110 protein-coding genes and 1 tRNA gene (2 of these 111 only partly in view) are annotated in these 115343 nt (G+C 38.4%); 60 read left to right on the top strand and 51 right to left on the bottom strand.

Going from position 1 to position 115343, the window contains the following annotated elements; all coding sequences use genetic code 11:
* Positions 1 to 2860, top strand: the 3' portion of a protein-coding gene (locus QJV27_RS06970; protein ID WP_281448214.1) for a S41 family peptidase. Its footprint begins 566 nt before the window's first position; only the last 2860 of its 3426 coding nucleotides appear in the window; the start codon falls outside the window, past its left edge; it ends in the stop codon at positions 2858 to 2860.
* 431 nt (positions 2861 to 3291) lie between these two features.
* On the opposite strand, the gene QJV27_RS06965 is transcribed toward QJV27_RS06970, so the two are convergent.
* Together QJV27_RS06965 and QJV27_RS06960 are read right to left on the bottom strand one after the other, a co-directional pair.
* Positions 3292 to 3465 (bottom strand): hypothetical protein, encoded by a 174-nt coding sequence (locus QJV27_RS06965; protein WP_281448213.1) that lies wholly within the window; start codon positions 3463 to 3465, stop codon positions 3292 to 3294.
* A gap of 492 nt (positions 3466 to 3957) precedes the next feature.
* Positions 3958 to 4464 carry a GNAT family N-acetyltransferase gene (locus QJV27_RS06960; protein ID WP_281448212.1) on the bottom strand — a complete coding sequence of 169 codons (507 nt, stop codon included), beginning with the start codon at positions 4462 to 4464 and terminating at the stop codon, positions 3958 to 3960.
* A 174-nt stretch (positions 4465 to 4638) separates the two neighbouring features.
* On the opposite strand from QJV27_RS06960, the gene QJV27_RS06955 reads away from it, so the two are divergent.
* Positions 4639 to 5559 carry a glycosyltransferase family 2 protein gene (locus QJV27_RS06955; protein ID WP_281448211.1) on the top strand — a complete coding sequence of 307 codons (921 nt, stop codon included), beginning with the start codon at positions 4639 to 4641 and terminating at the stop codon, positions 5557 to 5559.
* Here the strand turns inward: QJV27_RS06955 and QJV27_RS06950 are convergent.
* Positions 5540 to 7690 (bottom strand): hypothetical protein, encoded by a 2151-nt coding sequence (locus tag QJV27_RS06950; RefSeq protein ID WP_281448210.1) that lies wholly within the window; start codon positions 7688 to 7690, stop codon positions 5540 to 5542. The genes QJV27_RS06955 and QJV27_RS06950 overlap by 20 nt on opposite strands.
* 84 nt (positions 7691 to 7774) lie before the next feature.
* On the opposite strand from QJV27_RS06950, the gene QJV27_RS06945 reads away from it, so the two are divergent.
* Positions 7775 to 9532 carry a glycosyltransferase gene (locus tag QJV27_RS06945; protein ID WP_281448209.1) on the top strand — a complete coding sequence of 586 codons (1758 nt, stop codon included), beginning with the start codon at positions 7775 to 7777 and terminating at the stop codon, positions 9530 to 9532.
* 77 nt (positions 9533 to 9609) lie between these two features.
* Here QJV27_RS06945 and QJV27_RS06940 read toward each other — a convergent pair whose 3' ends face one another.
* On the bottom strand, positions 9610 to 9969 hold the full coding sequence (locus QJV27_RS06940) for a hypothetical protein (protein ID WP_281448208.1): 360 nt from the start codon (positions 9967 to 9969) through the stop codon (positions 9610 to 9612).
* 115 nt (positions 9970 to 10084) lie between these two features.
* Between QJV27_RS06940 and QJV27_RS06935 the strand changes: the two genes are divergently transcribed.
* A complete protein-coding gene (locus tag QJV27_RS06935; RefSeq protein WP_281448207.1) occupies positions 10085 to 10444 on the top strand; it encodes a copper resistance protein CopC in 360 nt (119 codons plus the stop codon).
* Between the two features lie 5 nt (positions 10445 to 10449).
* Here QJV27_RS06935 and ccmB read toward each other — a convergent pair whose 3' ends face one another.
* Complete coding sequence (gene ccmB / locus QJV27_RS06930; RefSeq protein WP_281448206.1) at positions 10450 to 11115, bottom strand: heme exporter protein CcmB; 666 nt, start codon at positions 11113 to 11115, stop codon at positions 10450 to 10452.
* Positions 11115 to 11723 carry a heme ABC exporter ATP-binding protein CcmA gene (gene ccmA, locus QJV27_RS06925; protein WP_281448992.1) on the bottom strand — a complete coding sequence of 203 codons (609 nt, stop codon included), beginning with the start codon at positions 11721 to 11723 and terminating at the stop codon, positions 11115 to 11117. Before ccmA ends, ccmB begins: the two co-directional genes overlap by 1 nt.
* 198 nt (positions 11724 to 11921) lie before the next feature.
* Between ccmA and acnA the strand changes: the two genes are divergently transcribed.
* The 7 genes from acnA (at position 11922) to rbfA (ending at position 22147) form a co-directional block, all read left to right on the top strand.
* On the top strand, positions 11922 to 14612 hold the full coding sequence (gene acnA, locus QJV27_RS06920; RefSeq protein ID WP_281448205.1) for an aconitate hydratase AcnA: 2691 nt from the start codon (positions 11922 to 11924) through the stop codon (positions 14610 to 14612).
* Between the two features lie 161 nt (positions 14613 to 14773).
* Positions 14774 to 15889 carry a glycerol dehydrogenase gene (locus tag QJV27_RS06915; RefSeq protein ID WP_281448204.1) on the top strand — a complete coding sequence of 372 codons (1116 nt, stop codon included), beginning with the start codon at positions 14774 to 14776 and terminating at the stop codon, positions 15887 to 15889.
* A 123-nt stretch (positions 15890 to 16012) separates the two neighbouring features.
* Positions 16013 to 16636, top strand: a complete 624-nt coding sequence (gene rimP, locus QJV27_RS06910; protein WP_281448991.1) for a ribosome maturation factor RimP — start codon at positions 16013 to 16015, stop codon at positions 16634 to 16636.
* Between the two features lie 9 nt (positions 16637 to 16645).
* Complete coding sequence (gene nusA, locus QJV27_RS06905; protein ID WP_281448203.1) at positions 16646 to 18172, top strand: transcription termination factor NusA; 1527 nt, start codon at positions 16646 to 16648, stop codon at positions 18170 to 18172.
* Between the two features lie 76 nt (positions 18173 to 18248).
* Positions 18249 to 18833: an RNA-binding protein gene (locus tag QJV27_RS06900; RefSeq protein WP_281448202.1), complete on the top strand. Its 585-nt coding sequence runs from the start codon at positions 18249 to 18251 to the stop codon at positions 18831 to 18833.
* 54 nt (positions 18834 to 18887) lie between these two features.
* A complete protein-coding gene (gene infB, locus QJV27_RS06895) occupies positions 18888 to 21722 on the top strand; it encodes a translation initiation factor IF-2 (RefSeq protein ID WP_281448201.1) in 2835 nt (944 codons plus the stop codon).
* Entirely contained in the window at positions 21722 to 22147 is a 426-nt protein-coding gene (gene rbfA, locus QJV27_RS06890; protein ID WP_281448200.1) for a 30S ribosome-binding factor RbfA, read from the top strand. The genes infB and rbfA overlap by 1 nt, the downstream gene beginning before the upstream one ends.
* Before the next feature lie 23 nt (positions 22148 to 22170).
* On the opposite strand, the gene QJV27_RS06885 is transcribed toward rbfA, so the two are convergent.
* From QJV27_RS06885 to QJV27_RS06870, 4 genes are read right to left on the bottom strand one after another with little or no spacing between them, the layout of a single operon-like run.
* The gene (locus QJV27_RS06885; RefSeq protein WP_281448199.1) at positions 22171 to 22767 is read right to left on the bottom strand and encodes a PqiC family protein; all 597 of its coding nucleotides are present in this window, start codon (positions 22765 to 22767) and stop codon (positions 22171 to 22173) included.
* Entirely contained in the window at positions 22764 to 23714 is a 951-nt protein-coding gene (locus QJV27_RS06880) for an MlaD family protein (RefSeq protein ID WP_281448198.1), read from the bottom strand. Before QJV27_RS06880 ends, QJV27_RS06885 begins: the two co-directional genes overlap by 4 nt.
* A 6-nt stretch (positions 23715 to 23720) precedes the next feature.
* Complete coding sequence (locus QJV27_RS06875; RefSeq protein WP_408869621.1) at positions 23721 to 24506, bottom strand: ABC transporter ATP-binding protein; 786 nt, start codon at positions 24504 to 24506, stop codon at positions 23721 to 23723.
* Between the two features lie 3 nt (positions 24507 to 24509).
* Positions 24510 to 25661, bottom strand: coding sequence for an ABC transporter permease (locus QJV27_RS06870; protein ID WP_281448197.1), 1152 nt, complete (start codon positions 25659 to 25661; stop codon positions 24510 to 24512).
* 223 nt (positions 25662 to 25884) lie between these two features.
* On the opposite strand from QJV27_RS06870, the gene truB reads away from it, so the two are divergent.
* The 4 genes from truB (at position 25885) to QJV27_RS06850 (ending at position 31072) form a co-directional block, all read left to right on the top strand.
* A complete protein-coding gene (gene truB, locus QJV27_RS06865; protein ID WP_281448196.1) occupies positions 25885 to 26805 on the top strand; it encodes a tRNA pseudouridine(55) synthase TruB in 921 nt (306 codons plus the stop codon).
* A 24-nt stretch (positions 26806 to 26829) separates the two neighbouring features.
* The gene (gene rpsO, locus QJV27_RS06860) at positions 26830 to 27099 is read left to right on the top strand and encodes a 30S ribosomal protein S15 (RefSeq protein ID WP_281448195.1); all 270 of its coding nucleotides are present in this window, start codon (positions 26830 to 26832) and stop codon (positions 27097 to 27099) included.
* Positions 27100 to 27328: 229 nt separating this feature from the next.
* Entirely contained in the window at positions 27329 to 29500 is a 2172-nt protein-coding gene (pnp, locus tag QJV27_RS06855; RefSeq protein ID WP_281448194.1) for a polyribonucleotide nucleotidyltransferase, read from the top strand.
* Between the two features lie 153 nt (positions 29501 to 29653).
* On the top strand, positions 29654 to 31072 hold the full coding sequence (locus tag QJV27_RS06850) for an NAD(P)H-dependent flavin oxidoreductase (RefSeq protein WP_281448193.1): 1419 nt from the start codon (positions 29654 to 29656) through the stop codon (positions 31070 to 31072).
* A 50-nt stretch (positions 31073 to 31122) separates the two neighbouring features.
* Here QJV27_RS06850 and purD read toward each other — a convergent pair whose 3' ends face one another.
* Positions 31123 to 32397 carry a phosphoribosylamine--glycine ligase gene (purD, locus tag QJV27_RS06845; RefSeq protein ID WP_281448192.1) on the bottom strand — a complete coding sequence of 425 codons (1275 nt, stop codon included), beginning with the start codon at positions 32395 to 32397 and terminating at the stop codon, positions 31123 to 31125.
* Positions 32398 to 32455: 58 nt separating this feature from the next.
* Between purD and xseA the strand changes: the two genes are divergently transcribed.
* The 3 genes from xseA to QJV27_RS06830 all read left to right on the top strand — a co-directional run bounded on the left by xseA (position 32456) and on the right by QJV27_RS06830 (position 34611).
* Positions 32456 to 33901, top strand: coding sequence for an exodeoxyribonuclease VII large subunit (gene xseA, locus QJV27_RS06840; RefSeq protein ID WP_456305222.1), 1446 nt, complete (start codon positions 32456 to 32458; stop codon positions 33899 to 33901).
* A 38-nt stretch (positions 33902 to 33939) separates the two neighbouring features.
* Complete coding sequence (locus tag QJV27_RS06835; RefSeq protein WP_281448190.1) at positions 33940 to 34383, top strand: YcgN family cysteine cluster protein; 444 nt, start codon at positions 33940 to 33942, stop codon at positions 34381 to 34383.
* Between the two features lie 142 nt (positions 34384 to 34525).
* Positions 34526 to 34611 (top strand) — tRNA-Leu (locus QJV27_RS06830).
* Positions 34612 to 35653: 1042 nt separating this feature from the next.
* Here the strand turns inward: QJV27_RS06830 and QJV27_RS06825 are convergent.
* Positions 35654 to 35785 carry a hypothetical protein gene (locus QJV27_RS06825; RefSeq protein ID WP_281448189.1) on the bottom strand — a complete coding sequence of 44 codons (132 nt, stop codon included), beginning with the start codon at positions 35783 to 35785 and terminating at the stop codon, positions 35654 to 35656.
* A 235-nt stretch (positions 35786 to 36020) separates the two neighbouring features.
* On the opposite strand from QJV27_RS06825, the gene QJV27_RS06820 reads away from it, so the two are divergent.
* Positions 36021 to 36161 carry a hypothetical protein gene (locus QJV27_RS06820; RefSeq protein ID WP_281448188.1) on the top strand — a complete coding sequence of 47 codons (141 nt, stop codon included), beginning with the start codon at positions 36021 to 36023 and terminating at the stop codon, positions 36159 to 36161.
* 366 nt (positions 36162 to 36527) lie between these two features.
* Here QJV27_RS06820 and QJV27_RS06815 read toward each other — a convergent pair whose 3' ends face one another.
* Entirely contained in the window at positions 36528 to 37556 is a 1029-nt protein-coding gene (locus QJV27_RS06815) for a DUF475 domain-containing protein (protein WP_281448187.1), read from the bottom strand.
* Between the two features lie 299 nt (positions 37557 to 37855).
* Between QJV27_RS06815 and QJV27_RS06810 the strand changes: the two genes are divergently transcribed.
* Positions 37856 to 38074, top strand: a complete 219-nt coding sequence (locus QJV27_RS06810) for a hypothetical protein (RefSeq protein WP_281448186.1) — start codon at positions 37856 to 37858, stop codon at positions 38072 to 38074.
* A 10-nt stretch (positions 38075 to 38084) separates the two neighbouring features.
* On the opposite strand, the gene QJV27_RS06805 is transcribed toward QJV27_RS06810, so the two are convergent.
* The 4 genes from QJV27_RS06805 to QJV27_RS06790 form a co-directional block, all read right to left on the bottom strand.
* Positions 38085 to 39596, bottom strand: coding sequence for an efflux transporter outer membrane subunit (locus QJV27_RS06805; protein ID WP_281448989.1), 1512 nt, complete (start codon positions 39594 to 39596; stop codon positions 38085 to 38087).
* An 11-nt stretch (positions 39597 to 39607) separates the two neighbouring features.
* A complete protein-coding gene (locus QJV27_RS06800; protein ID WP_281448185.1) occupies positions 39608 to 40519 on the bottom strand; it encodes an efflux RND transporter periplasmic adaptor subunit in 912 nt (303 codons plus the stop codon).
* 29 nt (positions 40520 to 40548) lie between these two features.
* The gene (locus QJV27_RS06795) at positions 40549 to 40743 is read right to left on the bottom strand and encodes a DUF1656 domain-containing protein (protein WP_281448184.1); all 195 of its coding nucleotides are present in this window, start codon (positions 40741 to 40743) and stop codon (positions 40549 to 40551) included.
* Positions 40744 to 41048: 305 nt separating this feature from the next.
* Complete coding sequence (locus tag QJV27_RS06790; protein ID WP_281448183.1) at positions 41049 to 41759, bottom strand: extracellular solute-binding protein; 711 nt, start codon at positions 41757 to 41759, stop codon at positions 41049 to 41051.
* Between the two features lie 532 nt (positions 41760 to 42291).
* Here QJV27_RS06790 and QJV27_RS06785 point away from each other — a divergent pair.
* The 3 genes from QJV27_RS06785 to QJV27_RS06775 all read left to right on the top strand — a co-directional run bounded on the left by QJV27_RS06785 (position 42292) and on the right by QJV27_RS06775 (position 43954).
* Complete coding sequence (locus QJV27_RS06785) at positions 42292 to 42573, top strand: hypothetical protein (protein ID WP_281448182.1); 282 nt, start codon at positions 42292 to 42294, stop codon at positions 42571 to 42573.
* 32 nt (positions 42574 to 42605) lie between these two features.
* On the top strand, positions 42606 to 43040 hold the full coding sequence (locus QJV27_RS06780; RefSeq protein WP_281448181.1) for a hypothetical protein: 435 nt from the start codon (positions 42606 to 42608) through the stop codon (positions 43038 to 43040).
* 179 nt (positions 43041 to 43219) lie between these two features.
* Positions 43220 to 43954, top strand: a complete 735-nt coding sequence (locus tag QJV27_RS06775; protein ID WP_281448180.1) for a response regulator transcription factor — start codon at positions 43220 to 43222, stop codon at positions 43952 to 43954.
* A gap of 28 nt (positions 43955 to 43982) precedes the next feature.
* Here the strand turns inward: QJV27_RS06775 and QJV27_RS06770 are convergent, their stop codons facing one another.
* A complete protein-coding gene (locus QJV27_RS06770; protein ID WP_281448179.1) occupies positions 43983 to 44771 on the bottom strand; it encodes an NAD kinase in 789 nt (262 codons plus the stop codon).
* A gap of 641 nt (positions 44772 to 45412) precedes the next feature.
* On the opposite strand from QJV27_RS06770, the gene QJV27_RS06765 reads away from it, so the two are divergent.
* Positions 45413 to 45919 (top strand): helix-turn-helix domain-containing protein, encoded by a 507-nt coding sequence (locus tag QJV27_RS06765; RefSeq protein ID WP_281448178.1) that lies wholly within the window; start codon positions 45413 to 45415, stop codon positions 45917 to 45919.
* A 3-nt stretch (positions 45920 to 45922) separates the two neighbouring features.
* Here the strand turns inward: QJV27_RS06765 and QJV27_RS06760 are convergent, their stop codons facing one another.
* From QJV27_RS06760 to QJV27_RS06735, 6 genes are all read right to left on the bottom strand, one after another.
* Positions 45923 to 46600: a tyrosine-protein phosphatase gene (locus QJV27_RS06760; protein ID WP_281448177.1), complete on the bottom strand. Its 678-nt coding sequence runs from the start codon at positions 46598 to 46600 to the stop codon at positions 45923 to 45925.
* A 21-nt stretch (positions 46601 to 46621) separates the two neighbouring features.
* Entirely contained in the window at positions 46622 to 47404 is a 783-nt protein-coding gene (locus tag QJV27_RS06755; protein ID WP_281448176.1) for a succinate dehydrogenase iron-sulfur subunit, read from the bottom strand.
* Positions 47405 to 47424: 20 nt separating this feature from the next.
* On the bottom strand, positions 47425 to 49236 hold the full coding sequence (gene sdhA / locus QJV27_RS06750) for a succinate dehydrogenase flavoprotein subunit (protein WP_281448175.1): 1812 nt from the start codon (positions 49234 to 49236) through the stop codon (positions 47425 to 47427).
* 28 nt (positions 49237 to 49264) lie between these two features.
* On the bottom strand, positions 49265 to 49624 hold the full coding sequence (gene sdhD / locus QJV27_RS06745) for a succinate dehydrogenase, hydrophobic membrane anchor protein (protein WP_281448988.1): 360 nt from the start codon (positions 49622 to 49624) through the stop codon (positions 49265 to 49267).
* A gap of 141 nt (positions 49625 to 49765) precedes the next feature.
* Complete coding sequence (sdhC, locus tag QJV27_RS06740; protein WP_281448174.1) at positions 49766 to 50218, bottom strand: succinate dehydrogenase, cytochrome b556 subunit; 453 nt, start codon at positions 50216 to 50218, stop codon at positions 49766 to 49768.
* A gap of 446 nt (positions 50219 to 50664) precedes the next feature.
* Complete coding sequence (locus tag QJV27_RS06735; protein WP_281448173.1) at positions 50665 to 51687, bottom strand: aspartate-semialdehyde dehydrogenase; 1023 nt, start codon at positions 51685 to 51687, stop codon at positions 50665 to 50667.
* A 231-nt stretch (positions 51688 to 51918) separates the two neighbouring features.
* Between QJV27_RS06735 and zapE the strand changes: the two genes are divergently transcribed.
* The 5 genes from zapE to QJV27_RS06710 all read left to right on the top strand — a co-directional run bounded on the left by zapE (position 51919) and on the right by QJV27_RS06710 (position 60134).
* Complete coding sequence (gene zapE, locus QJV27_RS06730; protein ID WP_281448172.1) at positions 51919 to 53028, top strand: cell division protein ZapE; 1110 nt, start codon at positions 51919 to 51921, stop codon at positions 53026 to 53028.
* A 140-nt stretch (positions 53029 to 53168) separates the two neighbouring features.
* Positions 53169 to 56045 (top strand): 2-oxoglutarate dehydrogenase E1 component, encoded by a 2877-nt coding sequence (locus tag QJV27_RS06725; RefSeq protein ID WP_281448171.1) that lies wholly within the window; start codon positions 53169 to 53171, stop codon positions 56043 to 56045.
* Positions 56046 to 56099: 54 nt separating this feature from the next.
* Positions 56100 to 57308, top strand: a complete 1209-nt coding sequence (odhB, locus tag QJV27_RS06720) for a 2-oxoglutarate dehydrogenase complex dihydrolipoyllysine-residue succinyltransferase (protein WP_281448170.1) — start codon at positions 56100 to 56102, stop codon at positions 57306 to 57308.
* 48 nt (positions 57309 to 57356) lie between these two features.
* Positions 57357 to 59057 (top strand): dihydrolipoyl dehydrogenase, encoded by a 1701-nt coding sequence (gene lpdA, locus QJV27_RS06715; RefSeq protein ID WP_281448169.1) that lies wholly within the window; start codon positions 57357 to 57359, stop codon positions 59055 to 59057.
* Positions 59058 to 59135: 78 nt separating this feature from the next.
* Positions 59136 to 60134: a L,D-transpeptidase gene (locus tag QJV27_RS06710; RefSeq protein WP_281448168.1), complete on the top strand. Its 999-nt coding sequence runs from the start codon at positions 59136 to 59138 to the stop codon at positions 60132 to 60134.
* A gap of 5 nt (positions 60135 to 60139) precedes the next feature.
* Here QJV27_RS06710 and QJV27_RS06705 read toward each other — a convergent pair whose 3' ends face one another.
* Entirely contained in the window at positions 60140 to 60697 is a 558-nt protein-coding gene (locus QJV27_RS06705; RefSeq protein WP_281448167.1) for a hypothetical protein, read from the bottom strand.
* 154 nt (positions 60698 to 60851) lie between these two features.
* On the opposite strand from QJV27_RS06705, the gene QJV27_RS06700 reads away from it, so the two are divergent.
* Positions 60852 to 61079 carry a DUF3126 family protein gene (locus QJV27_RS06700; protein WP_281448166.1) on the top strand — a complete coding sequence of 76 codons (228 nt, stop codon included), beginning with the start codon at positions 60852 to 60854 and terminating at the stop codon, positions 61077 to 61079.
* Here the strand turns inward: QJV27_RS06700 and QJV27_RS06695 are convergent.
* Complete coding sequence (locus QJV27_RS06695; RefSeq protein WP_281448165.1) at positions 61071 to 61640, bottom strand: DUF2939 domain-containing protein; 570 nt, start codon at positions 61638 to 61640, stop codon at positions 61071 to 61073. The two genes, QJV27_RS06700 and QJV27_RS06695, sit on opposite strands and share 9 nt — an antisense overlap.
* A gap of 255 nt (positions 61641 to 61895) precedes the next feature.
* On the opposite strand from QJV27_RS06695, the gene QJV27_RS06690 reads away from it, so the two are divergent.
* Positions 61896 to 62834: an SH3 domain-containing protein gene (locus QJV27_RS06690; protein WP_281448164.1), complete on the top strand. Its 939-nt coding sequence runs from the start codon at positions 61896 to 61898 to the stop codon at positions 62832 to 62834.
* Positions 62835 to 62921: 87 nt separating this feature from the next.
* The gene (pyk, locus tag QJV27_RS06685; RefSeq protein WP_281448163.1) at positions 62922 to 64367 is read left to right on the top strand and encodes a pyruvate kinase; all 1446 of its coding nucleotides are present in this window, start codon (positions 62922 to 62924) and stop codon (positions 64365 to 64367) included.
* A 47-nt stretch (positions 64368 to 64414) separates the two neighbouring features.
* On the opposite strand, the gene QJV27_RS06680 is transcribed toward pyk, so the two are convergent.
* The 3 genes from QJV27_RS06680 to QJV27_RS06670 all read right to left on the bottom strand — a co-directional run bounded on the left by QJV27_RS06680 (position 64415) and on the right by QJV27_RS06670 (position 68123).
* Positions 64415 to 66037 carry a PAS domain-containing hybrid sensor histidine kinase/response regulator gene (locus QJV27_RS06680; RefSeq protein WP_281448162.1) on the bottom strand — a complete coding sequence of 541 codons (1623 nt, stop codon included), beginning with the start codon at positions 66035 to 66037 and terminating at the stop codon, positions 64415 to 64417.
* 85 nt (positions 66038 to 66122) lie between these two features.
* Entirely contained in the window at positions 66123 to 67013 is an 891-nt protein-coding gene (locus tag QJV27_RS06675; protein ID WP_281448161.1) for a prephenate dehydrogenase/arogenate dehydrogenase family protein, read from the bottom strand.
* A 42-nt stretch (positions 67014 to 67055) separates the two neighbouring features.
* A complete protein-coding gene (locus QJV27_RS06670) occupies positions 67056 to 68123 on the bottom strand; it encodes a lysylphosphatidylglycerol synthase domain-containing protein (protein WP_281448160.1) in 1068 nt (355 codons plus the stop codon).
* A 154-nt stretch (positions 68124 to 68277) separates the two neighbouring features.
* Here QJV27_RS06670 and hpnA point away from each other — a divergent pair, with 154 nt between their 5' ends.
* The 7 genes from hpnA (at position 68278) to QJV27_RS06635 (ending at position 76546) form a co-directional block, all read left to right on the top strand.
* Positions 68278 to 69267 (top strand): hopanoid-associated sugar epimerase, encoded by a 990-nt coding sequence (gene hpnA / locus QJV27_RS06665; RefSeq protein WP_281448159.1) that lies wholly within the window; start codon positions 68278 to 68280, stop codon positions 69265 to 69267.
* A 63-nt stretch (positions 69268 to 69330) separates the two neighbouring features.
* Positions 69331 to 70611 carry a glycosyltransferase gene (locus QJV27_RS06660; RefSeq protein WP_346771185.1) on the top strand — a complete coding sequence of 427 codons (1281 nt, stop codon included), beginning with the start codon at positions 69331 to 69333 and terminating at the stop codon, positions 70609 to 70611.
* A complete protein-coding gene (hpnC, locus tag QJV27_RS06655; RefSeq protein ID WP_281448158.1) occupies positions 70601 to 71485 on the top strand; it encodes a squalene synthase HpnC in 885 nt (294 codons plus the stop codon). The genes QJV27_RS06660 and hpnC overlap by 11 nt, the downstream gene beginning before the upstream one ends.
* Before the next feature lie 144 nt (positions 71486 to 71629).
* Positions 71630 to 72526 (top strand): presqualene diphosphate synthase HpnD, encoded by an 897-nt coding sequence (gene hpnD, locus QJV27_RS06650; RefSeq protein WP_281448157.1) that lies wholly within the window; start codon positions 71630 to 71632, stop codon positions 72524 to 72526.
* Positions 72527 to 72538: 12 nt separating this feature from the next.
* Positions 72539 to 73837: a hydroxysqualene dehydroxylase HpnE gene (gene hpnE / locus QJV27_RS06645; RefSeq protein WP_281448156.1), complete on the top strand. Its 1299-nt coding sequence runs from the start codon at positions 72539 to 72541 to the stop codon at positions 73835 to 73837.
* 82 nt (positions 73838 to 73919) lie between these two features.
* Positions 73920 to 75884 carry a squalene--hopene cyclase gene (gene shc, locus QJV27_RS06640; RefSeq protein WP_281448155.1) on the top strand — a complete coding sequence of 655 codons (1965 nt, stop codon included), beginning with the start codon at positions 73920 to 73922 and terminating at the stop codon, positions 75882 to 75884.
* Positions 75884 to 76546 carry a phosphorylase family protein gene (locus QJV27_RS06635; RefSeq protein ID WP_281448154.1) on the top strand — a complete coding sequence of 221 codons (663 nt, stop codon included), beginning with the start codon at positions 75884 to 75886 and terminating at the stop codon, positions 76544 to 76546. Before shc ends, QJV27_RS06635 begins: the two co-directional genes overlap by 1 nt.
* 64 nt (positions 76547 to 76610) lie before the next feature.
* Here the strand turns inward: QJV27_RS06635 and QJV27_RS06630 are convergent, their stop codons facing one another.
* Positions 76611 to 77171, bottom strand: a complete 561-nt coding sequence (locus tag QJV27_RS06630; RefSeq protein ID WP_281448153.1) for an LOG family protein — start codon at positions 77169 to 77171, stop codon at positions 76611 to 76613.
* A 28-nt stretch (positions 77172 to 77199) separates the two neighbouring features.
* Positions 77200 to 78414, bottom strand: coding sequence for an MFS transporter (locus tag QJV27_RS06625; RefSeq protein WP_281448152.1), 1215 nt, complete (start codon positions 78412 to 78414; stop codon positions 77200 to 77202).
* Between the two features lie 129 nt (positions 78415 to 78543).
* Here QJV27_RS06625 and QJV27_RS06620 point away from each other — a divergent pair, with 129 nt between their 5' ends.
* Positions 78544 to 79929, top strand: a complete 1386-nt coding sequence (locus QJV27_RS06620; RefSeq protein ID WP_281448151.1) for a dipeptidase — start codon at positions 78544 to 78546, stop codon at positions 79927 to 79929.
* On the opposite strand, the gene QJV27_RS06615 is transcribed toward QJV27_RS06620, so the two are convergent.
* A complete protein-coding gene (locus tag QJV27_RS06615; RefSeq protein WP_281448150.1) occupies positions 79926 to 80666 on the bottom strand; it encodes a methylenetetrahydrofolate reductase in 741 nt (246 codons plus the stop codon). The two genes, QJV27_RS06620 and QJV27_RS06615, sit on opposite strands and share 4 nt — an antisense overlap.
* Before the next feature lie 126 nt (positions 80667 to 80792).
* Here QJV27_RS06615 and QJV27_RS06610 point away from each other — a divergent pair, with 126 nt between their 5' ends.
* Positions 80793 to 81290, top strand: a complete 498-nt coding sequence (locus QJV27_RS06610; RefSeq protein ID WP_281448149.1) for a lytic transglycosylase domain-containing protein — start codon at positions 80793 to 80795, stop codon at positions 81288 to 81290.
* Between the two features lie 33 nt (positions 81291 to 81323).
* On the opposite strand, the gene QJV27_RS06605 is transcribed toward QJV27_RS06610, so the two are convergent.
* From QJV27_RS06605 to QJV27_RS06580, 6 genes are all read right to left on the bottom strand, one after another.
* Positions 81324 to 81842, bottom strand: a complete 519-nt coding sequence (locus QJV27_RS06605; protein ID WP_281448148.1) for a hypothetical protein — start codon at positions 81840 to 81842, stop codon at positions 81324 to 81326.
* Positions 81843 to 81993: 151 nt separating this feature from the next.
* The gene (gene folD / locus QJV27_RS06600) at positions 81994 to 82878 is read right to left on the bottom strand and encodes a bifunctional methylenetetrahydrofolate dehydrogenase/methenyltetrahydrofolate cyclohydrolase FolD (protein ID WP_281448147.1); all 885 of its coding nucleotides are present in this window, start codon (positions 82876 to 82878) and stop codon (positions 81994 to 81996) included.
* Positions 82879 to 82906: 28 nt separating this feature from the next.
* Entirely contained in the window at positions 82907 to 84226 is a 1320-nt protein-coding gene (locus tag QJV27_RS06595) for a dicarboxylate/amino acid:cation symporter (RefSeq protein WP_281448146.1), read from the bottom strand.
* Positions 84227 to 84295: 69 nt separating this feature from the next.
* Positions 84296 to 84880, bottom strand: coding sequence for an NUDIX domain-containing protein (locus QJV27_RS06590; protein ID WP_281448145.1), 585 nt, complete (start codon positions 84878 to 84880; stop codon positions 84296 to 84298).
* A gap of 52 nt (positions 84881 to 84932) precedes the next feature.
* Positions 84933 to 85415: a protein-export chaperone SecB gene (locus QJV27_RS06585; RefSeq protein WP_281448144.1), complete on the bottom strand. Its 483-nt coding sequence runs from the start codon at positions 85413 to 85415 to the stop codon at positions 84933 to 84935.
* Positions 85416 to 85504: 89 nt separating this feature from the next.
* Positions 85505 to 85789 carry a hypothetical protein gene (locus QJV27_RS06580; protein WP_281448143.1) on the bottom strand — a complete coding sequence of 95 codons (285 nt, stop codon included), beginning with the start codon at positions 85787 to 85789 and terminating at the stop codon, positions 85505 to 85507.
* Between the two features lie 251 nt (positions 85790 to 86040).
* On the opposite strand from QJV27_RS06580, the gene QJV27_RS06575 reads away from it, so the two are divergent.
* From QJV27_RS06575 to QJV27_RS06565, 3 genes are read left to right on the top strand one after another with little or no spacing between them, the layout of a single operon-like run.
* Positions 86041 to 86403: a lipopolysaccharide assembly protein LapA domain-containing protein gene (locus tag QJV27_RS06575; protein ID WP_281448142.1), complete on the top strand. Its 363-nt coding sequence runs from the start codon at positions 86041 to 86043 to the stop codon at positions 86401 to 86403.
* Positions 86404 to 86423: 20 nt separating this feature from the next.
* Positions 86424 to 87125, top strand: a complete 702-nt coding sequence (gene pyrF, locus QJV27_RS06570) for an orotidine-5'-phosphate decarboxylase (RefSeq protein WP_281448141.1) — start codon at positions 86424 to 86426, stop codon at positions 87123 to 87125.
* Between the two features lie 7 nt (positions 87126 to 87132).
* A complete protein-coding gene (locus QJV27_RS06565) occupies positions 87133 to 87756 on the top strand; it encodes a phosphoribosylanthranilate isomerase (RefSeq protein ID WP_281448140.1) in 624 nt (207 codons plus the stop codon).
* Between the two features lie 36 nt (positions 87757 to 87792).
* Here the strand turns inward: QJV27_RS06565 and QJV27_RS06560 are convergent, their stop codons facing one another.
* Complete coding sequence (locus tag QJV27_RS06560; protein WP_281448139.1) at positions 87793 to 87984, bottom strand: heavy-metal-associated domain-containing protein; 192 nt, start codon at positions 87982 to 87984, stop codon at positions 87793 to 87795.
* 84 nt (positions 87985 to 88068) lie between these two features.
* Here QJV27_RS06560 and QJV27_RS06555 point away from each other — a divergent pair, with 84 nt between their 5' ends.
* Both QJV27_RS06555 and QJV27_RS06550 read left to right on the top strand, forming a co-directional pair.
* Positions 88069 to 90300 (top strand): heavy metal translocating P-type ATPase, encoded by a 2232-nt coding sequence (locus tag QJV27_RS06555; RefSeq protein WP_281448138.1) that lies wholly within the window; start codon positions 88069 to 88071, stop codon positions 90298 to 90300.
* Positions 90301 to 90318: 18 nt separating this feature from the next.
* The gene (locus QJV27_RS06550; protein ID WP_281448137.1) at positions 90319 to 90801 is read left to right on the top strand and encodes a hypothetical protein; all 483 of its coding nucleotides are present in this window, start codon (positions 90319 to 90321) and stop codon (positions 90799 to 90801) included.
* A 315-nt stretch (positions 90802 to 91116) separates the two neighbouring features.
* On the opposite strand, the gene bioB is transcribed toward QJV27_RS06550, so the two are convergent.
* The gene (bioB, locus tag QJV27_RS06545) at positions 91117 to 92130 is read right to left on the bottom strand and encodes a biotin synthase BioB (protein WP_281448136.1); all 1014 of its coding nucleotides are present in this window, start codon (positions 92128 to 92130) and stop codon (positions 91117 to 91119) included.
* A gap of 185 nt (positions 92131 to 92315) precedes the next feature.
* On the opposite strand from bioB, the gene QJV27_RS06540 reads away from it, so the two are divergent.
* The 10 genes from QJV27_RS06540 to mltG all read left to right on the top strand — a co-directional run bounded on the left by QJV27_RS06540 (position 92316) and on the right by mltG (position 101406).
* On the top strand, positions 92316 to 93317 hold the full coding sequence (locus QJV27_RS06540) for an enoyl-CoA hydratase/isomerase family protein (RefSeq protein ID WP_281448135.1): 1002 nt from the start codon (positions 92316 to 92318) through the stop codon (positions 93315 to 93317).
* Between the two features lie 83 nt (positions 93318 to 93400).
* Positions 93401 to 94225, top strand: coding sequence for a ferritin-like domain-containing protein (locus tag QJV27_RS06535; protein ID WP_281448134.1), 825 nt, complete (start codon positions 93401 to 93403; stop codon positions 94223 to 94225).
* Positions 94226 to 94267: 42 nt separating this feature from the next.
* Positions 94268 to 95044: a glycine betaine ABC transporter substrate-binding protein gene (locus tag QJV27_RS06530; protein WP_281448133.1), complete on the top strand. Its 777-nt coding sequence runs from the start codon at positions 94268 to 94270 to the stop codon at positions 95042 to 95044.
* Positions 95045 to 96295 (top strand): class I SAM-dependent methyltransferase, encoded by a 1251-nt coding sequence (locus QJV27_RS06525; RefSeq protein ID WP_281448132.1) that lies wholly within the window; start codon positions 95045 to 95047, stop codon positions 96293 to 96295. It abuts the gene before it with no gap.
* The gene (locus QJV27_RS06520; RefSeq protein ID WP_281448131.1) at positions 96295 to 96786 is read left to right on the top strand and encodes a YdcF family protein; all 492 of its coding nucleotides are present in this window, start codon (positions 96295 to 96297) and stop codon (positions 96784 to 96786) included. The genes QJV27_RS06525 and QJV27_RS06520 overlap by 1 nt, the downstream gene beginning before the upstream one ends.
* A gap of 74 nt (positions 96787 to 96860) precedes the next feature.
* Positions 96861 to 97814, top strand: coding sequence for an ACP S-malonyltransferase (gene fabD / locus QJV27_RS06515; RefSeq protein WP_281448130.1), 954 nt, complete (start codon positions 96861 to 96863; stop codon positions 97812 to 97814).
* Between the two features lie 15 nt (positions 97815 to 97829).
* Complete coding sequence (gene fabG / locus QJV27_RS06510) at positions 97830 to 98576, top strand: 3-oxoacyl-[acyl-carrier-protein] reductase (RefSeq protein ID WP_281448129.1); 747 nt, start codon at positions 97830 to 97832, stop codon at positions 98574 to 98576.
* 254 nt (positions 98577 to 98830) lie between these two features.
* Complete coding sequence (locus tag QJV27_RS06505; protein WP_281448128.1) at positions 98831 to 99073, top strand: acyl carrier protein; 243 nt, start codon at positions 98831 to 98833, stop codon at positions 99071 to 99073.
* A 49-nt stretch (positions 99074 to 99122) separates the two neighbouring features.
* Positions 99123 to 100403: a beta-ketoacyl-ACP synthase II gene (gene fabF / locus QJV27_RS06500; protein ID WP_281448127.1), complete on the top strand. Its 1281-nt coding sequence runs from the start codon at positions 99123 to 99125 to the stop codon at positions 100401 to 100403.
* 40 nt (positions 100404 to 100443) lie between these two features.
* Complete coding sequence (mltG, locus tag QJV27_RS06495) at positions 100444 to 101406, top strand: endolytic transglycosylase MltG (RefSeq protein WP_281448126.1); 963 nt, start codon at positions 100444 to 100446, stop codon at positions 101404 to 101406.
* A 30-nt stretch (positions 101407 to 101436) separates the two neighbouring features.
* Here the strand turns inward: mltG and QJV27_RS06490 are convergent, their stop codons facing one another.
* Both QJV27_RS06490 and QJV27_RS06485 read right to left on the bottom strand, forming a co-directional pair.
* A complete protein-coding gene (locus QJV27_RS06490; RefSeq protein WP_281448125.1) occupies positions 101437 to 102273 on the bottom strand; it encodes a lipid-binding SYLF domain-containing protein in 837 nt (278 codons plus the stop codon).
* Positions 102274 to 102326: 53 nt separating this feature from the next.
* Complete coding sequence (locus QJV27_RS06485; RefSeq protein WP_281448124.1) at positions 102327 to 103121, bottom strand: inositol monophosphatase family protein; 795 nt, start codon at positions 103119 to 103121, stop codon at positions 102327 to 102329.
* Positions 103122 to 103370: 249 nt separating this feature from the next.
* Here QJV27_RS06485 and QJV27_RS06480 point away from each other — a divergent pair, with 249 nt between their 5' ends.
* Both QJV27_RS06480 and QJV27_RS06475 read left to right on the top strand, forming a co-directional pair.
* Entirely contained in the window at positions 103371 to 103679 is a 309-nt protein-coding gene (locus QJV27_RS06480; protein ID WP_281448123.1) for a putative quinol monooxygenase, read from the top strand.
* A 7-nt stretch (positions 103680 to 103686) separates the two neighbouring features.
* Positions 103687 to 104595, top strand: a complete 909-nt coding sequence (locus tag QJV27_RS06475; protein WP_281448122.1) for a glucosamine inositolphosphorylceramide transferase family protein — start codon at positions 103687 to 103689, stop codon at positions 104593 to 104595.
* Here the strand turns inward: QJV27_RS06475 and QJV27_RS06470 are convergent.
* The 6 genes from QJV27_RS06470 to QJV27_RS06445 all read right to left on the bottom strand — a co-directional run bounded on the left by QJV27_RS06470 (position 104592) and on the right by QJV27_RS06445 (position 110512).
* Positions 104592 to 105686, bottom strand: coding sequence for a glycosyltransferase (locus tag QJV27_RS06470; RefSeq protein WP_281448121.1), 1095 nt, complete (start codon positions 105684 to 105686; stop codon positions 104592 to 104594). The two genes, QJV27_RS06475 and QJV27_RS06470, sit on opposite strands and share 4 nt — an antisense overlap.
* A gap of 5 nt (positions 105687 to 105691) precedes the next feature.
* Positions 105692 to 106456: a nucleotidyltransferase family protein gene (locus tag QJV27_RS06465; RefSeq protein ID WP_281448120.1), complete on the bottom strand. Its 765-nt coding sequence runs from the start codon at positions 106454 to 106456 to the stop codon at positions 105692 to 105694.
* A gap of 9 nt (positions 106457 to 106465) precedes the next feature.
* A complete protein-coding gene (locus QJV27_RS06460; protein ID WP_281448119.1) occupies positions 106466 to 107290 on the bottom strand; it encodes a sterol desaturase family protein in 825 nt (274 codons plus the stop codon).
* Positions 107287 to 108387, bottom strand: coding sequence for an LptF/LptG family permease (locus tag QJV27_RS06455; RefSeq protein ID WP_281448118.1), 1101 nt, complete (start codon positions 108385 to 108387; stop codon positions 107287 to 107289). The genes QJV27_RS06460 and QJV27_RS06455 overlap by 4 nt, the downstream gene beginning before the upstream one ends.
* Entirely contained in the window at positions 108384 to 109568 is a 1185-nt protein-coding gene (locus tag QJV27_RS06450; protein ID WP_281448117.1) for an LptF/LptG family permease, read from the bottom strand. Before QJV27_RS06450 ends, QJV27_RS06455 begins: the two co-directional genes overlap by 4 nt.
* A 65-nt stretch (positions 109569 to 109633) precedes the next feature.
* Positions 109634 to 110512, bottom strand: a complete 879-nt coding sequence (locus QJV27_RS06445) for a metallophosphoesterase family protein (protein ID WP_281448116.1) — start codon at positions 110510 to 110512, stop codon at positions 109634 to 109636.
* 195 nt (positions 110513 to 110707) lie between these two features.
* Between QJV27_RS06445 and QJV27_RS06440 the strand changes: the two genes are divergently transcribed.
* Together QJV27_RS06440 and QJV27_RS06435 are read left to right on the top strand one after the other, a co-directional pair.
* Positions 110708 to 111682, top strand: a complete 975-nt coding sequence (locus tag QJV27_RS06440; protein WP_281448115.1) for a diacylglycerol/lipid kinase family protein — start codon at positions 110708 to 110710, stop codon at positions 111680 to 111682.
* 2 nt (positions 111683 to 111684) lie between these two features.
* The gene (locus tag QJV27_RS06435; protein ID WP_281448114.1) at positions 111685 to 112629 is read left to right on the top strand and encodes a hypothetical protein; all 945 of its coding nucleotides are present in this window, start codon (positions 111685 to 111687) and stop codon (positions 112627 to 112629) included.
* A gap of 1 nt (position 112630) precedes the next feature.
* On the opposite strand, the gene spt is transcribed toward QJV27_RS06435, so the two are convergent.
* The 3 genes from spt to QJV27_RS06420 all read right to left on the bottom strand — a co-directional run.
* Positions 112631 to 113830 (bottom strand): serine palmitoyltransferase, encoded by a 1200-nt coding sequence (gene spt, locus QJV27_RS06430; protein WP_281448113.1) that lies wholly within the window; start codon positions 113828 to 113830, stop codon positions 112631 to 112633.
* A 13-nt stretch (positions 113831 to 113843) separates the two neighbouring features.
* Positions 113844 to 114086 (bottom strand): acyl carrier protein, encoded by a 243-nt coding sequence (locus QJV27_RS06425; protein ID WP_281448112.1) that lies wholly within the window; start codon positions 114084 to 114086, stop codon positions 113844 to 113846.
* 132 nt (positions 114087 to 114218) lie between these two features.
* Positions 114219 to 115343, bottom strand: partial view of a fatty acyl-AMP ligase gene (locus QJV27_RS06420; RefSeq protein ID WP_408869620.1) — the 3' portion only. The gene runs 609 nt beyond the window's last position; the window shows 1125 of its 1734 coding nt (coding positions 610–1734); the start codon falls outside the window, past its right edge; it ends in the stop codon at positions 114219 to 114221.

Raw genomic sequence — 115343 nt, 5'->3', positions numbered from 1 at the left:
TTTGGATCGATCAGGGTTCATAAGCTATGGTCCATCGGGGAATGAAATTGCATATACTCGTATATATCGCGATTTCCGCACATGGAAACGTTATGATGGTGGTCTAGCCCAAGATGTTTATACTTATAATTTTGATACCAAAAAATTAGACCAGATTACCCATTGGAAAGGAACTGATACCATCCCTATGTGGTATCAAAACAAGATTTATTTCTTATCAGATCGGGACTCTAATCGCCGTTTAAATCTATGGGTATATGATAAAACAACAGGACAGCAAAAACAGGTTACGCATTTTACGGACTATGATATCGATTTTCCATCTTTGGGGGATACGGGAATTGTATTCCAGCAGGGGGGCAAATTATATGTTTTAGATTTGCCTTCAGAGCAATTGCATCAAATATCTGTGACGGTTCCTGATGATGGAACCCGTACAATGCCACGTTATGTTGATATATCCGATGCCATTCGTAAGGTAGATCCTGCCCAACAACCAGATTATTCAATTTCCCCAAATGGTAAACGTGCTGCTTTTGCCGCCAGAGGAAATATTTTTACAGTACCTGTTGAACACGGGGTAATTCGTAATTTAATTTATTCCAGTGCTGAGGATGCCGATCATCCTGTTTGGTCGCCTGATGGTCAGTGGATTGCCTATACAACAGATCAAAATGGCGAGCAAAATTTAGCAATTCGTTCAGCACAGGGCGGCAAAGCAACGTTATTAACCAATTTTAAATCTGGCTATTTATATGCCCCACGTTTTTCACCTGATGGGAAGAAAATAGCTTTTTCGGATGGTAATCATAATTTATGGTTGATGGATCGTAATGGCGATAATTTAAAGAAAATAGCCGTTGATGATCATGCCGAAATTCATGATTTTAATTTTTCACCTGACGGGAAATGGGTGGTCTATAGTCTGACCCAGCCTAATCAACAACGTGCTTTGTGGATATATGATACCAGCCAAAACTTACCGATAAGGTTAACTTCTGGGCAAAATAACGATTATTTGCCTGTCTTTTCTCCTAATGGAAAGTACTTATATTTTGTTTCCAATCGCTATGAAAATACAGTTTTCGCCGATAATGAAATGAATGCCTTAACCGTTAAAAGTGCAGGGATTTATATTGCAACCTTGCAGTCTGACACCCCGTCTCCTTTTGCAGTACGTTCTGACGAAGGGCAAATTCGTCAAGATCAGGATCATAAAAACGATGTAGAAGAAAAGAAAAAAACAGATATCCATCCTCTTAAGATTGATATTAAAGGATTCGAGCAGCGCATTGTTCCCGTTCCTATGTCTGGTGGGGAAATTACAGATATGCAGGCTGCTGGGGACAAAATTTATTATTTATTAGCTCCACCGCAAACCATGTCTGGTGAATTTTCAGGCGAGAAACCAGCCTTACATGTTTATAATTTAAAAGAGCGCAAAGATACCGTTGTTCAAAAAGGCATTGAAAACTACAGTCTGTCTTATGATGGTCAGAAAGTTTTATATGATCAAAAAGAGTCTTGGATCGTTGCGGATGCCAAAGCAAAGCATACTGAGGATAAAACTTTAGATGTCTCGTCTTTGCGTAGTCGTGTAGAACCGCCCAAGGAATGGCAGGAAATGTTTGAAAATGCTTGGCGTTTACAGCGCGATTTGTTTGTTAATCCTAAAATGAACGATCAAGATTGGCAGGCTGTTCACGATAAATACGTTCAATTAATGCCTTTGGCTGGATCACGCTCTGATGTGAATTATATTATTGGTCAAATGGTTGGTGAAATTGGTAATTCCCACACCTATGTTGGCGGTGGTGACCAGCAAAACCCTATCAAAGCGGTCCCAACTGTATTACTTGGGGTTGATTTTGCTTATAACCCTGAAAAAGAGCGTTATGCTTTGGCCAGAATTTATAAAGGTGATAACAGTCGCAAACAATATCGCAGTCCATTAACCGAGCCTGGATTAAATATTCATGAAGGTGACTATTTATTGTCTGTAAATGGGCAAGAGATCAAAGGGAATGTTAATCCATATCAATTTTTTGTAGGATTAACGGGACCAATACAGGTATCATTCGAAGATAAAAAAACAGGTAAAATTAAAACCGTTGAGGTTAATCCATTAAAGAATGAACTTTCTTTAAAAGAACAAGCATGGATTGACCATAACCGTCAGTTGGTTGACCAGTTATCAGATGGAAAAATTGCTTATATTTATTTATCTGATATGGAAGAATTAGGAATGCAGCAATTCATTCGTCAGTTCTATTCCCAATTGGATAAACAAGCTGTTATTATCGACGACCGTTGGAATGGTGGTGGATTTATCGATCAAATTTTGTTGGAAAGATTACGCAGAATACTAGTAGGCATGACAACCAATCGTGAAAGGATGCAGTCGACGTTGCCTCAGCAGTTAATTCATGGGCCTAAAGTAACGTTAATCAATCAATATTCTGCCTCTGATGGGGATATTTTCCCTTATTATTTCCGTAAATATGGATTGGGTAAAATAATCGGTAAACGGACCTGGGGAGGGGTTCGCGGTATTCGTGGCTATTGGCCGTTGCGTGATGGGGGATATATTACCATTCCAGAAGAAAGTTTATACGGACTGAATTCGGAATGGATTATTGAAAATTATGGCGTAGATCCAGATATCGAAGTCGAAAATACCCCAGCCGAGTTACAAGAGGGACATGATAAGCAATTGGAAACAGCAGTTAATTACTTAATGAAAGAATTAAAAGATCATCCTGTATCTTTACCCCCTTCTCCAAGTTGGAGCACAGCCTATCCACCCCAAGGGGAACCATTTGGGAAAGGAGAACTGGGCCCTGAAAAACGCCCAGAATAAGTATTAAATATAAATATTCAAAAAGGCACTTTGATCACTAAAGTGCCTTTTTGATTAGGATTTTTTTAAAAACAAATTAGTAAAGAATTTAGTCAGTATGACAATAATTCAATAGTTTAAAATATATACGAAGTTTATAAAAAGGATATGAGGTGTTATGTTTTTTTATTTGTCTTTTGTTTAACTCATTAATATCGTTAAAAAATTATAAGAGTAACTTGACAATTAATTATATAATACGGAGCCTATTTTTAGAATATACATAGATTATGCCAGCTCATATTAAATGCCTTGAAATTAATATCCATCAATCAACTTTTAAAAAAATATGTAGCTAGAATTAATAGTCTTCAAATATTTAGAAATTAGAGATAAGTATTAACAATCTATTCCAAAGTTTAAGTTACTTTGTAGTGTGGTTTGTTTGAAAATTAGTTTATAATTTTTTCGTAAGCCGTTTTATTGAAAAATCCTTGAGCATTTATCTCACAGGCCCTTCTTTCTTGTTCAGTTGAAGCTTTGTAAAAATTCTTATAATTAGTAATAGCTGATTCATCCCCACTAAAAAGTCTTGTACGTACAAAATCAATATCTTTTTGAAGCATGCTGATTCTTTTGAAAATATTAACAGCTTTAGAATAGCAATGATACATATCGGATGTAATAGGTAATTGTAACTTGTCTTTTTTCAAATCTCAGATAATCATTTGAAGAACCTTATTGGGATCATACTTAATTGATTTTTCTATATTATTGATAGATTTATCAGTATTATCTAATTCTATTAATAACATGTTCGCTCTAAAACGAAGGATATTAGTCATTTGCTTTTTGTAATATCTTATCACTATCTTAAGTTTCCAAGAAAAATTGATCGTCCAAAAACAGCAAAACCTCAATAAGAAATACTCCCAAAGCTCTCCAACAGAGTTTATTTAGCATTTTCATTAATAGATATTTAGTAAAAATTACCAGCTAATTAAATATCTTAAATAAAACTATTGAAGGATCGAATCTTTTAGCATCTAATCAAAGCAACATGAAATAAAATTTATATCGCTTGATATAATTATTAAAAACGTAAGTTGAACAAAGTATTATAAAGATATGCAATTCTTATTTAGTTTTTTAGGATTGAAATCTTTGCTCATTTTAAAATTGGTTAAGTCTTGCCCATGCCGTCGGGCTTGTTGTTGGGTAATGGTTGTAAACCCACGTTTTTCGAAAAAGGGTTTGGCAGTAAGGCTGGCGTCGGTTGTAAGTGTTGAAATAGAGCGAGTGATTATTGATTGTTCTAAGGTGCTTAGGAGTTGTGTTGCTATACCTTTGCATTGATGGTCTGGATGGATATAAAGCATATCAATATGATTGGGCCTATCAAGACTAATGAATCCGACAGGTACTGTATTTATTTTAGCCACCCAAGTGATGAGTGTTAATAATTTAGCTTGCCACTGTGCAGCAGGGATATTTATCCATGCTTGGATTTGGAAATGAGTATAATCTTTAGAGGCGATTTTTCGAATTGATTGTGTAAAAATATTAAAAAGTAAATTCAGATCACTAAGGGTGAGAGTCTGAATTTCAAAATATGTTTTATTCATTAGCGAAAATATAGGTTATGTATTGGTGGTACTATGTAATCTTTGTTTTATTAAAAACGTCCTTAAAGCAGATCACACTATGAATTAATAATATAACTGATTTAGAAATATAATTAAATTATGTTATATGTTATATGGCGTATATGATACTAATTGACACAAAGTAGACATAATATGAAATTATCCTTAATTGTTCCGGTTTTTAATGAAGAGCAAACTGTCTCTATATTTTATAAAAAAATAAAAGAAAATGACCGTTTAAAACAATATAATATAGAGATTTTGTTCGTTAATGACGGTAGTACAGACAATACGGAAACAATTATAAATGCTTTGTCTCAAGAAGATAGTTCTGTAGTTGCTATTTCATTTACACGAAATTTTGGAAAAGAATCTGCGTTATTTTGTGGGTTAGAGTATGCTACAGGTGATGCCGTTATTCCTATAGATGTTGACTTGCAAGACCCAATTGAAATTATTCCTCTCTTAATTGAAAAATGGCAAAACGGCGCGGATATTGTGCTGGCCAAACGTGTTGATAGAAAAACGGATAATGTGTTAAAGCGTAAAACTGCAGAATGGTTTTATAAATTACACAATAAGATTAGTAATCCTAAAATTGAGGAGAATGTAGGGGATTTTCGACTCATATCCCGTAATATTGTCGAGGATATAAAACAACTTCATGAGAAAAATCTTTTTATGAAAGGTGTTTTCTCATGGGTTGGAGGAAAAACCGATATTGTAGAATATACACGTGAAAAGAGAGTTGAAGGAAATACTAAGTTTAATTTTTGGAAATTGTGGAATTTAGCAATAGAAGGGATCACCAGTTTTTCTACATTCCCGTTAAAAATATGGACTTATATTGGTTTTTTCTTTTCATTTGTTTCATTTATATTTGGATCTTGGATTATCTTAAAAACGCTATTGTTTGGTAACCCCGTACCTGGATATTCGTCTCTTCTTGTTTCAATATTATTCTTTGGTGGTATTCAGCTGACCGGTATAGGGATTATAGGTGAATATATTGGTCGAATATATATTGAAACAAAAAATAGACCTAGATATATAATCAAAAAGAGCAAGTCTTGACAGTAGGTTTTCTTTTATAATTATAAATAAGGAAAACTAGGAATGCTATTATGCCAATAACAGCGAAAAATAAAGTGTATTTCCATGTTTTTGGAAAATAAGAAATGGTCAGATTTCCTGAACAGTGAGCAGGAATTTGAGCAGATAATAATGCATTCTCAAAGCCAGATATCTGTACATTACATGCGAGGCCAGATGCCGTGTAACCAGGCCAAAAAGCTCTAGAAAAGATTAATGTATTTTTTTGTGCACTGTCTGGTATATAGAGTTTTATGGTGTTATTTGTCTCGTTTTTAACTGTTGTATTGGGAATAAGAGAGTATGAAAGCGTAGTGGATAAGTTACGTTTGTAATTTGCATATGTATAATCTCTTGCTCCTGTAAAAGAATTTGTAAATCCACATTGTTTGATTTGTTCAAAATTAACATTGTTATGTAAGACTACATTAGTTACATTAAGTAAATTGATCATACAAACATTGTTTAACTCTGGAATCTTGCGGAGAAGTGGTAAAAGAGCATCTTCTTGATTTAAAGTTGTATGTGGGCTATGGTGTACTATTATCTGGTCTAAAAATTTGTGACCATTTGGCGAATATCCAGTTGTCGACTTGATATCATAATATCCGAACTGTGAGGAATTTAAATCTGCTAGTTCTTTGGGCGCTTTTTGCCAACTGCCTGTTCCCCCGGAAAAAGACAGTGTATAACCACTTAGATTAAGTTTATTTAAATTTCGCAATTGATTAGGCAGATGCGATTCATACATATATTTCCCTTTTCCTACGCCAGGGAGAACGAAGATCATGATTAAAAAACAACAAAAGGGTATTAATGATAAATGTATGGTTGATGCTTCTTTTAAGTTTTTATTTTTAAAAAAAGCTAGGTACACGTAAGTTAATAAACAAAAAGTTATGAGGTTTGCGATTAGAACTTTGTTTTTTAGTTCGAAGAAACAAGTTGATATCGAAACAATTATAAAGATTGAAATAAAAAAATAGAATAATTGTTGTCTTTGCCTACTTACAGTAATTTCATACCGATTAATTACATAGAAAGTAAAAATAGTGATAATAGAGGAAAACAACGGTAAAAAGCGATATGGATATCTTAACATACCAGCTTGCGATGGCATTTGGCATAGTAAAAGTAGTAAAGCAGCTATTATAATTAAAGTTTGGGTTGTTTTGCTTTTTAAATCAATTTTTAGGAAGAAACATGAAAAAACAAAAAAAATTGTTGAAAAACCTATGGGAAAAAAAACAGTTCGGTATCCTCCCCAATAATTCATATGCTCATAATAAGATGGAGAAAAAGAAAGCAGCATTTGGGATAAAGACGGTACTAAAAAATTGTTGACATTATCCCATCCTGAGGGTCTTTCAATAAAAGCTTTAAGATAAATAAATTCAGAATATATAGGGATTGCACTTATGCCAGCGCATAAAGTGGGGAAAAACAAGTAAAATGCTGACTTTATGTCTGCTTCTGAAAAAGAAATTATAAGGCAGATTGATATTACTAAGTAACCAATAAATCCGTGGGGCCATCCCGAAACCAAGAGCCAGAAAACTGTTAAAAAATTAAATGTGTAAGCCAATCTCGTCTGGTTCTTAATCAAGTAGAAAATTGAAGCTATCGACAATATAGAAATGGCGTGTCCATTTGCAGCGTTCCACCACGGCCCTGAATATTGAAATAAGAACATAGGGTTGATTGCTAGAAATAATCCCAAAGTAACACATAGATTTCTTTTTATGTTTAGAGTACGGCCAATAATATAGCCTGAGAAACATAGTGTCATCATATTTACAAATGCAAAAAATAAACCTGTAGATATGAGAATATGGTTTGATGCATTGAGTATTGATCCAATGATGTTATGTGGTGCAAATATAGCCCGTTGTAATTCAACCATGGCATTGCCGCCAACTAAAAGATCTTTGGTGATAAATGGAATCTCACCATTTTTCCATGATTGGCCGTATTGATGCATAAATCCTAAATACTCATTTTCAGCATCATCTAATGTAAAAAAGTAATGGTTTCTTAACGTGCATATTACAATTATTAATAAAGAGAACAGCATAAAACCAAAAAACAACTTCATATTCTTTGTAAAAGACATTTTAATTTTACCTAATTATTTTTTTATTTTATATGTATATATGAAAAAAATATATAATACTCTTATTAATATGGTTTAAACTCAATGTATACAATACAAAATTTAGTCTTTCCAAAAACGTCTATAAATGCTCCTAAAGGTTTATATTATATGACAGAAAATGGTATTGCTTATCCTGACAAGGATGAAGTTAGTCTTATAATACCTAAAAATACTATTACATCTTTAGGAACATATTTTAATTATTTTTCGCTAAGAACATGGCATTCATATTGTGATTTAAAAGATTTGTCCTTCAAGATCGAAGGTAGTGGTGAGTTTATACTTACTTTATATATATCCAAACTTGAAGTTGCTTCTGAGGTTATTCTTGAAGAACATATATCATTAAATCAATCAGAAGCACATGTTAAAATACCTTACGAAAAACTTGATAATGGTATTTTGTTCTTTAAAATTACTACTAAAACGGATTGCACAATACAATCTGGATGTTTTTATACTAAATCTAAGCCACTTAATGATGTAAAACTAGGTATAGTAATTACACACTTTAATCGTAAGCAATACGTTTTACCTGCAATTGAAAGAATAAGATCACAGTTACTATCTCATTCTGAGTTTAAAGACCATATTGAATTAATTGTTGTTGACAATTCGAAAAATATTACTGCCGAAGAAAGTAAAGGAGTTACTGTAATTCCTAACGAAAATTATGGGGGATCTGGCGGCTTTACAAGAGGACTGTTACATTTAAAAGATAACGGTTTTACACATTGTTTATTTATGGATGATGATGCAAGCTGTGAAATTGAATCAATTATAAAAACATTTCGATTATTACAATACTCTAAAACACCTAAATTAGCGATATCAGGGTCAATGTTGTATGAAGAGCATCCCGAAATATTACATGAAAAAGGTGCTGTATTTAAAGAGCTTGTTTTTAGACCATTGTATCATGGTTTAAATATGATGGATTTTCATCATTTACAAATAACAGATTTAGGATTTGAAAAACCTGATTATGGTGCATGGTGGCTTTTTGCATTTAATATTTCAGATGTAAAAAACTATCCATTTCCTTTCTTTGTTAAAGGAGACGACATGTTATTTAGTTTTATGAATGATTTTAATATCATTACTGTTAATGGCATTGCTGTTTGGGGAGAAAATTTCAGTTATAAGGACGGCCCTTTTGCAAAATATCTGTCAATTCGTGCTAATTATGTTATTTGTTTGTTGGCGACTCACACCCCTTTAAAGAAATATATTAAGAACTATTTAAATTTAATCAAACTAGCTCTTTTTTCCTTTAACTATGATAGTGCGAGGGCCACAAGTCTTGGGCTTAAGGATGTCATGGAAGGGCCAGATTTTTGGTCTAGAAATATGTCTTTTGCTAGTATATCAAAGCGGGTTTCTCATTTGACTTTTGAAGAAAAAATGAAGAAATTAGATATGTCTGGATTAGGGTTAAAATTCTTACCTTTTCATGAAAGTAAACTTAACAGAGTTATAAGAATGTTAACTCTAAATAGTTTTTTGTTACCCAAATTTTTAATTAAATCAGATATTGTTTATAACAACAAAGCCTTTCATGGGGTTTTTCGTCAGTTATTCAGAGCAAAACAAGTTGTATATTATTCAAATCGATATGATACTGGATATATTGCTCGATATGATCGTAAAAGATTCTTTGAAGAATTGGCCTACAGTTTTAAGATTATGTATCAATTTATAAGATGTTTTCATGTATTAAAAAAGCAGTATCGTAAAGTGGCTCCTAAATTTATGACAGAACAATTTTGGAGAAATGTCTACAAAGATACGAAAAAATAATTTTAGTATGGCCCTAATATTTTTAGAGCCATATTAAAACAGTGGATATTTTGGTTTTACCTTGCCAAAATTTAGATCTATAATCTTGGCAGGTGGGGTAGGGATATCGTGTAATATCCTGTTGCTAAGCTGCAATGATCCAGTTTTTTGCCATGTTGGATAGGGCATTGATACCATAGATGATTATTAATTATCATTGCAAATCCATCCTCATCTTTACAGGGCTTGCGTAATCTTCCACTTACAACAGGGCATTTTTTATAGGTATCATCCTTTTGCTTTGTATAATAGCTGCCATCTGCTGGTGCGCAGTTAATACTGGGGATGCCATTGTTAATCCAGCATCGTTTGTAATTCGCATAAGCGGTCGAGGATAAAATGATAGAAATTAAACTTAAAATCGAAATAATATATATACGATTAGAATAAATAATCATTTACTGTCCTTATGATAAAGTGATGGTCAGGTATAGCATATATTTTCTACGATATGTGACCATAGCTTACGATTGCTTTGGAATAAATTCTTTTTTAGATGGATATCAGATAGTGATGAAAATAGTTAAAAAATTTTTTTTGATTGCTGCCTTGTTGATGGGAGCAGGAATATATACCAACGCTGCTAGTGCATTGGGGTTAACAAGTTCTCTTCCAAAAATTAATCAAGTAGTGCACGCAGGAAATCAACAAATTATTTTAAAATATGATAATGAATTTAATCCCTTTCGCAGTCGCATATTATTGGTGGATGCGTCAGGAATGCCGACATTAATTCCTGCAACGACAACTATGGATTATAAAGAGGTTAAGGCTACCTATCCTTTAAAAGCTAGAAAATATAAGTTGCAATGGGAGGTGTGGACATGGAAAGGCGATAAAAGCTCAGGTGAAATCCCGTTTACAGTTCAGTAAATTGATTATTCCGCTGCCAGCGTCAGACCTACACCAGCAACAAGTGGGCATAAGGGCAAAGCTATAGCAAAACATGCCCCCAATAATTCAAAATGTGGGACAAAATCAAGATTGTGTAATTGGGCATCTGTAATCATTGTACCAAATATCAGAATAGGAGTCAGAAGTGGGAAGGTCAGCAAAGGTAATAAAAAGGCATTACGCCTTGCACCCAAGGAAATGCAAGTTGTCATTCCACCAATTAAAGATAAGCAGGCCGTACCAATGAACAGGCTCGCTGTGAATATAGGGATAGCATGATAAGGAAAGTTAAACATTAGCGCCAAAGGAACACTGGAAAAAAGTAAAGGTAACCCAGTGGTTAGCCAATGGCCCGTTATTTTGGCCAAAGCAATACCAAAAGCCGGAATACCCAGTAACAGTAATTGATCAAGGGATCCGTCTTCATATTCGTGGTTAAATTGTCGTTCCAGAGGTAATAATGCTGACAGAAGGCTGCAAACCCATAAAATACCAGGGGCTATTTGTTGTAATAGTTGTGGTTCAGGGCCCAATGCTAAAGGGAACAGTGAGGCAGTTAATACAAAAAATAAAATTGTTCCTAAACTGTCTGTGCCATACCGTAAGGATAATCTTAATTCTCGACCAATAAGATGAAAAAAAATAGACATTAGAAAGGTGCTTTGACAATCGATGAAGGGGTTAGCTGTAAATATTGACTGTTTGGTAAAGGCAATGGCACATGGGTGGTGGTAATAATCATTCCATTTTCTGATTTAAATTGATTGAAAATCTCTGCCAAAATTTCCATGGTTTGTTGGTCCAGCCCAACAGAAGGCTCGTCCAGCAACCATAATCTTGCGGGCTTTAATAATATACGGGCAATTGCAACGCGTCTTTTTTGCCCAGCTGATAACATACGTGCAGGAAGATCAATTATAGAGGATAAATTGACTGTTTGAAGAGCATCACGTAGGTCGGTTTTATAAATATGGCTGACTAAAGAAAGATTCTCTCGAACAGTTAAGGCAGGTTTAAGGGAATCTTGATGACTTAACCAAGCAACATTTTGAGTATGTTGGATCAGATTATCAAAAATATTTTCATGATTCCATAAAATTTCACCAGAGTCGATTTTCTTGAACCCTGCCAATATGCGTAATAACGTGCTTTTTCCTGCACCGTTGGGACCTTGAATAATCAGGGATTCTCCAGAATTAAGGGTAAAATTAACGTTTTTTAAAACAAGTTTTTCCCCTCGAAAAGCAGACAGTTGTATAACTGATAATGAATGAGGTCGTGTTCCAGACAGGGTTTTGTATTCCTTTACCTACACACATAAGTGAAACAGCAAGTTGTCAGACATAATTGATTTTATTCGATTCGAGATATAAAAACTATATGATAATCTGTAAAGTTGTTTAATCAGCTTTAATAGATTTTGTAAAAATAAAATATACTAATTAAGGAAGCCATTATGAAACTCGTTGGCCAGGATAGTTTAAATACTTGCCGCCCTTTGGAGGTTGATGGAAAAACCTATCACTATTTTTCCCTATCAGAAGCCGAAAAAACACTAGGGTCTTTTCGTCGTTTACCTAATACATTAAAAGTATTATTAGAGAACGTATTACGTTTTGAAAATGGTCAATCTTTTACAGTCGAGAATGCTAAGGCAATTGCCGCATGGTTGAAAAACCGTCATAGTGATTCTGAGGTTCCCTTCCGTCCAGCCCGTATTTTAATGCAGGATTTCACTGGGGTGCCTGCCGTTGTTGATTTGGCTGCGATGCGTGATGGGATGATTAATTTAAAAGGTGATCCCCAAAAGGTTAATCCACTAATTCCTGTTAATTTGGTAATTGATCACTCTGTTATGGTGGACTATGCGGGGTCTTCCACAGCATTACAAAATAATATTAGTTTAGAATTTGAGCGCAACGCAGAGCGTTATGCGTTTTTACGGTGGGGACAAGAAGCATTTAAAGGATTTTCAGTAGTTCCCCCCGATACAGGTATTTGCCATCAGGTTAATCTGGAGCATATTGCCAAAGTAGTTTGGACAAACGAGGAAGACGGTAAAAATTATGCTTATCCAGATACCTTGTATGGAACAGATTCCCACACAACCATGATTAATGGTTTGGGTGTTTTGGGTTGGGGTGTAGGCGGTATTGAGGCCGAAGCAGCAATGTTAGGCCAACCGATTACCATGTTAATTCCCGATGTGATTGGATTTAGATTAACTGGTAAGCTGGCCGCTGGTGTCACAGCAACTGACTTAGTGTTAACTGTCACTGAAATGCTGCGTAAAAAAGGGGTTGTTGGTAAATTTGTTGAATTTTATGGTCCTGCCTTGGATCATTTGCCATTATACACCCGCGCAACGATTGCAAATATGGCCCCTGAATACGGGGCAACTTGTGGCTTTTTCCCTGTTGACAAACAAGCTTTGGATTATTTGCGCTTAACGGGTCGTGACGAACACCAAATCAAATTGGTTGAAGCTTATCTAAAAGCACAAGGAATGTTCCGTGATGGTAGTGCAGAAGAACCAGAATTTACCGATATTTTAGAATTAGATATTAGTCAGGTTGTTCCATCAATTTCTGGGCCTCGTCGTCCACAAGATCGTATTTCGTTAAATGATGCTAAATCTGTGTTTGAAAAAGAATTAGTGGGCGGTTTTAATGTTCCCACCGCAGATGCGGATAAATCTTATCCTGTGGCAAATGCTGATTATCAATTGGAACATGGTTCTGTGGTAATTGCTGCGATTACGTCTTGCACGAATACATCTAATGCCGAAGTGATGATGGCTGCTGGGTTATTGGCAAAAAAAGCGCATGCCCTTGGGTTGACGCGTAAGCCTTGGGTAAAAACTTCTTTGGCTCCTGGGTCAAAAGTGGCGACCGAATATTTACAAAAAGCAGGACTGACCGATGCTTTAAATGCATTGGGTTTTAATATCGTTGGATATGGTTGTACAACCTGTATTGGAAATTCTGGTCCGTTGGCACCAGAAATTGTTGATACAATTGAGAATAACAAATTGGTTGCATCGGCAGTATTATCAGGTAACCGTAATTTTGAAGGCCGTATTTCTCCCAACGTGCGTGCAAACTACTTGGCCAGCCCACCTCTGGTCGTGGCGTATGCCATTTTGGGAACACTGCGCAAAGACATCACCAAAGATCCGTTAGGGGTCTCCAAAGAGGGTAAAGAGATTTATCTAAAAGATATTTGGCCTTCAGAACAAGAGATTGCTGATGCAATGGCCTCTGCAATTTCTAAGGAAGAGTTTAAAAAAGGATACAGCCAAGTTTCAACAGGTCCCGCGGAATGGCAAGCATTAGAAGTAGCCACTGGCTCTCAGACGTATGCTTGGGCACCCGATTCCACATATGTTCGTAATCCTCCTTATTTTGAGGGCATGGGTAAAGAAGCCCCTGCCAAACGTCCCGATATCAAAGGGGCCAGAATATTGGCACTACTTGGCGATAACGTCACAACCGATCATATTTCCCCCGCAGGTTCTATTCGCAAGGATTCTCCCGCAGGGCGTTATTTGACTGAACATGGGGTAAAGGTAAACGACTTTAACTCTTATGGTTCGCGTCGGGGTAATCATGAAGTAATGATGCGCGGTACATTTGCGAATATCCGTATAAAAAACGAAATGGTTCCTGGTGTTGAGGGTGGATACAGTAAACATTATCCTGACGGTAAAGAAGGGGCCATTTACGACGTTGCAATGCAATATCAACAAGAAAAAACTCCATTGATCGTCTTTGGGGGTAAAGAATACGGTATGGGTTCATCGCGTGATTGGGCTGCCAAAGGTACTAACCTATTGGGGGTTGCGGCGGTAATTGCAGAAAGCTTTGAACGTATTCATCGCTCTAATTTGGTTGGTATGGGTGTTTTACCATTATTATTTGAGGAAGGGACAACCCGCAAAACCTTGAATTTAAAAGGCGATGAAAAAATTGATATTCTTGGTGTTGAAACTTTAAAACCACGCCAAAAATTGACAATGCGTATTCATCGTGCAGACGGCTCGACCCAAGAAGTACCATTGGTATGTCGTGTAGATACTCTAGAGGAAGTTGAGTATTATCGTCACGGGGGTATTTTGCCTTATGTTCTTCGATTAATGGCGCAATAAACTAGAAATTAGTTATATCTGCAATGAAAAGGGAGGTGTAAACCTCCCTTTTTCATGTAGAAGTCGGTATGTTGTATTAACAAAGAATTTATATTCGTTATTTTATCCACATAGGGTAAGCTGATCAAAGGTTGCTTCTATAAACAAAATTAGGAAATAGTATGATGCAAAAAACACCTCGTACAGTAACGTCGCCGAAAAAATTTATTATAGGCAGCAATCTTTTGGGACAGTTGCATGAATATATCAAAGATTTTGGTACAAATGCCGTTTTGTTATGTGACGAGTTTATATTGGATCGTGTTAAAAAAGAGGCGTTACCAAATGTGCAATTATCAGGATTATCTGGTGTTGCGGAGCAATTTCAATATGAATGCACAGACGCAGAAATAAAGCGGATCATTGCAGTAATAGAAAAACAGTCTGCCAATATTATTGTTGGTATTGGTGGGGGAAAAACGTTAGATACAGCCAAAGCCGTAGCCTATTATAAAAAAATCCCTGTTATTATTGTTCCAACAATTGCATCAACGGATGCACCGTGTACGGCCTTGGCGGTAATTTACAAAAAAAACGGTGAATTTGATCGTTATTTATTTTTACCGCAAAATCCTGATGTTGTGATTGCAGATACATCAATTATTTGTCAGGCACCTGCACGTTTTTTTGCCGCAGGGGTGGGGGACGCATTGGCAACGTATTTTGAAGCGCGGGCATGTTACGCGGTTGATGGGATTAATTTGGTTTTAAAAAAACCATCCAGGACGGGATTGGGATTGGCTCAATTGTGTTATCAGGTATTACAAGAAAATGTTGCTTGTGCCATGGATGCGGTTCGTAATCAAATCGTTACCCCTGCGTTGGAACAAGTGATAGAAGCAACCATTTATTTAAGTGGTGTCGGTGCAGAGGCAGGTGGTTTGGCTGCAGCTCATGCAATTAATAATGGCATGTCCGCAGTTGCTGATTTGCATAAGGCACAACACGGGGAAAAAGTAGCGTTCGGATTGTTGGTACAATTGGTTTTAGAAAATGCACCGCAACATGAAATTGAAGCCGTTGTTGATATTATTAAAACTGTAGGGTTACCCTTAACTTTAAAAGATATGGGACTAACTAAATTTGTTGAGGCAGAGTGGCGAAAAGTTGCAGAAATTGCTTGTGACCCCGAGGATACGATGGGAAATATGCCCAAAAAGGTGACGGTTGAGGAGGTTTATGCCGCCATAGTTGCTGCGAACAGCTTGGCAGAACGGTATTGTGCAAAGGGATGCTAATAATATTTAAATAATTATGTATCTTTAGTTAATACTTGTAACTTTGCATGGTTTGCGTTAAGGTAAATAAAATTTATCTTCCATAGTGTGGGGGGTGGCCTTAGTCGGCCGCCTTTTTTTGTTTTGGATTCAATAGAACTTACAGATGAACTAACTGATAACCGTATCGAAAATCGCGTGGCAGCTTTAATTGAACCTACTTTGGTCGATATGGGATATGAGCTAGTCAGAATAATGATTTTAGGAAAATTAGCACCGACTCTACAGATTATGGTTGATCGTGCTGACGGTTCCTTGATTAATGTTGAAGATTGTGAACAGATCAGTCATGCGGTTAGTGCGATCTTAGATGTGCATGATCCTATCGAGGGGGCTTGGACATTGGAAGTTTCATCCGCAGGAATAGACCGTCCGCTAGTGCGGGTAAAAGATTGGAATCGCTTCTCGGGTCACTTGGCCAAGGCAGAAACAATGATTCCTGTTGAGGGCAGAAGACGTTTTTCCGGAATTGTTTTAGGTGCAGATGAACACGTTGCACGCTTGCGTCTAGATGATGGCAGTGAGGTCGCTTTACCTTTTGCTGAAATACGCAAGGCCAAATTAGTATTGACTGATGCATTGATTGATGCTTGTCAACAAATGAAGGACGGGGCCGTATCTGTTGAAGATATAGATGATTCTTCTGATCAAGATAATACAAGCCAGCCTAAAAAGTCTGGTAAACAAAAACGCTATAAAACACATTGAGAGGTTTTTATGGATACGTCTGTTTCTCGTCCTGAGTTATTATTGGTTGCAGATGCGGTTGCGCGTGAAAAAGCGATTAGCCGTGATGAAGTTCTCGAAGCAATGGAGCAGGCCATTCAAAAAGCGGGTCGCGCTAAGTATGGTCATGAAAAAGATATTCGTGCAATCATTGATCGTAAAACGGGCGAGGTTCGCCTGTCTCGTTGGACTGAAGTCGTTGAAGAGGTTGAAAACGAAGATTCTCAGATCCCTCATTATATTGCGGTTAAAATTCAGCCTAATATCAAAGTTGGTGAGTATATTATTGATCCATTACCTCCAATTGATTTTGGCCGAATCGCAGCCCAGACAGCTAAACAAGTTATTGTTCAACGCGTGCGTGAGTTCGAACGTAATCGTCAATATGAAGATTTCAAAGATCGTGTTGGTGAAATTGTCAACGGAACAGTCAAGCGTACAGAATATGGCAACTTACTGGTTGAAATCGGAAGCTCCGAAGCATTATTACGCCGGGACGAGTTGATTCCAAGAGAAAATTTCCGCAACTCAGAACGTGTTCGAGCTTATATCTACGATGTAAGGAAAGAGACTCGCGGGCCACAAATTTTCTTGTCTCGAACTCATCCTGCATTTTTAGCGAAATTGTTTGCTCAGGAAGTTCCTGAAATTTACGATGGTATTATCGAGATTAAGGCTGTTGCCAGAGACCCTGGGTCTCGTGCAAAAATGGCTGTAACTTCAAAAGATGCTGCAATTGATCCTGTGGGTGCTTGTGTTGGTGTGCGTGGATCTCGCGTTCAAGCCGTAGTGCAAGAGCTACAGGGGGAAAAGATCGATATCATCCCTTGGAGTGGTCAGGCTGCGACCTTTGTTGTTAATGCATTGGCGCCAGCAGAAGTTACCAAAGTCGTTATGGATGAAGAGGCTGGTCGGGTTGAAGTTGTTGTGCCTGATGACCAACTCAGCCTTGCCATAGGTCGTCGAGGGCAAAATGTAAGGCTTGCCAGTCAGTTGACCCGTTGGGATATTGATATATTAACAGAAACCGAAGAATCTGATCGTCGGCAAGAAGAATTTCGCAGTCGAACTGCCGTCTTTGTTAATGATCTGGACGTGGATGATGTTATTGCTGGTCTATTGGTTACAGAAGGCTTTCATAGCATAGAAGATCTTGCCTTTTCATCACCAGAGGAATTAGCGGAAATCGACGGGTTTGATGAAAATCTTGGGCAAGAACTGTTCCAACGTGCAGAAGAATTTCTGGCAAAGCAGCAGGATTCTTTGAATCTAAAGCGTCAAGAATTAGGGGTTGCCGATGAAATCGTTGATCTAGATTGCTTTACGCCACAAATGTTGGTGTTATTAGGAGAGAAGGGTGTTAAAACACTTGATGATCTTGCTGATTTGGCCAGTGACGAATTAATTGAAATATTAGGTGTGGATTCCTTGGATGAAGAAACAGCGAACGCAATTATTATGCGTGCCCGCGAGCATTGGTTCGAAGAAGGTGAAAATCAAGATTCTCAAGAAAATTAGTGATAATTTATCACCAGTCTGTATAATAATTAGTTGTTTTGATATAATATCTTTTCATTCTTAGTAAACTACGGTAATGGTTAACAAATCTGACGAATCAAAACAACAACAGCGTTGCTGTTTGGTTACAAGAGAAAAAGGAAATCCAGAAGGATTGATCCGTTTTGTCATATCACCCGACAATGTGGTGGTCCCTGATTTGACAGAACGGCTTCCTGGGCGAGGAATGTGGTTGAAAGCTGATCAAAATGTGCTACATATGGCAATAGAACGTCGTGTTTTTTCACGTGCGGCACAGTGCCAGGTAGAGGTTCCAGAAAATCTATCATCAATGATTATTAATGGATTGCAATGCAGGATTAAAAATTCATTGGGTCTTGCAAGGCGTGCTGGGCAGGTTACATTTGGTTTTGAAAAAGTAAGGGAAAAGATCTCTCAGAATGTTGTTGGGTTGATTATACAAGCTACAAATGGTAGTGAAGAAGAAAGAAAACGTTTGCTATCAGGGGCTAAGCATTTGCCTAATATAGCAATTTTTACGGCTAAAGAATTAGGAATATTATTTGGCCGAGAGTATGTGGTTCATGCAGCCATTCATACAGGTTCGTTTGTTTATCGTATTTTATGTGATAACAGACGATTAGCAGGGTTTATCAATTAAAGTATTGGGTTCGGCGGGTTAAATCCGGCGAATGGATTAAGAACAGGCAGGTATATGAGCGAAGGCAACGATCAAGAACAAGGACAGGGTAAAAAACGTCTATCTTTACGATCACCAGTTAGAACAGAGGTAGGACGTACTGTCGATGCCGGGTCTATCAGACAAAGTTTCAGTCATGGACGCACCAAAGTTGTGCAAGTTGAAGTAAGAAAAAAGCGTGGTGCTTCTGGTGGCACAGAAAAATCTGCGGGGAGCACTGCTGGTGTTGCACGCAAGCCTGCGGCTAAGAAATCTTCTGCAGGATCATCATCAGGCAAAAGGGCGCTTACAGCCGCTGAATTGGCAACACGTCAACGTGTTTTAGAAGAACAAAAACTAGATCAACAACGCAAAGAAGCCGAACGTAGAGAACAAGAAAAAATCTCTATTCTTTCGGCAGCAGAAGAAGCAAAACGTCGGGAAGCAGAAGAGAAAGCCCAGCAGGAAGCTGCTGCAGCACTAGCCGAACAGGAAGCTGCTGAAAAGGCAAGTCAAGAAGCTGCAGCAAAAATTGAAGCTGAGAAAGCAACTGTTGACGTTGCTAAGAAAAAAGACGCAGCAAGCAAAAAAGAAAATGCCTCTGTCAAGAAAAGTAATGACAGAACTGAACCTAATCGTAAGGTAAAGGTTTCCAACGTTCCTATCCCAGGTGAAATCACGTTTGCACCCCAGCCAAGCCCTGTCGAACCACTTGCAAAACGCGCTGTTATGGCACATAAGCCAGCAAAGCCAGCTAGCGATAAGTTTGTTGCGGAACCACGTGCTGTCGACAAAGATGAGAAGGTCGCCAAGAAAACCCAAGATCACGTGAAAGTTCGTAATACCGATGTGCGCGATGAGATGGATGGTGAAGAGGGCGATGGTCGCAGAGGTTCCTCGCGTCGAGGTGCTGGTGCCAGCCGCAAGAGCGGTGCTGGTGCTGGTGGCCGTAGCAAGAGTGGCGATAACAGACGTTCAGGTAAGATCGATATTCAGGCCGCTATTGAGGGAGAAGATGGGAATAAAGTTCGTTCTTTAGCCTCAGTCCGTCGTCAAAGAGAACGTGAACGTCGCCAAGCAGAACTTGAAAGATTACGTGCAGATCAGGTCAAAGTGGTGCGTGATGTGACTTTACCCGAAACGATTACTGTGCAAGAACTTGCCAATCGTATGGCTGCTCGTCAAGGCGATGTTATTAAGGCCTTGATGAAAATGGGCGTAATGGCAACGGTTAATCAATCTTTAGATGCTGACACAGCAGAATTAATTATTGAAGAATTCGGTCATCGCGTGCATCGTGTTGCCGACAGTGATGTTGAACTAGGCATTGAAAATATGCCTGATAAAGAAGAAGACAAATTATCACGTCCACCCGTTGTTACCGTAATGGGGCATGTTGATCATGGTAAAACGTCTTTATTGGATGCTTTGCGTACCACCGATACTGCTAGAGGTGAAGCAGGTGGAATTACCCAACATATTGGTGCATACCAGGTTCGTCTTCCTTCTGGTGCTAGAATCACATTTTTAGATACCCCAGGCCACGAAGCATTCACTGCAATGCGTTCTCGTGGTGCATCCGTGACGGATATCGTTGTCTTGGTGGTTGCAGCTGATGATGGTGTTATGCCTCAAACTATTGAAGCAATTAAACATGCCAAAGCTGCAAATGTGCCTATTATTGTTGCAATTAATAAATGTGACTTGCCGGGTGCTAATCCAGATCGAGTTCGTCAGGAGCTTTTACAACATGAAATCGTTGTAGAAAATATGGGCGGTGATACTCAAGATGTTGAAGTTTCTGCCAAGAAAAGAATTGGTCTTGATAAGCTTGAGGAAGCGATCGTTTTATTGGCTGAATTACAAGAACTAAAAGCAAATCCCAATAGAATTGCTGAAGGTGCAGTTATTGAAAGCCGCTTGGATAAGGGACGTGGGCCAGTTGCAACATTATTGGTGCAAAAAGGGACTTTAAACAAAGGGGATGTCATTGTTGCTGGTGCTGAATGGGGTCGTGTTCGTGCGATGCTTGACGACAAAAGCAAGAATATGAAACAGGCAACTCCTTCTACTCCAGTTGAGTTGTTAGGACTGACTGGCGTTCCTCGTGCGGGTGAACCTTTTGTTGTTGTCGATAGTGAAAGCAAAGCCAGAGAAATTTCTGAGTTTAGACAGCGTAAAATGCGTGAGAAACAAGCCGCAGTTAGAATGGCTGCTCGTGGAACACTGGATCAAATGTTGGCACGTATTCAGGCTGGCGAGCAAAAAGAGATTGCTGTGTTGATAAAAGCAGATGTTCAGGGTTCTGCTGAAGCTATTCAAACAACAGTGATGAAATTAGAACATGAAGAAATCAAAGTACGTGTTCTTTCAGCAACCGTTGGTCAAATCACAGAAAGTGACGTTCAATTAGCAAAAGCATCTAGTGCAATTATTGTTGCCTTTAACGTGCGTGCCACGGCTCAGGCTAGAGAGCTAGCTCAACATGAAGACGTTGATATTCACTATTACTCAATCATCTATCAAGTTATAGATGATATCGAGAAATTGATCAAAGGGCGCATTGCTCCTAAACAACGTGAAAAATTCTTGGGTTATGCGGAAATCCGCAAGGTCTTTTCTGTTAGCAAAACAGGAAAAGTCGCTGGTTGTTATGTTACCCAAGGTGTTGTGCGTCGTGGATGTGGTGTTCGTTTGTTACGTGAAAATGTCGTTATCCACGAAGGAAACCTCAGTCAATTAAAACGCTTTAAAGATGATGTAAAAGAGGTGTCTCATGAATATGAATGTGGACTATCTTTTGCTGGATTTAATGATTTGCGTGAGGGCGATGTTGTAGAATGCTACGAGATGGAAACTGTTGAAGCATAATGAATAAGCCTTTTTTAATGGGTAGGGATTCCTTGGATAAACATTCCAAGGCCCCTTCTCAACGACAATTGCGTGTTGCTGAAGAAGTAAGACATATTCTTTCTGATGTATTTACGCGCACTGAATTTCGTGATCCAGAGTTACGGGATAAGCGGATAACGGTAACTGAAGTCAGGATGAGTCCAGATTTGCGCAATGCGATGGTTTATGTTGTGCATTTGGGGCGAAATGATATTGAAGAATTACTGCCTGCGTTAAAAAGGGCATCTGCGTTTTTGCGCAGTCAATTAAAATCAAAATTACGACTTAAGTTTCTGCCTGAATTACGATTTCATGCAGATACCGGTTTGGATTATGCTGCTAAGATTGATGCTTTGTTGCATAGTCCAGAAGTTTCTCGTGATTTAGATCACAACGAAGAATAAGCATAAAATCGATTTTTAAAAAATTAACGCAATGTAGCAAGGCTATTATTTATAGCAGTGGACAGTTGCGTTAATGCGTTTTGTTCTAATTCAATAATATCACTATCATTATACAATTTGCTTTGAGCCGTGAATGTAGCCCTCTGTTTTTGAATAGATTGATTCTCATTCTTTGGTACGATGCTCCAATTTGCTTCTAAGGTTATATGCCCTGTTTTAGAAGCATCTTCCTGTACGTCAAAACGGCTAATATTTATCATTAATTGATAGGTTGGGGGCTCGATTTGTGTCTGATTTGTAATAAAAAGATTAGGGTTTTTATCAGCTAAAACATGTGTAATAAATTCGGTCGCCCCTATGGATAAAATACTGCTCATACGTCCATTGGGGCTGTGATTTAGTGTAGATTGAGTTCGTGTGATAATATCAGTCGTATTTAAATAATCAGGCACTGTTACTTGTGAAACATAAATTACAGGGGCTGAGTTGGTGTAATTGCTTACACGCTCTGATTGCCGTGGCCCAGTTTCGTTAAGTGTGTAAAATTTTAAAGGGGGGGCTGAACACCCCGTTAAAATTGTGAATATGCTGATAGCAGAATAAGTAATTAATTTTTTCATTGTTTACGGCCTATAAGAAGCAGTTTTGGATTACGTTCGATTTGGGTTGCAAATCCTCTTAAAGAGGTCGCAGCATCAGCAAGATTACGTAAAATAATATCCAAATTGATTCTTGTGGTTGATCTGACGGATGTCATGGTTTTTACGTTTTGTAAGGCATCTGAAGCGTTAAGAAGTGTTTTATTTGTCGAAACCAATACGTGGTGAAGTTCATTCCCACGGGCATTGATTTGCTTATTACTATTAACCAATAATATATTTAAGTTGTGCACAACCGTATCGATATTATCATTAAGATGAACGATTAGTTTATTTGTACTATCTGAGGTATTTTGCACACTCTTCAGTAACATAGGTATTTGTTCGTTTAATTTATCTGTTAGATTGCCGACTTTTTGAATAGTAGAATCAAGATCCAGAGATAATTTTTCAAGTTGAAGATTCATTAACTCTGACTTAATTTTTTGGATTGTGGAGGGATGTGCAGGAATTTCTATAATATTTTCGTTTAATCTTGGATGAAAAATAGGTTTATTCTGAGGATCGAAATCTAGAAAAATATTTGAAGTTCCAGTAACAAAGCTTTCAGTACTAATTTCTGCGCATAATCCATTTTGAATCATGGTATTCATGAACTCTTTATAACTTTTATAATGAGCACTTAATTGAATTTTTTTGGGATCGATACTGATTGTAACAGGGATATAGGCCTTATGATCTTTTGGATCAAATTGTAAGGTAATGTTGTTTACGGATCCAACTTGAACCCCGCGAAAGGTAACTGGGGCACCCACCGACAAGCCTGTTACAGATCCAGGAAATATAACAATAGCTTGTTTTTTACTGGAAAAGAAATCGAAGTTACCAAAGAAAATAATAACGCACAGGGCAAGAATCAATCCTCCAAGAACGAACGCCCCAATAGTTGTTTGTTGATTTGTTGTCATGATGGATTAGTCTTTCTGTTTTAGTTGATCAAAGCGTTGACGATGCATGAAATCATTAACCTGTTCACAAGGTGGATTGTCTCGCAATGCTTTGGGGGAGCCATAGGCGATCGGAGTTTTTGTTTGGGCGTCCATAAATATACCATCGTCTGCGATGGTAAACAAACTGGGTAATTCGTGACTGACAATGACGATGGTTGTTCCTAATCCATTACGTAGATTTAAAATCAAATCGTCCAATCGTTTTGATGTGATTGGATCCAATCCAGCGGAGGGTTCGTCAAAAAATAAAACCTCAGGATCTAAAGCCAAAGCCCTGGCCAGTCCACAACGTTTTTTCATGCCTCCACTCAGTTCTGAAGGGTATAGATTAATGGCATGGTCCATTCCGACCAATCCTAATTTTAACTCTACAAGTCGCTGAATCATCGTGGGGGAAAGGTCTGTAAAAAGTTGTAAAGGCAGCGCTATATTTTCGCCAACGGTCATTGAACTCCACAACGCGGCGCTTTGGAATAAAACGCCAAATTTATGTGCAATTTTAATTCTGTGGTTTTTTGAAGCTTGCCAGTAATCTTCGTTTTTAAAGAAAAAGTTGCCTTTTTGTGGGGGCAATAATCCGATCATGGATTTGAGCAATGTGCTTTTTCCGCAACCGCTCCCCCCCATCAGGGCAAAGATACTGCCTTTTTTAACAGTAAAGTTAATATTTTTTTGGATCAGTTTAGGACCATACCCGATTTGTAAATTTTTTACGGATAATAAAGGTTGTTCAGTTGTGATGTTAGACATGATTCATATCCCAATCATATCAGCAATAACAGCAAAGATCGCGTCAAGAGCGATAACCCCAACAATTCCAACAACAACTGCCTTGGTCGCAGCAATACCTACATCAGCAGCACTTCTGCCTGATTTCATCCCGATATAGCAGCTGCTTACCCCAATAAACATAGCAAATGCTATCGTTTTAACACCACCAAATACAAATTGGTTAAAGGCAACAGCACCAAAAGTTTGTTGTAAAAATCCAATTACGGAAACTTTTAACATCAGAATAGAAACAATTAATCCCCCGAATATACCCATAAAACATGCATATAAATATAAAAGAGGCATTGTCAGAGTTAATGAAAGCATAGAGGGTAAAATAATATATTCAGTCACAGGAATACCCATGACCTTTAATGCATCAATTTCTTCGTTCCCCTGCATAGTGGCGATGCGGGCTGCATATGCACCCCCAGTTCGTCCTGAAATAACGATAGCCGTCATTACGGCTGCCATTTCACGAACGGTTGCAATACCCACTAAATTAGCAACATATGCGTCTGCAGAAAAACGACGCAATTGTACTGCACCAACAAATGCTAAAATAGCTCCAACAAGGAAATTCACAACACTGATAATGATTAATGCCGAGGGACCTGCTGCTTTGATATCTTTTAACAAGTCAGCAAGACGCATAAAAGAACGTCCAGCAAAAGATTTAAATACACCGTTAAGGGTCAAGAAAAAAAGCTGTGTGGTTACACCCAAGCTATTTAATGCGTTAATAGTCCACCCACCAAGATTGTATAAAGGACGAAATCCGCGTTTAGATTGAGTATGGGCTGGTGCTTTGTTTTCAGTTAACAAAGATAATAATTTTTGGGTTGCTTCAGGTAGACCTTGATCACTAAATTTTATTTGATGTTGTGCAGATAACTGTTTGATTTCCCATAAAAATGTGATAAAACCACTGTCCCAAGACCGCAGATGCTTTGTGTCAAATTGGATCGTAGTGGCATTTGAAAGATGATCAAATATGTTTGAAGGTAACTGAGGAATATTATCGTTTTTAGAAAGCCAATCACCGTGCAGAATAAATATTGATTGCTCGTCTTTGCATTCGAAATTCCATTTAAGGGGTTCGGGGGAAAAACTCGCTTTTTTTTCTATAGTCAAGTGGATACCTTATTGATACATAATATCGTCTTAATTATATAGTTTACTATCATCTAGAATTAGAGATATTTCAAAAAAACATGGTAAATTGGCAATAAGATATTATAAAATTTTGTGTTTGTATAGAATATACTGTTTTATTTTCAATGATTACCGTGTAATGAATAAGTGATCGAAAAGGTTCATCGTTATAAGAACCAGAATTAGGGGCGTTTACAGATTGATGCGCAATAGGCGTGGACAAATTATTGATGGATGGTTGTTAATAGATAAACCGTTAGAAAAAACATCTGCTTTTATTGTAAATAAAGTGAAATATGTTTTTGATGCACGAAAAGTCGGTCACAGTGGGACACTTGATCCCTTGGCAACAGGATTGTTACCAATTGCTTTTGGTAAAGCCACAAAAACCATCCCATATATTATGGATAAGAAAAAAGTTTATCATTTTACTTTAACCTTTGGTGAATCTAGAACCACTGATGACGCTGAGGGTGAAGTGATTGCACGATCCGATGTTCGGCCAAGTGATGCCGACATTGAACAGGCATTGATCCAGTTTCAGGGGGAAATTATGCAGATTCCTCCGATTTTTTCTGCTATTAAAGTCGGTGGAAAACGTTCTTACGATCTTGCTCGTCAAGGGGAGTTACCCCAATTAAAGCAACGTCCTGCGCGAATAGATTCTTTTCGAATGATCGAGCGTTTAGATCAGGATCGTGCAAAATTTGAAGTTATTTCTGGCAAAGGGGTTTATATGCGTTCTTTGGCCAGAGATTTGGCGGTTGCATGTCAGTCTGTCGGATATATTTCTGAATTGCGCCGTTTAAAAGTTGGTCCTTTTGATGTGACAGACGCATTTTCACTGGACAAAATTGTCGGAAACGACAAAAAAGGAGAAGCTTCTTTGGATTTGATTCTGCCTGTTGAGACTGCGCTGGACGACATCCCGGCTCTAGCCTTAACGTCAGAAGAAGCCACCGACCTTAGGTTTGGCCGTTCCTTAGGGATAGATCAACTGAAGGATCGTATTTCATTGGAGGTGGAGTTACCTGATGGGGTACTTCGCGCCATGAATGGGGGGCATTTTATTGGGTTATGCCGTTTTGAAGAAGAACGGTTACGTCCAATTCGTGTATTTTAATTTTTTTTAGAAAAGGATAATACGATGTCGATTACAGCTGAACGCCGTGCAGAGTTAATGAAAGAATATCAAACCAAAGAGAACGATACTGGTTCTCCAGAGGTTCAAGTTGCTTTGTTAACGGAAAGAATTGTTAACTTAACAGAACATATGAAAGATCATGCAAAAGATTTTCATTCACGTCGTGGTCTATTAAAATTGGTTGGACAACGTCGCCGTTTGTTAAGTTATTTGCGCACAAAAGATCAAAGTCGTTATGAAAATTTAATTAAACGTCTGGGTCTGCGTCGTTAAGAAATAAGTGGAAACTGGTTTAATTTTTTTAAATCAGTTTCTATTTGATGATTAAATATAGATATAGATGTGAAAAAATTTAAAGTCTATTCTCAGCGTTTCAGGCCACATGGTGCGATAAACAGGATAACAAGATGCTCCATGCCGTCCGAGACGCTGTCATTTGCAGTTTATGGTGTAATAGAACTTCAGAATTTTTTCCTGATCGTATCTGATATAGGAAAATATAATGTTTAAATATTATCGTAAAGAAATAGAATGGGGCGGTCGTCCCCTTATTTTGGAAACAGGAAAGATTGCACGTCAAGCTGATGGTGCTGTTGTGGTAACATATGGTGGGACGGTTGTATTATGTACTGCGGTTGGGGATAAAAAAGTTAAGCCAGGTCAAGACTTTTTTCCTCTAACAGTGCATTATCAAGAAAAAGCATTCGCAGTTGGAAAAATTCCAGGTGGGTTTTTTAAGCGCGAGGGACGAGCTTCTGAAATTGAAACTTTAAATTCTCGGTTAATTGATCGTCCAATTCGACCATTATTTCCAGAAAATTTTCATAACGAAGTGCAAGTGATTGCGACTGTGTTAAGTCATGATATGGAAAATGATCCAGCAATTGTTGCATTAATTGGATGTTCTGCAGCATTGACATTATCGGGTATTCCTTTTTTGGGACCGATTGCTGGATGTCGCGTTGGATATAAGAACGGCGAATATATACTAAATCCAACGCTTTCTGAAGGCGAAGATACAGAGCTGGATTTGGTTGTTGCGGGGACTTCTGAAGGCGTTTTAATGGTCGAATCAGAAGCCAAAGAGTTAACTGAAGAAGTTATGTTGGGCGCAGTGACTTTTGGGCATGAGGCAGGTCAGGCAGTAATTGATGCAATCATCTCATTGGCTGAACATGCTGCACGCCAACCTTGGGAACTGGCAGAACCAACTGATGAAGAGAAAAAGTTAAAAACCCGAATTGATAAAATTGGTCGCAAAATTTTAGCTGAAGCTTATAAAGAGCGGGAAAAGCAGAAACGTTACGCAGCTCTTGACGAGGCACGTGCTAAAATTATCGAAAAAATTACAGAAGAAGAACTGGATGTTGAAAAAGCACCGTCTATTATTGATAGTTTAGAGGCTAATATTGTCCGTACATCTGTTTTAAAAACCGGAATGCGCATTGATGGCCGCGATTTAACCACGGTTCGTCCAATTATTGGTGAAGTTGGTATTCTACCCAGAACGCATGGTTCTGCGTTATTTACCCGTGGTGAAACACAGGCGTTGGTGGTCACTACGCTTGGAACTGCTCAAGACGAACAAATTGTTGATGCATTAGAAGGTGAACATCGTTCGAACTTTATGCTGCACTATAATTTCCCTCCTTATTCCGTTGGGGAATGCGGACGTTTAGGAGCCCCAGGTCGTCGTGAAATTGGTCATGGTAAACTTGCTTGGCGTGCTATTCATCCTTTGCTACCAAGTAAAGAACAATTTCCATATACAATGCGGGTTGTATCTGAAATTACCGAAAGTAATGGGTCTTCCTCTATGGCAACGGTTTGTGGGACCTCTTTATCTTTAATGGACGCTGGTGTTCCAATGGAACGTCCCGTTGCAGGGATTGCAATGGGATTAATCAAAGAAGACAAAGGGGTTGCTGTATTAACCGATATTTTGGGTGATGAAGATCATCTTGGTGATATGGATTTTAAAGTTGCAGGAACCGAAGTGGGTATTACTGCACTACAAATGGATATTAAAATCACGTCTATTACCCCTGAAATTATGAAGCAAGCTCTGGCACAAGCCAAAGATGGCCGTATGCATATTCTTGGTGAAATGGCTAAAGCATTAACAGAAAGTCGTGCAGAAATATCCGATAATGCACCTCATATTATCGTTATGAACGTTCCCAAGGAAAAAATCAGAGATTTGATCGGTGCAGGTGGAAAAACAATTCGTGAGATTGTTGAATATTCTGGTTGTAAGATCGATATAGAAGATGATGGTACGGTTAAAATTGCGGTGACATCAAGCGAACAGGCTGATAAAGCAAGGGAACGTATTGAAGCCATTGTTGCTGAACCAGAAGTAGGCCGTATTTATACTGGTAAAGTTGTTAAAGTTGCTGATTTCGGTGCGTTTGTAAACTTTATGGGTGCGCGAGATGGATTGGTTCATATTTCTGAGTTGGCAGAGGGTCGCGTTGCAAGAACTGGCGATGTTGTCAAAGTAGACGATATGGTTAAGGTTAAAGTGGTTGGTTTTGATGATCGTGGCAAGATTAAACTGTCAATGCGCGAAGTAGACCAAGAAACTGGTGCAGATATTAGCGAAAAGGTGGGGCCACGAGCCAACGCTAATTCTGGACGGAATCGCAATGATCGCAGTTCACGATCATCATAAAAGACTTGGTTATAGTATTATACTATATTGTTAACTTTAGTTTTTAGTAAAAAAAGAACGCTTGCGTTCTTTTTTACTGGAAAAAAACGTTTTTTATTATTAATAAAGTTTTGAGTTTATATTTTGATCTGCATTGAAAGAGCAGGAGTAGTAATGAAAGCAGTAAATCCAATTCGTATGGGGGGTAAAGAGGTTTTACCATTAATAGAAGGTGGTAAAGGTGTTGCTATCTCAACAGGGGTATCTGCGGGTCATTGGTCTGCTGCTGGTGGTGTTGGTACTATATCCATTGTCAATGCTGATAGTTATGACGAACAAGGAAATATTGTTCCTCAGATTTATCGTACGAAAACGCGTCGTGAACGTCATGACGAATTAATTCAATACGCAATTGCTGGTGGTATCGATCAGGTAAAAATTGCACGTGAAATCGCTGGGCCTGACGCACGAATTCATGCTAATATTTTGTGGGAAATGGGGGGTAGTGAAGCCATCATTTCTGCGGTCTTAGACCAGACAAAGAACATGATTAATGGTGTAACTTGTGGTGCGGGTATGCCTTTTAAATTATCCGAAATTGCTGCAAAATATGGGATTCATTATTATCCAATCATTTCTTCTGGCCGGGCATTTAATGCGCTTTGGCGCAGATCTTACCAAAAGCATCCTGAATGGTTAGGGGGCGTTGTTTATGAAGATCCGTGGAGAGCAGGAGGGCATAACGGATTATCAAATAGTGAAGATCCATTTGTCCCTCAAGATCCATTACCTAGAGTCTTAGAATTAAGACGGATCATGCGTCAATACGGGTTAAATGATACACCTATCATTATGGCTGGCAGTGTTTGGTGGCTTTCCGAATGGGAAGATTGGCTGGACAACCCAGATTTGGGGCCAATTGCGTTTCAATTTGGTAGCCGTCCATTGTTAACCAAAGAAAGTCCTATTCCCCAAGCATGGAAGGACCGTTTGCGCACGTTAAAAGAGGGGGATGTTTATTTAAATCAATTCTCTCCCACTGGGTTTTATTCGTCTGCGGTTAAAAATAGCTTTCTATTGGAGTTGAAAGAACGTTCCGAACGTCAGGTTTCTTTTGCAAAAGAACCAGAAGGGGATAAAAATGTTGCTTATGAATACGGTACGCGGGGTAGAGTAATCTATGTTAGTGAAGCAGACCGTCAACGTATAGCAGGATGGGAAAGTCAGGGCTTTACCCAAATGCTATTGACCCCAGACAATACTTATATTTTTGTATCTCCTGATAAAGCGAGGGAAATTCAAAAAGACCAGGCTGATTGTATGGGTTGTTTGTCAATGTGTCGTTTTTCCAATTGGTCGCAACACGGGCCGGAATATACAAATGGCTATCGTCCTGATCCTCGTTCTTTTTGCATTCAAAAAACGTTGCAGGCCATTGCACATGCTTCTGGACCTGATGCGGACAAGATTATTGATAATAATTTAATGTTTAGTGGTGTCCAAGCTTGGCGTTTTGGAGTTGATCCATTTTATGCAAATGGTTTTACACCAACAGTTAAAGAATTAATTGATCGTATTTTAACGGGATATTGAAGTTTTACTAAAGAAAACCCTTTGAATCATTCAAAGGGTTTTCTTTTTATTTATTTTCTCAACGCACGATTGCCGATATCCTTGCGCCAAATTCCATCTTTCCAATCAATGCAATTTACAGCTTGATACGCAATTTTTTGTGCTGTTTCTAAATCTTCATGAAGTACGGATATACATAAAACACGTCCACCTGCTGCACAAAGCTCGTTTTGATTGTTCAAAGCTGTGCCAGCGTGAAAAACCTTGGTATTTGGCAGGGCTTCAGCTTGTTCAATGTTACGAATAATTCCACCAGTAATAGGAATGCCAGGGTATCCTTTGGCGGCCATGATAATACAAATGCCAGCTTGGTCTGAGAACGTAATTTCAGATTGTGATAGTTTTCCTTGGCTTAGGTTAAATAAGATTTCTAATAAATCAGATTGTAAACGTGGCAGCAGTACTTCAGCTTCTGGGTCACCAAAGCGGGTGTTGTATTCAATTAAATACGGACCTTTGCTGGTCAGCATCAGCCCTGCAAAAATAACGCCACGAAATGGGGTTCCCCGTCGGTTCATTTCTTTTAGCATTGGGCGTACCGTTAAATTTAATGCAGCCTCTTGTGCGACTTTATCAAAAAATGGTGGAGGGGATACAGCCCCCATGCCTCCTGTATTGGGACCCGTATCGTTATCACCAATGCGTTTATGATCTTGGGCTGCGCCAATTAATACCGCAGTATCTCCATCACAAAAGGCAAATAAAGAAACCTCTTCACCGCTTAAGAATTCCTCAATAACAATTTTATGGCCAGCATTGCCAAAGCTATTGCCTTCTAACATATTTTTGATGGTTTTTTCAGCCTCATCAAAATCATTGGCAATGATAACGCCTTTGCCTGCGGCTAGACCATCTGCTTTAATAACAATTGGAAAATTTTGTGTTTTTAAATAGGAAATTGCTGGATCAATTTCTGTAAATTCTTGCCATTGTGCTGTGGGGATATGGGCGGCATCGCAAATCGATTTGGTAAAGCTTTTGCTGCCTTCTAATTGTGCGGCTTGCTGGGTTGGCCCTGCACAGGCAATCCCTATATGGTTGCAAGCATCGGTTAATCCTTTGACCAATGGCAGTTCTGGACCTGGAATGATCAGATCAATATGATTTTCTTGTGCAAATTTTACGAGATCGGTGATATCATCGGCTTTAATATGAATATTTTTACCATATTGGGCGGTACCTGGGTTTCCTGGTGCGATAAATAGCTCTGTAAGTTTGGGTGAGCGAGCAATGGCCATAGCCAGGGCATGTTCTCTGCCGCCTGAACCGACGAGTAAAACTCGCATAGTGATCTCCTTTATCAAGTGTTTCTTTTAGAGTAAGGTTTTAGCATATTTTATGTCTATGAATGACCAACTTTCTGATTTAATGACAGACAATATACCAGAATATAGTGTAGGGGATATCTCTACAGCGATTAAACGGATTTTAGAAGGAAATTTTTCTAGGGTAAAAGTCCGTGGAGAGGTTACCGAGTTAAAAAAATATCCATCAGGTCATATATATTTTTCTTTAAAAGATGAGGTTGGAAAGTTAACTGCGATTATCTGGCGTTATACTGCCGCGCGGTTAAAAATGCAGCTTGAAAATGGCATAGAAATTATTGCGACTGGTAAGATATCTTCGTATGGTGAACGATCATCTTATCAATTAATTGTCGATCAAGTCGATTATGCAGGTGAGGGGGCAATGTTAGCCCGAATCGAAAAACTGCGTAAAAAATTGGAGGGCGAAGGACTATTCGCCAAAGAACGCAAACGTGCAATTCCTGTGTTGCCCCAGGTTATTGGGGTGATTACCTCACCCAAAGGGGCTGTATTGCATGATATCCGCACCACAATTACGCGACGTTTTCCTCGCGATATTATTATTTGGCCCGTATCCGTGCAAGGAGAAGGGGCTGCACAACAAATTGTCAAGGCGATTGAAGGTTTTAATCAACTGGACAATAGTGCCTCTGTTCCCCGACCTGACGTATTGATTGTTGCCAGAGGGGGGGGATCGTTAGAAGATTTAATGGCTTTTAATGACGAGATGGTCGTACGTGCAGCTGCTGCTTCACAAATTCCTTTGATCTCGGCGGTGGGGCATGAAACAGATACGACATTAATTGATTTTGCTTCTGATTGCAGGGCACCCACTCCGACCGCAGCGGCTGAAATGGCGGTTCCGTCGAAAGCAGACATGATCGCTGCCATTATGCAAGTTACGACACGGTTAAGCAAAGCCCTTATTCATATTAATCAAGCCTATCGTATTCGATTAAATCAAGCAACTGGTAAATTGCCTGATATTCCAACTTTGTTGGCGCAAAGTCGGATGCGATTGGATGATCGTTCTTATCGCTTGGATTTGGCATTGCCTGCATTGGTGATGAAACGTCGCCATCAATTATCAGCCATTCAACCTGTAGATCAATATGTTTTTGGCTTATTACAGCGTTTCCGAAATCGTTTAGATATTAATAAAATGCAATTATCAGCGTCATGGCGACATTTTATTCAGCAGCAAAAAGGGGGAATGCCTGTATTATCTCTATCTGCACTAAAAGCCTTGACCAGAGAAAAGTTATTACGATTAGAAAGCTTATCAGCACGATTAGAGTCTTTATCACCAAAGGCTGTATTATCGAGAGGGTATGTATTTGTTAAAAATAAACAAGGACATACAGTGACAAAGGCTAAAGGGTTAAGAGTGGGCTCAGAGTTAACTCTAACATTTTATGATGGGCAGCGTATGGTCAAGGTATTAAAAGATCAAGAAAATCAGCAAGAAATTTTAGATTTATAACTTAGATATTGAAATTGTAGAGTATCGGTTAAAAAAAGATGGTGAAACCTTATTGGCAAGAGTTAACCCTAAGTGAAATGGATCAACAGCAATGGGAGGCATTATGCGATCGTTGTGGGCGTTGTTGCTTACACAAATTACGTGACGAAGATACAGATCAGATTGCCTATACTAACGTTGCATGTCGATTGTTGGATGTACAAACTGGGCAGTGTAAGGATTATTGTAATCGTAAACGCAGAATTCCCGACTGTATCCAATTAACACAAGATTTAATTGCTGAAATTGATTGGTTGCCACCTACTTGTGCTTATCGTTTAATATCGGAGGGTAAAGATTTGCCAGAGTGGCATTATCTGCGTTCAGGTAATTTTGATAGTGTGTATGCGGTGGGCATTTCAGTCAAAGGTCGTGTAATTAGTGAACGTGATGCTGGTGATTTAGAGGATTATATCGTTGATTGGCCAGCCCAAGAATCGTAAATCTATTTTATAAATAGGATAATTGAGCTTAATGAACTGATAAATTTATATATTTTTTTGTTTATAAAAAAATTGATTTTTTTGTAATTATTTATTTGACCTTTTGAATCTTCATGGTATTAATTGCTTACAAACATCAAGAGCGAGCTTGGCGGAATGGTAGACGCTCAAGACTTAAAATCTTGTGTCCAATTGGACGTGTGGGTTCAAGTCCCACAGTTCGCACCATTGATGTTTGTTTTTGAATATTTCTTCTCCTAAAAATTAAAATAATATAAACGTCTAATCGTTTTTTGTTTGCCGTTCTTCACTTTATATTTCAATATAATGATAAATACCCATTGGAATTAGTAACAGTTCTGGCAAACAAAAATATATAGGTTCTCGTCAATTGTTATTAACTCGATATGATTTTTATTGTGAGTTTGTAAAATTAACTTCTTAGCATTGTATGTTTGCGGTTATCTGCAATGGTTTTAAGATTATTGTGATATTTTGTGCTAAGTCATCAGAGCAATTAAAAAAATTCAAAATGATGCTCTGCGGATATTATCGATTTTTTGGCTATTCGCCTTACTATATAATTTTCCAGTGATCATAATAAATATTTTCAAGTGTTAAACGATATTTTTATCAATGTTGAAGAAATAATTTTTCGAGATAAGATAAAAAATTAATATGCAGTCGAATGGCGAACTTGTTTAATAATATTGGTAATAGATGGATCAAACGGTTTGGTATCAAGGGTAGAAGTATGACTCGAGCCGTTGCAAACAGCTTGTCGAAATAGAACACTTTACCAATAATATCCTTTTATTAATTAATGTGAGTTGATCCTTTTGCTCATAAGTTTCCGAGGGAGTCTTATGATTTAGGCAAAGGATTCAGAACCCTCTATGGAAAATATTGGTTTTTATTAACTTTTTTGAATGAAATTTGATTGAGCGGTCCAGATGACCTTAATGCCTTATTAAATAAAAATTAGATGATGGTATTAATAATATTATCATTTTAAATCAGATTTAAATCTTGTATTTGAGATAAATACAAGGACTCTGGAAACATATTTTGAATATAATAATAAAGAAAGTTCCGTTGGAACGCTATATTATGTTGTTTACCACATTATTGTAATATTCGGGGAAACAACTTATTTGACAAAGCTAAGAGCTTTATCAAGTAAGGAGATTGATCATGCCTATTGAATTAGAGAGCGTATTTTTATACTTATCTATTTAATATTATTGCGATTTAAAACGGATTTTTTTGTTCAACCAATTTTTAAATGATAATAAGCATTTTCAACATCCTCTGGCATGTCGACGTGAGCAATAAAATTCTTTCCTTTTGGACCATAGCTATTTTTATCATCGCGTAATCTTGGAATTTCATCTAGTAACAAAGATATAAATCAATCAGGACTCCATAACTGATCGGCAGAATGGTTTGCATATATAATATAATTATTTTCGAAAATTAATTTTGGAACAAAAGACAGGTAATTATAAAAATTGGTTTTAAAGGGAAGATGTTTCCCATGCTTTTTGAAAGGTAACAAAGGTTCTTCTTTGCATTGTGGGTCTTGGATAATGATCGCATTTTTGTGGGACAGATTGTGTTTAATTAGAGTATCAAGTGTGAACGATGCGTTGTGTCCGCAGTTTGTAGATTTTGTTTTCAAGATTAATCGTTCAGTAGGAAAGTTCCAGTGTTTGATTGCAGGATATCCGACAATTTCTGCTTCTGATTTACCTTCTAATGTTGTGCGAACAATTTAATACTGATTATGAACTGCTTTGATTAATAGTTCTGTCGAATGGTCTATCACACCGGAAAAGAGCAGCCAGCAATTTTGTTCTTGTGCCATTTTATATGCTGCTATTGCAGTATCTAAAATGGCATTACCTGCATAAATAACGATATCTATTTTAGTTTTGGTGATAGATGCAGAGTCATTAGGGGCCAGAAAGGATGAAATCTTATTAACATGATCAATATCGTTTGATATTTTAAGAAAATTATTAAATTTAAGTATAGGAAAAAATCTGATATGGCACCAAGCAGATTGTTTAGTGAATTGCTATTGAAGAAATTGATAAACCTTTGAAATATTAAGCCCACCAAATATGATAAATATCAGTTTTTTATTGTTCCTTAATGTGGGTTTTATTCCATCGAATCGACGAAATTAAAGCTAGAATGATAAAGGCAGCTCCAATTAATCCTGTAACAACTTCGGGAATTTCCCTGCAGGTGCTGGCAAACATTAATCCAGCCAAGGCTAAAATGGCCCAAAAAGCTCCATGTTCCAAATAGCGATATTGTGACAATGTATCAAGTTTAACCAACATTACCGTTAAAGACCTTACAAACATTGCCCCAATGCTTAGACCAATGGCAATAATAAATAAATTTGTTGATAAGGCAAATGCACCAATAACACCATCAAAACTAAAAGAGGCATCTAAAATTTCCAGATAGATAAAAGCGCCTAAACCTGCCTTGGCAGCGGTTGTTGTGGCTTCCTTAGTCTCTATAAGGGTGCTAATGGCTTCAACGGCGATGAAGGTAATAATTCCAAATATTCCAGAAACAATAAAGGTTAAAGCCTCTGATTGAGGAAGGAATTTAGAAATACCAAATAATGCCAAAAGAACAATGACAACTTCGATGGATTGTAATTTAGAGAATCTGACAAGTTGCTTTTCAATGAAAGCAACCCAATGCACATCTTTCTCATCGTTAAAAAAGAATTTTAAGCCAACCAGAGCTAAAAATGAACCACCAAACCCCATAATACCGATGTGAGCCCCTGATAAAATCTGGGCATATTGATTGGGGTGTTTTATTGCCAGATCTAGGGCAGAGATTGGATCAAGATGGGCAGCAATGCCTACGATTATTAATGGAAAAACTAGGCGCATACCAAAAACAGCAATTAAGATCCCCCAAGTCAGAAATCGGCGCTGCCAGACTGCATTCATGTTTTTTAAAACTGTGGCGTTGACAACGGCATTATCGAATGACAATGAAACTTCTAACACTCCTAATATCGTGCATATAAATACAGTCGATAAAGCACCAGCAGTGGTTCCAGTATTATTGTAGCCAAGGGCTGCAGCAAGGCAAAGGCAAATAATTGTAAATACAAAAGAGCCTTTAAAATACTTCATAAATAGTAATCCAATATTGTATATAAAATGATTATTGTCATTCTTAGGGACAGTAGCTTACTATATACGAAGATCATTCTTATTAGACAATGTTAAAAAAGACTTATACAATTTTATAAGAGGCCTATATAAAATTATATAATTAAGTATGCTGTGTGGTGAATACCAACACACATTAACAGGTTAGTATAATGCGTTCTTTTTGAATTGAATTGATAGTTGTTGATCAATGAGGTGATAGGCAGGCGGCATTGTTATATTTTTTGACAGATCATTAGAACAGACGGCAGGAATGAAAAATGGGTGACTTTTTCCTTATGAAGCGAATTTTACACGCACTTATCGGTTTAATTATTGGTTTTTTGATCAGTTGGTTGGCATTTTCTTATATTGGATTACGTATTTATCAACCAGGACATTCCTTGGTCTTGCCCGTCATTATTTTAGTTTTGGGTGTGGGATTGGCTATTTTCTCTTCTTATCGGATTTTTGCGATAGGAAAAGAAAATAATTTATAAACAATGTGCCTTATTGTTTGATCGCTTTTGCCCATATATTTTGTTGCTCTAACGTTACAGGTAATTCTGTTTTGGTTAAATCGACACCTTGCCATCCTGCCCCCAAAGCGGTGAATAGATTAACAGCATCTTGAAAGCGTTCCAAGATGGCAATTGCTTCGGCATTTGCGGCATTGGTTGCCGTTCGTTGAGCAGTTAATACATCCAGATATCCTGTTAATCCTGCTTTATATAGTTTTTGCGCGCGGCTTAGGGCTAATTGACTGCTTAATTTTGATCGGTGCAGCAGTTCAACATGCTCGGCATCGTCACCCCAAGCCGCAATGACATCCTCTATTTCCTTAAGCGCATTTAAGATAGTTTGACGATATTGTAATCGGGATGCTTCTGCTTGTGCCTGTGCTTGTTTAACTTGGGCAGAAAGTCGTCCACCATGTAATCCTGGGATCGACATATTAATAAAACTGCTGGATACTAAACTTGCAATGTTTGCCATTTGACTGGTGAAAGAGGTGGTCGGCATGGCACTCATATCAATGGTAAATTGGGGATAAAGTTCAGAAACAGCTATTCCAATATTAGCTGTTGCCTCTGCATATTGGTGTTCGGCCATTCGCACGTCTGGACGATTGGCAAGCGCGATAGAAGGAATAGAGGGTGGATAGGGTGGCAAGTCAGGTAAGGGTTTTTCCTCTTTTAATAACGCTTCAGTTGTGCCTGGAGCTTGTCCCAAAAGCACATCAATTGCATGCGTAATTTGAGTAATGCTGGTTTTAAGGGGTTCTCTGGACGCACGTTGTGCTTCTAGTTCAGCTTGAGCCTGAGCAGTACTAAGGGTTGTTCCCGTTCCTTCTTGATATTGTTTTTGCGTCAAATTATAAACATATTGTGCGATTGCTACGTTTTCGTCAGCAATTCTTAGGCGTAACTGCATGTTTCGAAGGGTTACGTAATTATTTGCCAACTGAGACAACATGGTCAATAAAACTGAACGTCTATCTTCAATTGATGCTTTGACTGCTTCTTCTTGGGATTGCACCATACGACGAATTCGACCAAATGCATCAAGTTGCCAGCTAAATGTCGCACCATATCGTCGTACAACCGTGTTATTGGCATTACCATTTTGGTGCATCGTATTTGATAATGTATAAGATGTGGTTTGATATCCATATCCTGCTGATCCGTCCAGTTGTGGATACCAGTTCGAAGATTGCTGGTCACGTAAAGATTGCGCGGCTAGAATCCTTTGGCCTGCGATTTTTAAATCGTAGTTATTTGCAATGGCTTTTTCAACCAATTGGTTCAATAATGGATCGTGAAATTGCTCCCACCATCTACGCATGTCATTTGCTGCTTGAGCAATTTCTTGTGCTGTTGCAGGGCGTTTCCAAACCTTTTCAGTCCATTGCTCAGGGATCTGCATATGATCTTTGTGGAAATTGGGGCCTACTGTGCATGCCCCTAATCCTAAAACAAAGGTGAGAATAGTGGTTTGATATAAATATTTCTGAATGCACATGTTGATAGTTCTCACAAATGATCCTGTAACCATGAGGATAAGAATCCTCTTCTTCCCTTGGTTTGGGGGCCGATACTAACTGTTGCGGTCATCCCTGCAGAAAGATGAATCGTGTCTGGAACATGATCGATATGAATACGAACTGGAATACGTTGGGCCAATCTAACCCACGTAAAAATTGGATTAACATTTTGCAAGCCGAAGGCATCTGTATTTGCGTTCGCGTCATTGATGCCACGTGCGATACTGACGACATGACCAGGTAGAATTTGTTTATATCCCATTAATTTAATACGGGCGACATCTCCAACATGAATTCCCCACATTTTTGTTTCTTCGAAATATCCGTAAACCCAAAACGAATCTGCATCAACAACGGATAAATAAGATTGCCCTGTTGTTACGTAATCCCCAACTCTTAAATTCAAGTTGGTTATATATCCATTTACCGGCGAATATAAAACAGAACGCTGCATATTAAGTTTGGCTTCAGCTAGTGCGGCTTGGGCTGAATCAACGCTGGCCTGTGCTGTTCTTACTTTTGTATTGTAATCTTCTTGTTCTTCTGTTGAGACGATTCCTTCTAGGCCTTTTCTACGCATTGCATTACGTCTTTGTAATGCCAAATTGGCTTGGGCATTTTCTAAATTGGCCTGGGCTTGTTGGATTGCGAGTCTGAACCGTGCAGGGTCAATTACAAATAATGGTTCGCCTTTACGGACATATTGGTTGTCACGCACAGGAACTTGAACAACAGTACCTGAAACTTCGGGGGCGATCTTAACCACATAAACCCGAACGCGGCCATCGCGTGTCCATGGGGCGATCATGTATGTATCCCAAAGGGTTACTCCTAAGATGATGGCGATAATAACAACGACAAGTGTTAAACTGATACGAATAATATTATTAAAAGAAAACATGGTTGCGGATCAAACTTAAGAGTAAAAGGTTACGCATATAGAATAAGTAAACACAAAATACAGAAATATAAGGCTACTTCGAATAGGGCAATATGCCAAAATATTTTTATTAGCCCTGTTTTCCATAAAATAGACCGAACGATCATTGTCACAATCAGGGCAAGCAATGTGTATACAACGAAAGGTGCAATGAAAATACCAAAAAAGTCAAATTCTGCGATCATTTTCTTGTACCTATTTCTATATTATGGTTTTGCGAAGAAAGTAAGCAGGGTAAGTAAAAAGTGATAAATCGTTTATAATGGATAAAGAATTTAAATAAAGTGTTGTCATTATTAAGATTAAAGAGGCTTCTATAAGGCCGATATTTAATCTTAATATACGGAAATATTATGACCTTTTTGCAGACTATAACATTTAGATTTAAAGACATCATGATTATTAATAATGACGTAAAACTATTCAAAAAAATGGTTTTACGTCTTTTCCATTTTCAAAATATATAATGCGAATAAGTCTTTGTGTATATTCAGTCAAGGGGATTTTGTCGGTTTTCATTATTATTGTGTGATGTATTTGTTAAAAAAAGCCACTGGTCGAATTGGTTTTCCAGGGTGGATTGGGTCTGTTGCAAAAAGATAACATCTTCTTTGATAATCGATTTTCCACGAATATCAAGGATATTGGTTTTTTTTAGAGATTTAATAGAATAATTTTCTAACATTTGTTGTTTTTTAGAAGGTTTAATATTTATAGGAATTCCCCACGATAGATTATTTTCTAATATATAGTTTGTTTGTATTTGCAATGGGGGCATGTTTTTTAGGGATGTATTGTGTTGAATATTTAATGCTGATGCGCTACTCATCAAAACATGATTATTTTTTAACAATAATGTGGCATCCTTGGGGGTTGTCCACCATACAATATAGGGACGCAGTTGCGTCAGTTTACGGAATGCCCTTTTTACCCCTTGAGGAGAGGAGAGTGCCGCAGAAACTTTACCAGCTGGGACATTGTCTGCCATTAATGCGATGGATAATGCAGAAACGGCATCTTTTTGCAAACCTCGTTTGCCTGGATATTGAGTAACATTCCAAAAATCCTTCCAATTAGGATTGAAGTTAAGTTTACGTTTGTCCCATGCCAAGGTAATGTAGTCCGTTATATAAAATGTAGTGCAAATATTTTTAGTAATAGGGAGGTCTTTGGAAGGATATAATAGTAATTTTTTATACATGCTTTGTTTGAAGTATTTTGATCCAGTAAAAGAAAATCAATAGATTTTTGTTTTTGTGTAATTAATTCTTGTAGTGTTTGTAATGTTCCGTCCCACGTTAAAATGCGATATTGAAATTTTGATTTTTTTTTGTGTAAATATGCAACTTGATTTTGATACCCATCTATAACACCGAATATAAGAGTTGATGTTTTTGCTATGTTATTTTTGGCGTAACTAATGTTAATGGTGCCAAGTTTAAGAGTAATAATGAGGCATATAAGCAAGAATTTGAGTAATGGCATAAAAATTACTAAATTAATTGTAGACCAAAGTTAATTTTATTATAATGTACTAACATTGTATCTATTTAAGATAGAAGCATAAGTTATCAATTAAGTTTAAGATATTGAGATATTATTCAATAACTGTATTATTTTCTATGTATTTCTTATCTTTATAGAAAAAATAGTTTATTAGGTTTCGCTTGGGGCTATGAGTAATTTTCGAAAATAATTTTAATACTTACGTAAGTATATGAAAGGTCAAGATAATGTTTTTTTGTAAGAAGAAAAAAAAGTCAGTAGAAGATGTTAAAGCTAACGCACAAGAAGAGCTTAAAACTTTAAAAAGTCAGGTAGAGGAATTACTAGCAGATCGTGTAACCCCTGCGATTGTTCATGCTGCTGATAAAGCAGATCAGGTTGTTCATAATACTAAAGAGATAACTGACCACCAAATGAAACATGTATCAAAGAAGGTACAGTCGAAACCACTAATGACAATTATTACGTCAGTTGTGGTGGGATATTTGTTGGGTCGCGTCACTCGTTAATTACATTATAGTGGAAAGTGATTTAAAAACCTATGAAGATTGCTGAATTTAGTAAAGCTGCTGTCGATGCAGAAGTTTTACTTATAAAGAAAAAATCAATGCGGATTAGCAAGCAGGTCTTGTTATGTTGTGTTGCTGCATTATTTGGTTTATTTACGTTAATTTCTCTTCATGCAGTTTTGGCTGCATTATGTTGGTATATTTTAAACATTGGTGTTCTTGGGATATCCTTTATTATATTGGCGTTTGACATTGTCTGTATGGCTCTTTTATTCTTGTGCGCCTCTAAACAAAGAGTTAGTGAAGAAGAAATTGAAGCAAAAATCATACGTAATTATAATTTAAAAGAATTGCGTAATTCTTTGGCAATTACTGCGTTATTAGGTACTTTAAGTGGTCCTTTGGGAGAGTTTATTCGTCGTTTTCTTTGGAATTTTGTAAAAAGAATGTTGGGGAAAAATGGTTAGTGCGTAATTCTCATGTTGAAGTGGGAACTTGTGTGGTTATCTGGCTTCAACGTGAAAAGTCTATTTTTATTTTGAGGCAATAATTATTATTTAATTGTTAAGTTTTTATTGCTTTTTTTCAAATTTTGCCTCAACTTATAGTGGTAAGTTTATATAAAGTATAACCTGGAGTAGCTATTATGCATGTTCTTCTTATGGGCGAGATCTTTTTCACAGAGCATGAGTTCTACCAGGAGTTAAGAGCAACTGGTTTTTCTATTGATCGTGTTGGATATGATGCTCAGATCTTATCTGCGACGCGGTATTACGATTATGATTTAATTATAGTGGAGCTGAGTAATGTTGATAAAGCCTTTTTCTCAGCTGTGAAATTATTGAGATCATTTGACGAGAAAATTCCCATTATTGTCGTTTCTCAAAGAGACGATGTGGAGATTAAAGTTCAAGCTTTTCAATTCGGAATTGATGATTATGTGGTGATTCCTTTCTATGTGTCTGAGTTGATCGCAAGATGTAAGGCTGTTCTTCGGCGTGTTGATAAAGTGGTTGCAGATCGTGTTGTTCAAGTAGATAATTTAAAAGTTAACTTGGAAACTCGCGAAGTCTTTGTCAATCAGAATCCTGTTCATTTAACGGGTAAAGAATACATGATATTAGAGATGCTTGTACTAAGACGCGGTGTTTTGATCAGTAAAAACACAATTTTGAATTATCTTTATACTGAAAACGGAGAAGAGCCAGATATGAAGATTATTGATGTTTTTGTCTGTAAATTACGCAAGAAATTACAAAAATCAGGGGCTGGAGATTTAATTTCAACCATGTGGGGACAAGGGTATATCTTTCGCAGTAAAACAAATAACCATCTTGTAAAAGACAATGTCAAAGTTCCAGAAATGGTAGGGCTTTCTTAGGATTATATGATTGTATTGTAATCAAAGTTCAATCAGTGAACTGTTCTGCGACAATTCGTTCAGATAAACCATGATCTGGATTAAATAAAATCCAAGATGTGATAGAGCGGTTCTCTTTTACAAAAACATTTGTGACATCTCTGATTTCGGTGAAGTCGGCAACCGCTGCTATGGGTCGTTTTTGCTCTTCTATTGTTAAAAAACGAATGGAGGTATCTGATGGAAGTAAAGCGCCTCGCCATCTCCTCGGGCGAAAAGGGCAAATTGGGGTTAAAGGTAATAATCCAGAATTCAGCGGTACTATCGGACCATGTGCTGATAAATTATATGCTGTTGATCCTGCTGGTGTTGCTACGATTATGCCATCACAAATAAGCTCGGGTAATCTAATTTTATTATTGGTAATGATTTGAATTTTTGCGGCTTGCCTTGTTTGGCGATACAAAAAGATGTCATTAAAAGCAAGGGCTGTGTGTGTCTTACCGTCGGCAGTTTCTGCTGTCATCGATAAGGGATGTAGATGGGTTGGTTGTGCTTTATGTAAAATTATTGGCAAATCTTCATGAATGGGAATTTTAGGATTTGTCAAAAAACCGATTGTACCGAAATTGATGCTGTATATGGGAATATTATAATTAATATAGTTATGTAACGTTTCCAGCATAAAGCCATCTCCACCAATACATATGATGACTTCTGTTTCGTTAATGTCTGCGTTCCCGTATTTTTCTATAAGTGCATGTTTATATTGAAGTGCGTCTGGTAAATTGACAGATACAAAATGTATTTTTGTGGGTGGATTAATTGGTGGCCACATATTTAATTCCAAAATTAGGTTAGACTGTCACTCTATATATAACTTATACAACTTTCAGAAATCGTGAACGGATGTCATAAGATATTTTATATAGAGATAAAGGTATCATACTTTATTTTCAAGATAATCATAGATGTATAGACTAAATTAGTCCTTTTTTTTTATAATTTGTATAATTTTTTTGTATTATAGAGTCATTGAAATCGAGATCTTTAATTTTATACTATGAAAGATTTTTTTTGAGAATATTTGCTTATTTTTTTCATTAAATAATAATTAAATTAGTGAATAATATATAAAAAATAATTTTATTATTTATGCGTTATAATTTTCTTGCGTTTTTTTTTTTTAATTTGTATTAGTAAACAATATATTGAAAAAACATACTTTTGGTTGTATTTAAATAAAAATTACAATTTATAGTATAATATTGATGGCATGAAAGTAAATATGTAAAAAATATACTGTTTAATTCTGTATTATTAGAAAGAATAATTTCATTTTGTATTTTTAATATTTAAATCGATGCTATACTATTATGTATCCTGTCTCGATTTTGAATGAATGTTAAATTATTATTTGAACAAAATAAAAGCACCATGTTTGACAACGGTTTTTAGTTATGAGAGTAAATAGGCTTTATGATAACAAATAAAATTCAATTAGATCATTCCTTGAAAGAGGATGCCTCTATTCCAAATTTGATCGATAAAAGGGTAGGTAGTCGCATTCGTTTAAGAAGACGTTTGTTAGGATACTCTCAGGAAAAATTAGCTTTAGCATTAAGTCTATCTTTTCAACAAATTCAAAAATATGAAAAAGGAACAAATAGGGTTGGTGCTTCGCGTTTATTTGATATTGCGCAAGTACTGCAAGTACCAATTAATTTCTTTTTCGATGAGTTATTAAACCCCGTATATGTGGAAAAAGGGATATCTTCGGGGCCTCAAACCGCTGTCGAGGATATTGGACATGCTGTAGAAGATCAAATTTCTTCGATGGAAGAAGAAGGTTCAATCTCTGATGTTTTTGAGGTTATCAATAGTAAAGAAACAGCTAATTTATTGAAAGCTTATTACAGTATTAAGGACGATGCTGTTCGTCAAAAATTATTGCATTTGATTAAAGTTATGGGCGAAAGTCGGTAATATTTATTCTCGATGGAGAATAGTATCTGTTATAAAAGATGACAAAGCTTTGCTTTTAAAGCTTTGTCTTAGTACATTCTCATCGTAATCATTTCTAACCCAGTCTAAGAAAGAAACTTTGTTATACGTTTCTTGATAATAGTGGACTAAAAATGCGTCTAAAATACCTGTCTTTGAATGCTTGAAGTGTCCATACCGCCAAGATAATTGTTGCATGGCTTGTTCTATTTTACCATTTTCTAGTAATACAAGTAAAGCTGCGACCAATCCCGCTCTATCAGCACCGGATTTACAATGAATTAAAATCGGAAATTCTAGAGTAGGATAAATATCCGCAAGTTTTAGAATGCGGTCTTTGTGGGGGGCGCCACGACTTTCGAAAGGCATATCGATATAGATCAAGCCCAAAGACTTTGCTTGTGTTCGTGATAAAGCGTCAGATCCGCAGTCACGGTGTCCACGCAAGTTAATTATAGTTTTAAGTCTATACTTTGTTTTCAGACGGGTTAAACGAGCTGGGGTTGGGTGATTACAGCGATAGATTTTCTTAGGAATAACAGCATGGAAATTAGACCACACTAGACGAAAAATAGCATGGTCGATAAATAGACTATCAATCCATGCTTTAAAATATTCATAACGGTTGGATAGGGATGGATCAAAGGGTATTTTTTTGCTCATGATCCATTCTTATTATCTGAATTATGCTTTTCGTTCAACCTGTAAGCGTTTTAATTCAGCAATTGCTTGGGCAGGATTTAATCCTTTTGGGCAGGTTTGAGTGCAATTCATAATAGTGCGACAAGCATACAGACGCATAGAATCTTCTAATTCACTGAGGCGTTCACCAGCATATTCGTCACGACTATCCGATACCCATCGCATTGCAGCTAATAAAACTGCTGGACCTAAATATTGATCACCATTCCACCAATAAGAGGGACAAGACGTTGAACAACAAAAGCACAGGATACATTCGTAAAGCCCATCTAATTTTTTACGTTCTTCAATACTTTGCGGACGTTCTTTATCAGGTGGTGGTGGTGTATCAGATTTCAGCCAGGGCTCAATCTCGCGCAATTGTGCATAGGGGCCGCTTAGGTCTGGGATTAAATCTTTCACGACAGGCATATGTGGCAATGGATAAATTGGCACATCTGAATCGATTTCACTAATATATTTTAGGCAAGCTAAGGTATTATGACCATCTATATTCATTGCACAGGATCCACAGACCCCCTCGCGACAGGAACGACGAAAGGAAAGTGTCGGATCAATTTCGTTTTTAATATAGATCAATGCATCTAATACCATTGGCCCTACTTCATCTAGATCGATTTCATAGGTATCAATGACGGGATTACGATCATCATCGGGGTTCCAACGATAAATTTTAAAGCGCTTGACGTTTTTAGCATTAGGAGAGGCATGAAAAGTTTTTCCTATCCCAACTTCACTATTCTTGGGTAATTTAAATTCAACCATGGATTATTGCCTTTCTTAACTTAATATACCCGCTTTTTGGGTGGGAAAACCTGAACTTCGTCTGTTAATGTTTTCATGTGAACAGGACGATATTCTAAAGAAACATCTCCTTTTTCATTAAGGAAGGACACAGTGTGTTTTAACCAGTCTTTGTCATCACGGTCTGGATAATCGTCATGTGCGTGGGCACCACGACTTTCTTTACGGGCTTCTGCGCTGACCATGGTTACTGTACCATTGGCAAGTAGGTTTTCGAATTCTAGGGCCTCCATTAAATCTGTGTTCCAAATCAAAGATTGATCTGAAACAGAAATATCTGACAGTCCAGACCAGATATTTTTAATTTTATCCACCCCGTCTTTTAGGTTTTGATTATTGCGAAACACAGATGCGTGGCGTTGCATGGTGCGTTGTAGAGTATCTCTCATCTCTGATACTCTGGTTTTTCCATTGGCATATCTAAGGGCATCTAGACGTGCCAATGCTGATTCTCCGGCATTTTTAGGTAGCGGTGCAATAGGAGAATTGGGCTTTATAATTTCTTTGGCTCTTAGTGCTGCAGCACGTCCAAAGACAATTAGATCAAGCAAAGAATTTGTACCCAAACGATTAGCACCGTGGACTGAAACGCATGCAGCCTCGCCAACAGCCATTAGGCCTGGAACGGTTGCATCTGGATTATCTTTGGTTGGACGGATAACTTCGGCATGAATGTTGGTTGGAATACCACCCATATTATAGTGTACAGTCGGTAAAACAGGAACTGGTTCTTTGGTTACATCAACCCCTGCAAACACGCGTGATGTTTCAACGATACTGGGTAAACGTTCGTGCAAGATATCTGCGCCTAGATGTTCCAGATGAAGCATAATATGGTCTTTTTTAGGACCACAGCCACGTCCTTCGTTAATTTCAACAATCATAGCACGCGATACCACGTCGCGAGAAGCAAGATCTTTGGCATGGGGGGCATAACGTTCCATGAAACGTTCGCCTTCACCGTTGGTCAGATATCCGCCTTCGCCACGACATCCTTCCGTCAATAGACATCCAGCAGGGAAGATTCCTGTTGGATGGAATTGTACAAATTCCATATCTTGGGTTGGAATGCCTGCACGCATGGCCATGGCATTTCCGTCCCCCGTACAAGTGTGGGCAGAAGTACAGGATTGAAAAGTACGTCCATAACCACCTGTGGCTAAGACAACTAGGTTTGCGCGGAAACGATGCATGGTACCATCATCCAAACACCACGCCATGACCCCTTTACATGCACCTTCTTCGTCCATAATTAAATCAATGGCAAAATATTCTATGAAGAATTCAACATCGTGTTTCAAGCTTTGTTGATACAAGGTGTGTAATATGGCATGTCCTGTTCGGTCGGCCGCAGCACAGGCACGTTGAACAGGTTCCTTACCAAAATCACGCATATGCCCACCAAAGGGTCGTTGATAGATTTTGCCATCTTCGGTGCGGGTAAAAGGAACCCCCAGATGTTCTAATTCATAGACGGCGGGAACAGCCTCGCGACATAAATATTCAATTGCATCTTGATCGCCTAGCCAATCTGATCCCTTGACGGTATCATACATATGCCATTGCCAGTGATCTTCGGCCATATTGCCTAAAGAGGCAGCAATACCCCCTTGAGCCGCAGTGGTATGACTGCGTGTTGGAAAAACTTTGGTAATACAGGCTGTGCGTAGACCTGCTGCCCCCATTCCCAAAGTTGCGCGTAGACCAGAACCACCAGCCCCCACAACAATAACATCATAAGCATGGTCAACAACGCGATAACTGCGTTGTGTAGGTAAGGTCATTGTACTCATTATTTAATATATCCTGTTTCTTGTATTTTTATTTTTTTGAAGGGGCAAGTGCCAATTTTAATATTGATGTAACTGCTAATAATCCCATGAAGAGACTGCCCGCTTTGATACAGAAATTGATAATCAATCGATTGCGACCCCGAGAATAGTCGTTGGAAATGACCTGCAATCCCAATCGCATATGGTAAAAAGTTAAGATTACTAATGAGAGCAATAGAACACTATTTACGGGTTTTCTGGTCCAATCCACGACTTCTTGGTGTTCAGCATCTGCTAGGCGTAACATTTGAATGACAAACCAAATGGATAAAGGTGCCATACCTGCAGCAGAAACACGTTCCGTCCACCAGTGTTCGAATATGTTATGTCCAGCACCCAATTGACGCATGCGCCCAAGGTGAGAGCGTAAAATAGTAGGATGTTCAGAATCTGAGAATTTTGTCACTGTAATTTGTCCTGAATAATTAGAAAGATGTAGGGATGAAAAGAATTACAAAACGGAAATAGCCGTTTGTATTTGATAGAATTTTTATTTTCTTTTCTTTCTTAATCGTTTACCAATTATAATTGTCCATAGTCCCAAGGTCAGCGCTGAAATCGTTACAATATCGGTTTTACTATCTTTGTTGATGGTTTCTTTGTCCAATCGTTGACCTGTTGCATCCCAAATCAGATGACGTATCCCTCTGATTAAATGCAGAAAAAATGACACTGAAAACCCAAATAAAATAATTTGTCCCATAAAACTGCCCGTTACTTTTTGTACAGTTTTAAAAGGTTTTGGCCCTTTTGCTGCTGAGGCCAACCACGCAACCATTAATGTGCTACCCCCAGAAAGGGCCGCTCCTGTAATGCGGTTTAAAATGGATAAAGCCATTGAAGGAACGGGCTTATAAACTTGTAAATGGGGTGACATGGGGCGTTTTTTTAGAGTGCCATCACTTTTATGACCGACATAAAAAGTGTCTCGTATATCCGACATAATCATTTCCTAATGTATCATTTTTCGGCCTTGTGCCGATGAATTTGTCTTAAATTAACCTATACCCGCTAATTAGATTGGTCTAGTCAATTTATTATGATTTTCAGAATGTCTCGGTTTGTATAGACGGCAAAATTGCTGATACTGTCTTGATCCTAAATGGCAATTATTATGTTTTTACGTAACAAGTTTACTTAATGATAAGATATACATATTAAATTTTTTAGGGGATTTATTATCTCGTAGGGCATTACAAGACTACGTAGAGAACATTTTAAGTTCCATAGAAACTATATAATCAAAGTTTTTATTGGTTAAGTGGAAGGGGCAGCTTGTTTTGTAATGAACCAATCTAACAATGGGGCGTTGCAGATAGCCAAAAGTCTAATTTGGAAAACAAAAAAGCAAGGTTAACTCGCTTTTTTGTTTAGGTGTGCAATATAGATTTATTTGCCAGCGATAATATTTTGTTCAATTAAAGATTCAGCAATTTGTACTGTGTTCAGAGCTGCCCCTTTGCGGAGGTTATCAGAAACGCACCATAGTGCCAATCCATTTGGAACGGTGGGGTCAATGCGCAGTCTGGAAACGTAAGATGCATCTTCTCCTGCAGCTTCAATTTGAGTGACATATCCTTCATCTTGGCGTTCATCATATAAAATAACACCTTCTGCATTACGCAGTGCATTCCTTGCTTTTTCTAAGTCAACAGGACGCTCACATTCAATGGTAATGGCTTCACCATGTCCAATAAAGACCGGAACGCGTACACAGGTTGCAACAACTTGGATATCAGGGTCTAGAATTTTCTTGGTTTCGACCGTCATTTTCCATTCTTCTTTGGTGAAACCGTCTTCCATGAATTTATCAATATGAGGAATACAGTTAAAAGCAATTTGTTTGGTAAAGTTTCCGCGGGTAATGCTTTCACCAATCAGCGAAGATTTCGTCTGGTTATACAGCTCGTCCATCCCTTTTTTGCCTGCCCCACCGGTTGCTTGATAGGTGGCAACTACGACTCTTTTAATTTTAAAAAGCTCATGTAATGGTTTCAAAGCCACAACCATTTGAATGGTAGAGCAATTCGGATTCGCAATAATTCGGCGTTTCGCTTTGGTTAAATCTGTAGGGTTTACCTCTGGTACAACCAACGGTACGTCAGGCTCCATGCGGAAGTAAGAGGTATTATCAACCACAAAACAGCCTGCTTCTGCTGCTTTGGGCGCATAAGTTGCAGAGACAGCAGCACCAGCAGAAGATAAAACGATATCCCATCCGTTGAAATCGAACGTTTCAAGGTTTTGAATCTTAAGAACTTTTTTATCACCAAAAGAAATTTCTTTCCCCGCAGAGCGGGGAGAGGCCAAAGCTGCAATATCATCAATTGGAAAATCCCGCTCAGCAAGAATTTTCAAAATTTCTCTGCCGACGGCCCCAGTGGCACCCATAACGGCTACGCGATAACCCATAGTTCTTAATCCTTGAAGTAATCTTTATTTAAATAAAGTAAAATAGTTAATATCTAGGTAAATATTCTACTGTTTTCTTCGCGTATGTAAATGTGGGATGACGAAATTCTGTAAAATTGATCACAATTACAAGAGATGCGTAAAATATCCGTCAAAAACACTAGGAATTTTTTGTGATCCTTTTAAAAGGAGGGGAATGGTTTATTTTGAACAAATAGGAAGAGTTATTTCATGAACTGGCCAAGTGCTGTTTACCAACAAAGAGTACGTGACGGAGTGTTAAAACATGACGAGGCACAAGAACGGGTTGTATTATTATTTGATCAATTATGTAAAGAGCTTAATATATATCAACCTGCTGTGCATACCAGTAATTCTGGCTTATTTGGATCTCTAAAAAGTTTATGGCAAAAACCTGTCCCCAGCCCCAAAGGCATTTATCTTGTTGGTTCAGTAGGACGGGGAAAATCCATGTTGATGGATTTGTTTTACGAACAAACGTCGGTACAGCATAAATTACGCACCCATTTTCATGTATTTATGCAGGAAACATATAAGAAATTTCATGTGTTAAAACAACAATCTCCTAAAGGGGGTGATCCTATTCCAGATTTAGCCAAAGAATTGGCTCAAAAAGCGTGGCTATTATGTTTTGATGAATTTCAAGTTAACGATATTGCTGATGCGGTTTTATTAGGCCGTTTGTTCGAAAACTTATTTACTTTGGGGGTTGTCGTTGTTGCGACATCAAATGTGAAACTTTCGCAACTTTTTCAAAATCGACCTGGGGCGGACGCCTTTAAACCTTTTATTAAGGTTCTACAACAAAATCTGGTCGAAGTTGAGCTAAATGCAGCACAGGATTATCGTTTGGGCAGGGCGGGGGACGAACAACGATGGTTGATTCCTTGCAATGATGAAAATACAGCAAAGTTGGACCATATTTTTTTGCGTGAATCCCATGGCAAACCTATCAAAGAAGAAACATTGACAGTAATGGGACGTTCGTTTGTTGTTACAAAAGCAGCAGGCGATGTTGCACGATTTTCGTTTGAACAACTTTGTGATGTTGTTTTGGGTGTTGGGGACTATTTGGCACTGGCACAACGTTTCAAAGTCCTTATTATTGACAATATTCCCATGTTTAATCCTGAAAATGTGAACGCTATTGAACGTTTTACGATGTTGATTGATGTATTATATGAACAACATACTAAGTTATACGTTTCTGCAGCGGCAGATTGCGAACATATTTACCGAAAAGAGGATCGTAGGGCCTTTTTCGAACGTACGATTTCTCGCCTAAATGAAATGCAAAGTCAAAGTTGGGGGAACTCTTAACGATACTGTCTTTGCGATGGAAGTGAAGCAGTTTTTGTTAAAAAAATTGTGAAGTTTGTTTTTAGGGGTATTGGTATATAAGTAAGTATTCTGAACTGTGACAGATACTGAAGTTCTTAAATTATTTGAGGGGAAAAGTTATGGCGATTGCTGATCAAATTGCCAGTGCATTTAGTGGATCTAATATCGCATATCTTGCAGATTTATATGCCCAATGGGTAGAGGATCCCAATAGTGTCGATCCTTCATTTTCAGAGATTTTTGCTGCGATGAACGATAGTCAGGCGGTGGTGTTAAAAGATGCACGTGGGGCATCGTGGGCACCACGCCTGCCAACGGATATAAGGACTGATTTAGAGGAAAAAAAATCAAGTGCTTCAAAAAACGAGGCAGTTTCAAAAGATCAGCTTTACAATGCAGCTTATGACAGTTTAAGAGCCATGCAGCTTGTACAGGCCTATCGTTCTTTGGGGCATACACAGGCTAAAATTGATCCATTAGGATTGCAACCCCGCCATTCTCATAGTGAATTGGATCCAAAAACATATGGTTTTGATGAAAAAGATCTGGATCGTCAGATCTTTTTTGGTAAAGCCACCCAGAATTTTTTATCTGGGGATACGCATACATTGCGTGAAGTTATTAAGACCTTACAACAAATTTATTGCCGTTCTATTGCTTGGGAATACATGTATTTGCAAGAAACAGAACAACGTCAATGGTTGATGCAAAAAATAGAAACATTAAAAGCCTCTCCGTTGACTAATGAAGATAAAAAAAGAATTTTGCAACAACTGACTGAAGCAGTTGGATTAGAGAGTTTCTGTCAAAAGCGTTATGTTGGGGTAAAGCGGTTTGGATTGGATGGGGCAGAGGCCACTATTCCAGCATTACATGCATTGATCAGGCAGGCCGTAAAGTACAATGTGCGTTCAGTTGTCGTTGGAATGGCGCATCGTGGGCGGTTAAATGTATTAACCAATATTATCGGCAAACCCTTTGTTGCGCTATTTAACGAATTTTCTGGTGGATCTTTTAAACCTGATAATATTCCTGGTGCTTCCGATGTAAAATATCATCTTGGATATCGAAATAGGGTAGAGGTTGATGGAAAATCAATTGACCTATCGTTAGCGTTTAACCCCTCACATCTAGAAGCAGTAGGCGCTGTGGTTGAAGGGCAGGTGCGGGCAGAATGTGATCGTGATGATCAAAAGCACCTAGCCGTAATTGTGCATGGAGATGCTGCTTTTGCTGGACAAGGGGTAGTTTATGAGATTTTGGCGATGTCACAATTACCCGCTTATCGAACAGGTGGTTCTATTCATCTTGTGATTAACAACCAAATTGGGTTTACGACTACCCCTGATTATGCATTTTCTGGTTATTATGGCACTGATGTTGCCAAGGTTGCGCGTGCACCTATTGTTCATGTGAATGGTGATGATCCAGAAGCAGTGGTCGCCGTTATGCAGTTGGCTGTTGATTTTCGTGAGAAATTTGCAACTGATATCGTTATAGATTTAGTCGGGTACCGCCGCAATGGTCACAACGAAACGGACGAGCCCAGTTTTACACAACCCTTAATGTATCAAGCCATTCGCGATCATAAAAATATTTATCAATTATATGCAGATAAACTTGCTGCTGAACATGTGATAACGGCAGAGGAAAGTAAAAATAATTGGGATGCATTCCAAGAATATTTACAAAGCAGCTATAATGCTTCCAAAGATTATCGCCCTAATGATACCAATTGGCTGACCCAAGAATGGAATACAATGAAATGGCGTGGCCAGGATCGCCAAGATTTTGATACGTCGCTTTCTATGGATCAGTTGAAACAAATTGGTCAGGCACTTGCTTCTTACGAGCAAGGGTTCGATTGTCATTCTAAATTAACCCGCCAATTAGAAACCAAGGCTTCGATGTTTGAAACAGGTGAAGGCATTGATTGGGCAACAGGTGAAGCTTTGGCCTTTGGAGGGTTATTAATTGAAGGGCATCCCGTTCGTTTGTCGGGTCAGGATTGTCAACGGGGTACTTTTAGCCACAGAAACGCGGTCTTGTTCGATCAAAAAACGCAGAAACCTTATTATCCTTTAAATCATATTCAAGAACATCAAGCTCAACTAGAGGTCTATAATTCACTGTTATCAGAATTTGCTGTATTGGGATTCGAGTATGGATATTCTCATACCAATTCAAATGCATTGGTGCTATGGGAAGCACAATTTGGTGATTTTGCGAATGGTGCACAAATTATTATCGACCAATTTATCAGTGCAGGTGAAAGCAAGTGGTTGCAAATGTCAGGGTTGGTGATGTTACTACCTCACGCTCAAGAGGGGCAAGGAGCTGAACATTCCTCTGCGCGTTTGGAACGGTTTTTACAACTGTGTGCTGAAGATAATATGCAAGTTTGTAATTTTACGACTCCCGCCAATTATTTTCATGCGTTGCGTCGTCAATTGAAGCGAAATTATCGTCAACCTTTGGTGGTTATGTCACCTAAATCACTATTAAGACATAAATTGGCGCAATCTCGTTTATCTGACTTTACTGGCAATACACGGTTCCTACCTGTAATTGACGAGTGTGACAGCGTTATTAATAACAAAAAGCAAATAAAGCGCGTCGTGATTTGTTCAGGCAAAATTTATTATGATTTATTACTGCGTCGCCTAGAGTTGCGTTGCGAGTTACAATCGGAAAAAGTAGCCTTGGTTCGTTTAGAACAATTATATCCGTTTCCTGAGCAAGAACTGGGTGCCATTCTTGCCAATTATCCAAATGCTGAAATTATTTGGTGTCAGGAAGAGCCTGAAAATATGGGGGGGTGGAATTTTGTTGATCGTAAAATTGAAAAAGTTCTACGCAATATTCGTCATCCTGCCCAACGGGTGCAATATGTTGGCCGTGCGCCAATGGCAAGTCCTGCTTCGGGTGTTTCGTCTGTTTACAAGGCAGAGCAAGAGTTGTTAATTAATCAAGCCTTAGAGTTTCAAGACGTTTAATACGTTTAAGATACAATACATATATTTAGTTAAAGATGCGGTAAGGAATTTAAAATGTCAGTGGAAATCAAAGTCCCACAGCTTGGTGAAAGTATTTCAGTTGCAACCATTGCACGATGGTTAAAACAGCCAGGAGACTCTGTTGGGATTGATGAAGCGATCGTCGAGTTGGAAACAGATAAGGTCAGCGTAGAGGTTGCAGCCCCGCAGGCAGGTATTGTTGGTAATCATCTAGTTAATGAAGGGGACGAGGTTGCTGTTGGTGCTGCGCTAACGACAATTGAAGAGGGAAATGGTTCAGGACCCCCAGTCGCATCAAAATCGCAACAGGCCCCTAAAAATGTTCCGTCTTCTGCTTCCGATGTGTCATCGGTCAATCATCAACCCATGCCTGCTGCACGTAAAATGATGGAAGAACAGAATTTGTCCGCTGCTCAAATTGGTACAGGATCAGGTCGTGACGGTCGTATCACCCGTGATGATGTGGTGAATTTCGTATCTGGTGGCGGGCAAGCCAAGGCAACGGTTGCTGATACCGGTAAGCCATCGCGTCAGGACGATCCACGTGAAGAGCGAGTAAAGATGACACGTTTACGGCGTACAATTGCACGTCGTTTAAAAGAGGCGCAGGAAACTGCTGCGATGTTGACCACATTTAACGAGGTCGATATGTCGGCAGTTATGCAGTTACGTAAAGAATATAAAGATATATTTAACAAAAAATACGAAGGGGCCCGCCTTGGGTTTATGTCTTTTTTTGTAAAAGCAACGGTTTCAGCATTAAAAGAATACCCAGCGATTAATGCACAAATAGACGGTGAAGACGTTATTTATCGTAATTTTGTGAATATGGGAATTGCTGTTGGTGGTCCTAATGGATTGGTTGTGCCAGTATTGCGTGATGCTGATCAAATGAGCTTTGCCGAAATAGAAGGCAGTATTATTGAATTTGCACAACGTGCGCGTAATAATACATTAAAATTAAATGATCTATCGGGGGGAACGTTCTCTATTACCAATGGTGGAATTTATGGATCATTGATGTCGACACCCATTTTAAACATGCCTCAGTCTGGGATTTTAGGTATGCATGCCATCAAAGAACGCCCTATTGCGGAAAACGGTCAGGTTGTTATTCGCCCTATGATGTATTTGGCACTGTCTTATGACCATCGAATTGTTGATGGCAAAGAAGCGGTGAGCTTCTTAGTACATATTAAGGACCGAATTGAACATCCAGAGCGTTTATTATTAGACGTTTAATCCAAAAATCCTTAGATGCTGTTTATTGATTGAAGAAAGGTAAGCGTCATGGCCGTCGAAATTATTGTACCTGTCCTTGGGGAAAGTATTACTTCTGCTGTTGTATCGAAATGGCTGAAACAACCTGGAGAGAGAGTTAACGCTGATGAAGCGTTGGTTGAGCTGGAAACAGATAAAGTAAATGTAGAAGTGCCGGCCCCGACCTCTGGTATTGTAGGGCAGCATCAAGTGGCTGCTGGGGATGAGGTATCCGTTGGCGCGTTGCTTGTTGTGCTTGCAGATGAAGGGGAAGCACCTTCAACTACTGTTACCCCTGCGGTGGCTGATACTGTTTCTGCGTCAATAACACAGCCAAATGCGGGTACTGACTATGACCTAGTGGTGATTGGTGCGGGCCCTGGTGGTTATGTGGCAGCTATTCGTGCCGCCCAACTTGGATTAAAGGTCGCATGCGTTGAAAAAAGAACCACGCTTGGAGGCACGTGTTTGAATGTAGGTTGTATTCCTTCAAAGGCTTTGTTGTATGCCTCTGAACAATATGAAGCCGCGCATAAATATTTTGCTGGTTTGGGGGTTATGGTTAACGATGTACAATTAGATCTAGCTAAGATGCACAGCCACAAACAGTCAGTTATTGATTCAAATGTGAGTGGGATCGAATTTCTATTTAAAAAGAATAAAATCACCTGGTTAAAAGGCAGTGCCGTTATCAAGGCACCAGGAAAAATCTTAGTCGATGGTCAAGAGGTCACGGCACGTTCTATTGTTATCGCTACAGGAAGTCAAAGCACATCGTTGCCAGGAATAGAAGTTGATGAAAAACAAATCATTACTTCGACAGGGGCTTTGCAGCTTGAAACCGTTCCAAAACATATGGTTGTAATCGGTGGAGGGGTCATTGGTGTTGAATTGGGTAGCGTTTGGCATCGCTTGGGCGCACGGGTGACGATTGTTGAATATTTTGACCGTTTATTGCCAGGGTTTGATAAAGAAGTTTCGACAAATTTTGCCAAAATCTTACAAAAGCAAGGAATGGTTCTAAAGCTGGCTCACAAAGTCGAGCAAGTTAGAAAGCAGGATGGATCTGTTCAAATCACGATTTCTAACGTTGCAGGCGATAAAACTGAAACTTTAGAAGCCGATGTAGTCTTGGTCTCGGTAGGGCGTAGACCTGTAACCCAAGGTCTAGGATTAGAGGCCGTTGGCGTTGCTTTAGATGATCGTGGGCGGGTTCAAACCAATGCTCAGTTCCAGACCAATGTTTCTGGTATCTACGCGATTGGGGATGTTATTGCAGGTCCTATGCTGGCTCATAAAGCTGAAGAAGAAGGGGTAGCAGTTGCTGAAATTTTGGCAGGTCAAAAACCACATGTAGATTACGACTTAATACCTGGGGTTGTGTATACTGAACCAGAAATTGCCATGGTGGGCAAAACTGAAGAAACGTTAAAAGCAGATGGGATTGAATATAGTGTTGGCAAGTTCCCTTTCAGTGCCAATGGCCGTGCTAGGGCGATGGGAAAAACTGAAGGCTTCGTAAAAATATTAGCAGATAAGCGAACCAATAAAGTATTGGGCGTGCATTTAATGGGGCCACATTGTAGTGAAATGATTGCTGAGGCGGCCTTGGCTATGGCCTTTGGTGCTTCGGCCGAGGATATTGCCTTGACCTGTCATGCGCATCCGACTTTGTCTGAATCTATGAAGGAAGCGGCTTTAGCGACACAGAAAAAAACAATCCACATGTAGTAGTTTAAATATAATTCTTTTTAGTTTATATTTCGTTCGCGTACATGTTCTGTGGATAAAATATTTGGAGAAGAAGCAATGAAGTGTGCTTTGTTTACTATTCGTGTCTTAAGCACTGTGGTGATATTAGCACCTGCATATGTTAATGCTGTTCCTGCTTCTTTCAATGTCCAAGATGATATTTCATCTATTGCGCAATCTGATGTTGATTTACCCCGCAGTCTGGTTCCATCAGATCGCACGGACATTAACCAAACCCATATTAATTTCAATGATTACGTAAATACGTCTTTGTTTCAAAAAGGCGATGGATTGCATAATTTGCCTCCATTGCCATCGCTTGATCGAGAAGAAGCCTATCAAGAAGCAAAAAAATTGGTGGTATCGTTAAAAAAGGCAGTTCCTAATGCCATTATTTATACGCCTAAGCAAAATCAAGAATGGATTCGTTTGGCTAAAAATGAGATGGAACGTTCGGGTCCTCCTCTTCAACGCGCTCAAATTCTAACTGTGATTGATCGTAATCCAAAAGTACAAGCATTATGTTTCGTACTGGCCTTTCCTAAAGGGCAAGGGGAGTGGATTGCATTGGGTGGTGGTCGTGTTTCCACTGGGAATACGGGGCGTAAATTGTATTATATTACCCCAACTGGGGTATTTATTAATACAACAGAGCGTATAGGATATCGTGCTTTGGGTACTAAAAATAAAAATGGTATACGCGGTAATGGTATCAAAGGGATGCGTGTTTGGGATTTTGGATGGCAGTGGGCCCAAAAAGGATGGTTACCTAATCGTGAGATTGGTCAAATTCGTTTAGAGATGCACGCCACAGATCCAGACTATTTGGAACAACGTTTAGGACATCCAGCCTCTGAAGGGTGCGTACGTATTTCCACGGCAATGAATAGATTTATTGATCGTTATGGGTTGATGGATGCTTTGTATAATCAAGCAGCACAGAAAGATAAGCGTTTTAGGGCAATTCTATCAAAAGATCATCAATTTAGTCCGATTGCAGGCGATGCGCTGGTTATTGTTGATTCATCTCTTACAAAGGATTCACAGCAAACTTAATTTTTTTAAGATAATTTTGCAGAATGCATATTTTGCAATTGTTGTAGGCAATTCTGTTGTTGATAAATAAGTGAAATAGAGTGAATGGCCTGCAAGGCGTTAATTAAGCTTTGACGTTTACTTTGGGTAAAATGTTGTGCTTTACAAATTTGATTTGTGTTGTCAGCAGATATATTGTTTAGGGTCAAAACTTTCAATACAGCTTGGGGATTTTTTGCCAGTGCTTGGATTAAGGCGTGATTAAATTTGGCTTTTAGAGAGTTATCCACATATGGAATCAGTTGTGAGGTAATTTCGATCCATTGTTGATTACCAAGGTTAATCTGTTGAAAAATATATTGCCATTGATGGTTTTGTTCAATTTTCTTAATTGTTTGATAAGGCCCCTCAATCGCAAGGCGTTCATTCATTTTTTGCGGGGTAATGGACTGTAAGGTAGAACCGTTGCTATGAGGCGCAGCATATGTAGCTACAGAAAATTTGTTTGCATGCGTATAGTTTAATACGACTGTTAGGCAAAGAATAGGGAAAATGATAACGCTGTAACGAATGAAACGAATCATAATTTTTCCACCAATATTTGTTCGAAAAATACAACATGATATTTTATTGGGATTGTTCCTTTAAAAACGTGGCAGAATAATGTTATAAAATGAACAAAATATTGTTTTAAAGCATATTAAATTTTAATTTAAGATAATGAGGTGAATGATACCCATGACAATTCATGCAAAAGAAATAGAAAAACTGCAGGCATATTTACATCAAAAGTTAGGTACAGATCGTCTAAAAATCGTGCTACCTAAACGAGAAGGGCAGCCAGTAGAATTATGTGTTCAAGATGGAAAAAATTGGGAATCTATTGGTACGGTGTATCGCGATGAGGAAGATGGGGAAGTTTCTTATGCTATTTCCCTGACAATTTTACAAGAAGATTTACTGTAAGTTTGCTTGTTGAAGATATTGAAGCATTAATGGCTTGGAAACGTGAAAAGAAGTGATTTTCCATTGCCATTTTTCAAATTTCATCGTGATTTCAACAGGAGAGCTAGCATTCTCTTGAGGTAGCGTGATCGAAGCCTGAAGGGTTGTTGGCGATGAAAAATGTATGTGGGTTGATGCAAATGCTTGCATAGCAGACTGCAAATCGAAAGATCCTTGACCAGCAAGGGAGGGTTTGATGAAATAATGAACCATCTTTTCTAGCTGTTTAGGCGTGATTGATTCTTCCACGACGTTCGAAATGGCTGTATTGGCGAAAGAGTCGCCAAATTCAGGAAGTTCATCTTGTGAAGGTGGGGGAGTTTGGGCAATCGTTGTAATATCTTTTTGCAAGTTTTCTTTAACAGAGCGCCAATCTAAATAAGTTAACAATGCTTGGGTGTTATGGGTTTGCAATGATTTAGAAATAGACCATAAAGTCACATATGGATAAATCATATAACCCGCACACAATATACTGAAGATAATGATAAAACGCCATTTTTTAAAAGAGAGAAAAGTCATTTTATCCCATTCTTTCGATATGATTGCGCTACATCTCTATTTTACGAATCTTTAGTTACAAATAAATATAGAACCTATCATATTTAGTATAGTCAAATTATCATCTAAGAAAGTGATTTTAAAGGATTGTTAATTTCAGGAATAATCTTGCTGTAAAATATTAACATAAACGCATTTTTATATTATGAATAATAAGACAATCAAATTTTATAAGTGACTTAAGTTAAAAGTCACACTCTCGAGAGATAGGATAATATGGAATATTGTTTTTCTGGATTGGCGCGTCATGATCTAAAGAAACGTAGAATACGTTCATGTTTTGTATTTGGTTTGCTTTTGGCGACTGTAAATTTTGTTTCATCAGAACAAGTTCAGGCACAAACGCACAAAGAAAAACAACATCATCAACACCAAAAAGGAAAGAAGGCTAAACACCATATTTCCACAACTAATCTTCTCCCACCATCTGCTCCAGCTCAAACTCAGGCTGTTGGGGGGGCTGGCGTTGCCCCTGTGGCTGGCGCGGTAGTTGGAGCTGGGGCGGTAGGTGCTGCAACCGCAACAACTCCTTCACCTCAGGGGGGCAGTCCTGTTGTTTCTGCAGCGGCGGTCCCTGCCGAGGCTGAAAAAGGAAGCGTGACAGGAATGCCAATTCCTCGTTTTGCGTCTTTACGTGCAGACGAGGTGAATATGCGCAGTGGTCCGGGAACACGATATCCAGTGATCTGGACCTATTATCGTCGTCACATGCCAGTAAAAATCCTTCGTGAATTTGATGTTTGGCGGTTGGTCGAGGACGTAGATGGTCAAAAAGGCTGGATTCAGTTGGCTATTTTGTCGGGGGGACGCTCTTTTATTATTACAGGGGCACCTTTATCTACTGCTGATGAAGCATCTAATAAACAAAATAAAGACAAAGACAAGAAAAAAAATGAGCATATGGATAGCCGTATCGTAGGGTATATGGCGAACACCCAGTCCATCGAGTCAGGGCCTGCAACGGTTATTGTTCGGGATGCTCCCCAAGAAAGTGCTAATCCAGTGGCAGTTTTAAAACCTGGGGTTGTAGGAACTATAAAAGAGTGTCCAAGTGGCTCTGAGTGGTGTAAAGTAACAATTAAGTCATATACTGGCTGGATACCACGTAATCGTCTTTGGGGAATCCTTCCTCAGGAAAATATAGAAGCTCATTAAAGTATTTCGAATCGAGTTTACATATAGTGATTTTTATTAAGTGATATGAATTATTTAGATTAATTGGAAAATAAGGAAATTAAAGACATGACAGATAAATCTAGTTTGTTAAGAGGTCGCCGTACAAAAATTGTTTCTACTTTGGGGCCAGCATCCTCAACAAAAGAGATGATTCGGACATTATTTTATGCCGGTGTTGATGTTTTTCGTTTAAATTTCTCTCACGGTTCTCATGAAGAACAAGCTGCCCGTTACAATATCATTCGTGAACTAGAAAAAGAAACAGGCAAGGTTATTGGCGTTCTGGCCGATATTCAAGGTCCAAAATTACGCGTTGGCGATTTCGCAGATGGTAAGGTTGTTTTGAAAACAGGAGCGACATTTCGTTTAGATTTAGATAAGACTCTAGGAACCCAAGAACGCGTATGCCTGCCTCATCCAGAAATTATTAATAGTGCTGAACCAGGGTGTCGCTTGCTGCTTGACGATGGTAAGTTGTGTTTGATTGTTCGTAAAGTTGGTAAAGATTACTTAGAGACAGAAGTTGTTGTAGGTGGCCCTTTGTCTAATCATAAAGGGGTAAATGTTCCCGATATGGTATTACCAATTCCAGCATTGACTGAGAAAGATCATAAAGATTTAAGATTTGCTTTGGATCTTGGGGTTGACTTTATTGGTCTTTCCTTTGTTCAACGTCCAGAAGACGTGCAAGAAGCAAAAGATATTTCCAATGGTCGTGCTTGGATTGTAACAAAAATGGAAAAACCCCAGGCCATGCAAAATCTCGATTCTATTTTAGAATTGACAGATGGTGTGATGGTCGCCCGTGGTGATTTGGGTGTTGAAATGCCCCCAGAAGAAGTGCCATTGGCTCAGATTAAAATTATTCGTAAAGCCCGCAGTTTGGGTAAACCCGTTATTGTTGCGACACAAATGTTGGAAAGTATGATTACCTCTCCAACACCAACCCGTGCAGAAGCTTCTGACATTGCAACTGCGGTATTCGAAGGTGCTGATGCGGTTATGTTATCTGCTGAAAGTGCAGCTGGACAATATCCAAAAGAAGCCGTTTCAATTATGAATCGTATTATTGCGCGTGTTGAAAAAGATGAAGAATGGCGCAAATTAATGGAAGCAACCCGCGAGCAACCCCATAATAATGTTGCAGACGCGATTGTTGCTGCTGCACAGAAAATCTGCCAAACTTTGGATACACCTGCTGTTGTTGCTTTTACACGACGTGGTAAAACTGCACAAAGAATGTCAAGGGAACGTCCAAATTCAATGATTTTTGGCGTAACGCCAACACCAGAATCTGCCAGAAAGATGGCACTAGTATGGGGGGTTCATCCTTATCATTCTGTCAAAGTTGATGACCCTGCTTGCACTGTTGAACAAATGATTTCTGAAGCGCTAAGAATTACCCAGGAATACAAAGTGGTTAAGGTAGGTCAACATATGGTAGTCATTGCAGGAATGCCTTTTGGTCAAGCAGGAAGCACTAACTTAATTCGTGTTGTTGATGTAGAGTAATTTTCAATAGTTATTGTTAAAGAGAGGTTTCTTTTCTTTAACATCTATTAAACGAGGCGATAGTTACGCAGTGTTTCTATCGCCCCAATTTGATTTGCAAGCAAGGCATGGGTTAAAGGTTTACGAATTACAAAGTTAGTATCATTGACTAATTTTTTGATATGCACGGGGGGATTATCTTCATATCCAGTAATAAATAGGATAGGTAAATCAGGATAATCTTTCGTAATTTCGGCAATCAGGGTTGATTCCGGTTGTATTAATAACCGCGTATCAATGATTACAAAACTAAAGTTAATATTTCCTTTTAATAATGTAAAAACTTCTTTTTTTGTTTGTGCGATACTCATCAAGTATCCTAAATCTTCTAGGTTTTCACTTAGCATCATACATAAATGATTGTCATCTGAGATAACAAGCGTACTGGGAGAATTAGCTTTGTCTGGGTCGTTGAAAAATTTTTCAATAATAACAGGACGATGGTAACGGGGTAAGAATAGGCTGATCGTTGTTCCTTGCTGATGTTGGGACGTAATCATTAAATGCCCTTCAGATTGTTTAGCAAATCCATAAGCCATGGATAGACCCAATCCTGCACGCTTGCCTAAGGGCTTTGTTGTAAAAAAGGGATCAATAGCATGGTTGATGACCTCTGGGGTCATGCCTTCACCATTATCTTTTATATTTATAATAATATAATCGTCAGGTTTAAGAAATTTACGTAACGGATGGCTTTGGGCGATAGTTACATTCTGACTGTTGATGCTGATTTGTCCAACAGAGGGATGAATTGCCTCGCATGCATTTGTAAAAATCTGGATTAACGCATTTTTTAACTGTTCAGGATCACAAAAAACAAACCAAATATTTGGGTCGGTTTTGATTTGTAGGTTAATCGGTTGCTTTAAAATTTCTTGGGCTAATTGATGAAATTGATCGCTTAATGCCTGGATAATATGATTTGGATCCGTAATATGAGGAACCAACGTTTGTCGTCTCGAAAAAGCGAGAAGCTGATGGGTGATAGAAGTGGCTTGTGTTGCTGATTGTTGTGCGGCATCTATATAGCGGGGAAGAATATCTAGTTTGTTTTGTTCGATCCGCATCTTCATTAATTCTAGATTTCCGATAATACCCCCCAGTAATGTGTTAAAATCGTGGGCTAATCCCCCAATTAGCTGTTCGATACTTTCGACCCCTTGTAAAGTTTGTGCTGGTGTTTCTGTGACGATACTAAAAATACCTTGGACTTGATGATTATCGTCCAAAATTGGACTGAAAGTGATGTCAATTTTTTGTAGGGTTTGTGGTGTTTCTTGTCCTGGCGCTTTGTAGTCAGAGGTATATTTAATTGTCTCTTTTTGGTAAACGGCGCTAACAATTTTATTAAAGTGATTTTTTCGTTCAGGCCATATTTCAATTAACGGTCGTCCCAATAATGCTGGATGCTTCGAGCCTATTAATGGGGCATAGGCGTCATTGTATAAAGTAATATTTGTTTTACCCCAATAAATGACCATTGGCACGGGTGTATTTAATATTAAAGATAACAAGGTCTTTAGATTTTTGGGCCATGACTGCTGATCACCCAAAGGGCTTTTTTCCCATTCAAAACTATTAATCAGTTGCTTTACACTGAGGGCCTGGGAATGGGAAAGAAAGGTTTTCATTATAATAAAATGACGATTCGTATAATTAAGGAATAATCAACAGTAAAAAATATGACACAAGAGAACCAGCGTTATTTGTAGTAAGTTACTGCAATTGTTTGTTATCAATTAATGATTTACGGATACGTCGTCCTTTTTGAATGGTTTGAGTGATATAATCTTCGTCTTTCCAACGAATAGCCTTTGCCATTGCTTGTGCATCTTCGGTAAAGCGGGCCAACATTTCTAAAATAGCTTCACGATTATTTAAAAATACATCGCGCCACATAGTTGGATCAGAGGAGGCAACTCGTGTGAAATCACGAAAACCAGAAGCAGCATAGTCCAAAACTTCTGATCGGGCTTCGTCTTCCAAGCTGTCTGCGGTATTACATATGGTAAAGGCAATTAGATGAGGCAGATGACTGACAATTGCACAAACCTTGTCGTGATGTTTGATATCCAAAATACGGATATTAGTTCCCATGGCTTGCCAGAATTTTGTAATTTTATCGATACCTGCTTGGGTTGTATGGGGTGTTGGGGTAATTAAGCACCAACGATTTTCGAACAAGCTTTCAAATCCAGCATCAGGACCAGAGAATTCAGTTCCAGCCATGGGATGGGCGGGAACAAAAACAATGTCTGAAGTGACATAGGGTTCAATAGCTTTAATAACAGATTCTTTGGTCGAGCCAGTATCTGTTAAAATGGCCCCTTTTTTCATATGGGGAATAATATTTTTAGCAACTTCTCCCATGGCACCCACGGGAATGGCAAGGACAACGCAATCTGCGTCTTTGACACTTTGTACAGGATCTTGATAGACCTCATCTGCAATGGCTAGCTCCCTTACACGTTCACAGACCTGAGGGTTTGTATCTGCTGCAACAGTATATAATGCGATGGAGCGATCTTTTTGAATACGCCGCAAAATAGAAGATCCGATAAGTCCTGGCCCAATAACGACCACGCGATTAAATATAGGAGTGTTCATAAAGTATATCGTTGATTATATAAATTTTAAGGATATCAAACCTTAGTTTGATGGGATATTCATGGATTTTTTTGCTTCTGGGTGTTTGCGTAAAAATCTGATTTCAGCAAATTGCCATAACAAAAGAGCAGGAATACCAATTAAGATATCTCGTGCACGACGTAATATCGATAATCCAAACGATAAGTGGGGATCGATACCGAAAATTGCTCCAAGAATAACATATGCACCTTCTTGTATGCCAACACTGGCGGGCACTAAAAAACCAACAGATAAAACGACACAAACCAATGCCTCAATGGATAAAGCTTCGAAAAAATTAATTTGTGCACCTAAGAAACTATAACATATCCACGTGCCAATTGCACCTCCTATCCATCCAATAAAATGAATAAAGCAGCTTAAAAGGACGCGGTTAGGGCTGGACCAAATTTTATCTAATGCATTTTGTAAAGAGTCAGCATTGGAAACCATTTGGCTGCTCCAGTGTTGAGCAATATTTTTACTTAGAAAATGAATAATTTTCTTGAAAAATGCACTACCTTGACGTTGTGTCCAAATAAAAGGGATCATGCTTAGTATAAGGATTGTTACACCTGAAACAATAACCCATTTTAGGTTGATCGATGCGCCAAAGATGTCGATATCCTGTAAATTTGTATGATATCCACCCGTTAGAAGAACCGCCAACCCAATAATAATAAATATAATCTGCCCTAATGTTTCGGTAGTGATATCAACGATATTTGAGCTAATCCCTTGGGCAGTTGATAAATCTTTCGGATTTTTAATGTATTGATATCCTTTAAAACAGACGGCCCTTACTCCCAGTAAAATTCCACCAATTTGCGAAAAAGGTAGGCATGTCGCTGCGGCTTCTCTTAGGGTGCGTGCCCAAAATAAACGAATGACACCTAAATCAGGGCATATGGCATGCCAAGCCCAACTGAGTATAACAATAACAAAGATCTGCCACAGGGTTAAAATAAGTAATCTGCCAATGCCAATAGAGAAAACAGACTTAAATATACTATCTGCTCCTATCCAAGCGGCTCCTCCGATAATTAGGCTGAGACCTAAAAAAAATAAAATAATCGAAATTTTTTTCAAAATAGACCGTATTATATTTAGTGGCAATGCAGGATTGCAGAATGGATTTCATAGTAATTAGATGTAGAATCAATTACAATATCTGGCTAACGCACTTTTCAATAACAGATTCAGCGTTATATGGGAAATTTTTATATTTAATCACGGGGGGGTTATGGTTGCCTCAACTTTTGTAACGGGAGTTACAGGTTTTGTTGGATCAGCAGTTGCACGTAAGTTGGTTGAACGTGGACATCGTTTAAAATTACTTGTTCGTAAAAATAGTAATAAAACAAATTTAGTTGGATTAGATGCTGAGTTGGTTGAAGGGGATTTATCAAAACCAGAAACCTTTGTTGATGCATTACGTGGATGCCAATATCTGTTTCATGTTGCTGCTGATTATCGACTATGGGTGCCAGATCCCGAACAAATGATGCGTATTAACGTAGAGGGGACACGTCAATTAATGATCGCAGCGCAAGCCGCTGGGGTCGAGAAAATTGTATATTGTTCTTCTGTAGCGGCATTGGGTCTAGTAGGTGATGGATCTGTTGCAGATGAAACGACCCCTGTGCATCATATTGTTGGGGTTTATAAACAATCCAAATATCAGGCTGAACAGGTTGTTTTGCAATTAATTAAAGATCAGCAGTTGCCTGCTGTCATTGTTAATCCGTCAACACCAATCGGTCCCAGAGATATTAAGCCTACCCCAACAGGACAGATGATTTTGGATTGTGTACAAGGTAAGATGCCTGCTTATGTAGATACGGGTTTAAATATAGTTCATGTTGATGACGTAGCTGAAGGACACTTATTGGCTTTAGAAAAAGGGAAGATTGGGGAAAAATATATTTTAGGGGGTGAAAATATGTTCTTGCGTGATTTTTTTGCAATGACGTCTAAAATTGCTGGTGTTCGCCCTCCTTTTATTAGATTAAATCAGAAAATTGTCTGGCCTGTGGCAGTTGTTTCCGAATGGATGGCGCGGCAATTTGATACTCAACCCAGAGTTACCCGCGAGATGTTAAAAATGTCCTATAAAAAGATGTTTTTTTCTTCTGCAAAAGCACAAAGAGAGTTGGGATACACACATCGTTCCGCATTTGATGCTATTCAAGATGCCGTTACGTGGTTTCAACGACAAGGTAATGTACGTTAATTTATATTCATCAATGTTCGCGTTCGATACATTAATTTCAAAGTGAATGATTAACGAAATATTATGATTATATTAACTGGATTGTCTTTTATTATATGGATTTGGCTATTTTTCTTTCATGGGCGCTTTTGGAGTAGAGGGCCTATATTACAACCTATTTCCCCGACGGAGCAGTTTAAATGTAAAAGATGGCCTGATGTTTATATCATTGTTCCAGCCAGGGACGAAGCCAAAACGATTGAACAGGTAACTTTGTCACTTTTGCAACAAGACTATTTGGGGAAGTATCAGATATTAGTGGTTGATGATGATAGTCAAGATGGGACAGGGGATATCGTTCATCGTTGTCGTCAAGATTTATCAGAAGATCAGCAAGGAAAATTAACTGTTATTTGCACTCCCCCTCGTCCTAGTGGATGGAGTGGTAAGCTATGGGCTTTATCTCATGGGATTGACTATATTGAACGTCAATATAAGCCAGAAAATGCCTATTTCTTTTTTACTGATGCAGATATTGTACATGAACCCTCTCACTTAGCAACGCTTGTTGATAAGGCCGAGACAGATCAATTAGATCAGGTTTCTGAAATGGTGCAGTTGCGGTGTCAGTCTTTTTTTGAAAGAGCGTTTATTCCTGCTTTTGTTTATTTTTTTTGTATGTTGTATCCTTTTTCAAAGGTCAATAAATCCTCAACATCCATTGCAGCTGGGGCAGGGGGAACCGTACTAATTCGGCAATATGCTTTGGCAAAAATAGGGGGCATTTCGGCCCTAAAAACAGCATTAATTGATGATGTTACTCTAGCTAGTTTGGTAAAGAAAAGTGGTGGTAAGATTTATTTGGGGCATAGTAGATTAGCGAGATCACTACGCACTTACGAGCGTATTACTGATGTATGGGATATGATTACACGTACGGCTTATGTACAATTAAGATATTCTCTTTTTTGGTTATTATTGACAATATGTCTAATGTCTATGATGTGGTTTTTTCCTTTTATACATATTTTTACCATTAATGGGATCGCAAGAAAAATAGCGATGGCGACATATTTTATTTCTATCCTTTCTTTTATTCCAACCTTATCGCGTTTTGGTATTTCCTTTTTGTGGATCTTTGCATTACCAGCGATAGCTTTGTTTTATTTAACGGCGACGATTGGATCTGCATTGAATTATTACCGTGGAAAAGGAATGATGTGGAAGGGAAGGGCTTACGTAACGCCTGCAATTGGGGTAGAGAATAAAGAACTGCAGATTGATTTTGAAGACTTGGGGGCCTCTGAAAAGATAAATAGCAGTGTAGAGCCCGTTAAAGCAAAGGACGACAGACATGATCTCTAGAGTAGTAAAGTCACATATATACGATATGTCAATTTGGGGAGAGCAAGACGTATCATCTGGCAAAGCTGCTAAGGACGAAAATTTTCCAGTTGGCTCATTGTTAATTAGTCGAAGGTTACGCCCTCACGTTCAAGCCTATTATGATTTTGCCCGTGTTGTTGATGATATTGCTGATTCTGAGACGTTGAGTGCTGAAGAAAAAATCAAGCGTCTGGACGGTATGGAGGCAGTATTATGTGAAAATGTTCCCGCACCAGATCGTCCAGATGTTTTGAGTGCGCGCTACTTACGAAATAGTTTTTTAGAAACGGGCATATCTTTTGATACTGCAACGGATTTATTAATTGCCTTTCGTCAAGATGCCAAAAAAAAGCGATATAATACGTTGGATGAATTGATGTATTATTGTCGTTACTCTGCCAATCCCGTTGGGCATTTTTTGCTTGACTTACATCAAGAAAAACCTGATACACGCCCCGCGTCTGATGCGTTATGCACTTCTTTGCAGATTTTAAATCATCTGCAAGATTGTAAAACAGATTTAATAAAGTTAGATCGATGTTATATCCCTTTGGATATGATGCATGCACAAGGAGTACAGGTCAATGATCTATTGGCTGAACAGACAAGTCACGGCCTAAGAAATGTCTTCGATCGGCTTTTGGATCATGTCGATGCATTAAACAGAGAGGCAATGTATCTACCCCGTCTTACGGTTAATCGAAGGTTACGTCTAGAAGCTGCGGTTATCGTTTATTTAGCGTATTCTTTAACCAAAAGGTTACGAATGGGTGATCCTTTGGCAACTAAGGTAAAATTAACAAAATTTGATGTTATTGCTTCTGCTTTGAAAGCGTTTCGTCATTTCATGTAAAAATAATTGATGTCGTTTTTTTGTTTTATTGATACACAATGTCAGTAAAGTTATATAGTAACATAAGATGATTATTTGCGTGTTGAAATTTTTTGCTTAAAACATTGTATATTTTTATAATAAAGAAAGGTCTGATCAAACACTATGCCAAAGCCGTTAGCTGAAGTTGCACAGATAATGGGATGTAGCGAACTTGATTTGACCTGCGTGGAACAAATTGTTCGTAAGTCGAAAACATCTTTCGCTGCGGGGATGCAGGTATTGTCCCCAGAACGACGTTATGGGATGTACGCTTTATACAGTTTTTGTCGCATTGTAGATGATATTGCTGACGAAGAAGGGGATATACAAACCAAACATCGCCTGCTTGGGGAATGGCGGGAGAAGATTGCGGATTTATATGCTGGCAAGGCACAAAGCAGCGTTGAAAATGTTTTGTTGGCCAGTATCGGCCGGTTCGATCTGAAGCAATCTGATTTTATAGCGATTATCGACGGCATGGAAATGGATGTTGATCATCCAATTATCGCCCCTGATGAAGAAACGTTTGATCTTTACTGTGACCGTGTTGCCTCTGCTGTTGGGCGTTTGGCTGTTCGTATTTTTGGTGATAGCTCTGAATCTGCACAAAAAGTTGCTTATCATCTTGGGCGTGCTTTACAAATTACCAATATTTTACGCGACCTTGAAGAAGATGCAGAACGGGGACGCTTATATTTACCAAAAGAATTATTACAACGTTTTCATTTGCCTTTAACACCTGATGCGTGTATTAGCAGTCCCTATATCCAAGAGGTTTGTAATATCTTGGCATTTAGGGCCTCAGATCATTTCCGTCTGGCCAAAGAATTTATTGCATTATGTGATCAAAAGGCATTACTTCCAGCCAAAATTATGTCAGTTACTTATGCATTTTTATTAGCAAAGCAAAGACGTTGGGGGTGGAAACCCCCTTTTAGACGGGCATCTTTGTCTTTGCCAGAAAAAATTATGGTTGCACTTGCTGGATTGGTAATGAGTGTGACGAAGTTGAAAATATAGACGATTTTAGGAATGGTAAAAAAACATATTCATATTATCGGTGGAGGATTGGCAGGCTTGTCAGCTGCTGTTTCCTTATCCCGTCAAGCAGATTCACAAGTTATTGTGTATGAAAGCAGCCCCGCTTGTGGTGGAAGAGCACGCTCCTTTTACGATGCAAGTTTAGATCGCTTAATTGATAATGGAAATCATTTGATTTTATCTGGCAATCAAGCTGTATTTGAATATTTGCGATTGATTGATTCCATAGATAGTTTAACAGGGTCTGGCTATCCTTTATTTCCTTTCGTCGATTTAGAAGAAAAGAAACGATGGGACTTATTATTATCCATGGGTAAATTCCCATGGTGGCTATTTTTTTCCAAGCATCGGGTTCCAGGGTTTAGATTTCCAGAGCTATTTGCTTTATGGAATTTATTAAAAGCAGATGCCAGTCAAACAGTGGCAGATTGTTTAGTCAATGGTCAGCTTGCACGTCGCTTGCTAAAACCTTTTGCGGTTTCTGCTTTGAATACTTCTTGTGAGGCAGGTAGTGCTTTGTTGTTAGGATCTGTTGTAAGACAATCATTAATGCAGGGGGGAAAAGCGTGTATTCCCTATTTTCCTAAAGAGGGATTATCAGAAAGTTTTGTTAATCCAGCGCTTTCATTAATTACAGTTCAAGGCGGTAAAGTCCATAACAAGGCGCGATTGTCAGAAATACATATAGAAAATGGACAGGTCGATTATTTTGTAATTAATCACGAGAAAATAGAGATAGGGCCACAGGATAGAGTTATTTTAGCGTTGAATGCTCATGTAGCTGAACAAATCTTATTGCCTATTTGTCCTCAGGTAAAAATTCCAAATCAATTTGAAAGTATTTTGAATTTACATTATGCGGTTGACCCCAATTTACGTATCAAAGGCAGTTTAGAAAAGGCCAAATTTGCTGGTGTCATTGGAGGGGTTAGTGAATGGATTTTTATCAAAAAGGGTGTAATTTCCATTACAGTTAGTGCTGCTAATCGTTTTATGGGATGTAACTCTGAGAATTTAGCTTCTTTGATTTGGCAAGAGGTGAGGGAGGTTCTTAATCCAATGACTGAACAGCCTTTATCTGAGGAAATCCCAGTATATCGTTTATTATGGGAAAAACGTGCTAGTTTTGTTGCAACTATTGAACAAGGTAGCCGTCGTCCTTCTTGTTATACGCCTTATCATAATTTGTTCTTGGCAGGTGATTGGGTGGCAACAGGATTACCTGCCACTATTGAAGGGGCTATTCGCTCGGGCTTTAGTGCCGCAAAGGCTGTTACACAATTTAAATAGGTAAAGTAATCAATTACTAACAATTTTAAAGATATAATACAAAAATGCTTTGTAATTTATAAATAAAAGGAAATATTCGATCATGTTGGACCGTGTTGATCCCTTGGGTGGCGATGTAAAAGATGAAGCATTGAATCATGCAATTTCTCAAGCCCAGAACATGTTATCTAATTTACAAAACGATGATGGACATTGGGTTTTTGAATTAGAGGCGGATGCAACGATACCCGCAGAATATGTATTGTTAGAACATTTTTTAGATCGTATTCATCCAGAATTGGAAGAAAAGATCGGTGTTTACTTGCGTCGTATTCAAGGTGATCATGGTGGTTGGCCATTGTACTATGGTGGTAAACTTGATATTTCAGCATCAGTCAAAGCATATTTTGCCCTGAAAGCCATTGGGGACAGTGTCGATGCCCCGCATATGCAACGCGCTAGAAAAGCTATACTAGCACATGGTGGCGCTGAAACAGCGAATGTCTTTACACGAATACAAATGGCTTTGTTTGGTGAGGTGCCATGGCACGCAACCCCTGCAATGCCAATAGAGTTAATGTTAATGCCAAAATGGGCATTATTTTCTGTTTGGAATATGTCCTATTGGTCAAGGACGGTTATTGCACCTTTGGTTGTTCTCGCCGCGTTAAAACCTGTGGCGATCAATCCTCGTGGTATTCATATTCAAGAGTTATTCGTAACCCCACCTGATCAAATCAAAGATTGGATTAAAGGGCCTTTTCGTTCTTATTGGGGGTATTTATTTAAATATCTTGATAGGGTTGTCCGCCCTGCCGAACAATTTATTCCAAAACGTTTACGCAAATATGCCATCGATAAATCAATGAAATTTGTTGAAAAACGATTGAATGGAGAGGATGGATTGGGTGCCATCTACCCTGCAATGGCTAATACTGTGATGGCATATCGTGCACTAGGTATTCCTGATGATGATCCAAGGGCAGCGATTGCATGGCAGTCTGTACGTAAACTATTAATTGAAACGCAAGAAGAAGCATATTGTCAACCTTGTGTATCTCCTATATGGGATACTGCGTTGACCGGGCATGCAATGATAGAGTCAGCCTCGGGCATCAATGCAACCAATCGAGCAGAGACGTTAGAGCGTTTATCCAAAGCAGCCCAATGGTTGAAAGAACGTCAAATCCTAGACGTTAAGGGGGATTGGGCAATAAATTGTCCAAACGTTGCCCCAGGCGGATGGGCTTTTCAATATCGGAATGATTATTATCCAGATGTCGATGATACGGCAGTGGTTGGTATGCTATTACACCGTGAAGGAAATCCTGAATTTCAAGAATCGATCGAACGTGCACGTCAATGGATTATTGGTATGCAAAGTTCAAACGGTGGATGGGGCGCTTTTGACATTGATAACGATAAAATGTTGTTAAATCATATTCCATTCTCTGATCATGGGGCTTTGCTGGATCCACCCACCGCTGATGTAACCGCACGATGTATCGCATTTTTGGCACAATTAGGACATGCAGAGGATAAAGCCGTTATCGATAAAGGCTTGCAATATCTTCGTAAAGAACAAGAAGCTTCAGGAGCATGGTTTGGTCGTTGGGGCACAAACTACATTTATGGTACTTGGTCAGTCTTATGTGCATTAAATATAGCCAATGTTCCAAAGAATGATCCTATGATTCAAAAAGCGGTGGATTGGCTATTATATATTCAACGTAGTGACGGCGGATGGGGAGAAGGCGAGGAATCTTATGAAGGGGGAGCACCTGGTCAATATCATCAAAGTTTGCCTACACAAACAGCGTGGGCGTTACTTGGGCTAATGGCAGTTGGTCAGCAAAAACATCCTGCCGTGCAAAGAGGGATTCGTTGGCTGATGGATAATCAAGAGGAAAATGGCCAGTGGAATGAAGACCCTTATAATGCTGTTGGTTTCCCTAGGGTGTTTTATCTTCGTTATCACGGATATCGTCAATTTTTTCCATTATTTGCATTATCGCGGTTTCGCAATTTGCAAGCCAGCAATTCAGGTAAAGTAGAGGTCGGATTTTAATGCAGCGTATTGGTGTTCTTGTTGGTATGCAATCTGAAGCGCGATTAGCGCGTAATTTATACCCAACAGCAATTGAGGCAAGTGGCGCAACAATGCGGGGTGCAGAAATTGCACTGCAACGATTATTGGATACTGGAGTTGACAAGATTGTTTCATTTGGTTTTGCTGCGGGCTTGGATCCACTGATAAAACCTGGGACTATTTTATTGCCTCATACCATTTATGTAAATAACAAGGATTATGTACCTGATTTGACATTAAGATCACAATTAGGGGCAGAAAAATCTCAGGTTAAGATTGGTGCCTTGTTACATAGTGATACAATTATTACCTCTTGTGCTGAAAAAGAAATCTTGTTCCAGCAAACTGGTTGTGTTGCGGTGGATATGGAGAGCGGTATTGTCGCACAATATTGTGAAGAACATCAGATCCCATTTGCAGTATTAAGGGTTGTGTGTGATTCTGCCAACCGAGATTTGCCCCCTGTTGCGTCATTGGCCCTGTCAAATGATGGTCACTTGAACATTTCTAAAATTATTGGCAGCTTACTTGGTAATCCTGACCAAGTTTTTGATTTGATAAAACTGGGCGCAGACGCAGCAATCGCATATTGGCAATTAAATTCTTTTGTTCATAAAATGAGTGCGTTTAGGTTTGGCTGATCCCATAGGTTAGCGTAAAAAGCCTTGTTTTTTGTAATAAGCAAGGCTTTTTAATTTTGATAAATTATTTACTAAAAGCTTGGTTTAGTCGTTTTAAGGTTTCTGGGATATCAACAGTAACTTCGAAGAGGTTCAGGATTGATGGGTCGGCAAATCCTTGTTCAACAATAGCATGAATTTGCTTTAAAAGGGGTTCAGCCCAATTTGCTATGTTCACAACGATAATTGGTTTATCATGTAGATGAAGCTGTTTCCATGTTAGGGTTTCAAAAAATTCATCGAAAGTACCAATTCCACCAGGCAGACATAAAAAGGCATCTGCCTCTTTATAAAGAATGTCTTTGCGTGTATGCATATCTTGGGTAACGATCAAGTCTTGCACACGCGAATGCTGTCCTTCTTTTTTTTGTAAAAATTTAGGAATAATTCCTTTAACTGCACCGTTCATATCCAACATGGTATTGGATATAATTCCCATAAGACCAACATTACCCCCACCAAAGACCAAGCGCAGATTATTTTCAACCAATCCTATTCCTAGTGCTTTGGCGGCTTCAGAATATTCTGGTTTATTGCCAGTATGAGAACCACAAAAAACAGTTACAGATCGTGTATATTTAGACATTTAGTTTTAACTTTTTGATAATTTTACCTTAATTTGATATAGCAGCATTACGACATTTGGATTGATAATGCAAAATATAAGTTAATATTGCCCCAATTAAGGTAAAAGCCGCAGAGGATAAGAACAGCCAGTAATATCCCCAAAAGTCATTAATAGCACCCAACAGCGGTCCAGCGATAAAGAGAGCAATATCAAGAAATAATGAAAAACATGCTAAGGCTGAACCTCTATTTTCTGCACCAACTTTGGAAATAGCAATAATTCCCAGTGCTGGAAAAATAAGAGAGAAACCACATCCAGTCAGTCCTGCACCAATGTAAGTTCCAATGACAGAGTGACTGAATGTAATTAAGCACAGACCAACTGTTTCCACAAGCAATGAGGTAATAGAAACAATATATCCCCCAAATTTCGCAATCGCATTTTTAAAAATAAACCTGACCATTACAAAGCAAAATCCAAAAATACTAAGGGCGTAAGCAGAACCTAACCAATGATTATAGGCAAAATATAATGTGATAAATGTCTGTATGCTGCCAAAACCAATCGTTGCTAGTCCCAATCCCGCACCAGGGGGGAAAACACGTGCAAATACTGTTGTAAAAGGCAGACGTGTTTTACTGGGCTGGGGAATAATTGCTGGATAGGTAGATGCTAAAATCGCCGATAATGCTGCCATTACAGTTGTTAAAATGGCAATACTGTTTAATCCCCCCCAAAATCCAGGCAGTTTCAATAAATACGCACCCAAAGGGGCCCCAATGGCCATTCCTCCATAAGAGGTTACACCATTCCATGAAATAACATGGGTTGCGTTTTCAATGCCTGCCCTGCCAATATTCCACAGATTGGTTCCGGTTGATGCCCAACTTTCAGAAGCACCAATACATAAACGGGCAGGAATAATCATGATCAGTGCCCATAGAGGGGCATTGCTGAAAAAAGTGGTCATGAGCGCAAATATCCCACCCAACGCACTAATAATTAAGCCAATAATTACCGAACTTTTGGCACCTTTGGTGTCTAACCAATGTCCTGCTTGGGGTCGACTAAGAAAGGTTGCGAGATAGGCAATTGAAACTGCACTTCCTGCAATGAGCGAATTAAATCCCAGTTCTTTGTGTACATAGAGTGGGATAGCAGTAAAATGCATTCCAACATTAATATAACAAACGAGGTTAAAAATAACCACGGCTAGGATTTTTGTCGTTATTGGGCTTGGTTTTAGGGAATGGAGTAGCATTGCAATGGTACGATGTTAATGAGGAATAAAGTTATATTAAAATGATAGTAAGAAGAATATTTGAACTATAGTCTAATATGTAACGCTGTGAATATAAAATTATTGTGTAAATAGAGAAAGGATAAAGATATGGAAGCTGTACTAAAATATATTGACCACGAGCTATCAGATGCTTTGGATCGATTGTTTGAATTATTACGAATCCCTAGTATATCAGCAAATCCTGCACATGCTCAGGACTGTAGAAAGGCAGCGATTTGGCTAAAGGACTATTTAGAATCCTTTAATTTTTCAGCAAAAATTTGTGAAACACCAGGCCATCCGATTGTAATGGCACAAACACTGTCAGAATGTTCAGGACCACATATTTTGTTTTATGGCCATTATGATGTGCAACCCGTGGACCCACTGGATTTGTGGACTAAGCCGCCCTTTGAACCTTATATAAAACAGAATGAGCAAGGTGAAGATGTTATTTTTGGTCGTGGTTCTTCGGATGATAAAGGGCAAATTCTAACTTTTTTAGAAGCGTGTCGCGCGATTTATAAGACAACAGGCCAATTTCCAGTCAAGATTACGGTTATTCTTGAAGGTGAAGAAGAAAGTGGTGGGGAGCATTTACCTGATTTTTTGGCAAGCCAAAAGGAATCTTTGCGTCCTGATATGGCCTTTATTTGTGATACGGACATGGCGACACCTGATGTTCCTGCAATTACAGCTATGTTGCGGGGATTGGTTGGTGAAGAAGTTACTATTCACGCAGCAAACAGAGATTTGCACTCTGGTTTATATGGAAATGCTGCAAGAAATCCTATTCAAATCCTGTCTGAATTAATTGCTTCATTACGTGATGGCCAAGGGCGTGTAACCATCCCTGATTTTTATGAAGGAGTCCCCGATATTCCTGAAGCAATTCGATTAAAATGGCAAGATATCGGAAAAACTAATGATGCATTATTGTCACCAATTGGATTAAAAGAAGCCGCTGGTGAAAAAGCGTTTAAGGCCATTGAGCAGACGTGGTGCAGGCCTTCTTGTGAAATTAACGGAATTAGCGGTGGATATGAGGGGCCAGGATTTAAAACCGTTATCCCTGCTAAGGCATCGGCAAAAATCTCATTTAGACTTGTTGGTAATCAGGATCCCTTAAAAATAAGGAAAAATTTTCGTCAATTTGTAAAGGATTTCATTCCAAAAGATTGTTCGGTTGAATTTGAGCCTCATGGTGCTTCAAGGGCAAGTATGGTTTCCTTAGAGGGTCCTGTATTGGAAAAAGTAAGTAATGCTTTAAAAGATGAATGGCAATATGAAACAGCGATTGTTGGTAGTGGAGGGGCCATTCCTGTGGTTGGCGATTTGCAACGCGAATTTGGTATAGAGTCCTTTTTAGTCGGGTTTGCCAATGTTGATGATTGTATTCATTCCCCTAATGAAAAATATAATTTGCGATCTTTTCATAAGGGAATACGGTCTTGGGTGCGTATTTTATATGCTTTACGTGATGTAAATACCTAAAATACTTCTAATAAAGGGGGAAGATATTTTTCCAGTTTGACACGCAGCGGCATTAAATAGCTGTGATTACCAACTTGTTTAATCAGTGACAGTGCACGTTTAGCAAAGGTAATATTGGCTTGCAAAGTTGGTTCAAAATTGTGGGGGAAAATTACACGATTTGTTATTTCCCAATAAGACTTAGATTTTGGACCAATAACGGGCGATAATCCCCAGAAAATATTATGACCATATAGCCAATCCATACATAATTCTAACATCTTTTCATCAAAAATAGGCTGTGTGAAAAAACCTTTTGCACCAGCTTCTTTTTTACATTGAATCTGTTCCAATTCTTCTTTAGGGGAGCGTCGATATGGATCAAAAGCCGCATATAAAGTTAGATGAGGTAATTCTTTTTGATAACGCTTAAGAATGCTTTCTGTTGTATTATTATAGGTTCGATAATGAAAATCAGAGGGCGGATCCCCTTGGATAATCAGGACTTCTTGTAATTCTGGAATGTCGTGACCAGGTAATGGATGATCTGGATCAACATCAATGGCTCTAATATGGGGAATGGTTTTTGGGTATGATGGATAGCATACTTTAAATGCATCCCAACTACGCAAAGGAAAACGCGTTAAATCAGGCACATTGATGGTATCAGCAACAGGAAAAAATTGGTTAACAGTTTGTATGTCTGTTAAAAGGCTGTCTGTATCCCTTGGGATAAGTTCTATTGAAATACGTGTCATTTATGTAACCTTTATTGTTTTGATGTAGTATAAAGATTTGTTAAATGACTGCAAGTGATACAACTAAAGTTGTAAGATCTTTGAGTATATAAGTTTGTATTATGTTTATGGTTACGGTGGATAGGAATGGTTGCTGCTTATTTAGGATGTATGATGATGGTTTCTTCTTTTCATCATTTGCCTCCCGATGTGTTACCAGCAATTCAACGGGTTGAAGGGGGAAGGCCTGGATTAATTTCCATGAATAAAAATGGAACCCAAGATTTAGGTGTTATGCAGATTAATACCCGATGGATTGGTCCGTTGATGCATACAACCCACGAATCAGGCGATGTGATTTACAAGCGTTTAAAAGACGATACTTGTTACAACATAGCGGTTGCGGGGGCCATTATAAAGTTATATTTGCAGGAAACTAACGGAAATATCATGCAAGCAGTTGGGAATTATCATTCCCATACACCACGATTAAATATACAATATCAATTAAAAATTATTCAGGCGTCTGATACATTAAATCAACCCTCTGTTTTGGTTGGTAAGCATATGTCACCCTATCAACGGCGCTTGTTAAAAGCGAAACAGAGGATTAAAAAGCATCATCATAAAAAGAATATTCGTTAATATATAATGAGATGCTTTGTTAAAAAGTGAGAATTAAATTTTAGCAGTCTTTTTTCTTTTTTGAGCTAAAATAGATGCTTTTGTATGAGGCGCAGGCTTTCTAATAGCTTTTTTTGCTTTAACACTCTTTGCCTGTTTTGTTGCCTCTACTTTTGCAGGTTGTGCATCGTCTATAATCATTTCTGTTGGAAGTTCATCAATTAATACTTCTTGTGCGATGGGGGTTTGTAAAACCTCATCAGTAGATTGTACAGAAGTTTTCTCTCTTGGAATAAAAGGCAAGGGAGGTTGACTTGGAGAGCGGGGTAGCCTTCCTTCCGATGCACCGTAAAGGATGTAATGAATAAATGGATTAAGATGACAAAGTGCAATATCGGGATAAGCAGTCATGTAGAAATGGGTATTAAAGAAACGATTAGGGTTGCGTCCTTCTTTGTAACCAAAAGCAAGGTAGTGTTCTAAAGGATCGCAATTTGCAGAAGCAACATCTTGATATGTTTCCAAATACCAAGCGGAATCAAATAATAGGGACAAAGTTTCAATTTCAGACATTTTAGTTCTTATCCATGATGTTTTTGTATAGGTAGTAATTTTTTATTTATATTAGTTGAGTTATTTGATAGGTAGTAAAAGAACATTATTTTACAAGTGATTGCATCGTTTTTTAGATGAAATATTTAAAAAATAATCAAATTCTTTCATTTTATTCTTTTACATGCTTTTGTGCGGCCTGAATAGTATTATATAAAAGACAAGCAATTGTTACAGGGCCAACCCCCCCTGGTACTGGTGTGATTTTTCCTGCTTTTCCAACGGCTTCATCAAAAGCGACATCGCCTATTAATTTTACTTTTTTGTCTGAAGTAATGACGCGATTGATTCCAACATCTATAACAGTGGCACCATTTTTAATCCAGGATCCTTTAACTAACTCTTTACATCCTGTTGCTACAATTAAAATATCAGCCTGTTGTGCTAATTCTTCTGTATTACGTGTATCAATATGAGCAATCGTTACAGTACATCCTGCATTCAGAAGTAATTGAGCCATTGGTTTTCCCATTAGGTTAGAAGCACCAATAATTAATGCATTTAAACCACGTAATTTAGGAAGTTCTTGTTGTAATAACATTAAACATCCTAATGGTGTACAGGGGATAAATCCATCCATATGACCTAAGGTTAATTTTCCTGCATTATAGGCTGTTAAACCATCAACATCTTTACTAGGTAAAATTGATTGAATAATAGGGTCTGGATCAAGATGTTTTGGCAGGGGTAATTGTACCAAAATACCGTGAACATCGGGATCTTGATTCAACCGTTGAACCAGATTGAATAATTCTTGTTGGGTCGTGGTTTCTGGTAACATATGCATAAATGAACGCATACCCACTTTATGAGTTTGTTTTGTTTTGTTGCGTACATAAACCTCGCTAGCTGGATCATTTCCCACCAAAATAACAGCAAGACCTGGGGTGATGCCTGTGTCTTTTTGTAATTGGGCAACATTCTTTTTGACTTGCTCTGTCATCTGATATGCAAAGGCTTTACCATCGATCAGTTGGGTTTGTATGGGGGTATTCATAGGGCACCAAATAAAATAAATTAATGAGTTAGGATGAAAGGGTTTCTTGGGATTGTTTTCGTGCTTGATCTTTTAAATCCCATTCATTAGCGATTGCAGCAACTAAACCATTTCCAAGCACACTTGTTGCAGTTCTTGCCATATCTAAGAATTGATCAATCCCTATAATAAGGGCAAGTCCTGCTTCTGGAATGTCAAAGCTTGGCATAACGGCGGCTAACATAACCATGGATGCACGTGGGACACCAGCGATTCCTTTGCTGCTAATCATCATTACTAGTAACATCATGATCTGTTTATCTAGTGGCATGTTTATATTATAAGCTTGAGCAATAAAAATAGCAGCAAATGATAAAAAAACCATTGTACCGCATAAATTAAAGCTGTACCCTAAAGGAACAACAAATCCTGATATTTTAGGAGATACACCAAATTTGGTTAATTGTTCAAGTAGACGAGGAAACGCAGATTCACTGCTGGCAGTCGCAAAGCCAACTAGGACTGGCTCTGAAATAAAAGGGAGTAATCTAAATGTTTTTTTTCCAATCATTAAATAGGAGGTGCCAATTAAAATAGCCCACATAATCAGAACGACACTGTAAAATTCTATTAAATAAAGACCGTATTTTTCGATGATGGAAATACCGTTTTGGGTCGCAATGGATAGTAAAGATGAAAATACAACAAGAGGGACAATTTTCATAACCATGTCAGTAATTTTTAACATGATTTTGCCTAATGTATCCATTCCATCTTTAAAGAGTTGTGCGGATTTACCAGGGATATTAGCTAAAGCCATGCCAAAGAAAATAGCAAAGACAACTAATTGCAACATATCATTACGTACCATCGCATCCATAACGCTATCAGGAACGATGTGTAAAATAAATTTAGCAACATCAAAATGATAGTCGGAATGTGCAGCCATGTTAGTAGGAGGAAGGTTTTTCGTAAAGTTAACCCCAGGCTTAATAATATTGGCAAAAATCATACCAACGGCTAAGGATACAAAGGATGCAGCAACGAACCATAGGATAACTTTCAGTCCTATTCGCTTGATGGTTCCTGTATCTTCTACATTACTAATACCTGCGACTAGGGTTGCCAATACAAGTGGGGCAACAATCATTTTTATCAATCTTAAAAAAAGATGGACAACCAAATCAGAGGCCTGAGTAATAAATTGAATAAGGTTTGAGTGTTTGGTGATTTGAATTTGTGCACCATAGGCATTACAGAGTAGACCTAAGATAAGCCCTGATATCATGGCAATACCAATAACCAGTGTGTGTTTTAAAAGACTATTTTGTGTTTTGGGGTTATCTTGTGGTGTCTGTGTTTCTGCCATACTTTTGTTCCTTATTCTAAAGTCTTAAACACACAAGTTTATCTGTTTAAAAAGCTGCTTCATTATATGTCAAATTAATTTTTTGCTGCGTAATAAGCAAAACGCAGCGATCGTAACCATGCAGGTAATTTCACCTTTTTCAATCATTTGCTCAAATTGAGGTAATGGTACGGTATGGCAAGTCATATTTTGCTCAGTAGCTTCCCTTTTTGTTGAATGTTGGGTAAGTCCAGTTGCCAAAAAAACGTGGCCCTTTTGTGTAGAAAATCCAGCACCTTGATAAAAACTGCCTGCATGTATCATGTTTTCTGCACGCAATCCAGTTTCTTCTTCTAATTCTCCTGCGGCGACTGTTTCAGGCGATGCATCTGGTTTTAACTCCCACATCCCCATAGGCAGTTCCCATAATGTTTGCCCAACAGGGTAACGATATTGACGAATTAAAGTAACGGTTTTGGTATTGTTTTCTTCACCTAAGGGTAAAATAACAGCAAATTCATTCCGTTCAACAACACCGAACATACCGTCAAGACCGTTAGGATAACGAATAATATCTTCACGTATCGTTAACCAGCGATTTTTATAAGCGACACGGGATGAAACGGGCGTAATTCCACCAGGGTCAGGTTGACCAATAATCTTCTTTGTTGTCATTAATTTCGATCCTTACAGAGTTCGTGTGAAGATATTATAATTAGAAGCATGACTATTCTTTACTAGATTGCTTCTTTTCTTGCCATAATTGGGCGAAATTAATACGTTGTAAAATGACAGGGGGTAGATTTGCGTCGTAACTTAAACTACGGATAATATTGCGTATTTCTGGAAATAAAATGTCTGGTGTATGAACCATTAATAGCTCCTCTAAATTTGAGGTGTCCAAATGTGGGAATGTAACAATTCCTGCATATTCTAAGTGAATATCAAATATAGAAATTTGTTGTTTGTCTTCTTCGATTTGTGCTGTGCTTTTACAAGTTAGGATAACGGTTACATCAAAATTAGGTTGATTCTCTACCAGTTGCTGTGCGTTGACATCAACGATTACCGTTAATTGGGGAGAAGGGGGCATGTGTCTAAAAATCGTTGGAGCGTGAGGAATCTTAAGGCTAATTTCTTTAACATATTGCGTATTGATTGTAAGATCTTTTAACTCTGTTTTGATAGGGGTTTGTGTTTTTGTATTCATTTTAAAGATCACTTATGTAAATTATTATCTAGGAATAGTATGAAGATTATAGGAATATCGAACCTTGAAACAAAATTAAAGCCTTAGTTTTAAGAGTATTTTGTTGTTAGTAAAAATCCAAGGGCTGGGAGGGGCTTCCAATTTTTTGGTAATTCGGATCGATGCAAGGTTATAATGTAGTAATGTGGCACGGGTTGGTTATTGCTGATTAATAAATGTTTATAAGCATTTACCTCTTTTTGACGCCACAAACAATCTTCTATTGCTTTGCATTTAGAGGTATAAATATTGGCGACACATCGCTTGCCTTTGATTAAAAAGGCTGTGGCCCACAGTTTGTTTTTATTTTTTTGAAATGGAATAATTTTCGTCATTGAATATCAATAGCGTACGTTATGGTATATTAGTGGCTAGGTAAAAGCGCATTGATTAATATCCTCTTGGTTGTTATAATACCGCTTTGCGTGTAAATTTTAAAAATATTATTTTATAAGTATTTTAAAATATTTGAGATGAATATATTTTCTATTTTTCTCCTGTGGAAAATCAGTGACTTAGTTTATTAAATTGTAATATATAATATATAGCTTGGCGATACCCATTCATGATTAGGGAGATAATTTAAGTGTTGCGTTTTGTCATTATTACGGTGTTTTTGGCGGTTTTGGTCATATTTTTGTTGCTTAATTTAGAGCCTGTGCCTATGAGCTTTTTTATGATTAGCTGGAAAACATCAGTTGGTATTTTTGCGTTATTATTAGGGATTGCGTCTTTTGCAATTGGTGCATTAACTGTATTTATTTCGTTGGTTGGTCAGTGGCGCCGTGCTCGTAAAGCTGAACAAAAAATGCGTGATCTAGAAAAACAATTATCAGAGTTGCAGTCAAAATACATTGCAATGACTCAGCCCCAAGTAACACAGCCCGTAGGTATTACGCCAACATCCACTGCAACGACCATTGAATCGAGTAACGAAGATTCTCATTAAAGCAAGTGGTATTTAAGATTATGATTAAAACTGGACTGATTCTGGCGCTGGATACAAAAGATCCTAAACAAGCAGAGGAATGGGCAAGGATTGCTGATGCTACGGGGCAGATGATTAAGATTGGTATGGAATTTACCTATGCTTGTGGATTTGATGCTGTCTGTCGTTTAGCAATGGGACGACAGATATTTTTGGACTTAAAATTACATGATATTCCAAATACTGTTGCCTCTGCGATTGCCAGTCTTGCTCCCGTGAAACCCGCGATGCTAACTATTCATACGATGGGTGGTAAAGATATGATCAAAGCCGCACGCCAATCCATTGATATGCATTTTCAAGACAGTCAAAAGCCAATTTTATTGGGGGTGACGGTTTTAACCAGTATGGATCAGGATAATTTAAACAGTATTGGTATTAGTAAAACCCCCTTAGAACAAGTGTTATTACTGGGAAAGATGGCAATAGAAGCAGGCGTTGACGGGTTGGTTTGTTCGCCTTTAGAAGTTGAGTATTTACGGCGTCATTTAGGAGATCAGGTGCCATTGGTGGTTCCTGGTATTCGCCTGCCTGACGCAGTGGCTGATGATCAACAACGCGTCATGACCCCCCTACAAGCACGCAAAGCTGGTGCTAGTTGGGTTGTCGTTGGCCGTCCGATTACGAAAGCTTCACATCCAGAACATATCGCACAAATGATTGTGCAACAATTACAGGGATAATAAAAACGTGACGGCTATTAAGATATGTGGTGTAAAAGATTCAGCCACCTATGATTTATTGGCCGAATTACAAGTGAATTGGGTTGGTATTGTTTTTTATCCCCCATCCCCAAGATATATAGAACCCAGTCAGGCTGCTTTGTTACCAGATTATAAAGCGGATGGATTACAACGGGTTGGGTTATTTGTAAAACCCACTGTCGATGATATTCGTCGTATTTTAGATTACGTTCATTTGGATGTGTTGCAACTTTATACCTCTATGGAAAATGCCTCAGTAATCCAAACTATTTTTGGTATTCCTGTTTGGGTGGCAAAGGGGGTAAAATCACGTGCAGATTTACCCACGAGTTGCCCTGTTACAGGAATGGTGATTGAAGCCCCTGCCAATCAGAGTGATAGCAGGCCAGGAGGAAATGGACGAGTTTTTGATTGGCAGTTAACAAAAAATTGGCAGGCACCGCGACCTTGGTTATTGGCAGGTGGATTAACACCAGAAAATGTAACAACAGCGATTGTCGAAGCTCAAGCTTTGGCTGTTGATGTATCCTCAGGGGTTGAACGTTGCATGGGCGAGAAGGATCCTGTATTAATTCGCAGCTTTGTGGAAAATATTCGAAAAAAAATCTGATACTATGCCTCTAGTTTATAGAGGCATAGTTGTTATTTAGATAACTTCATAGCCTTCTTCCTCGATTGCTGCTTTAAATGCGGCTGGATCAGGATTGCCTTTAACCTTGACGGTTCCAGTTTTTAAATCAACAATAGTTTCTTCGACATTGGGCAAGGCTTCAATGGCCTCTTTTACTGCATTGGCGCAATGTTGACATGTCATACCTTTAATTTGATAGGTTTGCATAGTTTGCAACTCCGTTAGCTAATCACAATATACGATAACAATACTTATTTTTATATTAGGCTATAAAAACAGGATGAAGTAAAGATGTCTAATGAATCTTCCGCTTTAACAACTGCTGATTTTACCATTGGCAATATGACATGTGCCTCTTGTGTAAGGCGTGTAGAAAAAATCATTAAACGAGTTGATGGGGTCGAAGATGTCAGTGTGAATTTAACTTTGGAAACTGCCAGAGTGACCTTTGTGTCAGAAATTGATATGCAAAAAAAAATTGCAGTTATCGAAGATATGGTGGGAAAAGGGGGATATAACGCATCATGGATTAATCCCAAGCAACAAGACCAAGTTAATGCAGAAGATACTGCACAAAAAGATATGTGGGCATGGGTCATTGCTGCTTTGTTATCTGCGCCATTAGTAATTTCAATGATTACGGGCAGCATTCACCATCAATGGATGCTGCCAGGATGGTTGCAATTTTTGTTGGCAACACCTGTGCAATTTTGGCTGGGTCGTCATTTTTACGTGGCGGGGTTTCGTGCCATTAAAGCAGGCACAGGTAATATGGATTTATTGGTGGCACTGGGCTCCAGTGCTGCGTGGATATTAAGTACGGTTTTACTTGTTAACTTTTTACTTTCCGATGGGTCGACCTCTGAACCACATTTGTACTATGAGAGTTCTGCGTTAATTATCACGTTTATTTTGTTTGGGCATTGGTTGGAAAAACGTGCGCGCCACAAAGCTGCATCCTCTATTCGTGCATTACAAGCACTAAGACCTAATACAGTATGCAAATGGGTTGATGGAACAGAGGTGGTAATCCCTAATGAGCAGATAAAAGTTGGGGATATTGTGGTGGTTCGTCCTGGTGAACGTGTTCCATGTGACGGGGTAATTACCCAAGGGGAAAGTGCTGTCGATGAATCGATGTTAACTGGTGAAGCCATTCCGATCGAGAAAAAAATTGGCGATCGGGTTACAGGTGGTTCATTAAATGAAAATGGTCGTTTGTTAATTCAAGTTGAAAAAACAGGGCAAGAGACTCGCTTAGCTGCGATTGTAAGACTGGTTGAAAGTGCCCAAGCTTCTAAAGCTCCTATTCAAAAGTTAGTGGATCGAATAAGCGCGGTATTTGTACCAATTGTGATTATAGTTGCATTCGGTACATTTTTATGGTGGTGGTTGGAATATGGATTATTGGTTGAAGGATTATTGCATGGGGCTGCGGTACTTGTGATTGCATGTCCATGTGCATTGGGTCTTGCCACGCCGACTGCGTTGGCAACGGGCTGTGGGGCTGCTGCAAGGGCAGGTATTCTAATTCGTGATGCGGAATCCTTGGAACGTGCGACACATATCCAAGCTGTCGGATTTGATAAAACAGGTACGCTGTCACAAGGTCGATTGTCGGTTATATCTATTGTCCCCAAGGCTGGTATTGATAAAAAACAAGTTTTGTATTGGACGGCAAGTTTATCGCTAGCCAGCGAACATCCTTTATCTAAGGCGTTACTTATACAAGCCAAGCAAGAACAAATATCTTTAAATGATCCAGAAGCCTTTCGTGTCATTAAAGACCAAGGCCGTGGAATTACAGGGAAAATTGATGGTCAACAATTTTTCTTTGGAAATGCGGCGATGGTGGCAGCTTTAGGATTAGATATCGAGGCGTTATCTTCTGATGCTTTGGACGCAACCCTATCATGGTTGGTGCGGTATAACAATGCACAATATTATGAATTACTGGGGGTTATTGCTTTTGAAGATCACATTCGCGAGGGTGCTAAAGAGGCTATTATTCAATTAAAAGCAAAGCATATTTCCCCTGTTATTTTAACAGGTGATAATGCCCAAGCGGCACAAAAAGTTGCTGATATTTTAGGTATCAAAGAAGTTCATGCTAATTTAAGTCCTGAAGATAAACAACGTATTATAGTTGAAATTAGCAAAGAAAAGGATAAAACTTGTAAGGTTGCAATGGTAGGGGATGGTATTAATGATGCCCCTGCATTAGCCGCAGCCGATTTAGGAATTGCGATCGGTGAAGGAACAGATGTCGCTGCCGAAGTCGCTGGGGTTGTTTTAATGCGCAATCATCCGGGATTGGTGGTTGCAACAATTGATATCGCACAAAAGACGCATCAACGGATCAAAGAAGGTTTATTTTGGGCGTTTATCTATAATGTGATTGGCATTCCATTAGCTGTTTGTGGATTATTAAGCCCAGCAATCGCAGGTGGAGCAATGGCATTAAGTAGCGTTTGTGTTGTCATGAATGCTTTACGTCTTTTACGTTGGAAAGCCAATATCTAGGATTAAGAGGGAACAAAAATGAAGTGTAAATATATTTTAACAGGTCTTTTTTTGTTTATTGGATCTGTTTTGTATAATACGAATGTATTTGCTGAAGATAATGTACAGGTCAGTGACCAGCAAATTAACGCAAAGTTGGATCAGTTATATGGTAGTCACGACGAATATCGTGCTTTTTTTAAGATTTTGAAAGAGTATATTGCTCAAAAAGACAAAACCAAGATTGCTAATTTGATAAAATATCCATTAATTGTACAGTTGGACGGGAAACAAGTTTCGATAAAAACAAAGGCGCAATTTATCAAAAATTATGATGCGATTATTACGCCCAAAATTGAATATATCGTCTCTCAACAAAAATTTGAAAATATGTTAGCAACTTATCGAGGTATGGCTTTTGGAAATGGAGAAATATGGTTTGCAAATGTTCTCCCAGATCAGTCTCGTCACGGCAAGGAGAAAAAACTTATTAAAATTATTGGTATTAATAATTTCATGTAAAAATAATGTTGTGTAATTAAAATAGGCGTTATTTTGATGATAACGTTTATTTTCTTAATAAAAGCATGATCAAGGTGAAGACCAGTTCAATATTGTGATATTAGTTGACACTTAACAAAGTGAATTTATCAATTTGTCTCAAGAAATATAAAAACGGATCTTTCTTGCTTATTATTAGATCATTTATAAATGAAAACACAATGAACCGAAGTTGAATAATTTCAACGGTTATTATTATTAATATATAAAGTAGACATAATCGTTATTTGTACAGGGCAGCAACGGGTCTTTGATATTAGACCCGTTGTAAAAAGATTAAGCAGAGGCTTCAACAGTTTTGGAAGCAATTTTGAGCCCTAATTTGTTAAATAGGGTCAAATCGCTGCTTTTTTCAGGATTTGGACACGTTAACAATCTTTCCCCTAAGAAAATAGAATTGACCCCTGCCAAATAACACAAGGTTTGCATTTCAGCGCTCATTTCTGTTCTGCCAGCAGCAAGGCGAACATAACTTTGTGGCATGGTAATGCGTGTCACAGCAATTGTGCGTATAAAATCCATAGGATCAATGGGTTGTGCATCTTCTAACGGGGTACCCTTAACGCGGATTAATAAATTAATGGGAACACTTTCTGGGTGTTTGGGAAGGTTTGCAAGGGTTTTAATCATATTGGCACGGTCGATTTCTTGCTCGTTCATGCCTAAAATCCCGCCACAGCATACTTTAATACCAGCATCACGCACAAATGCCAGCGTGTCCAAGCGATCTTGGTATGTGCGTGTTGAAATAATTTTCTCGTAATGTTCTTCAGATGTATCAAGGTTATGATTATAGTAATCAAGCCCAGCTTGCTTTAATTTTAATGTTTGTTCCAGATTTAGCATGCCCAAGGTTACACAGGTTTCAAGACCAAGATTTTTGACCCCTTCAATCATGGCACAAACGGTTTCTAAATCGTGATCCTTGGGCGAACGCCATGCAGCCCCCATACAAAAGCGTGTTGCCCCTTCTTCTTTGGCTGCCTTGGCTCTTTTTAAAACTTCGTCAACGGCCATTAAGCGATCGGCTTTAATTTTTTCAGCATGTTTTGCACTTTGTGGGCAATAGGCACAGTCCTCTGGACAGCCTCCACTCTTGATTGACAGCAATGTTGCCACTTGAATCTGGGTTGGATCAAAATAAGTTCTGTGCGCTAATTGTGCTTTGAACATTAATTCTGGCATGGGAAGGGCAAATAGGGCAGCAATTTCTTCTTTTGTCCAATCGTGACGAATAGGAAACGCCTGTTCCAAAGGAGGTAAAACAGAGTCAATCTTGTGGGCAAGCATGCAAAGGTCCTTGAAATTAAGAAAATAAAATAACGCATATTATCTTTAAGGTATTTTACTGTCAGTTTATATAAAAAAAATAATGCAAAATAAAGTGAATATAAAATTCATCTTTTATATGGAATATAGAAAACCATGTCCTGTATGGTTAATAATAAACTATGACGAAATAAAAAAGGTGTTAAATGAAACGTTGGATTATTGCTCAGGAAAAGGGACAATTAGGTATATTAACATTAAACCGCCCACAGGCATTAAATGCGATTGATGGTGTGTTGCAACGTGAAATTATAGATCAATTAGAATGCTGGAAGATCGCAGAACATATTAAAGTAATTATTATAAATAGTAGTCAGCCGAAAGCATTTTGTGCAGGTGGAGATATTCGACAAATCACCACATTTTTAAAACAGGGTGATTACGAACAAGCCATAGGCATATTTAAACATAATTACGAGCTGGTAAATTACGTTGCACATTACCCCAAGTCTGTGGTCAGCGTGATGGATGGCATTACAATGGGGGGTGGGATTGGTCTTGGTGCGTTTGTCCCGTATCGCATCGTTACCGAACGATCAGTTTTAGCGATGCCAGAGGTAATGATTGGATTAACCCCAGATGCTGGCAGTAATTTATTGTTTGGTAAAGCCCCAGGTTATACTGGACTAAGGGCGATGTTAACAGGATTACGCTTTCAAGCAGAAGATGCTATTCGACTGGGATTTGCTGATTATATTGTTCCTTCTATTGAAATAGAAGCATTAATATCGCAACTTGAAACTGCCAATCCAGAGGAATTATTACAACCCTATAAGCGTGATTTACAGTTTGACCCGCAGTTTTTACAAGAAGTTAAACAGGTCTATGATTCCCCAGATATAGAGACAATTATAACGAATTTAGAGACATGTAATTTTAATTGGGCAAAAACAGATATGCAGGCAATGCAAGCCGCATGTCCCTTTTCTTTATGGATTACTTACAAGGCTTGGCATCGCAAACTGCGCGATTTGGGCGAAGTTTTACAACAGGATTTGAATTTGATCAGCCATTTAATCGCTCGTCCTGATTTTATAGAAGGTGTCAGAGCCAGTGTAATTGATAAAGACAGAAATCCGAAATGGGATCGCGGCAAGGTTTCCTCTGATCTTGTTGATATGTGTTTTACAACAGCACATCAATTCTAAACTATTTTTTTATATAATCTTCTTCATAATCACTGATTTTTGAATTAAATATAATTAAAAGTGTTTTTTTAAGGTATGTAATTATGAAGCATTGGGATATTGAGCAGATCAAATGGGATCAGTTTGATCCTTCTCTTATTGATCAGGAAGTGTTACCTTTAATCAAAGCTGCATCGGTTGTCGAGCGTAACAGTGTTGATTATACTGTATATCTCAATAATATTTTTGCTGATGACCCTGAAATGAAGAAACTTTTTCAGGATTGGGAAAACGAAGAAGTACAGCATGGCGAGGCATTAGGTCGTTGGGGAATGCTTGCAGATCCAAATTGGGATTATAAAGATTCATTTGAACGATTTAGGAATTTTTATAAAATCGATATGGATGCTCAAAATTCCATTCGTGGTTCGCAGGCTGGAGAATTTATCGCAAGGGCCATGGTAGAAGTTGGAACATCTTCATATTACAGTGCTTTGGCTGATTACGTAAAAGAACCAGTATTAAAAGATATTTGCCGTCGTATTGCTGGGGATGAATTCCGTCATTTTAAATTATTTTACGACGGAATGAAAAAATATTTAGAGAAGGATAATCTCTCTAAATGGCAGCGTGCTAAAATTGCTCTTGGTCGTATTATTGAAAGTCAGGATGATGAATTGGCGTCCGCTTATCATATTACAAACGAGCCAGAAGGGATGCCTTATAATCATAAACGGTGTATAGCATTATATATGGTCAAAGCTATGCCTTTATATCAGCGTCATCACGTGGTTCGAGTGGTAAATATGGCATTTAAGACGATTGGTTGGATGCCCTCTACCAAGTGGCAGGATCGTCTGGCAGGATTAGGGATGACGCTTATAAAAAAACAGCAGAAATCTTATGCTAAACAAGTAGTTAATTTATGATTAATAGCAGATGTATTAAAAAACAGTAATGACGGGTAAAGTATGAAGAGCATAAGTATAAAAAGTTTGAAATTAGGTTTTTTTGATACAGTACTGCACGAGGCAACAGCTGCCGCAGTTTTGCGGGTTTTAGAAGCTCATGATATTTTTGATATTGAGTTTATCACAGGTGAAAAGGCAGCTTTGATTCAAGAACTGAAAGCTGGGGAAATCGATATTTTTACCACGTTATGGTTGCCAGATGTTCATAACAGCTTAATAAATGATTTTCCTTTAATGAAATCCATCGGTACATTGTATCATCCCACTTTGTTTTTCGCTTTACCTGTTCAATTTCAATCTGAAATAAGCTCTATTGATCATTTAAAATCCGTTGATTCTATTCATCGTAATGTTGAAGTTCCTGCAACCCTATATGAAAAAGTTCAGGAGATTTTTGTTGCTTACGGATTATTAGAGTCTGGCTATAGTTTGATTCCCGTTGCTGATGAAGCGGCTTTTAAACGTTATCAGCAAATTTTGCAGTCTCAAGAGGGCAAGATCATCATTGGATATCACCCTAGTTTTCTAGATGATGATCAAAGGCTTTATTCCTTGCAAGATCCCAAGGCCATGGTCAATAGTGAACAAAGAGCGACTATTTTAATTCGAGATCGAATTGTTTCGGTATTAGGATCAGATTTGATTGACGAACTGGCAGAAATGACACTGGGAAATCAGGTTGTAAAGTTAATGGAACATGCCGTACGTGTTAACGGCATGGATGCACACGAGGCCGCGGAAGAGTGGCAACGTGGTAAATTGGTAGTAAGAGCATAAATGACACAAAAAAAAGATCCACGAGATATTAGCCTTTCCCAACAATACGAGGCATACCCTTATCCTGAACGTAATCCTCAGGATGAAAAAAAACGGTTATTTATTGGTAGTCCAAGTCATTTAAATGAGATTGATTATTGGGTTTTCGGTGGCAAGCGATCTTCTGAACAACCCTTACGCGTTTTGGTTGCTGGATGCGGGACTGGGGATGCAGCAATCATGATTGCCCAGCAAATGGCGCGTCGCAACCGTTCGGGCGAGGTCGTTTGCCTGGATCGTGCTGGTGCGGTTTTAACCGTTGTTCAAGAACGTGCTAAGGTCAGAAATCTTACCAATCTAAGTTATATTCAAGGGTCCATTTTGGATTTACCTAACTTGGACTTGGGACAGTTTGATTATATTGATTGTTGTGGCGTTTTACATCATTTGCCTGATCCCGCCCATGCACTGGGCATATTAAAAGGGGCGTTAAAAACAGGGGGAGGAATCGGATTGATGGTTTATGCCCCCCACGGTCGTACAGGGGTTTATATGCTACAGGATGCCCTGTCCTATCTTGCGCCCATTCATGACGTGCCAGCCAAACGATTGGATGTTGCAAAGCGAGTAATGCGCCATTTACCCAAGACCGCATGGTTGCATTATAATAAAAATTTCGGTGATCATTTAACGGGTGGCGATGCTGGATTATACGATTTGTTATTAAACCCAAGAGATCAGGCTTATACTATTGATGCGTTTTGGAATTTGCTGGATCAGGTTGGATTTAAAGTAAATGCTTTGATAGAACCCGCGCGTTATAATCCAAAATATTTAATTGCTGATCCTAAGATTCGTGAAAAAATAGATCAATTAGATTATCGATGTCAGGCCGTTGTCGCAGAAGGATTGGCAGGCAATATGGCAACGCATGTTGCTTATGTGCGTAAGGCTGAGGATGATTTTTCCATGGCAGATCCGTATGCTATGGATAGTATTCCCTTTATGCGAGAAATGCCAGGTGAGGTTTTAGTCGGACAAATTTTACCTTCTAATTTATTACCCTTTTCTTTTGGTATGTTAACCGTGATGATACCTCTGCCTGCACAAGCAAGGGGATTCCTTGGGTTAATTGATGGTCAACGATCATTAGGTGAAATTATTGATATTGTAAAAAAGCGTGGTGTGCCAGAGGAGAAAATTATTCCAATGTGGAAGGAAACATTTGATTCTTTACAAAGCATTAATCAGGTGTTTGTTCGATCCTCTTAATGATGCAACCTATTGTAATTTTTGGGGCTGCATTAAAAAAAGATGCAACACCTCATTGTGCATTAATTGCTAGAATTCAGGCAGCTACACAATATGGAATGCGATATAAGGATCCTTTGTATATTGTAACGGGTGGCAATCCCAAAGCAGGTTTAACCGAGGCTGCTGCTATGAAGACCTTGTTACTGCAAGCTGGTATTCATCAAGATCGTATTATTTGTGAAGACCAAGCAAAGAATACGGTGGAATCTGTTATTTTGAGCAGCATCTTACTAAAGCAATTAAATTTTGTTCAAAAGCAAAATTCTGTCACATTGGTTTCAAGCCCTTATCATTTACCGCGATGCGGATGGTTGATGTTCTTATCGGGGTGGCGCGTTTGCCTCGTGGGAAGTGTTGGTAAAGCTTCGCGCTCTTTTATTAAATGTTGGTATTGGCGTTTACGTGAAATTCCTGCAATTATATGTGATAGTTTTCGCCTATTTTTTTAACCTGTTCGTTTATCCTATTAATTTTTTTTATTTTGATTTATTAATGGTTTTATTTTTAATAGTAGGAATGATTTATGCCTGTTTGTGCATTTCTCTTCCCCGGTCAGGGAAGTCAATATGTAGGTATGGGAAAAGCGCTTGCCGAAGCTTTTCCTGTTGCTCGTGAGGTTTTTGAAGAGCTAGATGAGACATTAAAGCAACCCCTTTCTAAATTAATGATGGAAGGGCCTGAGGACGAGTTAACGTTAACACAAAATACTCAGCCAGCGTTGATGGCGCATTCCATAGCAGTAATTCGCGTTTTAGAAAAAGAGGCTAATTTAGATTTAACAAAAATCATAAAATGTTCTGCTGGACATTCTTTGGGTGAATATTCAGCTTTGTGTACTGCTGGAGTGTTTAATTTTGCAACGACGGCGTCTTTATTACGGTTGCGTGGTGACGCCATGCAAAATTCATTGCCAAAGGGTACAGGGGGAATGGCTGCGTTATTAGGTTCAGATATGGCCCAAGCCAAAATTATTTGTGATCAAAGTAGCAAAGTCGATTCTATGGTTGCAGTTGCTAACGATAATGGTGCAGGTCAAGTCGTTATTTCTGGGCATTTGGATGCTATTGATCGTGCCATTGCTTTAGCCTCTGAAATGGGGATTCGTAGAGCCATTAAACTGGCAGTGTCAGCACCATTTCATAGTCCGTTAATGCAACCAGCAGCACAAAAAATGCAAGAAGCATTGTCAAACACTTCTATTCAGCCTTTGAAGTTTCCAGTGATTGCCAATGTGACAGCCAAACCTTATCAAGATACAAAAGAGATTGAAAAATTATTGGTTCAGCAGGTAACGGCACCTGTGCGTTGGGCTGAAACAATGCAGTTAATGATTGATCAAGACGTTGAAATTTTCTTTGAAATTGGTGCGGGTAAGGTATTATCAAATTTAATGCGTCGTACCGCCCGTGATCGTCAAGTTTACTCAATTGGGGAACCTGAGGATATTGATCAATTTGTAAATGTTTTTTCGCGTTAATAAAAGGAATATTAAATGTTTAGTTTAGAGGGTAAAGTTGCCTTGGTAACGGGTGCATCAGGGGGGATTGGTAGTGCTATTGCCCATGCTTTGGTTAAACAAGGTGCAACAGTTGTTTTATCAGGGACCAGAGAAGCCGCATTAAAATCAGTGCAAGAACAACTTGGTGGAGAAGTAAAAGCAAAGATTCAGGTTGCCAATTTGGGGGATCCCGAATCCGTAACAGGATTAATTCCTAAAGCTGAGGCATTAGCTGGTGGTTCTATAGATATTTTGGTGAATAATGCAGGTTTAACTCGTGATACATTAGCATTACGTATGAAAGAATCTGACTGGCAAACTGTTTTAGATATTGATCTATCTGTTCCTTTTCGCCTCAGTCAAGTTGCAATTAAAGGTATGATGCGCAAACGTTTTGGCAGAATTATTAACATAGCTTCTATTGTTGGTGTGACGGGAAATCCAGGACAGACAAATTATTCCGCAGCCAAGGCAGGATTGATTGGGATGAGCAAATCTTTGGCATTAGAGGTTGCAAGTCGTGGTATCACTGTCAATGTTGTTGCACCTGGTTTTATTGAAACAGCAATGACTGATCAGTTGACAGATCTTCAAAAAGAAAAATTATTAGAAAAAATTCCATGCCCTCGAATGGGTAAAGTAGAGGATATAGCTGCAGCTGTAGTTTATTTGGCATCTAATGAGGCACAATGGGTAACGGGGTCAACATTGCACGTTAATGGTGGTATGGCTATGATATAATTGATTTTATGAAATGACTATTTTACCATTATTATATTGTAAAATCATAGAGTAATGGTATTTTTGCTATAGAATTAATTAAAATTTTGTACTTTAAACAATGAAGTTTGTCTTGGCTATTGGTTGGAATTATGATATCCCCCATGGCTGATTACGTTGTAAAAGGTTTTTACTTAGTATAAAAATGCTTTATAAACGATCTATACTTAAAACAAACTGAAAAAATGCTTAATGGGCAGAAGGGATAAAATTAGATGAGCGATATCGCCGATAAAGTGAAAAAAATTGTAGTTGAACATCTTGGTGTTGAAGAAGCTAAGGTAACACCAGAAGCATCTTTTATTGATGATCTCGGCGCAGATAGTTTGGATACAGTTGAATTAGTAATGGCTTTTGAGGAAGCATTCAGTGTCGAAATTCCTGAAGATGCTGCTGAAAAAATTGCAACTGTTAAAGATGCAATCGACTATATCGAAAAACAAAAGCAATCTTCTTAATTTTTCCTAAGTAATCATATTAATTTCAAGAGGCGTATAGGTTAACCAGATGGCAGAAAATAAATTATCTTCGCGACGTCGAGTAGTGGTCACTGGTATGGGGATTGTAAGTCCTCTTGGGATTGGTATAGATAATGTTTGGAACCAATTAGTCGCAGGTAAAAGCGGTATTAGAGCGATTTCTAGCTTTGATGCCTCCAACCTTCCCGCACGTGTTGCGGGGGAGGTACCTATTGGTCCAAAAACTGAAGGTAAATTGGACTTGGCCGAATGGATTCCTGTTAAGGATCAAAAGAAAATGGATCGTTTCATCCATTTAGGCCTGGTTGCTGCAATTCAAGCAGTTGAAGATTCGGGATGGGTCCCTCAAAATGAGGACGAACGTTGTGCCACTGGCGTCATGATTGGTTCTGGAATCGGTGGGCTGCAAACAATTTATGAAACTTCGACTAAAGTTTACGAAGGTGAAATCCGCAAAGTTTCTCCTTTCTTTATACCATCATCCTTGATTAACCTTGTATCAGGCTATGTATCAATAAAATACGGATTCAAGGGACCTAATCATGCAGCTGTTACGGCATGTGCTTCTGGTGTTCACGCTATCGGGGATGCAAGCCGTCTGATTGCATTAGGGGATGCTGATGTAATGGTTGCTGGTGGTGCAGAGGCCGCTGTTTGTGCACTTGGGATCGCTGGTTTTGCTGCTGCACGCGCCTTGTCAACAGGATTTAATGATACTCCAGACCAAGCTTCTCGTACTTGGGACAAAGACAGAGACGGATTCGTTATGGGGGAGGGTGCTGGTATTTTGGTTTTAGAAGAATACGAGCACGCCAAAGCACGAGGTGCTAAAATCTACGGTGAAGTTATCGGATATGGAATGTCTGGTGATGCTTACCATATTACTGCTCCTGCTGAAGGGCATGATGGCGCATACAGAGCAATGCGTGCAGCAATTAAGAATGCAGGTATTTCGGTTGAAGATATTAATTACGTAAATGCCCACGGTACATCAACCAAGGCCGATGATCTTGAACTAGAAGCTGTCGAACGTTTGTTTGGTGATGCTGGTCAGAAATTGGCCATGTCTTCAACAAAAACATCCATTGGCCATTTGTTGGGTGCTGCAGGTGCGGTAGAGGCCATTTTCTCTTTACTAGCTATCCGTGATAATGTTGTTCCACCTACGCTAAATTTAGATAATCCTTCTAAAGAAACGATTATTGATCGTGTCGCTCATGAGGCACAACAGCGTCAGGTCAATATTGCTTTATCCAACAGTTTTGGATTCGGTGGAACAAATGCATCGTTGTTGTTCAAAAAGGTTTAGTTGATTACTCTAGCACAATGACTGCTAAAGGTAAGCGATAGTGCGTAAGTTAATTTTATTTATTGGCGCGTTATTTATTGCTTTTTTTATATTGTTTGTTTTTGGAAAAAGTATTTATTCGCGTCCAGGTCCCCTAACAGAAGCAAAAAATATCTTTATACCAAAGGGTAATACAGATGTTGTTTTACACCGTTTACAGCAAGATCATGTTATCCCTGATGATTGGATATACACGGTCGTTTTTAAAGGTGCAGTGGCCTTAACACGTCAGTCTGGTGCTTTGCATTCTGCTGAATTTGCGTTTCCCAGACAGGCTTCGATACAACAAGTTTTATCAATCTTACGGCATGCAAAACCTGTTCAGCATGGATTGACAATTCCAGAAGGTCTAACTGCGTATCAAATTGCGTCTTTGATTAATCAAGCACCATTCTTGACAGGACATATTGATGTTCCCACAGAGGGTAGTGTTTTGCCCCAAACTTATGCGTATGAATGGGGATACCCGCGTGATAAATTGCTGCTTCGCACCCAAGAAGCAATGAAAAAAGCATTGCATAGTGTTTGGGAGAAACGCCAGCAGATTCCAGAAATAAAGACACCTGATGATTTATTGTCTTTGGCCTCTATTGTTGAAAAAGAAACGGCTATCCCCAGAGAACGTCCAATGGTTGCACGTGTTTTTATCAATCGCTTGAAATCTGGTATGAAATTGCAATCAGACCCAACGATTATCTATGCGTTAACGAAAGGTAAAGGGAATTTAGATCGTTCGCTAACACGCCAAGATTGGTTAATCGCTGATCCATATAATACTTATTGGACAAATGCTTTGCCTCCAACCCCTATTTGCTCACCAGGAATAGCTTCATTGGAAGCCGTTGCGCATCCTGTTGATGGAAATATGCTTTATTTTGTTGCAAATGGAACTGGTGGCCACAGCTTTTCTGCCTCTTTAAAAGAGCATAATCATAATGTTATGATACAAAAGGAAAAAAAATAGCCAAGTTTTCATTTGAACTTGGCTATTTTTTTAGTATTTTTTTGTAGGGGGTGGGGGTAAATTCTCTGATTTAATATTACCAGAATATTCACTAGGGGCTAATTGAATAGCACCTGTATCTGCATCGTTATCATTTGACGTTTTTGTCTGTGATTTTTTTGTCTTTGTGGGTGCTGTTGACGCATTATTGGTAAGCTTAATTAACATTCTACGTAATGGATCAGCATTCGAGTTATTCACCCTCATCGCAATAACGATATCTTCTGGACCAACGGTTTCGTTATAATAATTATGATTAGATTTACTGTTAACTTTTAGTTTCGACCCTTTAAGAGAAACACCAGCGAATAATCCAGAATTTTTCTGAATCGTATATATATCAGACATTCCACTGTCCGCGTTACTGTTGGCTGTAGCAGCAGTTGCAGAAGCACTGGCCCCCATGGTAAATTGGCTATCTAAAAGTGAGCGCAAGCTCTTTTCATTCATAATAAACAGCATGATTTTTGAGTTTTCAACGCCTAGCTGTAGTCCAAATGAACCACTAGACATCTTATAAAAGGCTGGACTGGACCATGAGCCTTGGGCATCGCGAGATAATAATACACAACTGCCCCCTGATCCGCCGAAAACCATCGAAATTCGTGTCACGTCAGGGCAGATCATTACGGCTCTGGCATCTTTAAGACGTTTATATAATTTGCTATCCGTTGATACGTTGGAATAAATATCTTGCACAGCCAAAGTTGCGTGGTCAACCAAAGACTGTTCAACGTTGGTTTTGGCTTGTGCTGTATTTATCCCTTTTAGACAAAAAAGAGGAATCGCTAAAAGTGAGATATATTTAAAATTTTTACGTATATTCATATTTTTGAACAATAATTTAATTACTAAGATATAAAACTGATAAGTAGGTGTGATTATGGTGCTTCTAGAGGGATATTAACAGTTTTTGATAATAAATCTGCAATCCCTGGTGCCGCAGTTAAAACAGGGGTTGGCTGGTGCAGGCCTCCATCTTTTAAAAATGAAGAAGTGTAAGCCCCAGCCTCTTTTAACAAAACAAGTGCCGCAGCAACATCCCATAGATTAATCGCCATTTCGAAATGACCATCCGATCTGCCACTGGCAACGTCGACCAATGACATAGTTCCTGACCCTATTGTGCGAATCATAGCTCCTGTTTTCAGAATCGCATCTGCGTGTTTTAAAAACTCTTCTCTTTTACTAACATGGCTCCAACCCAGTTCAATCATTGAGATCTTGGGATCTTTCACTGGAGAAGCATGAATGGGTTTGCCGTTCATAAATGCCCCGTGGTTTAAGCGCGCAGTATAAAATTCTTGTACACAAGGGGCTGCAACAACACCTAATACTGGGGTATCACCATCCATTAACCCCAAAGATACACACCATCTGTTGCGCCCACGAGCATAATTTGCAGTACCATCAATAGGGTCGACAACCCATTTCAAAGAGCCTGTGCGTGTTTGCCCCTCTTCTTCACCTTGGAAACCATCATCTGGAAAAAGAGCTTTCATTTCTTGAGAAATAAAGGACTCAACTTTACCATCTGTTTCGGTTAGCCAATCTTGTGCATGTTTTAAGGAACCCTGGGGGCCACCAGGGGCAGGACGCATGGCCAGAGCCATATCCGCTGCTTTTTGTACGATGGTTTGTGCTGCTTCGAATCGGCGGGAAAGGGCATCTGACATGATTAGTTTAACCTTGAGTATAAAAAAGTTCGGATTATCGATGATGATGAATATATTCTTAATAAGCAGAATTTCTGATATGTTAAACACAATGTCAGAAAGTTACTTAAAAATATATAGATTAATTTTGAATAAATAATGACATCTATCGTTGTTGATAAAGAATTTATTCTTTTTTACAGAGGATATCAATATAGATATATTTTTAAGTTTATTCAATCTGATGTGAGATATTGTAAAGGATATATTGTGTCACAAGAGTTAAGATTAGTAGCAGTTTTAGATTTAAAACCTAATTCATGGGAACATGTTAAAAATGCTGTAAAGGAATGCGTCAAGCAATCCAGGTTGGAGGCTGGAAATTTTTTTTATTCTGCTCATTTCGAAGAAAATAATCAAAACCGTGTTGTTTTTATAGAGCATTGGATGAGTCGTGAAGCTATTGAGACGCACAGTCAGACAGCACATTTCAAACAACTTGTGCAAATTATTGGACCATATTTAGAACAGCCAATGCAACTATTAACATTGGCTGAGATTCAAGAGATTGGGGAATAAAGTCGTTGTGTCTATTTTCGAGACAGATATTTGGCGTTTAGGTATTATTAAAGCACCGATTCACGAGGTGATTTCTAAACAAGAAGTACAACATGTGTATTGGTTGGATGAAGAGCCAAAGTTAAAATTTCTAGCAGATCCATTTGGGTTATATAAGAATAACAAGCTATATATTTTTGCAGAAGCTTATGATTATCGGAATAGACACGGTTACATAGAGCTTTTAGTATTTAATCATTTGTTACAACTTTTGGATCGACGTCCTGTATTACAAGAACCTTGGCATTTATCCTATCCCATGATTATAGAGGATCGAGGCGAAATTTATATGCTGCCCGAGGCCTATAAATCTGGAAAAACGACATTATACAAAGCGATCGAATTTCCGTATCGATGGGAAAAGGTCAAACAATTTAATTTTCCAGAAATTGTTATTGATCCTACAGTTACTTTTTATCAGGGATTATGGTGGATGTTTTATACATCTGCTGATTCAGGATATAGTCGTCAGGGTAATCTATCTGTTGCTTATACAGATGATTTGATGGGCAGTTGGTCTTTACATCCGTCAAATCCTGTCAGAATTACACCTTTTAGTGCACGCCCTGGTGGAAACGCCGTGGTAACGAAGAAAGGTATTATTTTACCGACCCAAAACTGTACTAGAACTTATGGGGGAAGTTTATCATTTTTGCAGATAACTACATTAACGCCTAATTCTTTTGAAGCTCATGTTGTTGGTAGTTTGAAAACAAATACTATCTTTGATTCATATAGAAATGGCATACACACGTTAAGTGCGGCAGGCGACTATACATTGATTGATGCAAAGCAAATAATTAAAAGGCCGTTTCATCGTTTAATTACGGATAGTAACTATTATGTTAAACGCTGTATTAAAAGTCCAGTTTTTTAATAATAGGTTTTAGTAAAACTGTTCATTTGATCAAAAATGTTTCGCCCTATAGTTTCAAAATGCTGAGTGGAAAAGTCGTTTAGGACTTTATCACGTGCTGTTTGCCCCATGGTATATAGTTGGTTTGGAATAGATAGTAAGCTATACAAAGCCTCTGCCAGAGCTTGGGGGTCATTAGGAGGGACAATTAACCCTGTTTGGTTATTTTGAATAGAAAAAGGCAGCTCCCCAACGGCACTTGCTATGACGGGCAGTCCAGCCTGCATAGCTTCATGGGCGGCAACGCAAAAGCCTTCAGATCGAGACGGTTGTACATAAAGATGATGGTTAGATAAAGTTTCGTTCACATCGTTGGTGAAGCCGACCAACTCGATATAGTTTTGTAAACGATATTGTTCGATTAGTGCTTGCAGGTCGTTGTGTTCTGCACCTTCTCCGTATACGAAGATTTTATAAGGTGGAATAGAGGGTTTTTGTTGCAGACAACGTACCGCTTGAATTAATACATCGTATCCTTTGACTGGATGTAAGCGCCCCATAGAGGCAACTTTAATTGTTTCTGCTGCCTGCCAAGGCCTCGCAGATTTTGTGTAGGGAAGTGCTTTAAAAATAGGCCAGGTGATGATTTTCTCGTCAGGAATACCCAATCGTTGTTTAGTTAATGCGGTAATGCGTTGAGAGTCCCCAATCCATAGTTGAGAAAGATTCTTTGTTGCTTTTAACAAACGTAGATTCCATGGTTTCAAATATGCTGCATGCTGCCAACTGGTTACAGGCAGTCGACGATGCTTTCCAACTAATTGCCCCAACAATGTTGCGCGTGTAAGGGAAGTCCATAAATGAGTGGGTCTATAATTTTGTATTTGTTGATTCAACCATGTCAAAGCCGGTAAATGATCTTTTAAACCTCCCTCTCTGATGCTAACAGGAATGTTTGCTTGTTGGAGAGGTAATAAAGCTTTTCCGTCTTTACGCAGAAGTGCAAAAACTTTAACTTCCGCACCATAAGATCGCATCAATGATAAAATGGCAGGCACAGGGAACGCTGCACCGCCACCTTCTAGTGAGTTAATAATGTATGCAATACGCATTGGTATTAACTATGAATTAGGGATGTTACCAAGGCCAAATCTTCAGGTTTGTCAACATCCACAGCCGCCTGCCCCCACGGCATGACAACGAAATGTAGCTTTGCTTTGGTTAATTTATAAATTCTTTTCTTTAATACTTGTCTGGTCAAGCAACGTAGTAAATATCGCAGTATGATCTTGTATCCTAGCAAGTATCCTATTTTTGCAGGTTGTTTCCGATGTTGTTCTAAGGTTTGCCATAGTTTAGCGACTTGTATGGATTGTGGGGTTCTAAATAAAAATATGTTGCATCCCGAAAAAGCACCATCAGCAAGTTTAATATATGTTCGCTTGGTATTGGGAACATCGCGTTCAATTTGTTCTTTAAGGGCGATACCAATAGCAATGTCACAATTTGCTTTTTCAGCTTCTGCTAGGAAGTAATTTACCCATTCAGGTTGAAGTAAAGGGTTGTCTGCAGTTGTAACAAGTAAGGGGGTATTTAGTGTTTGAATAGCTTCAACAACACTGGCACTGGGGCCTAAAGCTGCGGATAAATATTGTATATATTCAGGCAAGATATCCTGAACAACGACTGGTTTTTCAATACTTACCGCTATTTTTTCAATATTTACAATTTTAGATAATGTTTGAGCAACATAATGAATCATTGGTCGCCCTAGAATAGGGATAATCGCTTTGTGAGAAACGTGAGTATGCATAGCCAAGGGGTCTTGTTGTCCTTTTCTAGACCCTGCCAAGATTAAAGCGTTAATCGTTTCACGTTCCATATTATTTCCCTATGCAGCCTTTTGATCATTGTTAGAGGTGGCCTTTTTTTGCTCGCGAAAGTTAGAACCTGCAGGACGATCACGAGGAGGGGCCCCAGTTTTCAACATTACCCAAGGATACCGCTCTGCTTGTTTTACATCGTATCCTATATTAAATACAGTGGGGCTGCGGGGGCGACTTTTTGTATCTTCGTAAAAAGTTCCAAATAATTTATCCCAAAAATAATTTGTGATTCCGTAGTTACCTTTTTCATAATGAAAATGATGCATTACATGAAGTTGTTTGATACGCAGCACGTATTTTGATTTTGGTTTGTAACCGAGATGTTGAATACAGTGAAAAAACTCATAAAAACAGGTCATGTATAAAGCTGTTCCAATTGACGCAAATGCACCAGAAAAACCACCGACGAGATATCCAAGTCCACCACCAACAATAAAAATAGTTGGTAATGTGTTTAAGGGCGATCCAAATAACACATTTAACAGATGTGGATCTTGATGATGGTCAAAATGGATCCGTTTCCAAAGCGATGCTGTCCATTTAATTTGGTATAAAAAAGCAACATGCATAATCCAGCGGTGGATGATATACCATATTAGAGAGAAGCCAAATATCATAACAACAACAGAACTGAGTACAGGGATCCATCCTGTGAAAGTATAATATATACCAATAATACTGGCGATAATAAGGCCAAAATAAAGCAAAATAGTACCATGAGTTAAATAGGCAACCCACAATTGTTTTAAATCCATTTTGCCAAGATCATAGCTGCGACCCGAGCGAAGCTCTTGATTTCGCATAATTTGAAAAATAGACTGGTTGTTCATTGTTTTTCTTCAATCATTAAAATAATAGTACTGGTGGCGAAGAGAAATATTATAAAAGAAGGTATAATTGCAACAGGGGCAGGTAGAGTTCCTGCTTTTCCCAAAGCTCTTAGAACTTCTTGAAAAATAATAAATAATAGACCACACCCTAAGCAATAAATAGGCAGCCAGCTTTTAAACCCAGCACGAGGGGGGATGTATGTTACTGGTACCGCTATGACCAACATTATAACAAAAGTAAAAGGTAAAAAAAACCGTTCCCATATAGATGTCTTTAAATTGTTCGTTGGTGTGCGAAAAGGATGCACATTAGATAATTGTGAAAACATACTTTGGATAGATTGAGGTATTGTTGGAGATGACAGTTCAACCAAAGTGCGTGGCGTAATTTCTATTGGCCAGATATTGTCTGGGTAGGCAGTTAATTTTTTAAACTTTAGTGGGATTGATGGATTTATTTCCAAGATTTTTGCATTTGATAGAATCCATTGATGATCTTGATATGTTGCTGAATCTGCAGTTAAAATCGATCGTAAATGGGATAAGTCGTGGCGTTTTATAACTGTCAAACCTGAAATTTTATTGCCTCCATAGGCAATATAGTCGACATTAATAATATCTAACTTTTGATAGAAGTAAAAAGATTTCCCTTTTTCAGGGGTAGGATTTGTCTTATTCCACCATATAGCCAAATTTAATTCTGTTTTTGGGGTAATTTGATCGTAAAATAGAAAACAAATAACGCTGATAAACAAGGTTACAGGCAATAATTTTTTTAGCAATCCAACCGCAGATAAACCAGCTGAACGTAACATGGTGATTTCATTATTAATCGTTAATTGTGTTAAGGTAATAATAGAACCAATTAACATACTAAGGGGTAGTATAGAGCTGAATAATAAAGGTAAACGCAACGCCATATAATGGACAACTCCCATTATACCTAAATGTCTTTCCAAGATAACGGACATTTGGTCTAGTAACGCCAACGCTTCCATGATTGCTGTAAGTAAAATGGCAGTACCCAAAACAGTACCTAGTAGCTTTATAGACAAATAAATGATTAAGGTATGTTTTTTAAACCAAGATTTCGTCATTTACGTATCTTTTTTACAGAACGGTTTAATAAAAAAGATGGATAAAACGCATATAAACCATTTTTCAGTAACAGGGTCGTATAACATATACAAAAAAATACAGCTAGGGGAAGCCATAATGCTACCAAAGCAGAATAATGACCGCTGGCGACCATATCTGATCCAAATTGCTGAATATGATCATATCCAACCAATGCAACTGCTGCAATGGCGAATCCCAAATTACTTTTTTTGCGTTTTTTCGTAATTGCTAATCCTGTTGCTAAAATAGGAATACAAATAATGGACAAAGATCTAACCAATCGGAAATGAAACTCTGCTTTAATATCTAATATAGAGATTTTACTCGTATGGTGCTGTAATTGTTGATATAATTCTGTAATAGTCAGTTCACGTTTAATAGTTGATTCGCGTTCACCAGTCCCTCTGTCTCGATAACTTAAACGCTTGTGGGATTGTTGCAGGGTCTTTGTTGCTTTATCAAAATTGGTAATATTATTGTTATCATCGGGATTAAGGGTAAGATTTTGACCGTTATATAGATCCAATTGAACTTTGGCCCTATTTTGAGCTGTATGAAATTCGCCTTCTTTGGCTACAATAAAATGTTGAACAGGTTGATTTTTTTCATTTTTCGTTTTTTGTTGAATAAAAATCCCTGAAAGATGTGTTCCATGTTTTGTTGCTTTATCTACGATCATAACCAGGTGATCATCTGGTTTAATGATCATGTGGCTTTGTATGTTGGGTACCCACCCCGCATGAGAAGCGTAAAAGAAAGCCGCGCGAAAATCATAGCGTGCATAAGGTTGAACATAGCCATACAAAATAATGCAAAGAAAACTAATAATGCCGCCAACTATAACGTAAGGGCGCGCACAACGAAATAAAGAGACACCAGAACTTAATAATGCGTCGATTTCGTTATTGAGACTCATTTGTCTGATGCTTAAAAAGACAGATACACATAAAGCCGATGGTATTGCCAGGCCCAGGTAGTGAGGAATTAAATCTGCGAGCAATCCAAGAAATGTACCTAACGGGCTACCGTCTGCGGCTAGCAGGTCAAGTAGTACCAAAAGACGTTCCAGCATCAGCGCAGCAAGAATAATGCCTAAAGAGATGCAAAAACTTGGAAAAGCTTGCGCTAAGAAATAATGATCTAGAAGCTTTAACTGCACATAAGACCATATTGTTTTTTTATGTGCTGAGGGTACGTTATTTTTGGACAAGGGATTACTAGATTTTAATGGTTTAGATAGAAGGAATGTTTTTCAAAAAATTGTTGATTTTTATCCAGGGCTCTTACAGTTGATTTTACGTTTAGTTGATTATCTACTCGCTCTAGCGTAATTTTGCGCCAAGCTGCTTGTCGTTGTGGGCGTGTGGAGTTGGATGAAGCAGAAGCAATGCCTAATAAAGGAATATCTGTGTTAAGAAATTTTTGTGTCATTGTTTTATGAACGTGGCCATATAAAATCATTTCTGCCCCTTCTTCTAATAGAATTTGTTGCAGTTTCTTTCTGTTTCTCAGGGCTTTTCTTTTTGTGACGATCCCAGAAACAGGGGGATGATGTAGTACAACAATTCTAAACAGTCCCTCTTTCTTAGTTTGATAAAGGATACTGCGTAAACGTTGTAATTGGTTTTTATCAATATGTCCACTGGCAAAAAGGGGTAAGGTTGGTACAGCTGAATTTATACCAATTAAAGCGGTCATGTCTGTTTTTGTTACGATTGGATAATCTTGATTGCTGTAGGCCTTGGTCCATGGTGTCCAATAGGCGTAGCTATTGTACCATTTGGTACTAACAAGGGCGTCATGATTTCCAGGAATAACCCGAATTTTAGAGAAAGGTAAGTTATTTAGCCATTCTGCAGCTTGCTGGAATTCTTCAGGTAATGCAAGATTGGTTAAATCGCCCGTAATGACAACTAAATCAGGTTTATGATTGGCTATATCGTTAATGATTTGATCTAACATTTTTTTTTGTAAAATTAGACGTCTTTTTTTCCATGATAAAAAGCTTAAAAATCGTTTATTACAAAGCGATAACTTTGAAAACTGAATGCTTTCTAGTGGCAAATGAATGTCAGAGATATGAGCGATCGTAAAGCGTTTCAAAAACCATTATCCTTAAAAATTAATTATGGTCCGTTACAATAACATAGGTTTATTATTATATTATAGTTGATTTTTTTGTAATTTATTTCATAAAAGACAATATCGAGTTAGATTAAAATATTTTAAAAAAACTGGAATGTTTATTACTACTCTTACGTATTTTAAACAAGTTAATATAAACGATAGAAGCCGTCAGTGAATCAAAAAATTGCCTTGATCAAAAATCCAACCAGCCGATTAAATGCAAAAGAGGATTTAGATTTTTCTCAGTTTGCTAAAGAGTGGTTAGGAGATTATTATTGTGTTCCCACTTCAATTCAAGAGGTCATGGACGTTGTAGCCCAATTTGCCAAAGAAAATGTAAACTGCATTATTGTTGATGGTGGAGATGGTACAATTAGTCGTGTAATGACTGCAATTTATCATTCATATGATTTTAATAAAATGCCATATTTGGTCATTTTGCCTTCAGGAAATACGAATTTAATTGCTAAGGACATCGGGTTTGGCGTGCGTGGTTTTCCAGCGTTGCAGCGTATCAAAATTTTGTCGGAGCGTAACCGTTTGATTAATTCAGTTCAACATCGCCATGCTTTAAAAATCGAATGGTTAGATGCATCTAAACCAGCTGTACTAGGAATGTTTCAAGGGGCGGCTGCTTTTACGAGGGCGATTAATATTGCCCATGGCCCAACAATTTTGAAGAATTTTCCTCATGATTGGGCTGTTGGTGCTACAATTATTACAGCTTTATTAAAATTATTTTTCCCACAAACAAGGGGAAATTGGCTTCAGGGAGAATTTTGCAATATCCAAATTGACTCTCAAAAAATGCAGCAAGAACATACCTTTTTATTTCTGGCAACCACCTTACAAAGCATGTCTAATGGGATGTGGCCTTTCTGGGGGGGGAATTCTCGGGATCAACGATTACATTATTTGAATGTTAAGGCGTATCCTCCCAGGTTGATTGCTGCTTGTTTTTCTTTATTAAGGGGGAAGGTTCCTAATTGGTTGCGACAGAATCCCGCTTATCAAAGCGGTATTGCTCAAAAAATTGTATTAAACATAAATCAAGAAATAATTTTGGACGGAGAACATTTTGATACAGGGGAAAAACAAACTGTTGTATTATCGGTTGGCCCTGAATTTTCATTTGTACGTTTATAATAATGGAAAAGTCGTTATCAGTTCCTCAGTTGTTGGAAACATCCTTAAAAATAGATGATGTTCCTGATGAAGTCATACAATTTGTCGAATCTATTATTGTAAAGACAAAACCAGTTGGGGTTTTGTATTATGGATCAACTTTGTGGAAAAAAGATTTAACAGGGTTATTTGATTTTTATATTGTTTTTGAATCCCTATCAGATTGGTACAAGCACCCTTCTTTCCATAAGTTAGCGAATAAATATCTACCTCCAAACATAGAATATCACGAATTTTCCGATTCGTTAGGGAAATTAAGAGCAAAAGTGGCAATTCTTTCTTTGCAGCAATTACGGTATGCGACAGGGATTCAATCGTTTGATACGACAATGTGGGCACGTTTTTGCCAACCTGTTAAAATTATATGGAGTCGTGATGATTATAGCCAACAAGCATTATTTCGCTGCTTGATACGTGCTGTTGGTACTGCTGCTTGGTGGGCAGCCTACCTTGGTCCTAACGAAGGGACAGCCACTGATTATTGGTGTAATTTATTTTCTCATACTTATGCAGCGGAGTTAAGAGTTGAATCTAAAAATCGACCCTCGTTAATTATACAGAATCGAGAAGATTATTTTACTCAACTTTTAAAATCAGCATGGCAACAAATGGGAATTAACTTTTATGAAGATAATCAATATTTGCTAAAATTAGATGTAAATACTGAAATTAAAAAGCAGGCACAACGTAAATGGTGGTTACGTGTCAGGATCGGTCGGCCTTTAAATGTAGCGCGATTAATCAAAGCAGCTTTTACATTTCAGGGGGGGGCGCAGTATATTGCTTGGAAAATTAAGCGACATAGAGGTATTGATATTCAATTGACTCCATTTCAAGAACGTCACCCGTTGTTTAGTGCACCCTGGGTTTTACTAAAGTTATATCGCCAGGGTGTTTTTAAACGTTAAGTTACTTTAACGGTAAACATACATCTTTTGCAGCTTGAATATAGATTTTTAACAATTGATCAATCTGTTCGCTAGTGTGGGCTGCGGCAATGCTGGCACGTAGTAGTGGTCTGTTATCAGGCGTTGCAGGTGGTAAACTTAGATTAATATAAGCCCCTAATTCAAGGACTTTGTTCCAAAATTGTGCAGCCTGTGCAACATCTTCTAAAATAACAGAAATAACAGAACTGATATCAGGCCCTGTTTGAAAACCCGCTTGTTGTAAACCGTGGTAGAATCGTTCAGCATTTGCCCGAAGTTTATCACGTAACTCAGGGTGATCTTTAATAAGTTTAAGATTCTCCCTCGTTGCTGCGATGACTTCTGGGGGAAGGGATGCTGTAAACATATATGGTCTGGTGCATAGGCGCAGCATATCCATTTGGGGATAATCAGATACGCAGTATCCCCCAACCGTACCTAGGCTTTTAGAGAAAGTACCAACGGTGAAATCAACATCTTGTTCGACTCCATCACGTTCAGCGATACCACGCCCATTTTCACCAAAAATACCAAAAGAATGTGCTTCGTCGATCATTAAATAGGCATTTTCTTCCTTTTTAACCTGTGCAAATTCTTTAAGAGGAATAATGTCCCCAAACATTGAATAAACACCTTCGACTACGATCAGTTTAATACCAGGAATATCCCCTAGACGTCGTAAGCGTTTACGCAGGTCATCAGCATCATTGTGACGAAAACGAATAATTTGGGCTTGGCTTAACCGACTACCATCATAAATGCTGGCGTGACAGTCTGCATCTAGAAACAAATAATCATCTTTACCTGCTAGCGTGGAAACCATCCCTAAGGTTGCTTGATATCCTGTGGAAAAAACCATACAAGAACGACGATTAAAAAAATCAGCTAGATCACGTTCCAAACTTTGATGTAAGGAATAGGTGCCATTTGCTATTCGCGAACCTGTTGTACCTACTCCATATTGTAACGCTGTTTCAGCAGCAGCTTTACGTGCATTTTCAGATTGGCTAAGCCCTAAATAGTTGTTGGTACCAAAAAGGAGAGTTTCTTTGCCTTGAATTATACCTGTCGTTGCGGAGAGCGTTTTTTCAATTGTAGTACCGAAAGGATCATGCTTTGAAACTGATAGTAATTTATCATAAGCGCTATCCAAGGTTTTAAATTTAGTAAAAATATCCATCAAATCGCTCTTTTTATTTTAAAGAAACAATTGCATCAGCAAGATCACGAATTGTTCGAACGTCTGTCAAACGATCCAACGGCATAGAAACATCTAATTTATCTTCGATTTCCATGACAAAATTCATGACAGCAAGCGAATCGAATTCTAAATCTTCGATAATTTTACTGTCCGCAGAAATATTCCGAGGAACTTTTGGATTTTCTAAGAGTGTCTCTATAATGATATTAGAAACACTTTCAATCGTTTCAGTCATATTGATGCCCTCAAAAGAAGAGTTATAGTGCGTTTATTATAATCAATTAGCTTGGTCTTTAAAGATAGCCAGTTTGTTTTACATTCTAAGTAGCTTTGATGTCTTACTTAAGGCATGTGCTTTATAGAAAGTTCAAGCGCTTAAATTAAATTCCCCATCTAACAACATTTTTCTTGCTTTCGCACGGGTTAATTTTCCCGAAGAAGTTTGTGGCAAACTATGGGGTGGGACCAAAATTACAGAGACATCTACGCCATGTTGACGCCTAAATAAATGGGTCATTTCCTCTTGTAGTTTTTTGCGTTCCTCTGGATCAATGGCCCGGCATTGCACCAATGCAACGATGGATTCGTGTTCATCAGTATCGACTGAAAAAACGGCTACATCTCGACTTCTTAGAGATGAAAAATTTTGTTCTGCAGCCCATTCAAGGTCTTGAGGCCAGATATTACGACCGTTAATAATAATCAAATCCTTCTCACGACCTGTAATAACGATTTCATTGTCTAAAATATATCCCAGATCACCTGTCTTTAACCAACCATCATCACTTAAAACACGTTTTGTTTCTTCAGGCTGATTAAAATATTCCTTCATAAGGCTGGGGCCACGCACGTAAATGCTACCAACAACTCGTTCTGATACAGGTTTTCCTTGTTCGTCTCTCACTTCTATTTCGTGTTTAGGTAATATGGGACCACAGAGAATAAAGGTTCTTGTTGTTATGTTAGGATCGTTGCATGGCTTAGCAATTCTGTCAGTTTCAAGAACGTTTAAGTCAACAGTATCTGTTTTGATCCCTGTGTTTAAAGGTGCAAAGCTCAGTGCTAATGTTGCTTCAGCCATGCCATAACTGGCAACAAACGCTTTTGGATTAAAACCATATGAAGCGTATTGCTCTGCGAATTGTTCTAAAATATGGGGACGAATCATATCGCCTCCTATTCCTGCTGATCGCCAAGAGGATAAATCAAGATCAAGGGTGGAGGAGGGTGCTCTACGACCACATAGTTCATATCCAAATGATGGACTATAAGAAATGGTTGCTTTGTTACGGCTGATTAAATCAAGCCATACATGAGGTCGTCGTGCAAAGTCACGTGTGGGTAGAAGATCAATGGTTAATTGGCATGTCATCGGAGTAATAAAAAAACCAACTAATCCCATGTCATGGTATAAAGGTAACCAAGAAACACACCGATCCCCTGTTTCTTTGACCTGCAATCCATACGCTGCAATAGCATGAGTATTTGCTAG

The sequence above is a fragment of the Commensalibacter oyaizuii genome (assembly GCF_029953265.1).
Classification (GTDB): domain Bacteria; phylum Pseudomonadota; class Alphaproteobacteria; order Acetobacterales; family Acetobacteraceae; genus Commensalibacter; species Commensalibacter oyaizuii.
This window is presented reverse-complemented; position numbering and strand designations above follow the sequence as displayed.

Coding starts and splice junctions, on each gene's coding strand:
- QJV27_RS06965 (WP_281448213.1), bottom strand. CDS start 3,465: ATGCTTCAAAAAGATATTGATTTTGTACGTACAAGACTTTTTAGTGGG.
- QJV27_RS06960 (WP_281448212.1), bottom strand. CDS start 4,464: ATGAATAAAACATATTTTGAAATTCAGACTCTCACCCTTAGTGATCTG.
- QJV27_RS06955 (WP_281448211.1), top strand. CDS start 4,639: ATGAAATTATCCTTAATTGTTCCGGTTTTTAATGAAGAGCAAACTGTC.
- QJV27_RS06950 (WP_281448210.1), bottom strand. CDS start 7,690: ATGTCTTTTACAAAGAATATGAAGTTGTTTTTTGGTTTTATGCTGTTC.
- QJV27_RS06945 (WP_281448209.1), top strand. CDS start 7,775: ATGTATACAATACAAAATTTAGTCTTTCCAAAAACGTCTATAAATGCT.
- QJV27_RS06940 (WP_281448208.1), bottom strand. CDS start 9,969: ATGATTATTTATTCTAATCGTATATATATTATTTCGATTTTAAGTTTA.
- QJV27_RS06935 (WP_281448207.1), top strand. CDS start 10,085: ATGAAAATAGTTAAAAAATTTTTTTTGATTGCTGCCTTGTTGATGGGA.
- ccmB (WP_281448206.1), bottom strand. CDS start 11,115: ATGTCTATTTTTTTTCATCTTATTGGTCGAGAATTAAGATTATCCTTA.
- acnA (WP_281448205.1), top strand. CDS start 11,922: ATGAAACTCGTTGGCCAGGATAGTTTAAATACTTGCCGCCCTTTGGAG.
- QJV27_RS06915 (WP_281448204.1), top strand. CDS start 14,774: ATGATGCAAAAAACACCTCGTACAGTAACGTCGCCGAAAAAATTTATT.
- nusA (WP_281448203.1), top strand. CDS start 16,646: ATGGATACGTCTGTTTCTCGTCCTGAGTTATTATTGGTTGCAGATGCG.
- QJV27_RS06900 (WP_281448202.1), top strand. CDS start 18,249: ATGGTTAACAAATCTGACGAATCAAAACAACAACAGCGTTGCTGTTTG.
- infB (WP_281448201.1), top strand. CDS start 18,888: ATGAGCGAAGGCAACGATCAAGAACAAGGACAGGGTAAAAAACGTCTA.
- rbfA (WP_281448200.1), top strand. CDS start 21,722: ATGAATAAGCCTTTTTTAATGGGTAGGGATTCCTTGGATAAACATTCC.
- QJV27_RS06885 (WP_281448199.1), bottom strand. CDS start 22,767: ATGAAAAAATTAATTACTTATTCTGCTATCAGCATATTCACAATTTTA.
- QJV27_RS06880 (WP_281448198.1), bottom strand. CDS start 23,714: ATGACAACAAATCAACAAACAACTATTGGGGCGTTCGTTCTTGGAGGA.
- QJV27_RS06875 (WP_408869621.1), bottom strand. CDS start 24,506: ATGTCTAACATCACAACTGAACAACCTTTATTATCCGTAAAAAATTTA.
- truB (WP_281448196.1), top strand. CDS start 25,885: ATGCGCAATAGGCGTGGACAAATTATTGATGGATGGTTGTTAATAGAT.
- rpsO (WP_281448195.1), top strand. CDS start 26,830: ATGTCGATTACAGCTGAACGCCGTGCAGAGTTAATGAAAGAATATCAA.
- pnp (WP_281448194.1), top strand. CDS start 27,329: ATGTTTAAATATTATCGTAAAGAAATAGAATGGGGCGGTCGTCCCCTT.
- QJV27_RS06850 (WP_281448193.1), top strand. CDS start 29,654: ATGAAAGCAGTAAATCCAATTCGTATGGGGGGTAAAGAGGTTTTACCA.
- purD (WP_281448192.1), bottom strand. CDS start 32,397: ATGCGAGTTTTACTCGTCGGTTCAGGCGGCAGAGAACATGCCCTGGCT.
- xseA (WP_456305222.1), top strand. CDS start 32,456: ATGAATGACCAACTTTCTGATTTAATGACAGACAATATACCAGAATAT.
- QJV27_RS06835 (WP_281448190.1), top strand. CDS start 33,940: ATGGTGAAACCTTATTGGCAAGAGTTAACCCTAAGTGAAATGGATCAA.
- QJV27_RS06815 (WP_281448187.1), bottom strand. CDS start 37,556: ATGAAGTATTTTAAAGGCTCTTTTGTATTTACAATTATTTGCCTTTGC.
- QJV27_RS06810 (WP_281448186.1), top strand. CDS start 37,856: ATGGGTGACTTTTTCCTTATGAAGCGAATTTTACACGCACTTATCGGT.
- QJV27_RS06805 (WP_281448989.1), bottom strand. CDS start 39,596: ATGTGCATTCAGAAATATTTATATCAAACCACTATTCTCACCTTTGTT.
- QJV27_RS06800 (WP_281448185.1), bottom strand. CDS start 40,519: ATGTTTTCTTTTAATAATATTATTCGTATCAGTTTAACACTTGTCGTT.
- QJV27_RS06795 (WP_281448184.1), bottom strand. CDS start 40,743: ATGATCGCAGAATTTGACTTTTTTGGTATTTTCATTGCACCTTTCGTT.
- QJV27_RS06790 (WP_281448183.1), bottom strand. CDS start 41,759: ATGTATAAAAAATTACTATTATATCCTTCCAAAGACCTCCCTATTACT.
- QJV27_RS06785 (WP_281448182.1), top strand. CDS start 42,292: ATGTTTTTTTGTAAGAAGAAAAAAAAGTCAGTAGAAGATGTTAAAGCT.
- QJV27_RS06780 (WP_281448181.1), top strand. CDS start 42,606: ATGAAGATTGCTGAATTTAGTAAAGCTGCTGTCGATGCAGAAGTTTTA.
- QJV27_RS06775 (WP_281448180.1), top strand. CDS start 43,220: ATGCATGTTCTTCTTATGGGCGAGATCTTTTTCACAGAGCATGAGTTC.
- QJV27_RS06770 (WP_281448179.1), bottom strand. CDS start 44,771: ATGTGGCCACCAATTAATCCACCCACAAAAATACATTTTGTATCTGTC.
- QJV27_RS06765 (WP_281448178.1), top strand. CDS start 45,413: ATGATAACAAATAAAATTCAATTAGATCATTCCTTGAAAGAGGATGCC.
- QJV27_RS06760 (WP_281448177.1), bottom strand. CDS start 46,600: ATGAGCAAAAAAATACCCTTTGATCCATCCCTATCCAACCGTTATGAA.
- QJV27_RS06755 (WP_281448176.1), bottom strand. CDS start 47,404: ATGGTTGAATTTAAATTACCCAAGAATAGTGAAGTTGGGATAGGAAAA.
- sdhA (WP_281448175.1), bottom strand. CDS start 49,236: ATGAGTACAATGACCTTACCTACACAACGCAGTTATCGCGTTGTTGAC.
- sdhD (WP_281448988.1), bottom strand. CDS start 49,624: ATGCGTCAATTGGGTGCTGGACATAACATATTCGAACACTGGTGGACG.
- sdhC (WP_281448174.1), bottom strand. CDS start 50,218: ATGTCGGATATACGAGACACTTTTTATGTCGGTCATAAAAGTGATGGC.
- QJV27_RS06735 (WP_281448173.1), bottom strand. CDS start 51,687: ATGGGTTATCGCGTAGCCGTTATGGGTGCCACTGGGGCCGTCGGCAGA.
- zapE (WP_281448172.1), top strand. CDS start 51,919: ATGAACTGGCCAAGTGCTGTTTACCAACAAAGAGTACGTGACGGAGTG.
- QJV27_RS06725 (WP_281448171.1), top strand. CDS start 53,169: ATGGCGATTGCTGATCAAATTGCCAGTGCATTTAGTGGATCTAATATC.
- odhB (WP_281448170.1), top strand. CDS start 56,100: ATGTCAGTGGAAATCAAAGTCCCACAGCTTGGTGAAAGTATTTCAGTT.
- lpdA (WP_281448169.1), top strand. CDS start 57,357: ATGGCCGTCGAAATTATTGTACCTGTCCTTGGGGAAAGTATTACTTCT.
- QJV27_RS06710 (WP_281448168.1), top strand. CDS start 59,136: ATGAAGTGTGCTTTGTTTACTATTCGTGTCTTAAGCACTGTGGTGATA.
- QJV27_RS06705 (WP_281448167.1), bottom strand. CDS start 60,697: ATGATTCGTTTCATTCGTTACAGCGTTATCATTTTCCCTATTCTTTGC.
- QJV27_RS06700 (WP_281448166.1), top strand. CDS start 60,852: ATGACAATTCATGCAAAAGAAATAGAAAAACTGCAGGCATATTTACAT.
- QJV27_RS06695 (WP_281448165.1), bottom strand. CDS start 61,640: ATGACTTTTCTCTCTTTTAAAAAATGGCGTTTTATCATTATCTTCAGT.
- QJV27_RS06690 (WP_281448164.1), top strand. CDS start 61,896: ATGGAATATTGTTTTTCTGGATTGGCGCGTCATGATCTAAAGAAACGT.
- pyk (WP_281448163.1), top strand. CDS start 62,922: ATGACAGATAAATCTAGTTTGTTAAGAGGTCGCCGTACAAAAATTGTT.
- QJV27_RS06680 (WP_281448162.1), bottom strand. CDS start 66,037: ATGAAAACCTTTCTTTCCCATTCCCAGGCCCTCAGTGTAAAGCAACTG.
- QJV27_RS06675 (WP_281448161.1), bottom strand. CDS start 67,013: ATGAACACTCCTATATTTAATCGCGTGGTCGTTATTGGGCCAGGACTT.
- hpnA (WP_281448159.1), top strand. CDS start 68,278: ATGGTTGCCTCAACTTTTGTAACGGGAGTTACAGGTTTTGTTGGATCA.
- QJV27_RS06660 (WP_346771185.1), top strand. CDS start 69,331: ATGATTATATTAACTGGATTGTCTTTTATTATATGGATTTGGCTATTT.
- hpnC (WP_281448158.1), top strand. CDS start 70,601: ATGATCTCTAGAGTAGTAAAGTCACATATATACGATATGTCAATTTGG.
- hpnD (WP_281448157.1), top strand. CDS start 71,630: ATGCCAAAGCCGTTAGCTGAAGTTGCACAGATAATGGGATGTAGCGAA.
- hpnE (WP_281448156.1), top strand. CDS start 72,539: ATGGTAAAAAAACATATTCATATTATCGGTGGAGGATTGGCAGGCTTG.
- shc (WP_281448155.1), top strand. CDS start 73,920: ATGTTGGACCGTGTTGATCCCTTGGGTGGCGATGTAAAAGATGAAGCA.
- QJV27_RS06635 (WP_281448154.1), top strand. CDS start 75,884: ATGCAGCGTATTGGTGTTCTTGTTGGTATGCAATCTGAAGCGCGATTA.
- QJV27_RS06630 (WP_281448153.1), bottom strand. CDS start 77,171: ATGTCTAAATATACACGATCTGTAACTGTTTTTTGTGGTTCTCATACT.
- QJV27_RS06625 (WP_281448152.1), bottom strand. CDS start 78,414: ATGCTACTCCATTCCCTAAAACCAAGCCCAATAACGACAAAAATCCTA.
- QJV27_RS06620 (WP_281448151.1), top strand. CDS start 78,544: ATGGAAGCTGTACTAAAATATATTGACCACGAGCTATCAGATGCTTTG.
- QJV27_RS06615 (WP_281448150.1), bottom strand. CDS start 80,666: ATGACACGTATTTCAATAGAACTTATCCCAAGGGATACAGACAGCCTT.
- QJV27_RS06610 (WP_281448149.1), top strand. CDS start 80,793: ATGGTTGCTGCTTATTTAGGATGTATGATGATGGTTTCTTCTTTTCAT.
- QJV27_RS06605 (WP_281448148.1), bottom strand. CDS start 81,842: ATGTCTGAAATTGAAACTTTGTCCCTATTATTTGATTCCGCTTGGTAT.
- folD (WP_281448147.1), bottom strand. CDS start 82,878: ATGAATACCCCCATACAAACCCAACTGATCGATGGTAAAGCCTTTGCA.
- QJV27_RS06595 (WP_281448146.1), bottom strand. CDS start 84,226: ATGGCAGAAACACAGACACCACAAGATAACCCCAAAACACAAAATAGT.
- QJV27_RS06590 (WP_281448145.1), bottom strand. CDS start 84,880: ATGACAACAAAGAAGATTATTGGTCAACCTGACCCTGGTGGAATTACG.
- QJV27_RS06585 (WP_281448144.1), bottom strand. CDS start 85,415: ATGAATACAAAAACACAAACCCCTATCAAAACAGAGTTAAAAGATCTT.
- QJV27_RS06580 (WP_281448143.1), bottom strand. CDS start 85,789: ATGACGAAAATTATTCCATTTCAAAAAAATAAAAACAAACTGTGGGCC.
- pyrF (WP_281448141.1), top strand. CDS start 86,424: ATGATTAAAACTGGACTGATTCTGGCGCTGGATACAAAAGATCCTAAA.
- QJV27_RS06560 (WP_281448139.1), bottom strand. CDS start 87,984: ATGCAAACCTATCAAATTAAAGGTATGACATGTCAACATTGCGCCAAT.
- QJV27_RS06555 (WP_281448138.1), top strand. CDS start 88,069: ATGTCTAATGAATCTTCCGCTTTAACAACTGCTGATTTTACCATTGGC.
- QJV27_RS06550 (WP_281448137.1), top strand. CDS start 90,319: ATGAAGTGTAAATATATTTTAACAGGTCTTTTTTTGTTTATTGGATCT.
- bioB (WP_281448136.1), bottom strand. CDS start 92,130: ATGCTTGCCCACAAGATTGACTCTGTTTTACCTCCTTTGGAACAGGCG.
- QJV27_RS06540 (WP_281448135.1), top strand. CDS start 92,316: ATGAAACGTTGGATTATTGCTCAGGAAAAGGGACAATTAGGTATATTA.
- QJV27_RS06535 (WP_281448134.1), top strand. CDS start 93,401: ATGAAGCATTGGGATATTGAGCAGATCAAATGGGATCAGTTTGATCCT.
- QJV27_RS06530 (WP_281448133.1), top strand. CDS start 94,268: ATGAAGAGCATAAGTATAAAAAGTTTGAAATTAGGTTTTTTTGATACA.
- QJV27_RS06525 (WP_281448132.1), top strand. CDS start 95,045: ATGACACAAAAAAAAGATCCACGAGATATTAGCCTTTCCCAACAATAC.
- QJV27_RS06520 (WP_281448131.1), top strand. CDS start 96,295: ATGATGCAACCTATTGTAATTTTTGGGGCTGCATTAAAAAAAGATGCA.
- fabD (WP_281448130.1), top strand. CDS start 96,861: ATGCCTGTTTGTGCATTTCTCTTCCCCGGTCAGGGAAGTCAATATGTA.
- fabG (WP_281448129.1), top strand. CDS start 97,830: ATGTTTAGTTTAGAGGGTAAAGTTGCCTTGGTAACGGGTGCATCAGGG.
- QJV27_RS06505 (WP_281448128.1), top strand. CDS start 98,831: ATGAGCGATATCGCCGATAAAGTGAAAAAAATTGTAGTTGAACATCTT.
- fabF (WP_281448127.1), top strand. CDS start 99,123: ATGGCAGAAAATAAATTATCTTCGCGACGTCGAGTAGTGGTCACTGGT.
- QJV27_RS06490 (WP_281448125.1), bottom strand. CDS start 102,273: ATGAATATACGTAAAAATTTTAAATATATCTCACTTTTAGCGATTCCT.
- QJV27_RS06485 (WP_281448124.1), bottom strand. CDS start 103,121: ATGTCAGATGCCCTTTCCCGCCGATTCGAAGCAGCACAAACCATCGTA.
- QJV27_RS06470 (WP_281448121.1), bottom strand. CDS start 105,686: ATGCGTATTGCATACATTATTAACTCACTAGAAGGTGGCGGTGCAGCG.
- QJV27_RS06465 (WP_281448120.1), bottom strand. CDS start 106,456: ATGGAACGTGAAACGATTAACGCTTTAATCTTGGCAGGGTCTAGAAAA.
- QJV27_RS06460 (WP_281448119.1), bottom strand. CDS start 107,290: ATGAACAACCAGTCTATTTTTCAAATTATGCGAAATCAAGAGCTTCGC.
- QJV27_RS06455 (WP_281448118.1), bottom strand. CDS start 108,387: ATGACGAAATCTTGGTTTAAAAAACATACCTTAATCATTTATTTGTCT.
- QJV27_RS06435 (WP_281448114.1), top strand. CDS start 111,685: ATGGAAAAGTCGTTATCAGTTCCTCAGTTGTTGGAAACATCCTTAAAA.
- spt (WP_281448113.1), bottom strand. CDS start 113,830: ATGGATATTTTTACTAAATTTAAAACCTTGGATAGCGCTTATGATAAA.
- QJV27_RS06425 (WP_281448112.1), bottom strand. CDS start 114,086: ATGACTGAAACGATTGAAAGTGTTTCTAATATCATTATAGAGACACTC.